This window comes from Burkholderia arboris, assembly GCF_902499125.1.
GTDB lineage: Bacteria > Pseudomonadota > Gammaproteobacteria > Burkholderiales > Burkholderiaceae > Burkholderia > Burkholderia arboris.
Map to the genome: position 1 here is coordinate 55,198 of NZ_CABVPX010000014.1, position 113,929 is coordinate 169,126.

Consider the following 113,929-nt stretch of genomic DNA (forward strand, 5'->3'; position numbering starts at 1 on the left):
GAGACCGTGAAGCTCGCGGTGCTGTCGCTCGCCGCGTCGCTCGTGCTGGGCCTCATCGGCGCGAGCGCGAAACTGTCGACGAACCGCATGCTCAAGTCGATCGGCACCTTCTACACGACGCTGATCCGCGCGGTGCCGGACCTCGTGCTGATGCTGCTGCTGTTCTACGGGATCCAGATCCTGCTGAACAATTTCACCGACATGCTCGGCTGGGACCAGATCGACATCGATCCGTTCGTGGCGGGCGTCATCACGCTCGGCTTCATCTACGGTGCGTACTTCACCGAGACGTTCCGCGGCGCGTTCCTCGCGGTGCCGCGCGGCCAGCTCGAAGCCGGCTTCGCGTACGGGATGAGCGGCTGGCGCGTGTTCCGCCGCATCCTGTTCCCGCAAATGATGCGCTTCGCGCTGCCCGGCATCGGCAACAACTGGCAGGTGCTCGTGAAGGCCACCGCGCTCGTGTCGATCATCGGCCTCGCCGACGTCGTGAAGGCGTCGCAGGACGCGGGCAAGAGCACGCTCGATTTCTTCTTCTTCACGCTGGCTGCGGGCGCGATCTACCTCGCGATCACGACGGTGTCCAACGTCGTGCTGCATCACCTCGAGAAGCGTTATTCCGTCGGTGTCCGGAGGCTCGCACTGTGATCGAACTCGTCAGCCAGTACTGGCAAAGCTATCTCTATACCGACGGCTACCGCTTCAGCGGCCTCGCGATCACGCTGTGGCTGCTGGTCGTGTCGATCGCGCTCGGTTTCGCGCTCGCCGTGCCGCTCGCGATTGCGCGCGCGTCGTCGAACCGCTGGATCTCGGGCCCCGTCTGGCTCTATACGTACGTGTTCCGCGGCACGCCGCTCTACGTGCAACTGCTGATGTGCTACACGGGCATCTACAGCCTGCAGGTCGTGCACGATCACGTGCTGCTCGACACGTTCTTCCGCAACGCGATGAACTGCACGCTGCTCGCATTCGTGCTGAACGAGTGCGCATATGCGACGGAGATCTTCGCCGGTGCGATCAAGGCGACGTCGGCCGGCGAAATCGAAGCCGGGATGGCCTACGGGATGTCGCGCTTCAAGCTCTATACGCGCATCATCCTGCCGTCCGCGCTGCGCCGCTCGCTGCCGAGCTACAGCAACGAAGTGATCCTGATGCTGCATGCGACGACGCTCGCGTTCACCGCGACCGTGCCCGACATCCTGAAGGTCACGCGCGACGTCAATTCGGCGACGTACATGTCGTTCCAGGCCTACGGCATCGCCGCCGTGCTGTACGCCGCCGTCGTGTTCACGCTCATCTGGGCGTTCCGCAAGCTCGAGACGCGCTGGCTCGCGTACCTCTCGCCGCGCAGCCATTAACGCATCCGCAAGATTCGCAAGGAAGGACCCAGCATGTACAAGCTTACCGTTGACAACCTGCACAAGAAGTTCGGCGACAACGAGGTGTTGAAGGGCGTGTCGATGAAGGCGAAGGCCGGCGACGTGATCAGCATCATCGGCTCGAGCGGCTCCGGCAAGAGCACGTTCCTGCGCTGCATCAACTTCCTCGAGCAGCCGTGCTCGGGGCAGATCACGATCGGCAGCGAACCGATCCAGACCACGCGTGACCGCAACGGCGCGCTGCGCGTGGCCGACCAGAAGCAGCTGCAGCGGATGCGCACGAAGCTGTCGATGGTGTTCCAGCACTTCAACCTGTGGGCGCACATGACGGTGCTCGAGAACGTGATCGAGGCGCCGATGGCCGTGCTCGGGATCGGCAAGGATGAAGCGGTCGCACGCGCGCGCAAGTATCTGGAGAAGGTCGGCCTCGCGTCGCGCGTCGAAGGCATGTATCCGGCGCACCTGTCGGGCGGCCAGCAGCAGCGCGTCGCGATCGCGCGTGCGCTCGCGATGGAGCCGGAAGTGATGCTGTTCGACGAGCCGACGTCGGCACTCGATCCGGAACTGGTGGGCGAAGTGCTGAAGGTGATGCAGAAGCTGGCCGAGGAAGGCCGCACGATGGTCGTCGTCACGCACGAGATGGGCTTCGCGCGCAACGTGTCGAATCACGTGATCTTCCTGCATCAGGGGAAGATCGAGGAGGAAGGGAATCCGCAGGAGATTCTCGTGAATCCGAAGAGCGAACGGCTCGGGCAATTCCTGTCGGGGCGGTTGAAGTAACCACGCGTGCGGGTTTTGCGTCGACGCCCGGGATGCCGTTGCGGCTTCACGGGCGCTGATGCGAACAACGCCTACTGTTGCGCAAGCGCATCCGTCAAAGGCCGCTGCGCGACACGCACGAGATTGTCGCGGCCCGCACCCGGGCTCGACCATTGCAGGTGCATGCTGGCTGGCCCGCTCGCATGCACGTACTCCACGCGGATCGGCACGTTCCGCTTCTGCGCGAGGTGGATCCGGCGCTTCGCGGTCGCGAGCCCCGGCTGTTCCTTGTCGATCACCTTGCGGCCGTCGATCCACACGCGCGCGACGTTGTCGCTCGTCACGCTGAACGTGTAGTTGTCGGCTTTCGGAATATCGAGCGCGCCGGTCCAGCGGATCGCATAGTTCGTCGCATTCATCCCCTTCGACGCGTCAGGCGAATCGGTGCCGCGCTCGGTATTCAGGTCGAAATCCACCAGCGGCGTGATCGACGAGAACACCGGCGTCGTGAACGTCGTGTCGTTGTAGTACGTCGCGTTCAGCACGCGCAGCCGCGAGCTGAATGCGCTCGCGAGCGCCTGCACCTCGGCCGTGCTCCACGGGTGGCCGTCGGGGTAGAGCGTGCCCTGGAACGGCGTCGCCGGCTCGACGGTCGCCGGTGCGGACGCCGTCTGCCCCCAGTGGAAGCGCGTATTCGTGCGGCCGATCATCAGTTCCCACACGAGGAAGCCCGTCTTGCCGCCGTAGGTGGATGCGATGCCGGCCATCGTCTGGCCCGCCTGGCCGCCCGGCCAGCCGCGCTGCAGCGTTTCCGAATTCAGGCTGTCGAGCAGGCTCGGCGGCAGCGAATAGTCGGGCGTCGTCGCATTGAGCGCATACGGGTGGAAGGCATGGAAGTCGGAGAAGTAGTCGCCTTCCGGCTCCTGCACGTTCGGCGAATTGATCGGCTGCGTCGCGCCCGCGTTCAGGATCGCGATGCGCGCGTCGTTCATCATCAGCGCGCGCGTCGGCTGCAGCGCGCCGTTGCCGCTGCAGCCGGGCTCGTTCATCGGTTCCCAGTACAGGATGCGCGGATCGTTGCGGTGCGCGGACACGAAATCGGCGATGTAGTGCTGCAGATCCTGCTTGTACGTGGTCGGCGCGCCGGCCGCGACCGGTTGCAGGTACTGCTGCTCGACCGACTGCCCGGGCGATTGCACCCAGCGGCTGTTGTGCACGCCGAAGATTGGCGCAGGTTGCGGACCGTATGCGGGATCGACGTGCCAGCAGTCGTCGTAGAAGATCGGTGCAACCTTCAGCCCGTGGCGCGCGGCGATCCCGAGCAGGCTGTCGAACTTCGCGAGGAACGCGTCGCGATCGTTGACCCAGTTCAGGTAGTGCAGGTACACGGTGATCGTGTTCATCCCGTACGTCTGCGCGTAGTCGAGCTCGCGGTCGACGATCGCCGGATCGTAGTTCTGCCAGAAATCGATCGCGTTGACGGCATTCCACGGGTTGTACACCGCGCCGACCACACGCGAGAAATCGTAGGTCTTCGGTGCGACGTCCGGAAAGCGGCTGACGGTCACGTTGCTGAACGCGACGCTCGCACCGAAGCGGCGCAGCCCGAATGCGCCCGCGCGCAGCGCGGTCGTCAGGCCGCTCGTTGCGTCGTTGATGCTGATCACCTGCGTGCCGTCGACATACACCTCGATTGCGTTGTTGCGCGTGACGACTTTCAGGTGATGCGTGCTGCCCGGCACGACCGCGGGCGCCGGATAGTCGATGAAATCGGTCCAGTTGTTCTGCTCGCGGCCGACCTGCACCACGTGGCGCACCGCATCGAGCCCGATGTAGTAGCCCGTCAGCGCGTCGGTGCCGACTGTCGGGTTCGTCACGTGCACGATGAAGCCCGCGTTCGCGGTATTGGCGCCCGGTGCCGGTGCGCCGATCGTGACGTCCGCTTCGTACGATGCGTGGCCGTACGCCGGATGCTGCGCGTTCGTGACGAGCTTCGCGCCGTCCGTGCTCGTGCCGTCGATCCGGATCGTGTTGGTGCCGCCGCTCGTCCAGGCCGGGCCGTACGTATCGAAATCGGCGAGCGTCAGCGTTTGCGTGTCGGTTGCCACGGGCGGTGCCGGCGGTGCGTAGGGCGGCACGCCGCGCGACGACACGCGCAGCGCGGGCGTCGGCCCGGGGAGGCCGAGCGTGACGAGCTGGTTCGGGAAATGCGACGGGCCGCCGTGCCCCATGTTCATGAAGTCGCTGGATGCAGCGGCGTTGGCGGCAGCGGCGCTGTCGCTCGATGCGGCATCGATGGACGCACGCGCGGCGAGTGCCGATGCGGACGGGGCGGACGAATCATCGCCGCCGCACGATGCCAGCAGCACGACGACCGCCAGCGCGGCGGGCTTGAGACGAGACGTGATAGTCATTCTGGACTCCGTATGAATGAGGAGAAGCGGACGACTGGTGACTCGATGCGGATGCAGCGGTATCCGGACAGGATGCGTCGCGGAACGGTAGGCGTGTGGTGTGCGGACGGACGGAGCGGGCAGCGCGGCGGGTTCGCGCGCATTCGCTTCCGGTCACCGTCTCGTCGTGTTGCTGTGTCGCGGCTCGGGGTTCTGCCCGATGCCGACGCAAGTATAGAAATGCTTTGAAATTATTACTAATAATTTAGTGATGGTGTTTACCCTGAAGCTGGCGGGGGCCAAGGGCAAGCGGGACGGGAAGGGCGGCGCGGTATGCGCGCGGCAAGGCGCGCGGGCGGCAAACGCGCCGCGCCTTGGGGTGTTCGGCGGGAAGGCGAAGGCCGGCGGGGTACTTACGCGCTGGCCGATTGCGCGGCCGTCTCGACGGTGCGCACCGATCCGCGCTCGACCAGCGGCCCGTCGAGCTTGATCGCGCGGCGGCGCACGGGCATCCCGACCGCGCGGTTCTGCTCTTCCTGCAGCAGGATCTCGACCGCCCAGCGGCCGAGCTCGTAGTTCGGCAGCACGATCGTCGACAGCGGCGGGTGCGTGTGCCGCGCGATTTCCTGGTCGTCGTAGCCGAGCACCGACACGTCGTCGGGCACGCGCATCCCGAGATGCTTGACGGCTTCGATCGCGCCGATCGCCATCAGGTCGTTCGCGCAGAAGATTGCGGTGGGCGGGTGCGGCTCGCGCAGCAGCGACAGCGTCTGCTCGAAGCCCGTATCGGAACCCCAGTCGCCGTCGCGCACGAGCTCCGGTGCGAACGGGATGTCGGCCGTCGCGAGCGCGGTGCGATAGCCCTTCAGGCGATCCTTCGCGGCGTCCTGCCACGGTTCGCCGTTCACGTAGCCAATGCGCCGGTGGCCCGCGCGCAGCAGGTATTCGGTGGCCGCATGCCCGCCCGCGACTTCGGCCGGCACGATCGACGACAGCCCGCTGTCCGTCGTATAGCAGTTGAGCAGCACGGCCGGCACGCGCAGCAGTTCGGCCGGCAGCGTGACCTTGCGCGTATAGACGGTCGCATAGACGACGCCGAGCAGGTTCGGCATCGCGAGCACCGCGTCGAGCACCTGGCGTTCGATGTCGACGTTGCCGTGCGTCGAGTACACGGCGAGCAGCTTGCCGTTCGCATAGGCCGCGTCGCGTGCGCCGTCGATGTTGACGACCGGGTGCGGGCTCGTCGAGATTTCGTCGGCGAGATAGACGATCAGGTCGCGTTCGCCGCTGTGCGTCATCGCCACTTCGCGCGGCAGGAAGCGGTAGCCGAGCTCGTGCGCGGTCTTCAGCACCTTCTCGCGCGTGGCATCGGAGAATTTGGTGCCCGCCGCGTTGTTCAGCACGAGGGAGACGGTGGATTGCGACACGCCGGCAAGCTTGGCGATGTCGGTCATCGTGGGGCGACGTTGAGTAGAGCGTTTCACGGTAGGAGCGTGGTCCGGCCTCGGCAGGATGATGGGCAAATAAAATCGGTAATGAACAGCGGGTCGGATCAATCTGCCCCGACGGTAACATCGGCCATTCGGGCCGGCAATCAAGCTTTACGCGTGCCTGGCCCGGAGTCCTCGATGCCCAGATAATAATATCAACAAATATTATTGACCACGTGTGCCGCGTCGTGCCATCCTTTGCCGCACATGCCCGCGACCGGATGCTGCACGCCGGCGGCGGGATCGTCAGCTTCATCCCGGGATGATCGATGCCGATGGGAATGCCCCGCCACGCCGACCTGATCGAACTCGCCAGCGGCTCGACCCGCGTGTGCGTCGCGCCGCACACCGGCGGATCGATCGCCGCGTACTACGAAGCAGGGCCCGACGGCCCGCAGCACTGGTTCCGGCCGACCACCGGCGCGGCGCTCGCGAGCGGCGATCCGCTCCGTTTCGCGAGCTTCCCGCTGTTTCCGTATTGCAACCGCATCCGCGACGCGAAGTTCGAATTCGACGGCCGCACGATCGACCTGTCCGGCCCGAACGATGCGTATCGTCATGCGCTGCACGGTCATGGCTGGCGGCGCCCGTGGGCGGTCGAACGGTGCGGCGAAGCGCAGGTCGATTTGCGCTTCGAGCATCGTCCCGAGCCCGGCCGCCCGGGCGACTGGCCATTCCATTACGAGGCGCGCCAATCGATCCGGCTCGACGGCGGCGTGCTGTCGATCACGCTGTTCGCGCGCAATCTCGGCGCATTGCCGATGCCGTTCGGCATGGGCCATCACCCGTACTACCTGCGCACGCCGCACACCGTCGTGAAAGCGCACGTCGACGCGATGTGGCACGCCGATGCGGACGTGCTGCCGGTTCGCGTCGGCGATCATCCGGCCGTCGGCGCGCTGCGAAACGGGATGCCGGCCGACGCATTCGATCTCGACAACAATTTCGTCGGCTGGTCGCGCGAAGCGGCGGTGATCTGGCCGGAGCGCGGCCGGCAGGTCGTGCTGCGGGCTGAGCGGCCATTCGACCAGCTCGTCGTGTATGCGCCGGCCGGTGCCGACGCGCTGTGCGTCGAACCCGTCACGAACACGACGGACAGCTTCAATGCAAAGGAATCCGCATCGCTCGTCGGCGGCTGCGTGCTGGCGCCGGGCGAGTCGCTGCAGGCGATGTTGCAATGGACGCCGGGCCCCGCCTGACGGGTTCGGCGGTACGGGATTATCCCGAGTCGGGCAGGCGATAATATCGAGTAATAATATTAATTCGTGACGCCGAAGCCAACCGTGTGTGCCACGGTGTGCGGGCCGATCACAATACCTGGAGACGATGATGCCGAGCCGTGCAAAGCTGCAACGTATCGTGGTGACGATGGGGGTGACGCTCGGATGCGTCGCGATCGCGCATGCGCAGGACAATGCGCAGAAGGTCGGGTCCAGCTCCGCGCAGACCTGCACGAATCCGAAGCCGGGCAGCGTGAAGCTGACCGATCTCGTGGTCGGCTTCTCGCAGTCGGAGAACGAGCAGAACCCGTTCCGCGCGACCGAAACCGCGTCGGTGCGTGCCGCGGCGAAGGCGGCCGGCGTCAAGCGGCTGCTGTATACGAATGCGAACGCGAACCAGGCGAAGCAGGTCGCCGATATCGAAAGCATGATCAACCAGGGCGCGCAGGCGCTGATCGTCGCACCGAACGATTCGACCGGCCTGCAGCCCGCGCTGGCGCAAGCGCGCGCGAAGGGCATCCCGGTCGTCACGATCGACCGGCAGACGGCCGGCACGCCGTGCCAGGATTTCATCACGTTCCTCGGCTCCGATTTCTTCCGGCAAGGGCAGCGCGCCGCGCAGGCGCTCGCCGATGCGACCGGCGGCAAAGCGGCGATTGCCGAGATCCAGGGCGGCTACGGCAATACCGTCGAGAGCCAGCGTACCGATGGTTTCGCCGACGGCCTGAAGAAATTCCCGAACATGAAGATCGTCGCGTCGCAGACCGCGAACTGGTCGGCCACCGAAGCGCAGAAGGTGATGGAGCAGGTGCTGCTCGCGCATCCCGACGTGACCGCCGTCTACGCGCAGGCCGACACGATGGCGCTCGGCGCGATGACCGCGTTGCGCCAGGCCGGCAAGCAGCGCGGCGTGACGGTCGTGTCGATCGACGGCACGAAGGACTTCGTCACCGCGATCGCGAACGGCTCGGCCGCGGCGAGCGTCGAGACCAATCCGCGCTTCGGCCCGCTCGCGTTCAAGTCGCTCGAGGCGTGGTTCGCCGGCAAGCCGGTCGCGCAGAAGCAGATCATGGACGACGCGCTGTACGACAAGGCGAACGCCAAGCATTCGCTCGAAGCGAACCTCGTCTACTGACCGGCCGGCAACCGCTCGGCAACCGCTCACACGCGAACGCGAGGCGCGCGATGGATGCAACGCTTCCCGCCGGACCCGGCGCAGACGATGGCGCCGGCGGCAAACCCGTCGTGCTCGAGACGCACGGCGTTGGCAAGACGTTCGGCGTCGTGCGTGCGCTCAATGGTGTGTCGCTGACGTTGCGCGCGGGCGAGGTGCACGGGCTGATGGGCGAGAACGGTGCCGGCAAGTCGACGCTGATCAAGATCCTCACCGGCTTTCATCAGCCCGATGCGGGCGCGATTCGCGTCGATGGCGCGCCCGTGTCGTTCGACAGCCCGCGTGCCGCGCAGCGCGCGGGCATCTGCGCGGTCTACCAGGAAATCAACCTGATCCCCGAACGCAGCGTGGCCGAGAACATCTTTCTCGGTCACGAGCCACGCCGTTTCGGCCCGTGGATCGACCGCCGCGCGATGCTGGCGCGCACGCGCGAAATCGTCGAGCGCTACGGGCTCGACGTCGATCCGGCCGACAAGGTCGGTTCGCTCGGGCTCGGCCAGCAGCAGATGGTGTCGATCGCGCGCGGCGTGTCGCTCGGCGCGCGCGTGCTGATTCTCGACGAGCCGACTTCGGCGCTGAGCGGTGCGGAAGTGGAAGTGCTGTTCGGTGTCGTCGATCAGTTGCGTGCAACCGGCATCGCGATCGTGCTCGTGAGCCATCGTCTGTCCGAGTGCTACCGGATGTGCGACCGGCTCACCGTGCTGCGCGACGGCGCGGTGGTGCGCAGCGATACACCCGGGCGGCTGCCGCGCATGGCGCTGATTTCGGCGATGCTCGGCCGCGAGGTCGGTGCGCACGGCCCGCGTGAACAGGCGGAAGCCGCCGCCGCCGATCCGACGCAGGAGCCGGCGCTCGCCGTCGATCAGTTGCGCTGGGGCACGCGCCTGCGCGACGTGTCGTTCCGTGTCGCGCCGAAGGAAATCGTCGGGCTCGCGGGCTTGCTCGGCGCGGGCCGCACCGAAACGTTCAAGGCCGTGTTCGGCGCGCAACCGCCGGATGGCGGCGCGGTGCGCGTCGGTGGCCAGGCGCTGAACGGCGCGGACCCGGCGCGTGCGATTCGCGCGGGGCTCGCGTTCCTGTCCGAGGATCGCCGCTCGGAAGGCATTTTTTCGAAGCTGTCGGTGCGCGAGAACATCGTCGTGTGCGTGCTGCCGCGCATCGCGCGCTTCGGCTTCATCTCCGTGCGCAAGCAGGAGGCGCTCGTCGAGCGCTACATCCGCGAGCTGGGCATCAAGACGTCGCATGCAGGCGCGCCGATCTCGACGCTGTCCGGCGGCAACCAGCAGAAGGCGCTGATCGCGCGCTGCCTGTCGACCGAGCCGTCGGTGCTGCTGCTCGACGATCCGACGCGCGGCATCGACGTCGGCGCGAAGGCGGAAGTGCACGATCTCGTCAAACGGCTTGCCGATGAAGGGCTCGCCGTCGTCGCGACGTCGTCGGAGATGGAAGAACTGCTCGAGCTGGCCGACCGGCTCGTGATCCTGCATGAAGGCGCGACGAGCGGCGAGCTGTCGACACGCGGCGCGAGCCCCGACGACGTGACCGCGTTGCTCGCGAACCAGGCGTAGTACGCCGGATATCGACCCGAGGATGAGGAAAGCGTGAACCTTGCCAACCTGATGAGCGAACCGGACCAGGCACGCCGCACGTCGCGCCGCTCGCTGTTCGCGCAGGCGCGCGATCACAGCGTGTATCTCGCGTTCGTCGCGCTCGCGGTTTTCAACCTGATCGTCACGCCGGGTTTCTCGAATCCGCTTGCCGCACGCAGTTTGCTGTTCCAGGCCGCGCCGATCGTGCTGATCGCACTTGGGCAGAACCTCGCGATCGCGACGCGCGGGATCGACTTGTCGGTGGGCTCGGTGATGGCGCTGTCGAGCGCGATCATCGCCGTGTGTCTGCCGTATGGAACGGGCGCAGCGTTTGCGGCGGCGATCGCAATCGGGCTCGCGGTCGGTTTCTTCAACGGCGGGCTCGTCGCGCGGCTCGGTATCGATCCGCTGATTTCCGGGCTTGCGTTGCTGGTTGCCGCGCGGGGGCTTGCACAGGCGTTGCTCGGCGGTTCGCGCGTGAGCCTGCCGCCTTCCGATGCATTCGATTTCATCGGCATCGGCACGTTTCTCGGGCTGCCGGTCGTGATGCTGATCGCGCTGGTGTGCGCGGCCATCGTGTTCTTCGTCGTGCGCAACACGACGTTCGGCCGCTACACGATCCTCGTCGGCGCGAGCCGCGATGCCGCGCATCTCGCCGGTGTACCCGTGCGCCGCACGCTGCTCGCGGTTTATGCGGCGAGCGGGGCGCTGGCCGGGCTCGCCGGCCTGTTCGCGACCGCGCGGCTCGGGGCGGGCGATCCGAACTATGTCGGCGTGAATTTCGAACTCGACGCGATTGCCGCATCGGTGATCGGCGGCACGCCGCTGTCCGGCGGGCGCGTGTCGATCGTCGGCACCGTGTTCGGCGTGCTGCTGCTGCAACTGCTCGATGCCAGCTTCATCATGAACAACATCAGCTACACGTATGCACAGATCCTGAAGGCCGCGTTCATCCTCGGCGCGTTGTACCTGCAGCGCTCGGGAGCCTGACATGTCGACCGCGCCGATTTCCACGCACACCGCGCAGGACGCAGGCCGCGCGCGACGCGCGCAGATCGTTCGTCTCGTGCAGGCACGCGGTGCGATCGCGATTCTCGTGCTCGTGTGCCTGATCGCCGGCCGCGTGTTCCCGCATTTCCTGAGCGCGCCGAACCTGCTCGACATCGTCGCGGCCGCCGCGTTCGTTGCGCTGATCACGATCGGGCAGAGCTTCGTGATCATCCTCGGCGGGTTCGACCTGTCGGTCGGCTCGCTCGTCGGGCTCGGCACCGTGATTGCCGCGTATGCCGCGCCGTATGGATGGGGCGCCGCGCTGGCCGCGCCCGTGTGTGTCGGGCTGATCGTCGGGCTCATGAACGGCTGGTTGATCGCGCGGGCGCGGATGGCGCCGTTCATCGTCACGCTCGCCGCGCTGCTCGGGTTGAAAGGGCTGTCGCTCGTGCTCGCGAGCCAGGACATGCTGATCGCGAACCCCGGGTTCTTCGCGACGATCGCGAACGGTTCGCTGTTCGGGATCGGCAATCTCGTGTGGATCGTGCTCGTCGCGTATCTCGCCGCCGCGTTCGTGCTGAATCACACGCGCTACGGCGCGGGCGTGTTCGCGATCGGCGGCAACGAGGAAGCGGCGCGGATGCTCGGTGTGAACGTCGAAGGGCTCAAGGTCGTCACGTACGGATTGAGCGGGGCGCTCGCGGGGCTGGCCGGCGCGCTGCTCGCGTCGCGGCTCGATTCGGGGCTGCCGGGCGCCGGCAACAGCTACGAGCTGCAGTCGATCGCGGCGGCGGTGATCGGCGGCGTGCTGTTGACGGGCGGCGTCGGCACGCTGTTCGGCCCGCTCGCGGGCGTGCTGCTGCTCGGCGTGATCGAGAACGTGATCAACCAGGTCGGCACGTTGAGCCCGTACTACCAGAACCTCGCGAGCGGCGCGTTCCTGCTGCTCGCGGTGATCGCGCAGACGCTGCTGACCGGCAAGCAGCACAAGCGGTGACGCGCACGGTGTCGCACGCTCGCAAACTGGAACGCTAAATGCTTGTCACGCGTGATCCTTTCGATGAAGGAGCACGACGATGAGCACACCGATTTCCACCGCGTTTTCCCACGTCAGGCCGCAGGACACCGCGTATCGCGGCGAAGGCCTGCGCGACTTCTTCCTGTATCGCGATCTCGGCATCGCGGCCGCGACGCACGGCAAAGTCGTCGCGCAACTCGTCAGGGCCAATCATGCACCGGTGGCGGGCACCGGCTGGCACCGTCACGAGGCCGAGTTCCATATCGTGATCATGCTGAAGGGCTGGGCGCGCTTCATGTACGGCGAGCAGGAGACGCTGGTGGCTGCCGGCGACTGCGTGCACCAGGCGCCGGGGATCGTCCACTACCTGTTCGACTACTCGCCGGACATGGAGTACCTGGAGATCGTCGGGCCGGCCGATTTCAAGTCGATCGACGTCGACGGGCCGTGCGCGGTGCCGCCGCCGACGCCGTGGGGCGAGGCGGGGGCTTAGCCTTCACGCGTTCCCGTGCACGCAATCGACAAACCGCCTGCGGGCGGTTTTTTGTTGGTCTGCCGAGGCTTGCGATCCGCGTCCCTCGCTCCGACGCGATGCTTCGAATTCCGAAGGGTCGAGAAGCTGAAGATCCGGAAAGAAAAGAAAGACATTCGTCAGCTTCGGCCGTCGATTGACGGTGCGATGTCAAAGATCGTCAATTGCGCGTCGGTACGGTGCACGGCCTGTCGGCGCCAGGCGTTAAGGAGGTACCAGCCGGATCGCCGGTTGACCTATCCGGGAGAGTTTCACCATGAACCGCATCGCGAAGATCCTGACGGCAACTGCACTGGCTTGTGTCGTGCTCGTGCCGGCACTGGCCGAAGCGCATTCGCACCGCGTGTGCCACTTCGATCATCACCACCATCGTGTGTGCCGCTGGGTGCGGTAACCGAGGCTTTTCCCGGGGATGACCCGGACGCTTTCATCATTCAGGCAAATCAGGAGAGGATCATGAACAAGACGATGTTGATCGCCGCGCTGGTCGCCGGCATGGGTATGTCGATCGGTGCGTTCGCGCAGGTTCCGGCCAGCGCGCCGGCCGGCACGACCGGTCTGTGCAAGGACGGCTCGTTCTACTCGGGCGCGTCGAAGAAGGGCGCGTGTGCAGGCCACAAGGGGGTGAAGACGTGGTACGGCGCGTCGGCTGCAGCCGCGGCGAGCGCACCGGCCGCAGCACCGGCTACGGCGGCTTCGGCCGCGCCGGCATCGGGCACCGCTCCCGCGAAGAGCGCCGCCGCGACGACGGCAGCCGCAGCGCCGGGCGGCGGCCCGGGCAAGGTGTGGGCGAACGACAGCACGAAGGTCTATCACTGCTCGACCGACAAGTACTACGGCAAGACGAAGCACGGCAGCTACATGTCGGAAGCCGACGCGAAGGCGAAGGGCTACCACGCGTCGCACGGCAAGGCTTGCTCGTAACGCGCAGGGCCGGCGTGCGAGAGCATTCGCTCGCGTGTCGCCCGAACGCAGCAGCAACCGTCGCCCCGCCTCTTCGGCGGGGCGATTTATTTGCAACGCTGCGCACGCTCAGTGCGCGTGATGCGATCGCGTGTCAGTCGCCGTATCGCTTCCGGTTGCGCGCGCATCGAGCAGGGCGCGCAGCGTCACGTAGTGGGTGCCGCTCGTGCCGCCTTCCGCATTCGCGGTGCGATCGTACGGCTCGTTGTCATGGATCGTCGCCCGCACGATCGGATAGATCTGCGTTTCCCACCGGCTGCCGTTGAACACGCCGTAGTGCCCCACACCCGTCTGTACGTGGTGTGTCTTCAGATACGGCGGTAACCCCGAACACAGTTCCTGCGCGGCCACTGTCTGGCCTACCGCGCAGATATCGTCTTTTTCGCCTTCGATCGTCAACAGCGCGGTGCGATGAATCGCCGCCGGCTCGACGAGCCTGTCGCCGACCGTCAGCTCGCCGCGCGCGAGCGCGTATTGCTGAAACACCTTCTCGACCGTTTCCAGATAGAACTCCGCGGTGAGGTCGGCCGTCGCGAAGTATTCGTCGTAGAAGTGCCGCAATGTGTCGGCCTTCGTGGGATCGCCTTTCGCGCGCTCGTAGTACAGATCGGCGAACGACGCCGCGTGCCGGTCCGGATTCATCGACATGAACGCGCCGACCTGCACGAAGCCCGGATACACACATCGCTGCGCGCCGACGAAACCCGCCGGCACGACGCTGATCAGGTGATGCGCGAACCATTCGATCGGCTGGCTCGTCGCGAGCGCGTTGACCTTCGTCGGATTCACGCGGCAGTCGATCGGGCCGGCCATCAGCGTCAGGCTCGCGGGCTGAGCCGGATCGCCGCCGGCCGCCATCAGCGCGACCGCCGCGAGCGCGGCGACGGTCGGCTGACAGATCGCGAGCACGTGCGCGTCGGGGCCGATCTGGCGGATGAAGTCGATCACGTGCGCAACGTATTCGTCGAAGCCGAAGCGTCCGGCCGTCAGCGGAATGTCGCGCGGGTTGTGCCAGTCGGTGATGTACACGTCGTGATCGGCCAGCATCGTGTGCACGGTGCCGCGCAGCAGCGTCGCGAAGTGCCCGGACATCGGCGCGACGATCAGCACGCGCGGCTGGCGCGCGACCGGCCGCGCCTTGCGGAAATGCAGCAGCGTCGCGAACGGCGTGGCCGCTGCCGCTTCCTCGACGATCGGCACCGTGTCGCCGTCGACGACGATCGATTCGATCCCGAACGGCGGACGCCGATGCGAGAACGCGCAGCATTCGAGCAGTTCGCACAGCGCGTCGAGCGTGCGGCCGGTCGGCGTCGACGTGGCGGGCGGCCACAGCGACATCGTCGCGCGCGTGGCGGCCGCCCACGCACGCGCCGGGCGCAGGCATTCGGCAGACCATTGATAAAACGGATAGGCAAGCAGATTCATGACCGTCGCTCGTTGCGCCGCGTTGCAAGGAACGAGGCAAGCCGTGTGCCAGCGTGCTGCTGGCACGCGCGTTGCACGCGGTTCGGGAGCGCGGCGCGCGGGCGGCACGTGACGACGGATGGACGCAGGCGACGCGTTGCCGCACCGGTCTCGCGTGCGATGCGTGCCGCGCCAATGTGCGGCCCTGCGCCAGTCCGGCGAATGCGCCGCACCGGCATGGTGCGGGTAGCGGCGTGACGCGTCCGTTATCGGTGCAGGGGTACGAACGGCAATCAGCAGGGGAGCGACATGGAATCCACCGGACAGACGACGCTGACCATCAGCAGCCGCAATTACTCGTCGTGGTCGATGCGCGGCTGGCTGCTCGCGAAACTGAGCGGGCTCGCGTTCGAGACGGTCAGCGTGCCGATCGATGCCGCGTCGCGCGCGGAATTGCTGCTGCTGTCGCCGTCGATCCTCGTGCCGTGCCTGACCCACGACGGCAGCACGGTGTGGGATACGCTCGCGATCGCCGAATACCTGAACGAGATCCGGCCGCAGGCGCGGCTGCTGCCCGACGACCGGCACGCGCGTGCGCATTGCCGGTCGATCTGCGGCGAGATGCATTCCGGGTTCAGCGCGTTGCGATCGGCGCTGCCGATGAACCTGCGCGCGCATTTCCCCGGCTTCCGGATCTGGTCGCGCGCGCAGCACGACATCCAGCGGATCGTCACGATCTGGCGCGAGTGCCTGGCCGCATACGGCGGGCCCTGGTTGTTCGGCGCGGAGATCGGCATTGCCGATGCGATGTACGCGCCGGTCGTCACGCGCTTCCTGACGTACGACGTGAAGCTCGAACCGGACGTCGCGGAGTACTGCATGCGCGTGCTCGCGCATCCGTTCGTCGCGGAGTGGATCGAGGCGGCGAAGGCCGAGCATGAAGACATCGACGAACTCGACATGGAGTTCTGACGCGTGCGATCGCGGCACGCTTTCAATTTCACTACAGGTGCACGGGACGAAACGAACGTTCGATGCGCTCGCGCAACCCGCAAACGTTTTACCTTGATTTCGGTTCGAACCGAGCATGAATTCCCTAAAGGATGTTGAGCCCGATGACGTAAACGAGTCACGGGGATGACTCGCGATCGCATGCTTTCGATGTGCGACGCGCAGTCCGCAATAACCAGCGCAGCAGGGGAATCGACTTGAATCGTCAGCAATCGTGGACGCGTACGGCGGCGCCCGGGGAAATCATTTATTCCGAGGGCTTCGCCGGCGAGCCCGTCATCTTTCTGATTACCGACGGCAAGGTCGAGCTGTCCACGCGATGCGACGACAAGCGCGTGATCGTCGCGACGCTCGGCCGCGGCGAGTTCTTCGGTGAATCCGCGCTGCTTGCCGCCGAGCCGCGCGCACATACCGCGAAGGCGCTTTCATTCTGTCAGCTCACGGTCGTGCCGGCCGGAATGCTCGACGAGGAAATCGAGCGCGTGTCCGCGCTGCTGCGCCACATCGTGCGGACGATGATTCGCCGCGTGAAGCGCAAGGACGACCAGCTTGCCACCTATACGCACGCGGACTTCATGCCGGGCGTGCTGTCGTACGCGCATGTGCTGTCGCTGATGGCGGGTGCCGACGCGCGCGAAGCGGGCGATGCCTGGGCGCGGCGGCCGATGCAGGCACATGCGGCCGAGACGTCGGTGCCGCTTGCCGAAGTGATCCGCAAATGCCGCGCGATTGCCGGCCATTCGCGACCGCACGTGCTCGCGATGCTGCGACGCATGGAGAAGCTCAATCTCGTCACGATCGAAGCCGCGCAGGCCGACCTCGCCGGCGGCGCAGCCGACTATGCGGCTTCGTCGGATGCGCGCCAGGTCGTCACCTTCGATGCGGCGCGCGTGATCGATCGCGCGCAGCAGGTCGCCGATCACGATCTCGACCTGTCGATCAACAGCGAACTCGAACTCATCGAACTCGCCGATCTCGAATCGCTGATCGGTGTCGAAAAGACGCTGCTGCTCAACAAGCTGTCGAACGGCGAGATTGCCGACGAAGTGTTCGCGTTCCGCAAATCGAAGGTGCTCAGCTACGTCGAGCAAAAGGGTGTTGCGTACTTTTCGCGGCGCAACGGGCGTCGCGGCGGCGACGTGCGCGCGCTGGAAGATCTCGTGTGGGTCGACCAGCGCACGCTGTTCGACGTGATCAGTGCGTTCGATACGTACGACCTGGCGAAGCTGATCGCGAATCTCGACGATCGCGCGGTGGCCGACAAGCTGTTTTCCGTGATGACCGAGGCGCGCCGCAACGAGGTGTCGTGGGTGATGCGTCGCGAACTCAAGCTCGATCCGGTCGAAGTCGAGGAGATCGAGCAGCGCGTGCTGGATGCCGTGCGTGCGGCGAAGGCGCCTGCGGCGGGCGTGGCGCCGGTGGCGTCGACATCGGCATCGGATGCGTGAGACGGAGGGGCGATGGATCTGTTGACCCTGGCCGGTGTGGTGCTCGGCGGCGCGGCGATCGTGTTCGGTTTCGCGCTGGAAGGCGGGCATTTCTCGATGCTGTTCCAGTTCGAGGCGCTCGTGATCGTGCTCGGCGGCACGCTCGGCGCGGTGATGATCCAGAACACGTGGGCACGTTTCTTCGACGCGGTGAAGCAACTGCGGCTCGCGTTCGTGCGCGCACGCGAGGTCGATCGCAAGAACCTGTCCGACCTGCTCGAATGGGGCGATCGCGCGAAAGTCGACGGGCTGCTTGCGTTCGAATCGATGGACGTGAGCGGGATTCATCCGTTCGCGCGCCGCGGGCTCGAACTGCTGGCGAACGGCGTGTCGACTGCCGTGCTCGAGGATGCGTTGCAGCGCGAACTCGATGCGTACGAGCGCAGCCGCCTCGCGGCCGTGCGCGTGTGGCAGCAGGCCGGCGGCTATGCGCCGACGTTCGGCATTCTCGGCTCGGTGCTCGGACTCGTGCAGGTGACGAGCCATATTCTCGAACCGGCGCAGCTCGGGCCGGGCATCGCGGTTGCGTTCGTCGCGACGCTGTACGGCCTCGCATTTGCGAACCTCGTGTTCCTGCCGCTGTACGGCAAGCTGCGCGCGCAGATCGACAGCGAGATGCGATTCCGCAAGCTGTATCTCGACGGGTTGCTCGCGATTTCGCGCAAGGAGTCGCCGCATACGATCGAGACGCGCCTGACCGGTGACGTGCGCGGGCGTGCGGCGGAATCGCTGGCTTGATGCGCGTGTGCTTGTTCAGGTGCCAGCGCCGTATGACGAACCGGGATGCTCGACCGCATGACAGCTCGAACTGACGGCGCATCCGCTGCCGATCGCGACGATGACGAACTCGAAGGCGCGCAGTCCGGGCGCTGGCTGATTTCGTACGCGGATCTCATCACGACGCTGATGGTGCTGTTTCTCGCGCTGTATGTGCTGCAGCTCGCGAAATACAACGCACTCGATGCGCGGTACCAGACGCTTGCGCGGCAGGCCGGTGGTGCGGCGAGTGCTGCCGATTCGGTAACGCCCGGCCATGCGCCGCCGTGGCTCGCACTGCTCGATTCGTTGAAGTCGAATGGCCGGATTTCGCTGGTGAAGGCACCGCACGGCGTCGAGATCGGCATCGACGCGAAGATCCTGTTCAATGTCGGCGATGCGCGCCTGCTGCCCGATTCGTCGCCGGTGCTGAACCAGATTGCGCAGGCGCTGAGCGATCATGCGACCGGCGACATCCTCGTCGAAGGCCACACGGACAGCGTACCGATCGCGAACGCGAAATACGAATCGAACTGGGAGCTGTCGTCGGCGCGAGCGGGGAGTGTCGTGCGCTACCTGACCGAGCGCGGTGTGGCACCGCATCGGCTGGCGGCGATCGGGCGGGCCGATACGCAGCCGCTCGTCGCGGGCGACGATGCCGCGTCGCGGGCGCGAAACCGGCGTGTCACGATCTTCGTTGCGTACTGACCGGATTGCTCGCGTTCGTCCAAGAATAGAACCTGAGGGATTGTGTAGATGTCGACCGAGAATAATGCCGGGGCCGTTGCGGATGGCAAAGGCGAGCGAAGTGCTCGCGGTTTTGTCCAGCTGTTGATGCGTTTGTCGACAGCCGATTTGTCGCTGAAAAACCTGATCATCCAAACGGTTGTGCTCGCGTTGGCGATTGCATTGGCCTGCCATTACTGGCTGGGGCCGTGGATGGCCACACATCGCGATTACTTATGGTTGCGCCAGTGGCGCTGGGTGCCGTTGCCACTGGCACTGGGATATTTGGCGTTGATCGGATTCATGCGGCATCGGTCGCTGATGGCGGCGTACGCGGCCAGTCGGGAGTTTCCAGAGGGCACGCCGGACAAGGAGAAGAGCCGGCTCAAGAATCTGGTCGAAAGAAAGCGTAGCAAGTACAAGATGATCGGTGAAGTATTCGCAGCGATGTCGGTGCTCAGCGCTGTATTTTCGCTGATGGGGGCCTATACGTCGTTCGACGCAAGATTCCTGCGGCCCGGTCACGACGAGATCGCAGCGGATCTGACACAGATCCGAGTGCTGACGGAACAGACGTGCCGTATGGGTGTGACCGCCGACATCTGCACGACTCGCTGGCTCCCGCGTCAGATGATCGAAAACATCGAGAAGGAAACCGATCCTATTCAGCGACGAGCGGCGGTGGCCGAGATGCAAGAGCGCGTGCGCCCGTTGCTGGCTACGATTCAGGACGCCGGGCGCGACGAGCTGACGCGGTTGCTCGATAAAGTCGATGCCGCAATCCCCGACGAAGCGATGTTCTCGTTGGTACAGGTGGGCATTGCCTCGTTTCTGGTTCTGACGGTGACCGTTGCGGTCGGATTCAAGCTTGCTGTTGCCGTGTATGAATACCGGCTCACGCTTTTGCCTGCTAGCGACGGTGCGAAGCCAGCCGCCACATCCGACGTCAATCGGTGCGCGAAGATGCCCTGCGCTGCCGAATCACAGGAATCATCAAAATAAGCAGCACAAATCCCGATAGCACCGGGATATATCGATTTTCATATGATGGGCATCTAAAATCAGCGATGCGGTTCTGCGCGTGCATGCCGATAACTCAAACTGGCTCAGACCGAGCGGTTATCGAGGGTTCCCCATGCATTTCTGGCGCAAGCTTTCCATTCAGAACAAGCTGATTCTCAGCATGACGAGTTGCCTGCTCGTGTTCGTCGCGATTTCGAGCGGGCTCAGCGTCCGTCTGATCGGCAACGCGGTGCGCGATCGTGTCGTCCGCGAAGAGCTGCCGACGGCCGTGAACGGCATCCGCGCCGACGTGCAGCGCCAGATGGCCGGCCCGATCGCCGCGTCGCGCATCCTCGCGCGCGATGCGTTCGTGCTGCAATGGGAAGCCGACGGCGAACCCGATGCCGGCACGCGCAACTGGATCCAGCTGGCGAAGAACGTGAAGGACGAGCAGAAGGCTGCGTCCGTGCAGTGGGTGTCGGTTAAGAGCGGCAACTACTATACCGAAGCCGGCCTGCAGCGGAAGGTGACCGACAAGGATCAGTGGCTGACCAATTTCCTGTCGTCGGGCAAGACGTTCGACGTGAACATGGATCGCGAGGCGACCGTCGGCGGCTACATGATGTTCATCAACAGCCGCGTGGAACTCGACGGCGTGCCGATCGGCGCGGCATGCATGAGCTTGTCCGTCGATGCGCTCGCGAAGGGCATCTCGGCCTACCGGATCGGCGAGACCGGCTTTGCGTATCTCGTGCGCCCCGACGGCACGATCATGATGCATCGCGATACGTCGCTGATCGACGGCAAGCATTTCCTGAAGGACGCACCGGGCCTGCCGGGCGATGCGTCGTCGACGCTGCTGGTCGGTAAGCCGTATGCGTACCTGAGCTACGAGGGCGACGGCGGCGCGCGCTTTATCGCGACGTCGTTCATTCCGGAGCTGAATGCGTATGTCGTCGTCGAGGTGCCGCAGGCTGAATTGCTTGGGCCGGTGACGCGGGCAATCCGCAGCGCGGCGCTGGTTGCGGCGGTAGTGGGGCTCGGGGTTGCGCTGCTCGTGATCTGGCTGGTGGGCCGCGCGATTGCCGCGCCGATCCGCCGCGCGGCGACGCTGCTGTCGGAGATCGCCAGCGGCCAGGGCGACCTGACGCGCCGCATGACGGTCGAGAGCCAGGACGAGATCGGGCAGTTGTCGGATGCGTTCAACCGGTTTGTGTCGTCGCTGTCGACGCTGGTTCACCGGATTCGTGCGGCGTCGGCTTCGATTGCGACCGGATCGGCGCAGATTGCTTCGGGGAATGCGGATCTGAGCGAGCGGACCGAAGGCCAGTCGAGCAACCTGGAGCGGACGGCTTCGTCAATGGAAGAGATCACGGCCGTGGTGCGCAACAACACCGAGACGGCGACGACGGCCGCGAAGATGATCAACGGCGCGTCGGATACGGCGGCGCGCGGCGGGCAGGTGGTGGGCGAGGTCGTGACGACGATGGAGCAGATCAGCGACGCGTCGCAGCGGATCTCCGAGATCATCGTGATGATCGACAGCATTTCGTTCCAGACGAATATTCTGGCTTTGAATGCGGCTGTGGAAGCGGCGCGGGCCGGGGAGCAGGGGCGCGGGTTCGCGGTCGTGGCGTCGGAAGTGCGGAATCTGGCGCAGCGCAGCGCGCAGGCGGCGAAGGAGATCAAGGCGCTGATCGAACACAGCGCGGGGACGGTGAATACCGGGTCGCGGCTGGTGAGTGAGGCGGGGAAGGTGATGAGTGATGTTGTCTCGCAGGTTCAAGGCGTGAGCGCGATGATGAGCGAGATTGCCGAGGCGAGCCTGGAGCAGAGTGCCGGGATCGACCAGATCGGTGATGCGGTGCAGTCGCTCGATCAGATGACGCAGCAGAATGCGGCTTTGGTCGAGGAAAGCGCGGCGGCGGCGGCGAGTTTGAAGCAGCAAGCGGCGGAATTGACCAAGCTGGTGTCGGCTTTCAAGGTGGATGAGTAAAGGCTGATTCGCGTTTTAGAACTGGGGCGTTTCTGAGGACGGCTGCCGTGGGTTCACGGTGGCCGTTTTTGCATGTTGGCGCGGGATTTGGTGACGTTTATAGAAATGAAACGCATTTCCAGGTTGACGGTTGGGGTGGGGCGAAGGGTGTCGGGTCGCCGACGGAGTCGTATCTGGCTTATCGGGAGAAGGTTGCGGCAGAAGTTGGTGCGGCGAAGATGGAAGATCAGGCGGATCTGGATAAGAAATACGCGGTCGACGTGAAAGGGTTTTCTGCGAAGGCGGGGAGTGTCGTGCAGAGCGTTGTGGCCGATGACGGGATGACGCCCGGGCCAGATGGGCTGTTCTTGACGTCGGATAGCGGGAGGGTGAATCTGCTCGTTACGACGGTCTTGCTTTTGAAGGCTTGGGCCAAGAGGGCGAATGCGGGGATCAAGTCTACGGATGATGTTGCTAGGACGTAATATGGCAAACGATCTGAACCAGGCAGCCTATTGGATTACGTTTATTCTTGAGCGCTGCCCATTTCCAAATCGAGACGCGCTTGCCGCGCAGTTCTTGAATGCAGAGATCGTCAGACTCTGTGAGTGTGGATGCAACACCTTTGGCCTGTCGTTGGTCGCGCCCGATAAAGTTCCTCCCATTGCCATCGCTTCAAGTGGACAGCCCTATCGAAGGGTGTTTGAAGCGGACTTCCGGGATCGGAGGGAACCGGAAGGCTGGGGGTCGATTGAGATTTTGCTCTTTGCCGACGAGTCAGGTCATCTAGCCGATGTCGAAATCGACTATTGCGGAAACGGCATACCCATGCCTGAAAGTCTGGATCCGGAAGCCATGCCTTATAACGTCTTCGTCAGCGAATCGCTCATTTCGTAGAGCGAGTGGCTGCAGTGGATCGAGAGTGCCTATTCGCTGAGCCTGACAGCAGACGTTCGGTGCAGATGATCAGCCGAACGTCCGCAAGGTAGCGTCAAGTCGACCTACCGCGGCCGACACGTGAACGCCTGCGAAGGCCGAGCACTTGCTGCTCAGCGCGCAGGCACGGGACCACGGATATCCGGTTGAACAGAGCTGTTGAGGCTGCGCGGGTTCCAACGGCGGTAGTAGACCGATTGATCGCCATATCCTCCACGAAGCGATCGACAACTTGGAACTATACTGGGCAACCTGGAGGCCTCCATGACCGATCACGACAGACTGCATCCACTACGCCCGCTCCTGAAAAATTGGGTTTGGGAACATGGTCGAATCGGGACTCGCTATCTGGACTGCGTTGATGGCGAAATCAGGTTTGACGAGGGTAAGAAGTCGCATTTCGCGGCCGAGAAATATATCTACGTGCCCCTTTGCAAGGACGCTGAAGACGATGCATCTGCCGAGGGTCCAGCGATCCAGGAGGCTGGACTTGCCCGGTTTTTGCGGGCCGCGCAGTTGGGTACGCCGGAGGAAGCCGGTTCCGTAGCGGATGTCCAGCGCGCAGTGCAGGACTGCGTGGAGATTGGCCTGTTCAGCGCATATCAACGGGAGGCTCGAAAGGCGTTTGCCCGATACGCGCAGGAACCAATGTTCGATGACGAGATCCGCGCGGCGGTTGTCGACGACATCCGGAGTATTTACGCCGGCATGCGGGAGCAACTGGCGCTGTATGATTTCAGTGTGCTCCACGGCTTGCCCATGCCGCTGCTTATCGGCGACACGCCCTTTATCGACTGGCGCGTGCGTGCCAGTCCGGCACTGCCGTTTGTATCGCTCCCGCTGGGACCTTATTGCCTGCTGGTAGGCGCGCCGTCAGGCAGGAAAAGCCGAATCGCCCCGGTGGTCTGGAAGGCCGCTGCCGCGATGGGCCCGTTGAAGGAGCACAACCGCCAAATCGAGGAGCAGGCGCGTCTGTGGCTGGTGGCGACCACGGATGACCAACTCGTCGCTGCGCAAAGCCGCATTGCTGCGGCCATCGGCTCCAGGCAAGGGAATGTGAAACCCTGACCGAAGTTGACCTAAAGCAGATCGTCGGCGGTGGCTGAGTTATGAGCGGTAGGCCGTTGCCTTGTCGGGCGGTTACGCTTGAACCTTGTTCTGCGACCTGCCGCGCCCGGTTGCTTTCATCGCTGTGCTTGCGGTGCAGCAAAATGAGTATCCTGTTGCCCGAGAGGCACCCGATGAGTGGCGCACTGGAAGGCGTGAACCATGCCGTGAGCGTTATCAACATTTGATCCAAGTTTGGGAAATGCCATTTTGGATGAGTCAGCGTTGGAACTTACGAAGCCGCGTGTTTCGTTGTTGCGGGCAAGTACCTCATGCACGCGTGTCATGCGTGTCGGAACTATGCTTGCGATGACTATGCTTTGGTCAGGTCTTGCAAGCGCAGAACCGCAGTCCACTCTACGCCTTGCATTGCCTGGCGGAGCAGCAGTGCTCTATAGCAATGCTGCGAACCCTCAAGATCCATTGCCCCGTCGGGTCTGGAAGAAAGCGGTTTTCTCGTTTCCGAATGGAGCGACGTTCGGCCTGCTACCACGAGCAGGTGAGTCGAGCACCGGTGGCGGAACGCAGATGGAGCCTCCTAACAAATGGAATATCGCTCCTTCCGGTCAATATGTAATCGTTATGCGAAACGACCAGGGAACAGTGTTCACGGGGCAAGGGCAACCGGAAGCGGTACTGAACCGGGAGTACTGTTCCATGATTGAGATAAAGACAGGCTGCATTACGGCCGAGCAAACCGGAGAGATTTGCGGAGCAGGATGGCAACCGAATCAAGGTGCCCAGTGGGGTACAGATTCCCAAACTTCGATGATGCTCACGCGAGATCGTCCCTCGGCAAGCAGTAAGTTGACCTCCATCAACGCAGGACAGCCCCCACACTTGCTGATGCGCGATGCTTCGGGGGCCGACAATCTCTTGCGGTGTGACCCACTTTCCTCGGCCAATCGCGAGTCCTATCGGAAAATCGCAGCGGCTCTAAAGGCGGACGGGGCCCGCTTCGATGCGCAACTGGTGGATACGGCGCTTTCGAAAGGCTCTGCCACGTCTGGAGGTACGCCGGTAGAGCAAGGAGTGGGTGTTGAAGGCCCGACCGCTGCGGTGTCGGTCGCAAAAGCGACTCTGTTCACAGCCCCAGACGACACGACCGCAAGTCGAGCCTACCTCGTCCAGAATGATGTCGTAACTGTACTGAAGCAGTCTCCGACTGGGTGGGCTTACGTGGACTACGTGAACGCATCGGGTAAACATCTGCTTCGTTGGATCAAAGTCGATCAGATCTCGATCAAGCAATGATGCAAGTTGCCAAGCCCCACTCGTTAGTTTTGTCGGGCCTGAATAGCTCGCTCTAACAACGACATCTGCCTCAGTCCGCTCGAAGGAGCCGCATGTCGAGCGGACCTATATACCCTTTGGCCACTCCCCCTCAAATCCCCATTTCTGAGATGCCAGCCCAACTACACTGGTCATGAAGCCTTGCTTCTCGCCATCGGAAGTTGAACGCAGCTCCCTCCGCACCGATGGTCGAAAAATCCGTCTTGCCCAACAAGACACAGCGAGAGGGGAGAAAGAAGGGGAAACCCAAGGCAACAAAGAAGCGCGGGCCGCATGGGCGCCAACCCATACGACCCGCTGACCACCAGCAACTCACACCAGGAGTTGAAAATGGCTGACGCCAATAGTAAGACACGTCGCAGGAAGAACAAACCCGTCAACATGCAAAAGACGTTTGAACTGGTCCTGCGCAACTACCCGGATCTTCCCAAGCGTGGCTGGCCGTACCTGCCTTGGATGAAGGCGATCGATATCAATTTCAAGATCTTCGGATTCAAGCCGGGCGATCGCGTGTACCTCGACGTCAACGACGCCACCCGGCAGATCACGATCACGCCGGACAACGCCCAGCTGGCGCTGCGAGAGCAGCCGTACCACGATCCTGATCGGGGACCGTCGCCGCTATAACACCTGCAAGGGCTGCTTGATGCGGCTCTAGCGAGTGGAATGCAGGCGTTTCCAGAACGCGATTGACCGCCGGGGCGATACCGCCCTGGCCATTGCCTCGAACGCCGCGACTCACATCCACATCCACCGTCAACAAGTGTCACGACCACCAGGACCGTGAGGCCAAAACACGCTTGCCGAAATCGCGCTGTCCACTGTCCGCATTCATGCGAAGATTACCCACATCTCAAAAATTCCGAGACCGCCGTGACCCGATCGACCCCCGAGGGCAGCCCGGAAGCGACCGCCCACTCACCCTGGATGCCTGTCGCCCTGGCCGAACTCGGCATCCGCCGTCACCCGCCGGGCAGCATCAACCCGCGGATCGTCGAGTACAACAACCAGACGAACCTGGTCGGCTACGACGACAAAATTTCCTGGTGCTCGTCCTTCGTGAACTGGTGCATGACACACGCCGGATTCCGCGGCACCGGCTCCGCACTCGCACGCTCATGGCTCGAATGGGGCCGCCCGTTGGAGCGCCCGGTCTACGGCTGCATCGCGATCCTGACCCGTGACGACCCGACAAGCTGGAAAGGGCACGTCGGCTTCTACCTCCGTCACGACACCGAACACGTGTACCTTTTCGGCGGCAACCAGCTGGAAGAAGTCCGCGAACTCGCATACCCGTTGAACGAAGTGATCGCCTATCGCTGGCCCTCCACCGCATGACCACGCAGCGGCAGCACACACAAAACGGCAAACGACACCTTTCCCGCCGCTGCTAATCTGTCGAACACACCGCATTGACCCACCCGGAGCCCGTCGGCGCGCGAACCCGTCGTCGCCGGCCTCCGCACCCACAAGGAGCAAGCAGTGCAAACCGGTAATCTCCGTCTCTACGCGGATGCGCAATACACGAGCCCATACGCGATGTCGGTCTTCGTCGCGCTCGAGGAAAAATCGCTGCCGTACGAACTGGTGACCGTCGATCTCGGCAACCGCGCGCATTTCGCGCCGGACTATGCGGCGACGTCGCTGACGCAACGCGTGCCGACGCTCGTGCACGACGATTTCGCGCTGTCGGAATCGTCGGCGATTACCGAGTATCTCGACGAGACATTCCCGGGCACACGGATCTACCCGGCCGAGCCGCGCCAGCGTGCGCGGGCGCGTCAGGTGCAGGCGTGGCTGCGCAGCGACCTGATGCCGATCCGCTCGGAACGGTCGACCGAAGTGCTGTTCTACGGGCCGTCGAGCGAGCCGCTGTCGAGTCTCGCACAGGCCGCCGCGCAGAAGCTGTTCGCGGCTGCCGACAAGCTGCTCGCGCCGGGCGCGGCACACCTGTTCGGCGAGTGGAGCATTGCCGATGTCGATCTGGCGGTGATGCTGAACCGTCTGGTGCTGAATGACGATCCGGTGCCGCAGCGCCTCGCCGACTATGCGCGTGCGCAGTGGGAGCGGGCGTCGGTGCAGCGCTGGGTGAAGCTGAAGCGTCCGCCGCTGTAATTCGCAGAAGCAGGGGCGTGTCGGCGGCGCGGAGGAGTGCGCAGCGCGCCGGCACGTCGTACTACCCGCAGTCCGATACACACTGAAAATCGGCATGCCAGATTGGATCGGTTTTCTTCCTTCTCGACGAATTCACCCGAACCGCCATGAGCTATCTTCCCCAACTCGCCGCAGTCGGCGGCGTGATGTTGCTGGCGTGCGTCAGCCCCGGCCCCGACCTGATCGCCGTTTCGTCCCACGCGCTCGGCAATCGCCGTGCGGGCCTTCTGGCTGCATTGGGTATTGCGTCATCGCATGCGGTCTGGGCGGCGATGGCGATTTTCGGGCTCGGGCTGATCGTCGCGAAGCTCGCGTGGCTGTATGAGGCGATTCGCATCGCCGGCGCCGCGTATCTGATTTACCTCGGTATCAAGACGCTATCGGGCCTGCGTCAGTCCGCGCAACAGGCTGAATCCGCGAGTCAGCCCGTTGTGCGCGGCGGTGTGCACGCGTATCGAAAAGGGCTGCTGGTCGGGTTGACCAATCCGAAAGCCGCAGCGTTCTTCGGCAGTCTGTTCGTCACGCTGCTGCCTGCACACGCACCGGCGTGGGTGCATGGCGCGACGCTGGCCGTGGTCGTTGCCGTCTCGTTGACGTGGTTCTGCACGGTCGCCGTGCTGTTCTCGACGAACCGCGTGCAGACGGGCTACGCGAAACTGCGCAAGCCGATCGACGCGGTAATGGGGACCATCCTGTTGGGGCTCGGCGCGAAGCTGGCGCTGGATCGGTAAGCAAGGCAGCGATCGGCTGTGCTATCGGTTCAATCGTCATTTGGCCCGCGCCAGCTACCAGCCTGATCACTGCGATCCCGTTCGGGCACGCCGTCGCAAGCGCATCGTGAGTGTCGTCGTGGCTGGCGTTGTATCGCAGGCTTCGATAGTCGAGATGAAGCCGGCAGCCCGTTTGTTGTCGGCGGTTCGAAACGGCGAGCACACGTCCGGTGTCTGCGCATGTCGACCACCGGCTCTCGAGATAAAGGCGAAACTGCTGCGGGTCGGTATGCGGGATCGGGAATGATTGGGGAATGTCTTCAATTTCACTCCCTGAGTAGCCCGGCGTTCGGAGGTACAGAGTCGGGACACTGGTGTCCCCCCTCGATGCCTCCGGATAGCACGACCACATCAGATACCGACGCCGGTTTCGCACGAAGAAGTACGGCACTTGCGTTCCCTGGACGCTGTAGAGCGCTTCGCTGAACAAGCGGCCTGCGCCCCTGATAACTCCCATCCCGGTTGCCGCCGAGTCTGGCGATGTCGCTGTGCGATCGGATTCGCCCGCCTTTCGAGCCGTGTCTCGTTCGCAAGGCCGGCCTCGTCGAGCGTGCAACCGGCAAGATAGCCCGGTGCTCAGACGGAAAACTTCTCGTCGTCGGACAGGCGGCGCAGGTCGTGTCGCGGGCGACGTCACGAGTGCGAATCGAAAGGAAATCACAAGCCGGGCGCATGGGTGAAAGCCCGCTCACGAGTGCGTAATGCAGATTTACAAAGTCTGAGCGATGCAGCGTCAACAGTGGGTCGGGACGGGACGTTCACTACTGCAGCAACAATCCCTTTCACGACAAGACGGAAAAACTGCACTCATGAAACTCAAATCCATTCCCGTGATTCTGTGCGCCGCTTTGATGGCGAATGCCGCATTTGCCGATGAGCTTCACAACAAGGCGATGGCCGCCACGCACGATCTTCAGCGGTCCATCGAGGAAATGCACATCATCCAGCAGGAACACGGCGGCGAGTTCGGCGGCCACATGGCGCGTGCGGAGCAACTGGCTCGGCAAGCCGAGCAGGAGCGTGCCGCTGCGCTCGAGTACTACCGCGCACGGCATCCGGGCTGGCAGTAACCGCTGGCTGCAACGCCCGACCACGACGTTAGGATGATCCATGATGAAATCGAAAACCTGTTACACCCTGGTCGCGTCACTGCTGCTGGGCGCATCGCTGTCCGGCTGCGTGGTGGCCCCGGCTGAACCGCCGGCTGTCGCCCCCGCTGGCGTCGTCTACGTTGCGCCGGTCGGCGTGATGCCGGCTCCCGGCTATTCGTGGCGCTATCACCCGCACTACGGGTGGGGATGGTGGCATCCGCACTACGGCTGGCATCGAGGCTGGCGCTGACGTGTGACGGCGCGCGGGACGTCCCGCGCATCGATCGCGGATGCGAGAGCAAGGCACGGGGAAGGCCCCTTTGCCTTGCTGTCCGGCATGCCCGATGGCGCATTTCCGCGATGGGGGAGTTGCGGGCACATTCGTGCGAAGATTGGCGCGGTGCGTGCGCGATCGCGCTCGCCGGCCCCATTCCTCTTCGCGCCATCAAATCAACATGGACCGCTTCGAAAGCATGTCGGTGTTCGTCGAGATCGTCGATGCCGGCAGTCTGACCACCGCGGCCGAGCGGCTCGGCCTGTCGCCGAGCATGGTCGGCAAGCACCTGAACGCGCTCGAGGCGCGTCTTGGTGTGAAGCTGCTGCATCGCACGACGCGGCGCCACCATCTGACCGAGGCCGGCGCGCTTTACCTGGAGCGCTGTCGCGACATCCTCGACCGGGTCGAGACGGCAGACGACGCCGCGTCGGCGCTTGGAGGCGATCCAGCCGGCCACCTGCGCATCGCTGCACCGATCTCGTTCGGGGTGACGCAACTCGCACCAGCCGTTGCCGTCTTTCTCGCGCAGTATCCGCGTGTCGATATCGAGCTTGTGCTGACCGATGCGGCAGTCGATCCGGTCGGCGATGGCATTGATCTCGCGTTTCGCATCGGGCCGTTGGCCGATTCGTCGCTCGTCGCGCGGTCGTTGCCGTCGTACTACCGGATGGTCGTCTGCGCGTCGCCGACGTATTTGTCCCGCCACGGCACGCCTGCTACACCGCAGGATCTGCTGAATCACGATTGCCTCGGCCATACGCGATGGGGGCCGCGTTATCGCTGGCGATTCGACGGGCCCGACGGGCCGATCGAAGTGCCGGTCACGTACCGGCTGCGCGTGGACAGCGGCCCTGCGCTACGCGAGGCCGCGCTGGCCGGCGGCGGCGTGATCCTGCAGCCGTTCGGCCTGGTCAAGGACGATCTCGATGCCGGCCGCCTGCGCGTGCTGCTGGCCGAGTACGAATCGGGCGGCCGCGATTTTTACCTGCTCTACGCACGCGATACCGGTGCACCCGCCAAACTTCGGGCGTTCATTGCGTTCGCGCTCGATCATTTTGGGGTTCCGGAGTCGGCGTCTTGAGGCTGTCGGCGTCCGGCGAGGCGGCGAACACGTCGGCCACGACGCCCAGCGCGTTGTTCACGGCGGCACCACCCGCATAGAACATCGTCTGCAGGATCGTCTCGATGATCTGCTCACGCGTCGCGCCCGCGACCAGTGCAGCTTCGACGTGCGCGCGCAACTGCGGCAGCGCGTATCCGAGCGTCACGCAGCTGGCGATCACGACCAGCTCGCGTGTCGCGAGGTCGAGCCCGGGCCGGTCCAGCACGCCGGCGAACGCCCATTGCATCGTCATCGTCAGGAAATCCGGGCAGAGCGTTTCGCGCGACTCGGCGAGATCCTTGCCGCTATGCGCGCCGTGCAGGCGCTCGAACAACGCGAGACCGCGTGCATAGGTGTCGTCTCGGGGAAGAAGGGGCTGCGTCATCGTTGACCTCGTCGGGAAGTGCCGAAATGCCGGCGGACAGACGCAGTGTGGGGGGAGGCGGCGCGTTGAAAAACACCTGTCTGGTTGGATCATTTCCCACTGGGAGTGGCGAATTGGCCATCCGCCTGGAGTCGCGTTGCGAGCGGTGCCCGGGGCCGGTCAGGCGTTTCGTGTTCAACACAGATGATGCTTCCAACGAGGCGGTATGCGTCACAAACCGGCAGATCTGCCGGCGAAGTCCGCAAAGTTGCTTGAGCGATTCGGCAGCGGTCTGACGCTGCCTTGATTTCGCGTACAGCAGGAATTTGCTAATTTCCCATTTGTACGGAGGGTTGGATGTCAGAAAAGTCAGTGCCGAAACGGCAATGCACGGACGAATTCAAGGTCGAGACTGCCACGCTCGCCGAATCCGTCGGCCAGCACGAAGCTGCATGGCTCGGGCTACGTGCGCGCGACATCGTGGGCTTCCCATTCACTCAACTCACGGCGAACCTGTCGCCGGCGATCTTCCTGCTGTGGACCTGCGCGCGCACGCTCACCCATGCCATAGTCAGGCGTGAGCTTCGGGCCGCGCGAGCAAACTGGATCGGTTTCCCATGAATGAACGACTTCGCCTCAATCTGTCCGCCCTGCGGGCCCTCGAGACCGCCGAACGATGCCGGAGTTTCACGTTGGCCGCGAACGAACTGAGCCTGACGCATAGCGCCATCAGTCACCAGATTAGGCAGGTCGAGACCTTGCTCAATTTGTCCCTGTTCACGCGCAAGCAGGCGCAGATGATTCCAACGCCGACCTGCACGCGTCTCGCAGAGCGGGTGCGCAAGGGTTTGGCCGATATCGAGTTCGCGTTGCTGGAGGCCACGCACGCGGAGCAGCAGCAGCGACTGGTGCTCAAGCTGAGCGTGATGGCCGACTTCGCGACCGTCTGGCTCATTCCTGCACTCGACTTGTTTTACGACGAACATCCGAATCTCGACTTGTCGATTGCTGTCCGTCACACGCTGGAAGTGCCGGACGGTCACGAGTCGGATATCGGTATCTGGCACAAGAGTATCGAGCGTAACGGCTTCCAGTCGCGCAAGCTGTTCGACGATTCGGTGATCGCCGTATGCACGCCAGAATTTCGCGACAGGCAGATCGCCTTGAAAGGCTGGGATCTCGACCAAGGACCGCTGCTACGATTTTCCGGTCGATCGTGGCAGGAGTTTTTTCATGCTGCAGGTATCACCGACGCCAACCCGAAGTACGGCCCTATGTTCGACGATGCGGCATCGTTGCTCCATGCCGCACTCGCTGGACAAGGCATTGCGATGCTGAGGGAGCGGTTGATAAGGGCATATTTGCGCGATGGAAAACTGGTGCAGGTTGGATCTACCCGAATACCCTCCAACCTCGCCTACTATTTCTGTTGGCGTGAGGACAACCCCAAACAGGCGGCCATCCTTCAGTTCGCGGCATGGTTGGAGGGGATGGTGGCGCGCATGAACTGAATCACGCGGGCCACGCGCGAGCACCTCGTCAGCGATGGGCGCGCGCGCTCGCGTCGTAGAAGCGAATATCTTCGCCTTCGCGCAGGTCGAGCACCTCGCAGCCGGTATCGGTGACTGCCACCACATGCTCCCAATAGACGGCCAGCGACTTGTCGGCGGTTTGGGCGGCCCGCGTCACGTTGTTCAAACGGATGCCTTCCCCCGATCCGGCACAGATGAACGGTTCGACCGTGATGACCATGCCCTTCTCGAGCACCCTTCCTTCATTGACGGACGACTCGTAGTAGGGGATCAGCCAGCCATCCGCGTGGACTTGCCCAGTCGAATGGCCCGTCCCGCTGGGCACGCGCAGCATGGAGAAGCCGAAGGATTCGACATAGGCCTGAACGCGCCGTGCGATGTCCTGGAGTTTTGCGCCAGGGCGAACCAGGCTGATGCCAAGACACATGGCCTGATACCCGACGGACATCAGCAGGCGCGCCTCGGAGCTGGTCTCTTCGCCAACGATCCACATACGTTGCGTATCGCCGCACCATCCGTTCTTCTTGATGCTGACATCCACCCCGAACAAATCCCCCTTCTTCAGTGGCAGGTCGTTCGGCTCGCCACTGAAGGCGTTCTCGTTGTGGGCGATCGAAATACAGGCGTACTGGCTCGAGTCGTACCCGGAGAGGTCTTCCCGGTCGATTTCCGCGTGGTACTTGTTGACGATCAGGTCGTAGGCGATGTCGTTGATCTGACGCGAAGTCACGCCGGGCTGAATGTGCGGGGTGAGATCCTGCAGAACCTGTGCCGCGATGCGCCCGGCCACCCGCAGCATCGCGATCTCTTCGGGCGTCTTGATGGAAATCTTGTTGTAGTCGACGTTTTGCATCATGTTTCACCGAGTATGTTGAGGTTGAAAGCATGCCGCGATACTGGAGAGCGCAATTCCGGTGGCCGGTATCTGACCGAGACATCCAGAACGGATGCAATGGCTTCTCGTGCCGCAGCTTCGTGTCAATGCAGTACCGATTGCACTGTGTGAACCGAGTATGTTGCGGGCGGCACCATGAGTCCAACGACGAATATTCACGTTAGATGTGAACGGAATTTGACGCGAAACTGCTCAAGCCGATCGATGCGGCGATGGGGCCGATCCTGCTGGGGCTCGGCGCGAAGCTGGCGCTGGATCGGTAACTCGGGTTGGAGGTCGTGCTTCAGTATCGAACGTAAGCAACATACGGCTTCGTGACAATGCGCAGCAATATGCTTCAACGACAAAGCCGGCCTTGTGCCGGCTTTGCTGGTGTGTGCCGCCGCCGGCATTGGCCGGGCGATCCTTCCGAAGTAGGATCGGCATTACTTTGACGTTATGCGTGGGAGCGAGGATCGATGAAAAAAGTTGGTTTCGTTGCGATCGCCATGGCGATTTCCTGTCAAGGAAGGGCCGCTGCGCCGAACGAAGATCTGGTTAAAAGCTGCCTTCTTGCGCAGTCCGTCGCGCCAACAGTTGCGATCGAGGCCATCAATACGCATGAAGTTCTGCAGGAGGACAACTACGCAGGCGGCTTCGACGCAAGCTATCTCGTCAAACATGAAGGCACCGACGTCGGCTACGCGGAACGGAAGTCGACACCGGCATTGATCTACGCTGGAAAACTCTATCGGTTGTCCGCGGCCAGGCCCGTTGGAAAGAACGGCGGAATCAAGCCGGCCGCATTCAATCCGTCGCTCGCGGAGTGGAGCATCGCAAGAGAAGGCCGTCAGCGCTATCTCTGCGTGAGCTTTGATTTCGACGGGTTGGGGCGAAGCGGGTCGTTTCAGAACGTTCACGGCGGGTACCTCCTGAACGCACAAACCAAAGACTTGTACTTTGCTGCCCGTGACGTCAGGAAGTGAATCATCCTATCTCCACGACGAACACATCGTGCAGGGGTAGCGAAATCATTCGACGACCGACTAACCCTGCACAACCCGGCGCTCAATTCTCCGCCACAGCCTCCACTTCCGGCCCACCCGCCGTCTCATTCCTGCTCCACCCACCCCCAAGCGACCGATACAACGCCACCGCCGCCAGCGCATGCTCGCGCTTGACCTGATTGAGCGAATCCGAATCCCGCAGATACACCTCCTGCGCCGACAGCACATCCAGAAAATCCGTCGCGCCGCCCTTGTAGAGCTGATTCGCCAACCCAAGCGCCTTGTCCGACGCAGAAAGCGCGCTACCCAGCTTCCGCGCAGCCTCATCCGAACTGACGAGATTCGCTCGCGAGTCTTCGACTTCCCGCAACGCTTGCAGCATCGTCTGCCGTAACCCGAGTTCCGACTCGCGCATCCGGCTTTCGCTCTGCGAGATATCGGCGGTAATCCGCCCTGCGTTGAAGATCGGGCTCGTCGCACTCAACGCCGCGCTGAACAGGTTATCGGTCAACGTCGGCAACCCGAGATACGAAGCCGCGAGAATCCCGTCCGTCAGATTCAACGAAAACTTCGGATACCGTTCGGCCTTAGCCACGCCCACTTGCGCCGCACGCCGTTCGACCTGCGCATAGGCCGTCAGCACATCCGGCCGCCGCAACAACGCCTGCGAAGGCAGCGTTCCCGGCGCACCAACCGGCGGCGCGGGAATCTCACCGGCCTGCGCCAGCAACAGCCGATCGATCGATTCCGGCGTGCGCCCCGAATACACGGCAATCAGATTGAGCTGATGCGAGATCTGCGCCTGCGTCGGCGGAATCCGCGCCTCGAGCGCATCGAGCTGGTTCTGCGCACGTGTGACGTCAAGCTCGGTCGACAGCCCGAACGCCTGCCGCTTGCGCGTGAGTTCGAGCGCATGCTGCCGGATCTTCGCGTTGTCCTGCAGGATCTTCAATTCCTGCTGCGCCCAGCGCAGATCGACATACGCGGATGCTGCATCGGCCGCGAGTGCGAGCCGCATCGCATCTTCCGCATGCTTTTGCCCGACGAGTTCCGCCTGAGCGGCAAGCAAATCGAGCCGTTCGCCGCCGAACACATCGGGCGACCAGCTCAACGCGAGCCCCGCGCCAGCCTGCCGCACATACCCGAGCGGCGGCGGCGTATTCTGCCGCGCGTCGGCCGCATGCGCAGTCGCATCGAGTTCGGGCAGCAGCACCGCGCGTTTCTGCACGGTCAGCGCCTGCGCCTGCTTCACGCGTTCGGCCGCTGCCTGCAGATCGAGGTTGCCGTCGAGCACGGTCGCGATCAGCTTGTCGAGCACGGGGTCGTGGAATTGCGCCCACCATGCGACGGCGTCGATGTCCGCGCGCGGCACGTCGGTATCCCATGCAGTAGGCGCGAGCGTCCGAACGGATTCGTCCAGCGCCGGATGCTGCGCGGGCTGCACTGCACACCCTGCGGCGAACGCGCTGACAGCCAGCGCGAGAAATAGCTTTTTCATGATGATGATCCCTTGGCCTCAGTGCGCGTCCGGCGGCGGCGCGTTCAACGTAATGGGTTTGGAAAACGCGACGGCAAGCAGCGCGACGACGAAACACAGCGACAGTGCGTAGTACGCATCGGCATAAGTGAGCGTGAGCGCTTCGCGATAGATCAGCCGATGCAGGTTCGCGAGCCCGGCCTGCGCGGTATTCAGCGTATTGCCAGCAACAGAGCCCCAGTACGCAGCTTGCCGATCGAGCAGCGACGCGATCTGCGGTTCCCCGGCGCTCACGTGCTCGTTCAAGCGCAGGTAGTGAAAATTCAGCCGGTCGTTGAGCATCGTCGCGCTCACCGCGATGCCGATCGCACCGCCGAGGTTACGCATCAGATTGAACAACCCGCTCGCCGATTTCAGCCGCGACTGCGGCAGCGAGCCGAGCGCCATCGTCACGATCGGCGGCACGCTGAATTGCTGGCCGATGCCGCGCAACGCCTGCGGCAGCAGCAGTTCCTGCCAGCCCCAGTCGTGCGTGATCGGCGTGTACAGGTAGCAGCCGAGGCCGAAACAGATCAGCCCGAACACGAGCAGCGCCCGCATGCTGAAGTAACGCGCGGCGAACGCATACGCACAGAGCGCGAGCAACTGGAACGCGCCGACCGACAGCAGCGCCATGCCAATTTGCAGCGAGCTGAACGCACGCACCTGCGCGAGAAACAGCGGCGTGAGAAACACGGTCACGAAGATCCCGATGCCGGTCACGAACGACAGCAGGCTGCCGATTCCGAAGTTGCGCACGGCGAGGGCACGCAGGTCGACGATCGGATCGTCGGCGGTCAACGCATGCACGAGGAACAGGAAGCCGCAGATGCCGGAGATCCACGCGCAGATGACGATGGCATCGTCGCCGAACCAGTTCTTGCGCGGGCCTTCTTCGAGCACGTATTCGAGGCAGCCGAGGAAGCCCGACATCAGCGCGATGCCGAGATAGTCGCCGCGCTTGATGAGGCTGAGATCGGGCTCGTCGATATGCACGTAACGCGGCACGAGCGCAGCCACCGCGATGCCCGGCACGAGGTTCAGGTAGAACAGCCAGTGCCACGACCATTGATCGGTGATCCAGCCGCCGATCACGGGCCCGATCGCCGGCGCGAGCGACGCGAGCGCGCCGATGGTCGTCGACGCGATCAGCCGCTGCTTGCCCGGAAACAGCACGAACGCGGTGGTGAACACGGTCGGGATCATCGCGGCGCCGAGTGCGCCCTGCAGCCCGCGAAACAGGATCATCGAGTTGATGTCCCACGCGAGCCCGCACAGCATGCTGGTGATCGTGAAGCCGACGGCCGACGCGACGAACAGCCAGCGCGTCGACATCACCTTCGACAGCCAGCCCGACATCGGGATCACGATGATCTCGGCGATCAGGTAGGCGGTCTGCACCCACGACAACTCGTCCTGGCTCGCGGAAAGCCCGCCGCCGATGTCGCGCAGCGACGATGCGACGATCTGGATGTCGAGCGTCGCCATGAAGAAGCCGACGCACATCAGCGCGAACGCGAACACGCGCTGTCTGGTCGGTTGCGACGCGGGGTCGCCGGAAAACGCGGTGGTCATCGTCGTCTCCCGCTCAGTTCGCGTGGTCGGTATGCACGGTCACGACCGCCGACAGGCCGGGGCGCAGCACGTGTTCGATACCGGGTTGCGGATCGAGATGCACGCGCACGGGCACGCGCTGGACGATCTTCGTGAAGTTGCCGGTCGCGTTCTCGGGCGGCAGCACGCTGAAGGTCGCGCCGGTCGCGGGCGCGACGCTGTCGACGCGGCCGTGCAGCCGCGTGCTCGACGCGTCGAGTGCGACGTCGACGCGATCGCCCGCGCGCATCTTGCGCAACTGGTCTTCCTTGAAGTTCGCGTCGATCCACAGCCCGGAGGCCGGCACGACCGTCAGCAGCGGCACGCCGACGTTCGCGAGCATCCCGACGCGGCCCGTGCGGTTGCCGACGTAACCGTCGACCGGCGAGCGGATCGTCGTGTATTCGACGTTGAGCGCCGCGACGCGCTGCGCGGCGAGCGCGGTGTTCACGCGGGCCTGTGCATCGGCGAGCTGCGCACCGAGCACGTCGAGCTGTCGCTTCGATGCGAGCAGTGCGGCGTCGCTGCGTTCGACGGCCGCACCGGCTTTCGAGTAATCGGCGTCCGCGCGCTCGACGATCTGGTTCGACACGGCGTCGGATTTGACGAGTTCGCGGTAGCGCACGCGGTCCGACGCGGCGCGCGTGAGTTCGGCCGACGATGCGTTCTTGTCGGCCGCATGCTGGCCGATCACCGCGAATTGCAGTTGCTGCTTCGCTTCGAGTTCGGTCACGGCGGAGCGCGCGCTGTCGACTTCGGCGGTTGCCTGGGCGAGCTTCGCGTCGTAGTCGCGCGCATCGAGCTGCACGAGCACGTCGCCGGCTTTCACGCGCTGGTTGTCGGTCACGAGAATCCTGTCGACGAAGCCGTTGACCTTCGGCGCGAGCACCGTCACGTCGCCGCCGACATACGCATCGTCGGTGCTCTCCTGGAAGCGCAGCACGAACAGCCAGTCGAGCACGGCCGCGGCCACGACGACGACGGTGACGCCTACCGCGATGCGCATCCACGGCACGCGGCGTTGCTGCTTCGCGGGCCGCTCGGTTGTGGCTGCTTCGCGCGATGCGGCAGCGGCTTGGGTCGTTTCCATCGATTCACCTATGTATATGCACTTATCAAAACGATCGGCGACGTCGCGTCGATCGGGGAAGGGGCTAGCGTTCCGGCAGGTTGTGCGTGATCCGGAACAGTTCGTCTCTGAGGCGGGCCGCCTGCGTCGGCCCGAAGCGCCGCTCGAACGCTTCCTGCGCGGCGAGCCAGTGCACGTGCGCGTCGGCGACCTTCGTTTCGCCGTGCGCGGTCAGCGCGAAGGTCTGGCGGCGGTGCGGCGGTTCGATCCGGCCCATCACCAGCGCCGCGCCGACGAGCGGCTTGAGCGCGCGCAGCAGCGCGGTGCGTTCGATCACCAGTACGCTCGACAGTGCCGCCATCGTCAGGCCCGGCCGGTCGCGCAGCAGCGCGAGAATGCTGTACTGCGACGGCGTCACGCCCGCCTGCGACAGATAGCGCTCGTAGAACTGCGAGATCCGGCGGGCGGCTTGCCGGACCGCAAAGCAATCGTCGTCGGTGAGGGTGATCTTGTGCATGTGCACATGTTAGGGCGCAGGCAGCCGCGAATCGATGGGCGGGGCAGGATCAGATTGGTGTCGTGGCTGTACCAATCGCCATCAGGCGGCCGCAGGGACGATCCAGCCTTCGCGGTCGCAATAGGCGGCCGTGTAGTCGATGAAGGCTTTCACTTTCGCGGGGAGCAGCACGCGGTTCGCGTAGGCGAGCTTGATTTCGACGAACGCGTCGACGAGGTCGGCATCCGCCAGCAACTGCACGAGCGCGCCCGACGCGAGTTCGGCCTGGACGAGCGCTTTCGGGACGACGCCGATGCCGAAGTCGTGCATCACCATTTCGCGGTTGAAGACGGGGCTGTTCGACGAGATGTCGAAGCGGAACGGCACGGTGAGCAGGTCGCCGTCGACGCGGAACGACAGCGCGGGCCGGCGCAGCGACGGCGACAGCGGCACGAACGCATGATCCGCGAGGTCGGCCGGCGTTTCGGGGCGCGCATGTTCGCGCAGGTACGCGGGCGTCGCGACGATCACGACCGGAATGCGATCGACCAGCCGCACGACGGTCGATTCGCTCGTCAGCATGTACGGCACGACGATGCCGATGTCGTAGCCTTCGCCGACGAGATCGACCGGGCGCTCGGTGAGCGTGACGTCGAGGCGCACCTTCGGATGCGCGCTCTTGAAGCCGGCGATCAGCGGCACGAGCCGGTTCAGCGCGGCCGTCGTATGCGCGACGAGGCGCAGCAGGCCTTCGGGTTCGCGGGTGTGCGTCTGCGCTTCGACTTCGAGCGCATCGAGTTCGTCGAGCACGGCCGCGCAGCGTTCGTAGATGCGCTCGGCCGTTTCGGTCAGCGACACCTGGCGCGTGGTCCGGTGCAGCAGCCGGCTGCCGAAGCGCGCCTCCAGATCGGCGACCGCGCGCGACACGACGGGCCGCGCGAGGCCGTGCATGTCGGCGGCGCGCGTGAAGCTGCGCATCTCCACCACCGACCGGAAAATCCGCAGCTTGTCGATGTAGTCCATGTCCGTCTCCTTGACGCGCGGGCCGGCCGCCGGCCTCGGGTTACGGCGGAGTGTACATTGACTTTATGCATATGCACATATAAATTGCCGAACATGAACGACACCTCGATTGCCCAAGCGTGCCACTGCCTCGCGCTGCGTCAGGCGGCGCGCTTCGTCACGCAACTGTACGAACGCCATCTGGCCCCGGTCGGCGTCACGCCCGCGCAGTTCTCGATCATGGCGAACCTGACGTACCGGCCTGGCCTGTTGATGAGCGAACTCGCCGACAAGCTCGTGATGGACCGCACGACGCTGCTGCGCGCGCTGAAGCCGCTGCAGCGCGACGGTTTCGTCGAGACGGCCGCGTCCGAACACGATGCGCGTGCGCATGCGCTGCACCTGACGCAGCTCGGCGAGCGCACGTTCGCGCAAGCGAAGGTCGCGTGGCAGGCGGCGCAGAACGAATTCGAGACGCAGTTCGGCAGCGAGCGTGCGAAGGCGTTGCGCGGCGAGCTGTTCAACCTGACCGCTGAACGCTAGACGAACTGGAGCCGAATTCGAGCCATTGGCCATCGTGGTGGTCTCTCGTAACGGGAATTGGTCTTTAAACTGCCCGGATTGATGTCGATCTGGACAGTTTTTATTTCCAGTTGTAGAGTCCTCTGACGGATTTCACGGGCCGGCGCCGCCGCCCGAGTCACGAGGAGCAATCGATGCTGCAGTTGAGTGACCGCGACGACGCGATGTTGCGCGGGGATTTCGGCGATGGCGTCGCGCGCGCGATGCGAATCGTCGCGCGTACGGCGCAGGTGATGTCCGCGCCGCACCTGATCGACATTACGTCTGCCCATATCGACGGCTGTCTGTACCACGGCCAGACGAGCCTCGACTTCGTCGAGTATTTCGTCGACACCGGCGCGAAGGTCGCGGTGCCGACCACGCTGAACGTCGGGTCGCTCGACCTGATCCATCCCGAGCTGTACCACGGTGATCGCACGATCCAGCGCGATGCGCAGCGCCTGATGGACGCGCATCTGCAACTCGGCTGCGAATCGAGCTTCACGTGCGCGCCGTATCAACTGAAGAACCGTCCCGCGAAGGGCGAGCAGATCGCGTGGGCGGAATCGAATGCGATCGTGTTCGCGAACTCGGTGCTCGGCGCGCGCACGAGCCGGTACGGCGATTTTCTCGATCTGGCCGCCGCGATCACCGGGCGCGCACCGTATGCGGGGCTGCATGTCGAAGCGAACCGCGCGGCGCGGATCGTATTCAACGCGCCGGATTTCACCCGCCTGCCGTCGCGCGACATTTACTTCGCCGCGCTCGGCTTGGCTGTCGGCAAGATCGCGGGCGCGGTCGTGCCGGCGATCGTCGGGCTGCCGGCGGACACCACCGAAGACGAACTCAAGGCGCTCGGCGCGGCCGCCGCATCGAGCGGCGCCGTCGCGCTGTTCCATGCAGTGGGCGTGACGCCCGAGGCGCCGACGCTCGGCGCCGCGTTGCACGGGCAATCGGCGCAACGCACGGTCGACGTCACGATGGCCGATCTCGACGAGATTCGCCGCACGCTGAACCACGGCGCGGCGGGCGACGCACTCGTCGCGGTGGCGCTCGGCACGCCGCATTTCTCGCTCGCCGAATTCCGCACGCTCGACACGTTGCTCGACGCGTTCGACGGCAAGCCGGCCTGCGATTTCTACGTGAACACGAGCCGCTTCATCCTGTGGGAACTGGAGGAAGCCGGCCTCGCTGGCAAGTTCGCCGCGCGCGGCATCCAGATCGTCGTCGACACCTGCACGTACATCACGCCGGTGATGAAGCAACTGTCGGGGCTGGTGATGACCAACTCGGGGAAATGGGCGTCGTATGCGCCCGCGAACATCGGCGTGACGGTGGCATACGGCAGCATGCGCGAATGCGTGCGGTCGGCGTACGAAGGAAAGGTGCGATTCGATGACTGAAGCGACGGGCAAGCAATTGACGGGCGACACGCTCGTGCCGGGCAGCGCATGCGCACGCCCGTTCGTGCTCGACAAGCCGCTCAGCTTCTGGGGCGGCTACGACTCGGGCGCGGGCAGGATCGTCGATCGTGGCCATCCGCAGGCCGGGGCGAGCCTCGCCGGCAAGGTGATGGTGATGCCGCATGCGAAGGGCTCGAGTTCGAGCAGCAGCGTGCTCGCGGAAGCCGTGCGCAACGGCACGGGGCCGGTCGGGATCGTGCTGAAGGAACGCGACCTGATCATCTCGATCGGCGCGATCGTGGCCGCCGAGCTGTATGCGATCGCGGTGCCGGTGGTGTGCGTGAGCGACGACGTGTACGACGCGATCGTCGCCGCGACGGGCGATGTGCGGATCGAGGCGGGTGAGGGGGAGGGCGGCGCGCGGATTACCGTTGGTGGCTGATGAATCGCATGCGAGTGTTCCGCTTTACTCGCGTGCCGCATCCGCAGCCGCTTCCCGGTACGCACTCGGTGTCTGCCCGGCCCAGCGCCGGAACGCGCGCGTGAAATTCGCCGGGTCGGTGAACTGCAAGCGCTCGGCGATCGTCTTCAAGTCCAGATCCGACGCGGCGAGCAACTGCTTCGCGTCGCGAAACCGTGCTTCGTCGAGCAACTGCCGATAGCTCGACCCGGCTTCCTCCAGCCGGCGCCGCAGCGTGCGCGTCGATACGAGCAAGGCATCGGCGAGCATTTCCGGCCCCGGGTATTCGCCTGCCGCGCGCGCCAGCTCCGCGCGCACGCGTTCGACGAGATCCCCTTCCTCCTGGCGCACCTGCGCATATTCGCGCTCGACCTGCACGAGTGCCTGCCGGTGCGCGACTTCGTCGGCGAGCGGCAGCGGCCAGTCGAGCACGTCGCGCGCGATCCACAGCGCGTTCGCCGTGCAGCCGAATTCGACCGGCGGCAACTGTTCGCGATAGCGCGCGAAATACGCAGGCTCCGGCCACGCGAACTGCAGCTTGATCGGCGGCGACGCGCGCCCGGCCCATTGCGAGATGTTCTGCGCGAGCCCCGTCAGCACGAATTCGAACATCACATGATGCTGCAGCACGGGGCTTGCCTGCACGCCGTGCAGTTCGAGCGTCGCGCCGCGTTCGTCTTCCGCATAGGTCAGCCGGTACTGGCGATTGCGCATCCGGAAGTAGCGCTGCGTGACCGACAGCGCTTCGCGGATGTCCCGCGCGGTCAGCGTCGCGTAGCCGAGAAAGCCGTGCACGGTCGGTTTCAACAGCAGCCCAAACGCGAGCCCGATGCCCGGATCGCCGCCGATCTCGATCGCATTGAGCACGAGCCGCCCCCATTGCGACGGCGCGACGCGTGCGTCCGGTTCGGCCAGCACCGCGTCGCGCAAGCCGGTGCCGGCGCGCACGGCGGCCAGGTCGACACCGCGTGCGCCCAGCGCCTGCAGCAGCAGGCGCGTATAGGCAACCGGAATCGTCGGCCGGCGCAGCCCGAGGCGGTCTTTGGCGAGAAGGGAGGTCATGTCATTTTGGCCGGAAATGACAAGCATTATGGCTGTTTGCCCCCTCACGCTCAAGGCGGCGCGCGCCTACGATGGCAGGCATCGACTCTGGGCTGATTCATCATGACAACCTCCTTTCCCCACCTGCTCGCGCCGCTCGATCTCGGTTTCACGACGCTGAAGAACCGCGTGCTGATGGGCTCGATGCACACGGGCCTCGAAGACAGCCGCAAGACGCTGCCGCGCCTCGCCGAATATTTCGCCGAGCGCGCGCGTGGCGGCGTCGGCCTGATCGTGACGGGCGGCTTCGCGCCGAACGTGGCCGGCTGGACCAAGCCGTTCGGCGGCACGCTGATGACGTCGGCCGCCGCGCGCCGGCATCGCGAGATCACGGACGCCGTGCATGCGGAGGACGGCAAGATCGCGCTGCAGATCCTGCATACGGGCCGCTATGGTTATCACCCGTTCGCGGTCGCGCCGTCGAAGATCAAGTCGCCGATCTCGCCGTTCGCGCCGCATGAGCTGAGCGCGCGCGGCGTCGAGCGGCAGATCCGCGCGTTCGTGCGTTGCGCGAAGCTCGCGCGCGAAGCCGGTTACGACGGCGTCGAGATCATGGGCTCCGAGGGCTACCTGATCAACCAGTTCATCTCGATGCATACGAACAAGCGCACCGACCAGTGGGGCGGCTCGTACGAGAACCGCATCCGTCTGCCGATCGAGATCATCGAGCGCACGCGCGAAGCGGTCGGCCGCGATTTCATCCTGATCTACCGGCTGTCGATGCTCGATCTGATTCCGGACGGCAGCGACTGGAACGAAACCGTGCAGCTCGCGAAGGCCGTCGAGCGCGCGGGCGCGACGATCATCAACACGGGGATCGGCTGGCATGAGGCGCGTGTGCCGACGATCGCGACGTCGGTGCCGCGCGGTGCGTTCGCGTGGGTGACGAAGAAGATGAAGGGCGAGGTCGGCATTCCGCTCGTGACGACCAACCGGATCAACCGGCCGGAAGTGGCCGAGCAGATTCTCGCGGATGGCTGCGCGGACATGGTGTCGATGGCGCGCCCGCTGCTCGCGGATGCCGAATTCGTCGTCAAGGCCGCGCAAGGCCGCGCCGACGAGATCAACACCTGCATCGGCTGCAACCAGGCGTGTCTCGATCACGCGTTCAAGAACAAGATCGCGTCGTGCCTGCTGAATCCGCGCGCGTGCCACGAGACGGAGCTGAAATACACGCCCGTGCAGCAGCCGAAACGCATCGCGGTGGTCGGCGCGGGGCCGGCCGGGCTCGCATGCTCGACCGTGCTCGCGCAGCGTGGCCATCACGTCGACCTGTTCGACGGCGCAGCGGAGATCGGCGGCCAGTTCAACATGGCGAAGCAGGTGCCGGGCAAGGAAGAGTTTCATGAAGCGCTGAGCTACTTCGGCCGCCAGGTCGAGCTGACCGGCGTGAACCTGCACCTGAACCGCCGCGTCGATGCGAGCGACCTGATCGCGGGCGGTTACGACGAGATCGTGCTCGCAACGGGCGTCGCGCCGCGCGATCCGAAGATTCCGGGGCAGGACGGGCCGAACGTGCTCAGCTATATCGACGTGCTCGCGGGCAAGCAGCCGGTCGGACGGCGGGTCGCGGTGGTCGGCGCGGGCGGGATCGGCTTCGATGTCGCCGAATATCTGGTGCAGGACGGCGAATCGCCGGCGCTCGATCTGGAAGAATGGAAGGCCGAGTGGGGCGTGACCGACCCGGCCGTGACGCGCGGCGGCGTGACGCGTGCGCAGGTCTCGGCGCCCGCGCGTGAAGTGACGCTGCTGCAGCGCAAGGCCGCGCCGCTCGGCAAGGGGCTCGGCAAGACGACCGGCTGGATTCACCGCGCGACGCTGAAGATGAAGCAGGTGAAGATGGTCGGTGGCGTGAACTACGAGCGGATCGACGCGCGCGGGCTGCACGTGTCGTACGGCGAGCAGCGCACCGACCACGAGCTGATCGAAGCCGACACGATCGTGCTCTGCACGGGGCAGGAGCCGCAGCGCGCATTGCTCGCGCCGCTGCAGGCGGCCGGGCGCTCGGTGCATCTGATCGGCGGCGCGGAACTGGCCGCCGAACTCGATGCGAAGCGCGCGATCGATCAGGGCTCACGGCTGGCGGCAAGGCTGTAACGGGCGGCGGCTTTGACGGTCGCCTGGACGGACGTCGCGCGGCGGAGAGCCGCCTGCGCGACGGTTTGCGGCGGCCGTCCGGTGCGCCGATTTGCTGACGCAGGGCCGCCATGAACGGCAGCGCCGACCGCGTCACCACGCAACGTGGCGGCGCGGCTCCGGCAGATCGTGACCGCGAACGGTCATAACGCGTCAGGCCGCTTCGGCCCGTTCTTCCTCTTCCGCGTCGAGCATCGCCTTGACGATCAGGTAGATGGCCGGCAGGTCGTCATCGTCGCGGCGCCAGTCGACCGGTTCCTCGACGTCCGCGGCGACCAGCCGGCTGTCGCGCAGCCGGATGAACGCGTCGACGACGGCCGGATCGTTGCGGTTCAGGAAACCGGCATTCGAGAATGCCAGCTCTTCGACGTTCAGCAGCGCCTGCCAGCTCATCGTGCGGACGGCCGCAGGATGGGTGCGGCGCCGCAGGCCGAGCGCACGTTGCGCGGGGCCGCCCGCGACACGCTGCAAATCGACGACCGCCCGCTGCGCGGCGCGCTCGAAGTGGACGGGATTGAAGCCGGGTTGCTCGGGATCGAATGCGGATGCCTGGAACATGGTCGCCTCACAAAAGTCCGTTCGTCTGTGGATGACGGAATTCGGGTCAAATGGTGCAAAAGCACTGTAAATATATACAGTGTTTGGCGGGGTTTCAAGCCCCGAATGAAGGATTTCGTGCCGCGGCGCTCGCAGCGGGCGGCCGTACCGATCCGGCGAACGGCTTACACCGCTGCCGCGATCGTCTCCCGCAGCCACCGATGCGCCGGATCGCGATGCACGCGCTCGTGCCACAGCATCGACATTTCATAGCCTGGCACCTCGACCGGCGCGTCCACCACCCGCAGCGCGGGCACGTCGCGCACCAGCCGCTCGGGCAGCATCGCGACGAGATCGGTGCTCGCAACGGCCGACATCACGAACAGGAAGTGCGGCACCGACAGCACGACGCGCCGCGCGGCGCCGACCTTCGCGAGCGCTTCGTCCGTCACGCCGAAGAAGCCGCCGCCGTCGGGCGACACGATCACGTGCTCGAGCGTGCCGAACTGCGCGAGCGTCGGGCGCCGTTTCAGCTTCGGATGCCCGGCGCGGCCGATCAGCACGTAACGCTCGACGAACAGCGGCAGGCGCCGCATGCCGGGCGGTGAACCCTCGGTTGTATGGAACGCGAGGTCGATGCCGTTTCGTTCGGCATCCTGCTCGATGCGCGGCGGCACGAGTTCGACGACGGCGAGCCGCGTACCGGGCGCGGCCGAGCGCAGCGTATTCAGCGCGGGCAGCACGATCGTCGATTCGCCGTAGTCGGTCGCGGCCACGCGCCACGTGTCCGTCGCGGTCGCGGGATCGAACGGCGTGGCCGGAATCACCGCGCGTTCGACCGCTTCGAGCGCATCGCGTAACGGCGCGCGCAACGCTTCCGCGCGCGCGGTCGGCCGCATCCCGCGGGGCCCGGGCAACAGCAGCGGATCGCCGAACACGTCGCGCAGTTTCTGCAGCTGTACGCTGACCGACGGCTGCGACATGTTCAGCTTCTCGGCCGCGCGCGTGACGTTGTGCTCGGCGAGCAGCACGTCCAGCGTGACGAGCAGGTTCAGATCGAGCCGCCTGAGATTATTCATGGCTATACCTGGAATATCAGGAATTCATTTCAAATATACCTTTGGCAGCGGCATCCTGCAGTCATTCAATCCACGGAGTGACGAACATGAAGGTGCTGATCGTGTATGCCCATCCCGAACCGCGTTCGCTGAACGGCGCGCTGCGCGACTTCGCCGTCGCGCATCTCGAAGCGGCCGGCCACGCGGTGCAGGTGACCGACCTGTATGCAATGAACTGGAAGGCGGCGTTCGATGCGAACGACGTGACCGATCGTGCGCCCGACGCGCGCTTCGATCCGTCGCTCGACTCGAAGCGCGCATTTGCGGCCGGCACGCAAAGCGACGACATCGCGCGCGAGCAGGAGAAGCTGAAGTGGGCCGACGCGGTGATCCTGCAATTCCCGCTGTGGTGGTTCTCGATGCCGGCGATCATGAAGGGCTGGTTCGAGCGTGTGTATGCGTACGGCTTCGCGTACGGTGTTGGCGAGCATTCCGATACGCACTGGGGCGATCGCTACGGCGAAGGCATGTTTGCCGGCAAGCGGGCGATGGTGGTCGTCACGACGGGCGGGTGGGAGTCGCACTACAGCCCGCGTGGCATCAACGGGCCGATCGACGACGTGCTGTTTCCGATCCAGCACGGCGTGCTGTATTACCCGGGGTTCGACGTGCTGCCGCCGTTCGTGATCTACCGGACGGGCAAGATGAACGAAGCGCGCTTCGCCGAAACGCGCGCGGCGCTCGGCCGGCGGCTCGACGATCTGTGGACCACGCAGCCGATTCCGTTCCGGCAGCAGAACACCGGCGACTACGAGATTCCCGCGCTGACGCTGAAGGACGGGATCGCGCCGGGGAAGGTGGGGTTTGCGGCGCATCTGACCGCGTGACGGTTGCCGCGCACGCCGATGCCGTACGGCACGGGCAACCGCCGCCAAACGCAAAACGACCCGCGCAGCCTGCGAGACATCGCGGGCCGCCCGGATCGTGCAGCTCGCGGCCGTCGGTCACGGCCGCGCTTCACCGCTGCTTACCGGTCGTCGTCGCGAATCGACGACGGATGCCGGCACAGCGCCCGCACTTCCATCTCCATGTACGGAAACAGCGGCAGCTGGCTCAGCAGGTCATGCAGTTGCTGCACGCTCTCGACGTCGAAGATGCTGACGTTCGCATATTGCCCGGCGATCCGCCACAGATGGCGCCAGACGCCTTCGTTCATCAACCGCTGGCACATCGCCTTTTCTTCCGCCTTCAGCGTGGCCGCCTTGACCGGATCCATGTCCGCCGGCAGGCGAACGGTCATTTCCACATGAAACAGCATCCTGCACTCCTTGAGTTGTCGATTCGTCGAACGGGAAGGGCGCTCAGGCCTGCGCGCGTGCCCGCTCGACTTCGCTTCCCGGTACGTCCTGCTTTTCCTTGAGCAGCGAGAAATCGAAGTCGATCAGCGCGAACTGCCCGTCGACGCCGTACGGTTTGCCTTCCGCGCCTTCGGCCTGCTTGACCGGCGGGATCAGGCCGTCGCGCGTCGCGAACGCAAAGTCGTCCCACAGATGCGGATCGCCGTCGATGTTGATCTGCGTCGTCAGCTTACGATAACCGTCCGCCGAAACGAAGAAGTGAATGTGCGCCGGGCGATGGCCATGACGGCCGAGCTGGTCGAGCAGTTGCTCGGTCTTGCTGCCCGGCGGCACGCTGTAGCCGACCGGCAGCACGCTGCGGAAGCTGTAGCGGCCGTCGGCGTCGGTGCGGATCGAGCGGCGCAGGTTGAACGCGGGCTGCGACTGGTCGAAGTACGAGTAGTTGCCCAGGTGGTTCGCGTGCCACACCTCGACGAGCGCATTCGCGATCGGTGCACCGTCCTGGCCGAGCACCTGGCCGCGCATGATCAGCGTCTGGCCCGGATCGGTGCCGTCGTCGAGACGCGCATGGCCGACCGATTCCGGTGCGCCGGCGACATACAGCGGCCCTTCGATCGTGCGCGGCGTGCCGCCCTGGATGCCGGCCTTTTCCTCGGCTTCGTCCATCCGCACGTCGAGGAAGCGCTCGAGGCCGAGGCCCGCGGCGATCAGCCCGAATTCGCGGCCGGCTTCGTTCAGGTAGTTCAGCGCCGTCCAGAATTCGCTCGGCTGCACGTCGAAGTCCTCGATCGTGTAGCAGATGTCCTGCACGATCCGGTTGACGATCGCGCGCACGCGCGGGTTGCCGGGTTTCTCTGCGGCGTCGTCGAAGGTCTTCAGCAGTGCGTCGATGGCTTGCTTGTTCATCTGTGTCTCCGGTTTCGGTTGTCGTGTGGGGATCAGCGGGCGTCGCGTCGCATCCGTTCGATGCGGGCCCAGTCGAAGGTGATGCCGAGGCCGGGCGTCGCCGGCAGATGCAGCTTGAAATCCTCGTAACGCAGCGGCTCGACGAGGATTTCCTCGGTGAGCAGCAGCGGGCCGAACAGTTCGGTGCCCCATTTCAGCGAGTCGAACGTGCTGAACAGTTGCGCGGACGCCATCGTGCCGGCCGCGCCTTCGAGCATCGTGCCGCCGTACAGCTCGATGCCGGCCGCCGCCGCGATCGACGCGACGCTCGCCGCGCCTTGCAGGCCGCCCGATTGCGCGATCTTCACCGCGAACACGTCGGCCGCGCGGTCCTGCGCGAGCGCGAATGCATCGACGGGGCCGTGCAGCGCTTCGTCCGCCATGATCGGCACCTGCGCGAGCTGCGTGAGGCGCTTGAGCCCCGCGCGGTTGGTCGCGGCGATCGGCTGCTCGACGAGGCTCACGCCGGCTTCCGCCAGTCGCGCGCCGGCCCAGATCGCATCGGTTTCGCTCCATGCCTGATTCACGTCGACCCGCACGTCGCCGCGCTCGCCGAGCGCGCGCTTGATCGCGACCACGTGTGCGACGTCGTCGGCGACTGCGTTCGAACCGATCTTCAGCTTGAACGCGCGATGGCGGCGGGCTTCGAGCATCGCTTCGGCTTCCGCGATGTCGCGCTGCGTATCGCCGCTCGCGAGCGTCCACGCAACATCGACCGCATCGACCCGGCGGCCGCCGAACAGCTCCGACAGCGGCACGCCCAGACGCTGCGCCTGCGCGTCGAACAGCGCAGTTTCGATCGCGCACTTCGCGAAACGGTTGCCCTGGAACAGCTTGCGCGCGCGCGCCAGCGCGGCGCCCGGACGCGTCGCGTCCATGCCCTGCAGCAGCGGCGCAAAGTACGTGTCGATGTTGACCTTGATGCTTTCGGGGCTCTCCTCGCCGTACGCGAGACCGCCGATGGTCGTCGCCTCGCCGACGCCTTCGATACCGTCCGTGCATCGAACACGGACCAGCACGAGGGTCTGGCAATTCATCGTCGCGACCGACAATTTGTGGGGCCTGATCGTCGGCACGTCGACGAGGATCGTCTCGATGCGTTCGATGGTGGCGGCAGTTGCTATCATGCGATTCCTCCTGTTGGTGCACATGGTAGGAATTCCCGCACCGCGTCGTCCAACACTCTTTCCGACTACTTCCATACCTTTGGGGCATGAAATGGAATTGCGTCAGCTCCGCTACTTCATCGCCGTTGCCGAGGAAATGAACATCACGCGGGCGGCGGAGCGGCTGCACATGACGCAGCCGCCGCTGAGCCGCCAGCTCCAGGCGATCGAGGACGAGATCGGCTTGCCGCTGTTCGAGCGCGGCGCGCGGCCGCTGAAACTGACCGATGCGGGGCGCGTGTTCTATGCGCAGGCGAAGCGCCTCGTCGACCAGGCCGACGAGCTCGGCCCGCTGACGCGGCGGCTCGCGCAGCTGTCGGAGCGGATCGTGATCGGTTTCGTGCCGTCGACGCTGTATGGCGCGCTGCCGGACGTGATCCGCGCGTTTCGCGAGGCGCAGCCGGACGTCGAGCTGTCGCTGATCGAAATGTTCACGCTCGAACAGCTCGGCGCGCTGAAGGGCGGGCGGATCGACGTCGGGTTCGGCCGGCTGCGCTTCGACGACGATCAACTGGTGCGCGAGGCGCTGATCGAGGAAAAGCTGATCGCGGCGCTGCCGGTCGGGCATCCGCTCGCCGATCCGGACCGGCCGCTGACGCTCGCGGATATCGCGAACGAGACGATGATCGTCTACCCGAGCACACCGCGACCGAGCTTCGCCGACCAGCAACTGTCGGCACTGCGCGACGGCGCGGTCGTGCCGGCGGCCGTTCACGAGGTGCGCGAGCTGCAGACGGCGCTCGGGCTCGTCGCCGCGCAGGTGGGCGTGTCGCTGGTGCCGGAGAGCGTGGAGGGCGTGCGGGTGAGGGGCGTCGTCTACCGGCGGCTGCCGGAGCCGGCCGCGACGTCGCCGATCATCATGAGCCGCCGGCTGCATGGCGAAAGCGCGGCTACGGCGGCGTTCTGCGCGATTGCGCGGGAGATGATCGTGCCGGCGGCGTAGCGGTAACGGCCGACGTCGACACAATAAATCGCAACTAACGGTCGGTTTCCGCGCGCACCGCCGAATTCGGCGAGGGTGGCGCGATGACATACCGTCCCGGCTTCCGTCGCAGCCGGCCGGCAAGCCGTCGCGCGGCGTGCCAGGCGAACGGTAACGGCTACCGCTTCCCGTCGAGCGTTTCCGACGGCGATTCGCCGAATTTTTCCCGATACGCGATCGCGAACCGCCCGAGGTGCGTAAACCCGCAATCGAGCGCGACATCGGCGATCCGCCGGTCGGACGCCGTGCCGCGCAGCAACTCTCGCGCATGGTCGAGCCGTGTCGCGCGCAGGTATTGCATCGGGCTCATCCCGCGGAATTGCAGGAATGCGTCGCGCAGCGTCCGTTCGGGCACGTTGGCGGCCTGGACGATATCGGCGAGCTGCAGCGGCTGCGCGTAGTGCGCGTTCACGAACTCCTGCGCGCGTCGCACGAAGCCCGGCGCCGGGTCGCGGTGCGACGCTTGCAGCACCGATGGCGGATGGCCTTCGATCAGCAGGTCGATCAGCAAGTGCTCGAGCTGCGACGCGACACGCGGGTTCGCATTCGCCCGTTCGAGCAGTTCGGGCGACCGTGCGACGAGCATCAACTGCTGGCGCCACGCGGCGAGTGCGGCGTCGCTGATGTGCAGCACGGGGTCGAGGGTCGCGCGCGGGTCGCCGGTCAGCGAACCGACGGTTGCCGCGTCGATGCGCAGCACGAACTGCTCGCAGTCGGCGGACAGCACCGCGTCGAAGGGCTCGCCGGGGGCGCACAGCACGCCGGTCTGGCCGTCGACGCCGAGTTGCCGCCCCATCGCGCGTACGTCGGCATGCCCGGACAGGCAGAACATCAGCAGGTAATAGCCGTCGACCGCGTCGACCTGCACGCGCATCGCGTCGCCGAACGCGATCGCGCCGATCCCGAGCCCGCCGAGCCTGACGAAATCCATGTGCGACGCACCGTGCACGCGGCCGTTCGGCAGCAGTGCATGCGGCTGCATCACGCGCGAGATGCGCTCGCGCGTCTCGTCGAGATCGCGGGATTCGAACAGCCGGTGCGCGCGCAGCGCGAGCGGCTCGAACGACGTTGGGGACATGGGCCTCAGCCTTGGTATGGGCGACGTGCGCTTCGATCCGACGAATGGGTCGCGATCGTGCGACGGGTCGCGTGTGCCGCCATGCTAGCGCAGAAATCCGCCGAAAGTGGATATTGCACCGCCGCAATCGCACTTTCCGGATAGACGGCGAATATTAGCTTTTCAAAAATCGGCTCCATGCATTCAACGCAACGGATCGACAAGGAGTCCGACATGGAGCAGACAGAATCGCCCGTCGTTTTCGCCGCACGCGGCGACGCATCCGACGTGACCTTTCCGCACGACGATGGCTCGCGCGTGCCGTACAAGGTGTTCAGCTCGCGTGCGGTCTACGATCGCGAGCAGGAGCGCATTTTCCGCGGGCCGACGTGGAACTTCGTCGCGCTCGAAGCCGAAATCCCGAAGGCCGGCGACTTCAAGAGCACGTTCGTCGGCGACACGCCGGTGGTCGTCACGCGCACCGAGGACGGCACGCTCTCGGCGTGGGTGAACCGCTGCGCGCACCGCGGCGCGCAGGTGTGCCGCAAGTCGCGCGGCAACGCGAGCTCGCATACGTGCGTGTATCACCAGTGGAGCTTCGACAACCAGGGCAACCTGCTCGGCGTGCCGTTCCGGCGCGGCCAGAAGGGGATGACCGGGATGCCGGCCGACTTCGACCCGAAGCAGCACGGGCTGCGCCAGCTGCGCGTCGACAGCTATCGCGGGCTCGTGTTCGCGAGCTTCAGCGACGAGGTCGCGCCGCTGCCCGAGTATCTCGGCGAGCAGATGCGCCCGTGGATCGACCGCATTTTCCACAAGCCGATCGAGTATCTCGGTTGTACGCGCCAGTATTCGAAGTCGAACTGGAAGCTGTACATGGAGAACGTGAAGGATCCGTATCACGCGAGCATGCTGCACCTGTTCCATACGACCTTCAACATCTTCCGCGTCGGGATGAAGGCGCGCTCGATTCCGGATGCAAACCACGGCCTGCACAGCATCATCACGGTGACGAAGACGAACGACGACACGTCGGCCGCGTACAAGCAGCAGAACATCCGTTCGTTCGACGAGGGCTTCCACCTCGAGGACGAATCGATCCTCGATCTCGTGTCGGAATACGACGAGGATTGCACGAACCATATCCAGCCGATCTTCCCGCAGCTCGTGATCCAGCAGATCCACAACACGCTGGTCGCACGGCAGATCCTGCCGAAGGGCCCCGACAACTTCGAGCTGATCTTCCACTTCTTCGGTTACGCGGACGACACGCCCGAACTGCGCGCGCTGCGCATCAAGCAGGCGAACCTCGTCGGGCCGGCCGGCTACATCTCGATGGAAGACACGGAAGCGACCGAGCTCGTGCAGCGCGGCACGGTGCGCGATGCCGATGCGACGTCGGTGATCGAGATGTCGCGCGGCAATCCGGACCAGCAGGACACGGTAATCACCGAGAGCCTGATCCGCAAGTTCTGGGTCGGCTACCAGAAGCTGATGGGCTATTGAGGCGGGAGCGAAAAATGACGGAAGACATGAAGACGTGGTTCGAGATTTACATGCTCCAGAACCGCTATATCGGGCACCTCGACAACGACCGGCTCGAACACTGGCCGGAGATGTTCACCGAGGACTGCCTGTACGAAATCGTGCCGAAGGAAAACGCCGATCTCGGGCTGCCGGTCGGGATCGTCCACTGCACGAACCAGCGGATGCTGCGCGACCGCGTGGTGTCGCTGCGGCACGCGAACATCTACGAAGAGCACACGTACCGGCACATGACGTCGGGCCTGACGATCGTCGCCGAGCGCGACGGCGAGATCGATACCGAGAGCAACTACGTCGTCGTGCAGACGCGCAGCAACGGCGAATCGAACGTGTATCAGGCCGGCAAGTACTACGACACGGTCGTGCGCACGCCCGACGGGCTGCGCTACAAGACCAAGCGGGTGATCTACGACACGTCGCGCGTGCAGACGCTGCTCGCGACGCCGATCTGACGAAGCAAGGAACAGACATGACCGAAGCAACGCTGGCCGAGTGGCATCCGCTCGGCGCTTTCGACGAATTCTCCGAGGACGAACCGGCGGCGCGCGTCGCCGGCCAGAAGCCGATCGCCATATTCCGGATCGGCGACGAACTGTTTGCGATGCACGACCTCTGTACGCACGGCCATGCGCGGCTGTCCGAAGGCTACGTGGAGGACGGCTGTGTCGAATGTCCGCTGCACCAGGGGCTGATCGACATCCGCACCGGTGCGCCGAAATGCGCGCCGATCACGGAGCCGGTGCGGACCTATCCGATCCGGATCGTCGACGGCCAGGTGGAAGTCAATGTCGGCTGATCCGTTCGTGATCGCCGGCGCCGGCCACGCGGCGCGGCGCACGGCCGAAGCGCTGCGCGAACGCGACGCGGCGGCGCGCATCGTGATGATCGGCGCGGAGCGCGCACTGCCGTACGACCGGCCCGCGCTGTCGAAGGACGCGCTGCTGACGGACGGCGGCGAGCAGCGCGCGTTCGTGCGCGATGCGGCGTGGTACGACGCGCAACGCATCGAGCTGCGGCTCGGCACGCGCGTCGATGCGATCGAGCGCGATGCGCAGCGCGTGCGGCTCGACGACGGCACGACGTTGCCGTACGCACGGCTCGTGCTCGCGACGGGTTCGCGCGTGCGCACGTTCGGCGGTGCAATCGACGAAGGCGTCGTGCCGCACTACGTCCGCACGGTGGACGATGCGCGTGCATTGCGTGCGCAACTTGCTTCGGGTCGTCGCGTGGCGGTGCTCGGCGGCGGTTTCATCGGGCTGGAGGTCGCGGCGGCGGCACGCCAGCTTGGTTGCGACGTGGCGGTGATCGATCCGGCGCCGCGTTTGCTGCAGCGTGCGTTGCCGGACGTGGTTGGCGCATATGCGCGCCAGTTGCACGATGCGCGCGGCGTGGTGTTCCAGATGGCGACGCTGCCCAGCGCGATCCGTCGCGCACCGGGCGGCGGCGCGATCGTCGAGACCGATCGCGGTGACGTGCAGGCCGACATCGTCGTGGTCGGTATCGGCGTGGTGCCGAACATCGAGCTGGCGCAGGCGGCCGGGCTCGACGTCGACAACGGGATCCGCGTCGATGCGGGCTGCCGCACGGCCGATCCGGCGATCTTCGCGGCGGGCGAGGTGACGATGCACTTCAATCCGCTGCTCGGGCGTCACGTGCGGATCGAGTCGTGGCAGGTGGCCGAAAACCAGCCGGCCGTCGCGGCCGCGAACCTGCTCGGCGCCGACGACACCTATGCCGAGCTGCCGTGGCTGTGGTCCGATCAGTACGATTGCAACCTGCAGATGCTCGGGCTGTTCGGCAGCGAACGCACGATCGTCGTGCGCGGCGATCCGGCGAGCGGGCCATTCACGGTGTTCGGGCTCGGCGGCGACGGCAGGATCGTCGCGGTGGCCGCGGCGAACCTCGGGCGCGACATCGGCGCGTCGCGCCGCCTGATCGCGGCAGGGGCGGTGCCCGATCCGGTGAAGCTGGCCGATCCGGCGGTGAACCTGAAGTCGTTCATGTAGGAACGGGATGCGCGGCGCGTGCGCCGTGCATCCCGACTCCGCCTGCGCGTTTGTCGGCCGCGGCGAAATCGGGGATATTAGCGGCATCGCCGATCCGCCGGTCCTCCATGACGCCCGACAAAGCTCTCGAACTGAAACGCAGCAAGCGCCGCGCCCTGTGGCTGCTGCTGGCCGCCGTCGCGGTGTTCGTCACGACGATCCTGCTGCCGCGCGGCCCGTGGGTCGACGGCGTCAAGGCCGTGGCCGAAGCCGCAATGGTCGGCGCGCTCGCCGACTGGTTCGCGGTCGTCGCGCTGTTCCGCCGCGTGCCGATCCCGTTCGTGTCGCGCCATACCGAGATCATTCCGAAGAACAAGGACAAGATCGCCGACAACCTCGCGGTGTTCGTGCGCGAGAAATTCCTCGGTCCCGACGCGCTCGCCGCGCAGATCCGCCAGCACGATCCCGCGCGGAAACTCGGCGCATGGCTCGGCGAACCCGCGAACACCGATGCGCTCGGCGGTTACGTGACGAAGCTGATGAGCTTCGCGCTCGACATGACCGACGACGCGCGGATCCAGTCGTTCGTGCACGATGCGTTCCGCGCGGTGATCGACCGGGTCGACCTGTCGCAATCGGCCGGCGCGATTCTCGATACGCTGACGAAGGACGGCCGCCACCAGGTGCTGCTCGACGACGCGATCGAACAGGTAGTCGACGTGCTCGACAAGGAAGAGAACCGCGAGGTGATCGCGGGCTTCATCGTCGAATGGCTGAAGACGCAGTATCCGAAGGTCGAGAAGATCATGCCGACGCAGTGGTTCGGCGAGAACGGCGCGCGGATGCTCGCGAGCGCGGTGAGCCGTGTGCTCGAAGACGTGGCGGCCGACCCCGAGCACGAGTTGCGGCAACGTTTCGACCGGACGGTCGTGCGGCTGACCGAGCGGCTGAAGCACGATCCCGCATTCATCGCGAAGGGCGAGGAGATCAGGCGCTATATCCGCGACGGCGATGCATTCAACGAATATGTGCGCGACCTGTGGGACCAGTTGCGCGCGTGGCTGAAGGCCGATCTCGCGCGTACCGATTCGGCGCTGCACCGGCAGGCCGCGACGCTCGGCGGCTGGCTCGGCGCGCGGCTCGCCGAGAGCCCGGCACTGCGCGCGTCGCTGAACGAACACGTCGAGCGCGCCGTACACGAGATGGCGCCGGATTTCGCCGATTTCCTGATGCGCCATATTCGCGACACGGTGCGCAACTGGGATGCGCGAGAGATGTCGCGTCAGATCGAGCTGAACATCGGCAAGGATCTGCAATACATCCGCATCAACGGTACGCTGGTCGGCGGGCTGATCGGGCTCGGGCTGTATCTGGTGTCGCTGGTGCCGCGCTGGGCGGCCGGCTGGCTGCATTGACGCGGCCGGCGGGGAGCGCGCAGACGGCGCGATGCCGCGCGCCCGCGCATCACGCGTGCGCTTTCGAGCCGTGCAACTGCAGGCCGAGCGCCTTGATGACCTTCAGGATCGTGCCGAAGCTCGGGTTGCCGTCGTGCGACAGCGCCTTGTACAGCCCTTCGCGCGACAGCCCCGCATCGCGCGCGACCTGCGACATGCCGCGTGCACGGGCGATCACGCCTAGCGCGTGCGCGATGAAGGCTGGATCGTCGCCGGCCTCGTGCAGGCACGCGTCGAAGTAGTCGGCCATGTCGTCTGCGGTTTTCAGGTGTTCGGCCGAATCCCACGGCCGGGTCTTGATCTTGTCCATCGATCACTCCATGTCGAGGTGCGCAAGCATCGCGTGTGCGGCGCGGATATCGGCCTGTTGCGTCGATTTATCGCCGCCGCAGAGCAGGATCACCCAGCGCATTCCACGCCGGACGTAGTAGACGCGATAGCCGGGCCCGTGATCGATGCGCATTTCGACGATGGGCGAGCCGGCGGATTTCCAGTCGCCCGGATTGCCCATCGAGAGGCGGTCGATGCGCGCCTGGATGCGGCGCCTGGCGATGCGATCGGACAGGCCGGCAAACCAGGCGTCGAAGACGGCGGTGGTCCGGACGCTGAACGTAGGCGCACTGTAGGGCACCGATTGCAGTATGTCAACCATGGTTCACATGCGAGGAGGCGGGTGGCGGGTTGTTTCGTGGCTGCTACGGTAGGGCCGCCCGCTTCGTTTGTGTGTGGATTGGCCATCCGGCCGAAGCCGGAATTCCGCGAATCCGTCTACAATCAAAAACGTCTTTGCCGCCCGTGCGCGTTTGCCGCGCGCGGGCGGATCCGTTCGTTCTCCGGTATGGCCGGAGGCGCCGCCGCGCATTGCAAGCGCGTATTGCGCGGCGGGAAGTGCCGTGGTTTGTGTCCAGTAGGTCAGCGTCCGCGTGCCGTAGGCCGGCGCGCGTTATGAACGCCGCGTGTCCGTAGGCCGGGCAGGCGGCATAACCGAGAGTCCCCCATGAAAGCATCGGATCTGTTCGTGAAGGCGCTGGAAGCCGAAGGCGTCGAGTACGTGTTCGGTATTCCCGGCGAAGAAAACCTCGATCTGCTCGAATCGCTGCGGCGATCGAAGATCAAGCTCGTGCTGACCCGGCACGAGCAGGCGGCCGGGTTCATGGCCGCCACCTACGGCCGCCTGACGGGCCGCACCGGCGTGTGTCTCGCAACGCTCGGGCCCGGCGCGACGAACTTCGTCACGGCCGCCGCGTATGCGCAGCTCGGCGGCATGCCGATGCTGATGATCACCGGGCAGAAGCCGATCAAGTCCAGCAAGCAGGGCCACTTCCAGATCGTCGACGTGGTCGACATGATGCAGCCGCTCACGAAGCTCACGCGGCAGATCGTGTCGATCGGCAACATCCCGTCGGCCGTGCGCGAGGCGTTCCGCCGCGCGGAGGAGGAGCGCCCGGGTGCCACGCACCTCGAACTGCCGGAAGACATCGCGCACGAGGAGGGCGACGGCAAGCCGATCCCGCGCAGCTACAGCCGGCGGCCGGTGGCCGAGGAGAAGGCGGTCGCGCATGCGGTCGACGCGATCCAGGCCGCGCGCCATCCGCTCTTGATGATCGGCGCGGGCGGCAACCGCAAGACCACCTGCAAGATGCTGCTCGAATTCGTCGACAAGACGGGCATCCCGTTCTTCACGACGCAGATGGGCAAGGGCGTGATCGACGAGACGCATCCGCTGTGGCTCGGCAACGCGACGCTGTCCGATGGCGACTTCGTGCACCGCGCGATCGAGCATGCGGACTGCATCATCAACGTCGGCCACGACGTGATCGAGAAGCCGCCGTTCTTCATGCGCACCGACGACAAGACGGTGATTCACGTGAACTTCCTCGGCGCGCAGGTCGATCCCGTCTATTTCCCGCAGATCGAGGTGGTCGGCGACATCGCGAACGCGGTGTGGCAGATGAAGGAGGCCGTGTCGCCGCAGCCGCACTGGGATTTCGCGCGCTTCGCAATGATCAAGGAGCACTTCGACGCGCACCTGGAGAAGGGCCAGCACGACCCGCGCTTCCCGATGTATCCGGTGCGCATCGTCAACGACCTGTACAACGCCATGCCGGTCGACGGCATCGTCTGTCTCGACAACGGGATGTACAAGATCTGGTTCGCGCGCTACTGGCGTGCGCACGAGCCGAACTCGCTGCTGCTCGACAACGCGCTCGCGTCGATGGGCGCGGGCCTGCCGTCGGCGATCGCGACGAAGATCGTGCATCCGCAGCGCAAGGTGATCGCCGTGTGCGGCGACGGCGGCTTCATGATGAATTCGCAGGAACTCGAAACGGCCGTGCGGCTGAAGCTCGACATCGTCGTGATGATCCTGCGCGACGACGCGTTCGGGATGATCCGCTGGAAGCAGGAGAACATGAATTTCCCCGATTACGCGATGACGCTGCAGAACCCCGATTTCGTCGCGTATGCGCAAAGCTATGGCGCGCACGGGCACCGCGTCGAATCGGCCGACGATCTCGAGCCGCTGCTGCGCGAGTGCTTCTCGTCGCCGGGCGTGCACGTGATCGACGTGCCGATCGACTATTCGGACAACGAGCGCGTGCTGAACCGCGAGATCAAGCGTCTGTCGGCGCAACTCTGAAATCCCCGTTCACAGGAAGGAGTCGTTCCATGTTGAAGGAAACCTATCCGTACTACCTCGCCAACGAAGCCGTCTACGCGAATACCGATCTGGAGGTGACGGACAAGTTCAGCGGCAAGGTCGCGACGCGCGTCGCGCTGGCCGACGCGAAGGCGATCGATGCGGCGATCGCCGCGGCGGTCGACGCGGCGAAGCCGATGCGCGAGATGCCGGCCTACAAGCGGCAGGCCGTGCTCGACCATTGCGTCGCGCGCTTTCGCGAGCGCTTCGACGAGCTGGCCGAGGCGCTGTGCATCGAGGCCGGCAAGCCGATCAACGATTCGAAGGGCGAAGTCACGCGGTTGATCGATACGTTCCGCGTCGCGTCCGAGGAATCGGTGCGCATCGACGGCGAGATCATCAACCTCGAGATCTCCGCGCGTGCGCAGGGCTATACGGGCTACACGAAGCGCGTGCCGGTCGGCCCGTGCTCGTTCATCTCGCCGTTCAATTTTCCGCTGAACCTCGCCGCGCACAAGGTCGCGCCGGCGCTCGCGGCGGGCTGCCCGTTCGTGCTGAAGCCCGCGAGCCGCACGCCGATCGGCGCGCTGATCATCGGCGAGGTGCTCGCGGAAACCGACTTGCCGAAGGGCGCGTTTTCGGTGCTGCCCGCACATCGCGACGGCGCCGACCTGTTCACGACCGACGAGCGCTTCAAGCTGCTGTCGTTCACGGGTTCGCCGGCCGTCGGCTGGGCGCTGAAGGAGAAGGCCGGCAAGAAGAAAGTCGTACTGGAACTCGGCGGCAACGCAGCCGCGATCGTCGATGCGGACCAGCGCGACCGGCTCGACTACGTGGTCGAGCGTCTCGCGTTCGGCGCGTACTACCAGTCGGGCCAGAGCTGCATCGGCGTGCAGCGGATCCTCGTGCATGCGGATCTTTACGACGCGCTGCGCGAGAAGCTGATCGCGAAGACGCGTTCGCTGAAGATGGGCGATCCGAAGGATCCGTCGACGTTCGTCGGCCCGATGATCTCCGAATCCGAATCGCGCCGGCTGTCGGGCTGGATGGATGCGGCCGTCGCGGCGGGCGCGAAGATCGTCGCGGGTGGCAAGGTCGATGGCGCGATGTTCGAGGCGACGCTGCTCGAGAACGTCGGGCATGAGCAGGACCTGTACCGGAAGGAGGCGTTCGGCCCCGTTGCGATCCTCGAGAAGTTCGAGCGCTTCGACGATGCGCTCGCGCGCGTGAACGACAGCGACTTCGGGCTGCAGGCCGGCGTGTTTACCGATTCGCTCACGCATGCGCAGCGTGCGTGGGACGAACTGGAGGTCGGCGGCGTCGTGATCAACGACGTGCCGTCGTTCCGCGTCGACAACATGCCGTATGGCGGCGTGAAGGATTCAGGCCTCGGCCGCGAAGGGATCCGCTACGCGATCGAGGACATGACCGAACCGCGGCTGATGGTCGTGCGGCGCCGATAACGCGCGCGGGTGCGCGGCACGGAGCCGCGACGGCACGCAGGCGGGCGATCGGGCCGGCCTGCGTGCCGTTTTTCATCGTGGCGTGCGCATCGGGCCGACACAGCTCGCGCGTCCCCCCCGCGCGGTGGCCCGCCGGCCGCGCGCTCGACTGCGAGCCTCGCCTCGTGATGTAATCGCGCCAAACTGCCGACCGGGGTACGACGCCGGAAAGCGCGAATTCATTCTTCACGAGGTCGATTCATGTCCCCCGTCTCGGCATTCAAGCTGGTTCTGTTGTCATTCCTGGCGATCGTCGCGCTCGAATGCATCGCCAAGCGGTTGCGGCTGCCGCCGGCCGCCGCGCTGCTGATCGGCGGCATCGGCATCGCATTCATCCCCGGCCTGCCGCCGATCAACCTCGATCCCGAGCTGGTGCTGCTGGTGTTCCTGCCGCCGCTGCTGATGGACGGCGCGTACTTCTCCGTGTGGGAAGAGTTCAAGCGCAACGTCGGCGGCATCCTGATGCTCGCGATCGGCGCGGTCGCGTTCACCACGTTCGCGGTCGGCTTCGCCGTGCACTGGGTGGTGCCGGCGCTGCCGTGGGCCGCGTGCTTCGCGCTCGGCGCGATCGTGTCGCCGCCCGACGCGGTGGCCGCGAAGGCCGTGCTCGAACGCGTCGCGCTGCCGCGCCGGCTGATGGTGCTGCTCGAAGGCGAGAGCCTGCTGAACGACGCGGCCGGCCTCGTGCTGTTCCGCTTCGCGGTCGTGGCCGCGCTTACCGGCGCGTTCAGCCTCGAGCATGCGGTCGTGCGTTTCGCGGAACTCGGGCTCGGCGGGGTCGTGGTCGGCTTCGTGGTCGGCAAGCTCGTCGTGTGGTTCCTCAAGCTGCTCGACGACGACTATCTCGTGATCACCGTCGCGGTCATCGCCGGCTGGATCGCGTACATCGCGGGCGAAATGGTCGAGGTGTCGGGCGTGATCGCAACCGTCACGGCCGGGATGATCGTCGGCTGGCATCAGCATGAGGTGTTCTCGGCGGCCGTGCGTACGCGCGGCACCGCGTTCTGGCAGGTCATCGTGTTCCTGCTCGAAGCGATGGTGTTCGTGCTGATCGGGCTGTCGCTGCGTGGCGCGATTCACCGCCTCGGCGGTTTCGAACAGGTGCTCGCCACGATGGTGCCGCCGGTGCTTGCGGTGCTGGCCGCGGTGATCGTGTCGCGTTTCGTGTGGATCTACGCGGTCGAGGCGCTGAAGTGGCCGGTGCGCGGGTTCGCGCGGCGCGGCGAAGCACCCGACTGGAAGGCGGCGACGATCATGAGCTGGGCCGGGATGCGCGGCGTCGTGACGCTCGCGATTGCGCTGTCGCTGCCGGAGGCGCTGCCCGGCCGCGACGTGATCCTGGTCGCGTCGTTTGCGGTGATCCTCGTCACCGTGCTGCTGCAGGGCACGACGATCGGGCCACTGATCCGGCTGCTGCGCCTGCCGCAGCGCGAGGAGCGCGCCGCGCACCACCTGACCGAGCCGCAGACGTGGGCACACGTCGAGGCCGCGCAGCTCGCGGCGATCCAGCCGCTCGTGCGCGACGAGAACGGCGTCGTGATCCATCCGCGCCTGCTCGAGCAATACACGTATCGCGCGGAACTGACCGAGCGGGCGAAGAACGAGCCCGAATACCCGGCGGAAGTGCGCGCCGCGCACTACGATGTGGTGCTGGCCGCGATCCGGGCCGGGCGCGCGGAGCTGTTGCGCCTGCACCGTTCGGGGCGCATCCACGACGAAATGCTGCACGCGCTCGAGCGCGACCTCGACCTGCAGGAAGTGTCCGCGCAGCACGCGCGCGGGTAAGCGGGCGCGACCCGCCTTCTCACGGGCCGGCGTCCTGCCGGCGCCGATGCGCGCACAGGGCGATCCTCGCCCGTCACGCGACTTTTTGCTCCCGCCCGCGCGCCGATTCGGTGTTTCTGAATCCGGCCCTCAATACGACCGGCAGCCAGCCTTGCAGCGCATGCAAACCTGATGGCGCCGGTCTCGCAAACGTTATCGTGTTTCGAATCCGGAAATGATCTGATTTATCTGATTCCGTCTCTTTCTGCATATTTGGCAAAACTAAACCGGAAGGAGATAGATGCTGTGTTCTAATTTCATTTAGAATCAGCCGGTTATCTTTATTGAGAGAAAGAATGCGGAGGTAATGCGGTCGCCGACGGGGAAAGAAGCGGCGTCCAAAGCCCCGCAAGGCAGTGCCGACAGGCTAAATCGGCGGAATCAGGCGGGTTTATCAACCGCCAAAATAAGATGGCGTCCAAGTCGGATAAACAACTCCTATGAAAGAATCGATTGGAGATTCGGCGTTTGAAACTGTATTTATGAAAGAATCGAGCAGTGATAATGCCTCGGATTGTCTCGAATCGGGGTTATCGGTCCTCCTGGTCGACGATCAGCCGTTCGTCGGTGAGGTGATCCGCCGCGCATTGCGCAGCGAGCACGACATCGACCTGCACGTGTGCACCGACGCGCACCGGGCGATGGCGGTCGCGCGCGACGTGAAGCCGACGGTGATCCTGCAGGACCTCGTGATGCCGGAGATCGACGGCCTCGATCTCGTTCGCGCGTGGCGCGCCGACGCCGGCACCGCACGCGTGCCGATCATCGTGCTGTCCGCGAAGGAGGAGCCGATCGTCAAGCGTGAGGCGTTCATCGCCGGCGCGAACGACTATCTGGTGAAGCTCCCCGACGCGATGGAACTGACCGCGCGCATCCGTTATCACTCGAATTCGTACCTGATGTCCCGGCAGCGCGACGAGGCGCTCGATTTCCTGTCGCACGACATGCGTTCGCCGCAGACGTCGATCCTCGCGCTGCTCGACGTCTACCGCACCGAGCACGGCGACATGCCGGCGATCATGGAGCGCATCGCCGGCCATGCGCGGCGCGCGCTCGCGCTCGCCGACGGCTTCATCCATCTGACCCGTGCGCAGTCCGAGCGCCGTGCGCACGACGTCGTGAGTCTCAACGAAATCGTGCTCGATGCCGTCGACCAGCTGTGGGAGAAGGCGGCCGGGCTCGGTTGCCGGGTCGTCGCGCATGTGCCCGACGCCGAGTGCGTGACGATGGGCGACCGCATGATGCTCACGCGCGCGGTCGCGAACCTGATCGACAACGGGCTGAAGTACGGCCCGGCCGGCACGGACGTGCATTGCACGCTGAGCGTCGAGGATGGCGCCTGGCTGATCGGCGTCGAGGATACCGGCGCCGGCATCGCACCGGAGCAGCGCACGGCTGCGACCGAGTCGTTCGTGCAGCTCGAATCCGCGCATGGCGCGGCGCGCAGCGGCTTTGGCCTCGGGCTCGCGTTCGTTCGCGCGACGGCGGCGCGGCATCGCGGCCAGATCCTGATGCGCAATACGGCGCGCGGCTTCATGGTCGCGCTCCGGCTGCCGGCGCAACCGGAGCGGTGATTTCGCGGTGCGGCCAGCCGGCGCCGCGCCGCCCGCAGACCCCGATGCGCTCGTGGCGCGCCTTCCGGCGCGCAGGCGGGCGCGGATTTTTTCAACGCTGATTTTAGAAAGCCCATAACGAACATGGCCACCGTGACGCCCCGCGCGACCAATGAAAGCCTGCATCCGACGATCGGCGCTGCCCGGCTGACGCTCGGCAATCGCATCCTGCTCAGCTTCGGCGTGCTGTTCGTGCTGATGCTGGTGACAGCCGGCGTGTCGTACGAGCGACTGCGCGCGATCAACAGCGAAGCCGTCAGCATCGAGCGTGACTCGCTGCCCGGCGTCTACCTCGCGTCGTCGCTGCGCGGTTCGGTCAACGAATCGTTCACGCTGCTGCAGCAGGCGACCTTCGTCGACACCGAGTCCGAAACCGTGCAGCGCGATCTCGCGAAGATCTCCGACGCGCTGAAGGACATCGAGTCGCTGTCGGTCGACTACCAGAGCACGACGTTCCGCGACGACGACCGGCAACGCTTCGCGACGTTCCGCGGCGCCTACGATCGCTACGTGCCGCTGCTGAACGAAGCCGTTCAGAAGAGCCGCGTGTCGCGCGAGGAGGCCGTCGCCGCGTACGCGAAAACGCTGCCCGCATGGACCGAGGTCGTGCGCAACGCGAACGTGCTGGTGCAGGAGAACCGCAAGTTCGCGGAACAGTCCGCGAAGATGATCCGCGAATCCGTGCAGGACACCGAAGTCGTGCTCGCGACCGCACTCGCGTTCGTGCTGCTGACCGCGCTCGGGCTCGGCTACGTGCTGTACCGTTCGGTCACCGTACCGATGGCGCGCCTTGTGGAAGTGCACGACGTGATGCGCACCGGCAACCTGACGCGCCGCCTCGACCTGCGCCGCCGCGACGAATTCGGCACGCTCGAGACGGGCTTCAACCGGATGGCCGACGAGCTGACCGAACTCGTCGCCCGCGCGCAGCAATCCTCGCTGCAGGTGACGACATCGGTGGCCGAGATCGCGGCGACGTCGCGCGAGCAGCAGGCGACCGCGAATGAAACGGCGGCGACGACGACGGAAATCGGCGCGACGTCGCGCGAGATCTTCGCGACGTCGCGCGACCTGCTGCGCACGATGAACGAGGTGGCCGGCGTGGCCGAGCAATCGGCGACGCTCGCGGGCGTGAGCCAGAGCGGGCTCACGCGGATGGGCGAGACGATGCGCAGCGTGATGGATGCGGCCGGCTCGGTGAACGCGAAGCTCGCGATCCTCAACGAGAAGGCGCTGAACATCAACCAGGTGGTCGCGACGATCACCAAGGTGGCCGACCAGACCAACCTGCTGTCGCTGAACGCGGCGATCGAGGCCGAGAAGGCCGGCGAGTACGGCCGCGGCTTCGCGGTCGTCGCCACCGAGATCCGCCGCCTGGCCGACCAGACGGCCGTCGCGACCTACGACATCGAGCAGACGGTGAAGGAAATCCAGTCGGCCGTGTCGGCGGGCGTGATGGGGATGGACAAGTTCTCCGAGGAAGTGCGTCGCGGGATGCTCGACGTGCAGCAGGTCGGCGGGCAGCTGTCGCAGATCATCGCCGAAGTGCAGACGCTCGCGCCGCGCTTCCAGATGGTCAACGAAGGGATGCAGACGCAGGCGAACGGCGCCGAGCAGATCACGCAGGCGCTGTCGCAGCTGTCGGAGGCTGCGCAGCAGACGGCCGAGTCGCTGCGCCAGTCGTCGCAGGCGATCGACGACCTGACGCTGGTGGCGAACCAGTTGCGTACCAGCGTGTCGCGTTTCAAGGTCGACGCGTGACGCGCGCCGATCCGCAGGGCGGCGCCCATGCGCTGTTCCTGATGTTCGAGCTCGACGGCGAGCGTTACGCGCTCGACGCGGCCGGCATCGAGGAGGTGCTGCCGCTCGCCGTCACGAAAGCCGTGCCGGGCGCGCCCGACTGGATCGCCGGGCTGCTGATGCGCGGCGGCCAGCCGGTGCCGGTGATCGACGTGCCGATGCTGGCGCTCGGGCGGCGTGCGCATGCGCTGCGCTCGACGCGGCTCGTGATGGTCCGCTATCGCGCGGGCGAGGCCGACGGCGAGCGCACGCTCGGCCTGATCGTCGAACGCGCGACGCAGACGATGCGGATCGATCGCGCGGCGTTTCGCGCAAGCGGCGTCTCGACCGCACGCACGCGCTGGCTCGGGCTCGTCGCGAACACGCCTGACGGCGTCGTGCAGCAGGTGTCGGTGTCCGACCTGGTCGACGACGTTGCGCGCCTGTATCTGTTCGACGGCCTGCCGGGCCACGGGGAGGAGTCCGCATGAAAGAGTCCGAAGCGCGATTTCGCGGCTGGCTGCTGCGCGAGACCGGCATCGACCCCGATTCGCTCGGCAACGATTTTCTGACGCGGGCGCTGACGGATCGCGTGCACGCACTGCAGGCGGACGGCGAGCGCTTGCTGTCGGCGGCGCGGCCGCCCGTGACGCCGGAAGCGCTCGACGCGTACTGGCAGCAGCTCAACGCATCGGCCGACGAACGGCGCGCGCTGATCGAACTGTTCGTCGTCCCGGAGACATGGTTCTTCCGCGACCGCGAGGCCTTCGCGACGCTCGCGCGGCTGGCCGCGGAACGGCTTGCCGCGCTGCCCGGCCGTGTAATCCGCGTGCTGAGCGCGCCGTGCTCGACGGGCGAGGAGCCGTACTCGGCGGCGATGGCGTTGCTGGATGCCGGGCTCGACCCGGCCAGTTTCGCGATCGACGCGATCGACCTCAGCGCGCGCGCGATCGAGCAGGCGCGGCTCGGCTGCTACGGGCGCAATGCGTTCCGCGGGACCGCAACGGAGTTTCGTTCGCGCTACTTCACGCCAACCCGCGACGGCTGGCTGCTCGACGATCGCGTGCGCGCGTGCGTGCAGTTCAGTCATGCAAACCTTGTCGAACCGGTCGCGGATACGGGCATTCGCTACGATTTCGTGTTCTGCCGCAATGTGCTGATCTACTTCGACCGCGACGCGCAGGATCGCGTGATCCGCTCGCTCGACGAGCGTCTCGCCGACGACGGCACGCTGTTCGTCGGGCCGGCCGAAACGGGTGTCGCGATGCGGCACGGGATGCGCTCGGCGCGCGTGCCGCTGGCGTTCGCGTTCCAGCGCGAGCCGGCCGATGCGTGCGCGGCCCGGCCGGTCGCGCCGCTGTCGGCGGTGGCGCCGTACCGGTGTACGGAGCGCTTCACGGTCGCGCCGCTCGCGGCGACGCGCCCGGTGCTGGCCGTCGCGCCGCCGGCCTGGCTCGGCGACGTGGGTCAGCCGTTCGCGGCGCCGCCGCCGGCCGTGCGCACGGCCGCATTCGATGCGCGGGCCGACCTGTCGGTGGCGACGGCCGACCCGGCCGCACCGGTTGCCGAAGGCGTCGCGCCGACGCTGGAAGAGGCGCAGGCGCTCGCGAATGCGGGCGCGTTCGACGAGGCCGAGCGCGTGCTCGCGCAATTCTCGGCGCGCGTCGGGCCGCATGCCGATGCGTTCTACCTGAACGGATTGATTGCGGATGCGCGCGGGCGTGCCGCGGAAGCGGGCGACTTCTACCGGAAGGCGCTGTACCTGCGGCCCACGCACCACGAGGCGCTGACGCATCTTGCGACGCTGCTCGACGTCGGCGGCGATCGCGCGGGCGCGCAATGGCTGCTCGAGCGCGCGCGGCGCTCGGCCGGTTGACACGACGACGGGATAGGGACCGACACCGCGATGACCAGAGGAATTCATGAACCGCGACGCCGCTGCCACTGACGACACGACGATCGACGTCGACGATTGCTGGAACCGGATCGGCACGCGCGGCGACCGCTCGTGCAAGCGGTTGAACGACTGCCAGCGCTGCCTGAACTGTCCGGTCTACGCGTCTCACGCGGCGAAGCTGCTCGAGCGTCCGCTCGACGCCGCCGAGATGGCCGCCGCCACGCGCCGGATGAGCGCGTTCGACACGACACGCGCGGGCGACGACGACGGCGATACGCGCCACGCGGCGCTGGCGTTCCGCGTGGCCGACGAATGGCTGGCACTGCCGATCGGCGTGCTGCGCGAGATCGCGGGCACGCGTCCGATGCATTCGCTGCCGCATCGCCGCAATTCGGCCGTGCTCGGCGTGGTCAATATTCGCGGCACGCTGCGCATCGCGATCTCGATCGGCGCGCTGCTCGGCCTCGAGGCCGGCAAGCGCGGCAGCGACGACAGCCGTTTCACGCGGCTGCTGGTGGCCGCGCACCAGGGCGAACCGGTCGTGTTTCCGGTCGACGAGGTCGAGGGCGTGCTGCGCTTCGGCGCATCCGACTGGGTGCCCGTGCCGGCGACGGTCGGGCGCGCGAGCGCCGGCCTGTCGCGCGGCGTGCTGTCGTGGCGCGGCAAGTCGGTGGGCCTGCTCGACGACGATCGTCTGTTCGATGCCGTCACACGGAGCATGCGATGAGCGGCGATGACGACCTGAGCCACCTGTCGCTGCTCGAGCTGTATCGGGAAGAGACGCGCACGCAGACCCAGGCGCTGTCGGAGCGGCTGCTCGCGCTCGAATCGGGCGAGCCCGATTCCGTCGCGCTCGAAGCCTGCATGCGCGCCGCGCATTCGCTGAAGGGTGCCGCGCGCATCGTCGGCGTGCCGCTCGGCGTCGACATCGCGGGGCGGATGGAGGAGTGCTTCGTCGCTGCGCAGGCCGGCACGATCTCGCTGACGGCCACGCACGTCGATGTGCTGCTGGCCGGCGTCGATTTGCTGGTGCGCGTCGGCGATCCGCAGGCGCAGCCCGTCACGCCGACCGAGATCGACGTGTTCGCGGCCGCGCTGACGGGCGCCGACGGCGCGCAGACCATGCAGGCGTCTTCCGCGGTGCCGCCGGTGCCGCCGCCGGTCATGTCGTATCGCGACCACGACGGCGCCGCGAACGAACCCGTCGGGGCCAGCGCGACCGTGCCGCCGCTCGCCGTGTCGGGCGCGGCGCCCGATCCGGCCCAGGCCGGCCGCGTGGCGGGCGCTGGCGCGATGCGCCGCGTGCGCGCCGATACGCTGAACCGGTTGCTGAGCCTGTCCGGCGAATCGCTGGTCGAATCGCGCTGGCTCAAGCCGTTCGCCGAATCGATGCTGCGCGTGAAGCGGGCGCAGCGCGATGCGGCCCGTTCGCTCGACCTGATGTACGAACAGTTCGCCGACGATCTCGACGCCGGCATGCTCGCGTCGATGAACGAAGTGCGGCACATGCTCAACGACCTGCAGCGTTCGCTCGCCGAGCGCATGGACGAGTTCGACCGGTTCGAGCGGCGCAGCACGCATATCGCCGAGCAGCTGTACGACGAGGCGCTGCAATGCCGGATGCGGCCGTTCGGCGATGCGACGCGCGCGTACCCGCGGATCGTCCGCGATCTCGCGCGCTCGCTCGGCAAACAGGTGCGTTTCTCGATCGTCGGCGAAGGCACGCAGGTCGATCGCGACATCCTCGACCTGCTCGACGCGCCGCTCGGCCACCTGCTGCGCAACGCGATCGACCACGGCGTCGATTCGCCCGACGCGCGGCACGCGCGCGGCAAGCCGGCCGAGGCGAGCGTCACGCTCGAGGCGCGCCACAGCGCCGGCTCGCTGCTCGTCAGCGTGATCGACGACGGGCCGGGCGTCGACATGGACGCGCTGCGCGCAGCCGTCGTGCGCCAGCGCCTGACCGACGACGAGACGGCCGCGCGGCTGTCCGATCCCGAGCTGCTCGAATTCCTGCTGCTGCCGGGTTTTTCGATGCGCGACGCGGTGACCGACGTGTCGGGGCGCGGCGTCGGCCTCGATGCGGTGCAGGAGATGGTGCGCGGCGTGCGCGGCGCGGTGCGGATCTTCAACGAGCCGGGCGCGGGCATGCGTTTCGTGCTGCAACTGCCGCTCACGCTGTCGGTGATCCGCAGCCTGCTCGTCGAAGTCGGCGGCGAGCCGTACGCGTTTCCGCTCGCGCATGTGCGCCGCACGCTCGAGCTCGCGCATGACGACATCGACGTGCTCGAAGGGCAGCCGCATTTCCCGTTCGACGGCCGGCGCGCGGGGCTCGTCGCCGCGCACCAGCTGCTCGACGCGGGCGAGCCCGACGTCGCGCGCACCAGCACGGCGGTCGTGGTCGTCGGCGGCGAGCCCGAGCTGTACGGCGTCGCGGTCGACCGCTTCCTCGGCGAGCGGATGCTCGTCGTGCAGCCGCTCGACAGCCGCCTGCACAAGATCCAGAACATCGCGGCCGGCGCGTTGCTCGAGAACGGCGACCCGGTGCTGATCGTCGACGTCGAGGACCTGATCCGCTCGGTCGACAAGCTCGTGCGCGGCGGGCAGCTCGCACGGCTCACGCGCGATCCGCAGCTTGCGCTGGCCGACCGGCGCCGCCGCGTGCTCGTCGTCGACGATTCGCTGACGGTGCGCGAGCTCGAACGCAAGCTGCTGGAAAAGCGCGGTTACGACGTGACGGTCGCGGTCGACGGGATGGAAGGCTGGAACGCGGTGCGCAGCGATGCGTTCGATCTGGTCGTGACCGACGTCGACATGCCGCGCATGGACGGGATCGAACTCGTCACGCTGATCAAGGGCGACCCGATGCTCAAGCGCGTGCCGGTGATGATCGTGTCGTACAAGGATCGCGACGAGGATCGCCGCCGCGGGCTCGATGCCGGCGCCGACTACTACCTCGCGAAGAGCAGCTTCCACGACGAGGCGCTGCTCGATGCCGTGCACGACCTGATCGGAGACTCGCGCGGATGAACATCGGCATCGTCAACGACTTGCCGCTGGCCGTGGAGGCGCTGCGCCGCGTGATTGCGCTGCGTGCCGACCACCGCGTGCTATGGGTCGCGACCGATGGCGACGAGGCGGTGGATTTCTGCGTCGCGCATCCGCCCGATGTCGTCCTGATGGATCTCGTGATGCCGAAGGTCGACGGCGTCGCCGCGACGCGCCGGATCATGGCGCGTGCGCCGTGCGCGATCCTGGTCGTGACGGCGAGCGTCAGCGCGAACACGTCGTCGGTCTACGAGGCGATGGGCGCCGGCGCGCTCGATGCGGTCGACACGCCGACGCTCGCGCTCGGGTTGTCGACCGACGCGTCGCCGCAAGCGCTGCTCGCGAAGATCGACCAGATTGGCCGGCTGCTCGAAAGCCGCACCGCGGCGCTGGTGCCGCCGGGGCCGACGCCCGCGCGCGGCCAGCCGACGCTCGTCGCAATCGGCGCGTCGGCGGGCGGGCCGACCGCGCTCACCGCGCTGCTGCGCGCGCTGCCGGAGGATTTTCCGGCCGCGATCGTGATCGTCCAGCACGTCGACCAGGCGTTTGCGTACGGCATGGCCGAATGGCTCGACGGCTATACGCGGCTGCCGGTGCGCGTCGCGCGGCAGGGCAGCGTGCCGCAGGCGGGCGAAGTGCTGCTCGCGGCGACCAACGATCACCTGACCCTGTCGCCGCGCGGCGTGCTCGGCTACACGCGGCATCCGGCCGAAACGCCGTACCGGCCGTCGATCGACGTGTTCTTCAACAGCGTCGCGGACGGCTGGCAGGGCGATGCGCTCGGCGTGCTGCTGACGGGCATGGGGCGCGACGGCGCGCTCGGCCTGAAGGCGATGCGTGCGAAGGGCTGCTACACGATTGCGCAGGACGAGGCGACCAGTGCCGTCTACGGGATGCCGAAGGCGGCCGCAGCGATCGGTGCGGCGTCGGCGATCCTGCCGCTCGAGCGGATCGCGCCCCACCTGATTTCGCGGATCGCGCTCGCGCCGCGCGACTGACGGCGCAGCGGGCGGGCGCCGGCGTTTCGCGGCGCCCCGGCGCGCGCATTGCGCGTGCTGCGCGGCGTCGCGTACAATGGCCGCCTGCGGAGATGGCATACCTCCCTGCGGTCGTTCCCGGCGCGTTGCGCGCGCGGTGCGGCCCTCAACCGCCGGTTTGCCCGGCTGATGATGCCTGCGTGTTCCTGGGTCTTCAGGAGGTCGCAGGCCGTCCATGCGGTATTCTGCCGCCCAGGTTTTGATGTTCTGTCGAATCTGGAAATCATGTTTTTCACGACTTCTGCCGATCTTTTCGCGACCGTGCGCTATGTGTGCCGCTGGCTCGCGCTTTCAGCCCTGCTCGGCGCGCTGGCCGGCACGGCATCCGCGCTGTTCCTGATTGCGCTCGACTGGGCGACCGGCACGCGCGTCGCGCATCCGTGGCTGCTGTGGGGGCTGCCGGCCGCCGGTTTCGCCACCGGCTGGATCTATCATCGCTTCGGCCAGTCGGTCGCCCGCGGCAACAATCTGCTGATCGACGAGATTCACGACCCGAAGGCGCTCGTGCCGAAACGCATGGGGCCGCTCGTGCTCGTCGCGACCGTCGTCACGCACCTGTTCGGCGGCTCGGCCGGCCGCGAAGGCACGGCCGTGCAGATGGGCGGCGCGCTCGCCGATCGCATCACGCACGTGTTCCGTCTCGATCGCGAGCACCGGCGCGTGCTGCTGATGGGGGGCATCGCGGCCGGCTTCGCGTCGGTGTTCGGCACGCCGCTCGCGGGCGCCGTGTTCGGGCTCGAGGTGCTCGCGATCGGGCGCGTGCGGTACGACGCGCTGCTGACCTGCGTTGCGTCGGCGATCGTCGCGGACGTCGTGTGCCGCGCGTGGGGCGTGCATCACACGGCCTATGCGATCCCGTTCGTGCCGGCCGTGTCGGCGACGGGGCTGGCCGTGACGGTCGTCGCGGGCATCGCGTTCGGCGTGGCCGGGCGGCTGTTCGCATTCGCGACGCATGCGCTGACCGCGTGGTTCCGCCGCGTGATCCGCTATGCGCCGCTGCAGCCGGTGCTCGGCGGCCTGCTGGTCGCCGCGGCGGCCACCGTGCTGAACGTGCCGCAGTATCTCGGCCTCGGCATCCCGACGATCGAAGCCGCGTTTCACGGCCCGCTGCCGCTTTACGATTTCGCGGGCAAGTTCGCGTTCACGGTCGTCACGCTCGCATCGGGGTTCAAGGGCGGCGAAGTGACGCCGCTGTTCTACATCGGCGCGACGCTCGGCAACGCACTCGGCCAGCTGCTGGCGCTGCCGGTGCCCGTGCTCGCGGGGCTTGGCTTCGTCGCGGTGTTCGCAGGCGCCGCGAACACGCCGATCGCGTCGACGATCATGGCGATCGAACTGTTCGGCGCGGATATCGGCGTGTATGCGATCGTCGCGTGTGTCGTCGCGTACCTGTTTTCGGGGCACGCGGGGATTTACCGCGCGCAGCGCGTGGCGGTGGGGAAGGGGGCGCCGGCCGAGGCGGAGTGAGGAGGGCGCGGAAGGCGGATTCGTTGCGGCTTCTCCGGGAGCGCGATGCCTGCGATATCGGACGGGGAGCGTGTCGTTGCGGGTACATCTGATCGGGCCGGGCGGCGCCGGCAAGACCACGGTCGGGGCGATTGTCGCGGCGCGCCTGAACTGGCGGTTCGTCGATGTGGATCAGTGCTTCCTGGCCGCGCACGGGAACATTGGCGATTTCATCCGCGATCGCGGCCATGCCGAGTATGCGTCGCACAACGTCCGGCTGTACGAGCAACTCGCACGCGGCATGTCGGCGCCCACGATCTGCGCGGTGTCGTCCGGTTTCATGCTGTATCCGGCCGATGTCGCGCCGGCCTATCCGGCACTTCGCCGCGGCATCGAGGAGGACGGATTCACCGTGCTCCTGCTGCCTTCGTTCGATCTCGAACGCTGCGCGAAACTGATCGTGGGCCGGCAAATGGCTCGGCCGTATCTGAATGCGAATGAAGCGGACGAGATGCGCAAGATCCGCGATCGGTTCCCTGCCTTCATGCGCCTGAACTGCAGGCGATTTGCGAGCGACGGCACACCTGGGCGCGTGGCGGCCGACATCGAACGCTTTATCGTGGCGTCGATGTCATCGGATGAAGACGATCCGTGTCCGGTCGCGGGCGAGTGGAACAGGCCCTAGCACGCCGGCATCCGTTACTGCTTCGGCAGGCGCGCAACATGGCGCGCCAGCAGTTCCTCGATATCGATGCCTTTTTCCGCCAGCAATGCGGTGACGACGCCGTTCAGTTCGCCGAGCGTTTCCTTGACCGATTCGCGGATCGTATCGACGACGACCTGGGTGCTGCGCTCGATCTCGATGTTGACCGTGTCGTTGACGCCCTTCGCATCGAAGGTCGTCGCGCGGCGCGTTTCGGGGATCAGCCAGACGTCGAACCAGCCTTCGTCGCGGTTGACGTCGGACACCGTCAGGCTGCAGCCGTTGATCGCGATATAGCCCTTCGCGAACACGTATCGCTTGAACGCTTCCGGCACGCCGATGCGCACCATCCGGTTGTGTTCGGACATCGCGATGTGCCGGATGGTCCCGGTGAAGTCGACATGGCCGGACAGCGGATGCCCGCCGATCTCCGCGCCGTCCTTCGCGGCCCGCTCCACGTTGATGTGCGCGCCCGTCGCGAGATCGGCCAGCGTCGTGATCCGCAGGCTCGGCAGCATCACGTCGAAGTCGATCAGCTCCGGCGAATGGATGGTCGTCACCGTCAGGCAGACGCCGTCGACCGACACGCTGGCGCCGATCTCGATGTCGTCGGTAAACCGCTCCGGGAATTCGATGCTGAAGGTTCTCAGTTCCCCGTGGTCGGCGATGGTCTTGATGGTGGCAACGCCCTGGACAATTCCTGTAAACATGGTCGATCCCTAGTCGCAAATTTCCTGGTCGACATGATAAGGGATACCGGAAAAGGGCACGTCGTGGCGCGCGGCGTCAGGGCTGCAGGCGTGACGCGCGGACGTAAAAAAGGCCGTGCACCTGGCACGGCCTCGATCCGGATCCGTTTATCGACGCGTGCCGGCGGTGATGACCGCACCGCCGGCGCGTGCCGCGACGCACTTGCGTCAAGCCTCGGCCGGCTCCCCCAGCGGCCCGGCGTCATCGTTCGCCATGCGCCGCGGCGCATCCGCGAGCCCCTTCGCGAGCTCCAGCGCCTGCCGCTCGAACAGCCGGCGGTAGATGCCGCCGTCGATGCGGATCAGCGCGTCGTGGTTGCCTTCCTCGATCACCTTGCCGCGATCGAGCACGAGCAGCCGGTCGAGCGCGCGCACGGTCGACAGCCGGTGCGCGACCACGAGCGTCGTGCGGCCGACCATCAGCCGCTCCATTGCCTGCTGGATCAGCAGCTCGCTTTCGCTGTCGAGGCTCGACGTCGCTTCGTCGAGGATCAGGATCGGCGCATCGGCGAGGAACGCACGCGCGATCGCGACCCGCTGGCGCTCGCCGCCCGACAGCTTGATCCCGCGTTCGCCGACGAGCGTGTCATAGCCGTCCGGCAGCGCGACGATGAAGTCGTGCGCGCTGGCAAGACGCGCGGCGCGCTCGATGTCGGCGCGGCTCGCGTCGGGGCGCGCATAGGCGATGTTCTCCGCGAGCGTGCGGTGGAACAGCACGGGCTCCTGCTGGACGATCGCGATCTGGCTGCGCAGCGAATCCTGCTGCACGCGCGCGATGTCCTGACCGTCGATCGTGATGCGGCCGCCCGACACGTCGTACAGGCGCTGGATCAGCTTGATGAACGTCGTCTTGCCCGACCCCGAGTGGCCGACGAGACCCACGCGCTCGCCGGGTGCGATCCGCATCGAGAAATCGTCGTACAGCGGCACCGGGTGGTTGCCGTAGCGGAACGTCACGTGCTCGAAGCGGATCTCGCCTTGCCCGATCCGGATGGCCGGTGCGTCGGGGCGATCGTCGATGCCGAGCGGCTGGCGCTCGAGCGCGACGAGTTCTTCCATGTCGTTCACCGAGCGCTGCAGGTTGCGGATGTGCATGCCGACGTCGCGCAGGTAACCCTGCAGCATGAAGAACATCGTCAGCGCGAACGCGATGTCGCCCACGCTCGCTTCGTCGTTCGCCCACAGCCGCAGCGCGACGCCGATCATCGCGGCCTGCATCGCGACGAGCATCGCGCCCTGCAACCCGCCGTTGAACGTGCCGCGCACCCACGTGCGGCGCGTGCGCTGCCGCCACTTGCCGATCACGCGCGCGAGCCGCGTTTCCTCGCGCGTTTCCGCGCCGAAGGCCTTGACCACGGCATTGCAGCTCACGGCGTCGGCGAGCGCGCCGCCCATGCGCGTATCCCACAGGTTGCCGAGCCGTGCGGCCGGCGCGACGATGCCGAGCGACACCGCGACCGTCACCGCGATGTACAGCAGCGAACCCGCGCCGACGACGAGCCCCATCACGGGCCAGTGCGAACCGAGCAGCACGGTGGCGCCGACCAGCATCGTGACCGACGGCAGCAGCGCGATCAGCACGGTGTCGTTGAGCAGGTCGAGCGCCCAGATCCCGCGCGTGATCTTGCGCACGGTCGAACCCGCGAAGCTGTTCGCGTGCCAGTCGGTCGAGAAACGCTGCACGCGGTGGAACGACGCGGCGGCGATCTCGCTCATCATCTTCAGCGTGAGCGTGATGATGTTCAGGTACACGCCCTGGCGCAGTATCGTCGCGCCGATGCCGAGCGCGGCGAGCGTGCCGAACGCGACGAGGGCCGCGTGCCAGGCGGCGGCGCGGTCGGTCAGGCCGGTCGACAGCGCGTCGATCAGGCGGCCGGCGAACAGCGGCGTGAGGACATCGGCGAGCGCGGCGAGCAGCGCGAAGCTCGCGACCGTGGCGGTGCGCGCCGGCTGCTTGCGCCAGTAGCGAATGGTGAAGCCGAAGACGGCCTGGAATGCGTGGCCGCCCAGATGGGTGGTTTTTCTGGTCATGTATCGTTGCCCGGCGCATCGCGCGACGGGACTTTCCGGTTCGGAGAACGTCGAAAACGCAACAGCCGGGCCGCGCGAAAGACGCGGGCGGAACGAAACGGGCTGTCGGGAAAAGCGCGGCTGACGGGTTAGCGGAAAACTCGGGAGCCTGCGCGGACGGCGGGCTGGATCAGCTGCGCCGTGGGACCACGTTCGGGAAGGTTGCTGGCATTCGGAACATCTGCACCTCCCTGAAGTGTGAACGGTTGAAAGGACGCCGAAAAGACGTGTAAAGATTCTATCAGCAGTGTCACGCGCGCTGCAACGTCTGACGAATGCGACGTTGCGGCGTCGATACGGTTAGTATTCAGGGTTTTGGCCCCTTTTCGCGTGCGTTCCGCCACGGCGGGTACGGGCCGGCGCGCGCATCGATTACACTTCGGCGTCCGCGGCGCGCGACGATGCGGCCCGTACAGATTTACTCCGAACCATTCCTGAGGAAACGATGAGCGACGTTCAGCAAGGCATCCTGGCTCCGATCGACACGGCAGCCCGATACCTCACTTTCACGATATCGAATGACGGCAATGTGGCAGCGGCGCTGGCCGCGCTGCGCGAGATCGTCGACGGGCGCGACACGGTCGTCGGTTTCGGACAGTCGCTGGCCGCGCACCTCGGGCGCCCGGTTCCGGGCCTGACCGGCTTCCCGGCGTTCGCGGTGAAGGACCGCACGCTGCCGGCGACGCCGGCCGACGTGTGGGTCTGGCTGCGCGCCGACGACCGCGGCGAGATCGTGCTGCGCGCACGGGCGATCGAACGCGCGCTCGCGCCGGCATTCGCGCTGCAGGATGCCGTCGACGGGTTCCGCTATTCGAACGATCGCGACCTGTCCGGCTATGAAGACGGCACCGAGAACCCGGAAGGCGACGACGCGGTGGCTGCGGCGGTCGTGACGGGGCAGGGCGCGGGGCTCGACGGCGCGAGCTTCGTCGCGGTGCAGCAATGGCTGCACGACTTCGACCAGATGGAACGCATTCCGTCGGGTGACATGGACAACATCATCGGGCGCCGCCGCTCGGACAACGAGGAACTCGACGATGCACCCGAGTTCGCGCACGTGAAGCGCACCGCGCAGGAAAGCTTCGAGCCCGAGGCGTTCATGCTGCGCCGTTCGTCGCCGTGGTCGGACGCGCGTCGCGCGGGCCTCTACTTCGTCGCGTTCGGCTGCTCGTTCCGCGCGTTCGACGTGCAGATGCGCCGGATGAGCGGTGCGGACGACGGGATCGTCGACGGCCTGTTCCGCTTTACGCGGCCGCTGACGGGCGCGTATTTCTGGTGCCCGCCGATGAAGGGCGGCAAGCTGGATCTGTCCGCGCTCGGCCTGTAAGCGCCACGCGGAATCGATGAACGGGCGGGTCGCGCATCATGCGTGGCCCGCCCGTTTTGCATGTCAGGCGGCGATCGCGTGCCGCCTGTCGCCTGCCGCCTGTATCAGTTCAACGTCGTTTCGATCCGCGTGCCGCGCTTGATGAACTGCGTCACCGGCGTCTTCTCGCAGATTTCCGCGAGACGCTGGCGTTGCGCGTCGTCGAGCGGGCCGTCGAGCGTGACGACGCGGCGCACGTATTGCACGCCTTCGCGATCCGCATGCAGCTCGGTGCGCACGGAGATGCGCACGGCCGGCCACGTCTTGCGCTGCATGACCATGCGCAGCGTCGCGGCCGTGCATTGCGCGAGCCCGGCCAGCACGAATTCGTACGGCGCGGGCCCGCGATCCTGGCCGCCTTCGCGCGGCGCTTCGTCGCCGGTCAGCGCGTGCGTGCCGGCCTGCAACTGGACGACGTAGTCGGGCGCGTCGGCCTCGAGGACGGCGGCGGCGTGGATGAGCGACATGACAAGTCTCCGGTGAGCAAGAAGGAAAGAGGGCGCCGCGTGGCGGCATGCAGCCGTCAGCATACCGTCCCGGGCGCGACGGCGCGCGCCGTGCCGTTATGCGTCGGTGACGCCGGCGCTGCTGCGGACGAGTGCGGCGACGCGTTCGCGCACCCACTGGTGCGCGCGATCGGTGTCGCGCGATTCGTGCCAGTACGCGAACAGTGGAAACGGCTTGAGCCGCAGCGGCAGCGGTTGCACGACGATCGGCAGCAGTGCGGCCATCCGCAGCGCATAGGTCTGCGGCAGCGTGACCAGCAGATCGCCGGCCGCGGCGATCTGGCATGCGGCGAAATAGTGCTGGCAGGTGAGCCGGATGTCGCGGAAGCGTCCGTCGTTGCCGAGCAGCACGTCGAGCGATTGCGGTTCGCCGAGCGACGACACCGCGATATGCTGCGCCGCGAAATAATCGCCGCGCCGCAGCGGGTCGCCCGCCAGCGGATGATCGCGGCGCAGCGCGACGACGAGCGAATCGTCGAGCAGGTGTTCGGTGGCGATGCGCGAGCCCGTCTGCACGCGACGGTCGACGACGAGATCGATGTTGCCCGACGCGAGTTCGCGCTCGATCTCGGATACCGCGACGCGGCGGCTCACGAGCCGCAGGCCTGGCGCTTCGTCGGCGAACGCGGCGACGATGCGCGGCAATGCAATCGATTCGAGCACGTCGCGAATGCCCACCGCGATGCTCAGGTCGAGCGTGGCGGGATCGAATGCCGACGGATCGCGCACGGCGCCTTGCAGGCCCTTCAGGTGCAACTGCACGTCCACGATGATCGACCGCGTGCGCTCGGTCGGCACGACGCGGTTGCCCTGGCGCACGAACAGCGGATCGTCGAAATGCGCACGCAGCCGGTTGAGCGCATGCGTGACGGCCGGCTGCGTGAGATGCAGCGCGCGGGCGGCCGCGCCGATGCCGCCGTGCACGTAGACGGCGTCGAGCACGCGAAACAGGTTCAGGTCGAGTCGATGATCGGCGGGCACGGCGCGCGGAGGGCGTGGTAAAGGACGGCTCGATTCTAAAGGATGCGCAGGCAACGGATGCGCTGGGGCCATCGCGTGCGTTCGATGCGTATCGATTCCGTATCGAACCGATACGCGAGTGCCGCATTGCCCGATGCGCAATGCAATCGAACCCGCCCGTCATGACGCACGACAGCCGCAATAATCGACCGCATCGCGCACGCGATTCTGTGCTGGCATACCAGTGGCCGCCGACAGCCTGTAGTAATCCGCCATCATGCTGTCCACGTCGGCCATTTCGTGCCAAAGGCGCTACCCGTTCGGCTAAGATGCCGTCGCTTCATATTTCGGGATAGCCGTCCTGTCGCACGCATTCAAACCAAATATAAGCCTGACAGTTCGACGGTATTAGAAGAAGTCGAACAAGTCGGGGGCTTGGCCAGTGAATGCAGCAGATCAGCGGTGGGTCGTTATCTATTTGAGTACGGGGTTTTCGTTAGCCCAGGCCGCGCGCCTTGGCGAGGCCTTCAACCTGGCGAATCGCCTGCATGCGTACAGTGCGGATTACCAGTTGAAGTACGTATCCGAAAGCGGGGGACTGTTGCAGTCGTCGTCCGGCGTGAGAATCGCAGCGGATCCGCTCGGCGACGAGCACGGCCGTCGCGCGCTCGCGTTCTTTCATCTTCATGGCGATCGCGCGGCCGTCAACTGGGATGACGCGTTGCAGCGGCGCCTGACGGACATTCGTCATCATGCGCGGTGGATCGTCGACGCGATGGATCTGCCTGCGCTCGCGGCCACGCATCGGCCATCGGCGACGCTCGACATGCGGCCCGGCCGGCGCCGTGCCGCCGCGACGGTCGAACTGCAGGCCGGCGAGACCGACGTGTTTGCCGCCGCGCTCGACATGTTTCGCGCCGACCTCGGCGACAGCGCCGCGCAGGAGATCGCCAGCAACATGATGCGGCCGGTCGAGCAGCGCTATGCCCAGTCGATGTGGGCGTTTCGCGAACTGAGCGCGAGCCCGTCGATCCGGATGTCCGCGCAGCGGCTGCGCGCGCAGAGCGTGAACCGCATTTCGATCGCGAACGCTGCACAGGCGGCCGCGATGAGCGAGCGCAATTTCCTGCGGCGCTTCAAGAAGGAAATCGGCGTGACGCCGACCGAGTTCGTGCAGCACGTGCGGCTCGAGCGCGCGTGCCACATGCTGATCCATACGACGCTGCCGGCCGACAAGGTCGCGCGGCGCACCGGGTTCGGCAGCGGCGAGCGGCTCGCGAAGCTGTTTCGCCAGCGCCTCCTGATGTCGCCGACCGAATTTCGGCTGGCCGAACGGGACAGGATCCTGAATCACGGCACCATGCGGCCCGATGCGGACGACGGGCCTGCCCCGGCGTTTTGCGATGGCGACGGGGCGAGTTGCGACGCGTGTATCGACGCGCACGAGAAAACGGGACGGATACCCGTAAAATCGTCCTGTCGCGATCTCGATTCCCGGTTTCCATGCCCTTCCTCCCCACTACCGCCACCGCCCCTTTCTGCCCGTCGGAAGTAAAGGGCAGCATCACGATCGATGCCGCCGCGCCGCGCTGGCAGAAGCTCAAGCGCTTCTTCGGCCCCGGCCTGCTGGTCGCGATCGGCTACATGGATCCCGGCAACTGGGCGACCGACATTCAGGCCGGGTCGCAGTTCGGCTATTCGCTGCTGTGGGTCGTCGCGTTCTCGAGCCTCGCGGCGATCTTCCTGCAGATGCTCGCGGCACGGCTCGGCCTCGTCGCAGGCAAGGATCTCGCGCAGGCCAGCTATGACCGCTATGGCCGGTTCGGCCGCATCGTGCAGTGGATCACGGCCGAAGTGTCGATCATCGCGTGCGACATCGCGGAAGTGCTCGGTTGCGCGCTGGCGTTCAAGCTGCTGCTCGGCGTGCCGCTCGCGTGGGGCGTCGTGCTGACCGCGCTCGACACGGTGATCGTGCTCGGCCTGCAGGGCAAGGGCTTCCGGCAGATCGAGGCGATCGTGCTCGGGCTGATCGCGACGATGGCGTTCTGTTTCGTCGCGCAGGTGGCGATCACGCCGCCCGACTGGCACGCGGTGGTCGGCGGGCTCGTGCCGGGCGATCCGGGCCATGACCGCAAGGACGCGATCGTGCTCGCGCTGGGCATCGTCGGTGCGACGATCATGCCGCACAACCTGTACCTGCATTCGTCGGTCGTGCAGACGCGGCATGTGGTCGGCGGCGCGCGCGGCGTGATCCGCGACACGCTCGCGCTCGTGCGCATCGATACCTGCGTGTCGCTGTTCGTCGCGATGCTCGTCAATGCGGCGATCCTGGTCGTCGCCGGCGCGGCGTTCCACGCGACCGGCCAGCACAACGTGACCGACATCGAGCAGGCCTACAAGCTGATTACGCCGATCGCGGGCGGTGCGGCCGCGCTGCTGTTCGGCATCGCGCTGCTCGCGTCGGGGCAGAGCTCGACGCTGACCGGCACGATCGCCGGCCAGGTGATCATGGACGGCTTCCTGCATACGAAGATCCCGTGCTACCAGCGCCGGCTGATCACGCGCGGGCTCGCGCTCGTGCCGGCGCTGATCGGTGTGCTGTGGCTCGGCGACGGCTCGGTCGGGCAGCTGCTCGTGTGGAGCCAGGTGTTGCTGAGCCTGCAGCTGCCGTTCGCGATGTGGCCGCTGATCCGTTCGGTCAGCGATCGAAAAACGATGGGCGAACATGCGATCGGGCGCGGGATGCAGGTCGCCGCGTGGGCGCTGTTCGTCGTCATCGGCGGGACGAACCTGCTGTTGATTACCGGTGTCGCGGGCTGATACAGCCTGTCACAGGCGGACACAGACGCACGGCGCGCATGCGGTAAACTGCGGCCTTTCGATCGTCTGCGAAGTCCGTTATGTGGAGTGAAATCAGCAACATCGGCGATGCCGCGCTGACCTTGCCGATCGCGCTGACGTGCGCGGCATGGCTGGCGCTGACCGACTGGCGTCTCGCCGTCCGCTGGGGCGTGCTGCTCGCCGCCGGCATGGGCCTCGTCGGCGCAACGAAGATCCTGTATGCGGGGTGCGGCATCGAACTCCCGCAATTCGATTTCCGCGTGATCAGCGGCCATACGATGCTGTCGACGTCCGTGTGGACGGTCGCGCTGTCGATGCTGTGGCAGGCATTCCGGCCGGGCAAGGCGCCGGGTATCGCGGCCGGGCTCGCGGTCGGCGCGGTCACGGCCGTCGCGCGCGTGTTCGATCACTCGCATACCGTCCCGGAAGTCGTCGTCGGCTGGATGCTCGGCGCGCTGGTCGCGCTGGTGTTCCTGCGCGGCTACGACGGCGCGCGGCAGCGCGCGTTCTCGCCGCGTGTCGCGGCGGTCTGCCTGCTGCTCGTGTCGGGCATCGCGTACGGGCACCGCGCGCCGTTCCAGCAGATGATCGACACGCATTCGCCGCAGCTCTGCGCGTTCGTGCGCGCACCGTCGGGCGACGGATTCTGACGGTTGCCGACGGCGGCGCGTCTGCGTCGCCTTCTGGCTGCCGGCAATCGTCCGGCGGTTGCACGACGCCATGCCCGTTCATCTTCCCGATGGCTTCCGCGCCTGCGCGGAACGCAACTTGCGTCATTTCCCCTGAAAAACGCTGCGCCAGCTGGCCGGCGTACCGGCCGGCGCATCGGCGCCGGTATGCGCAAGTCATGAACAGGGATGATGACCGGGCATAACGAATATTCATTTCATCGATTGGCGTCATTCGCGTACGCTGGCTGTCGTTCAACCGGGGCCGGCTGCCCGGCTTGCCCGGCGCGTGTCGCATTCATCTCGATATACTCGCGGAAATCGTAGCGTGCCTCGCAGCGCCGATGCATCGGCGAGCGGCCCGCGTCGGCGCGATACCTACGGACACACCCGTCGCGGCAACGTTGCGCGACGACGATTCACGACAGGAGCCAGTCACATGACAGTCGTTTCTTCGCGCCTCGCAGGCAAGTGCGCATACATCACGGGCGCCGCGGGCGGCCTCGGCCGCGCGATCGCGCGCCGGATGGTCGAGCAGGGCGCGCGCGTGTTCGTGACCGACATCGCCGAAGCGGCGGTGCTCGACGCGTTCGCGCAGGAACTCAACGCGGGCCACGCGACGCCGGTCGCGTTCGCCGCGACGCAGGATGTTCGCGACGAAGCGCGCTGGCAGGCGCTGCTCGCGCAGGCGGTCGACGCGATGGGCGGGCTGTCGGTGCTCGTCAACAACGCGGGCGTCGGCTCGATCGGCTCGCCCGCGCAGATCGAGCTGGACGAATGGCGGCGCGTGATGGCGATCAACGTCGAGAGCATCGTGCTCGGCTGCAAGCACGCGCTGTCCTATCTGGCTGAGAGCCACCCCGCGTCGATCATCAACATCTCGTCGGTCGCCGCGTTCAAGGTCGAGCCGGATTTCACCGCATACAACGCATCGAAGGCGGCGGTTGCGTCGCTGACGAAGTCGGTCGCGATCGACTGCGCGCGCCGCGAGATCGACGTGCGCTGCAACTCGATTCACCCGGCATTCATCCGCACGGGGATCGTCGAGCCGCTGTTCCAGTCGCTCGGCGAACGCGACGCGACGCGCAAGCTCGCGCGCGGCATTCCGCTGCGCCGGCTTGGCGAGCCGGACGACGTCGCGCATGCGGCCGTGTATCTCGCATCCGACGAGAGCCGCTTCGTGACGGCCGCCGAACTCGTGATCGACGGCGGCATGTGCGCGGTCTGACGCGCATCCCGAACCACAACGACCGGAGGAGAACATCATGTCCACACCCGTGAACCGCCAGCTGCTGCTGAAGACGCGCCCCGAAGGGCGGGTCGGCCGCGAACACTTTTCGCTCGTCGAGACGCCGGTGCCGGCGCTCGCGGACGGCGAGGTGCTCGTGCGCGTGCTGTACCTGTCGATGGACCCGACCAACCGCGTGTGGATGAGCGACGTGCCGCAGTACCTGCCGCCCGTCGCGATCGGCGACGTGATGCGCGCGCTCGGCATCGGACGCGTGGTCGCATCGCGCCATGCGGGTTTCGCGGAAGGCGATCTCGTGCAGGGGCTCGTCGGCTGGCAGGACTATGCGGTCGTGCCGGCCGGACAGGTCGCGCAGCTCGTGAAGCTGCCCGCGCAGTCGGGCCTGCCGCTGCCGACGTTGCTCGGCGCGTGCGGGATGAGCGGGCTGACCGCGTACTACGGACTGACCGACATCACACCGGTGCAGCCGGGCGAAACGCTCGTCGTGTCGGCGGCGGCCGGATCGGTCGGCTCGATCGCCGGGCAGATCGGCAAGATCCACGGCGCACGGGTGGTCGGCATCGCGGGCGGCGCGGACAAGTGCCGCTACCTGACCGAGACGCTCGGCTTCGACGCGGCCGTCGACTACAAGGCCGACGATTTCCGTCAGCAACTGAAGGCGGCCACCCCCGACGGCGTGCACGTGAACTTCGAGAACGTTGGCGGCGAGGTGATGCGTGCGGTGCTGTCGCGGATGGTGATCGGCGGGCGCGTCGCGCTGTGCGGCGTGATCTCGAACTACAACAGCGGCCGCGCGGCCGACGACTTCGGCGCGCTGATCTCGAAGCGGCTGACGATGCGCGGCTTCCTGATCCTCGACTACCGCAAGAGCCGCGAAGCCGTGCAGACGCTTTCCGGCTGGCTGCGCGACGGCCGGCTCAAGGCCGAGGAAACCGTCGCCGACGGCCTCGAAAATGCACCCGTCGTGCTGAATCGCCTGTTCGATGGCGACCACCGCGGCAAGCTCGTGCTGCGTGTCGATCCGGATGCGTGACGGGCATGCCACACCGGTCGCGGGTTGCCGCGCGGTCGTGTCGGCGGCAGTGAGTACGATCCAGCGGGCTGCAATTTAGGACTTGTCCCATATATTGTCCGGGGCGCTCTCCCTACAGTGATTGCCAGCAAACAGGCGGTGTGACCGATGCGTCACGCCGCCTGTTTTTCTGGTGTTGCGACACAGGAGGGCGAGCATGCGAAACAAGGCGAAGCGGGCGGCACCGGTAACGGCAGACGTACGTGAGCGGGCGAGGCGGTGCGCAGATGCCGTGTGGACGGCAGCATTCGGACTCGGTGCGGTGCTGGCGATGCCGAATGCGATGGCGGCCGGACCGGCCGCGTCGGACGGCGTCGTACGGTTCACCGGCGCACTTGTCGATCGCTACGACGTGACACTCGATGCGCCGTCGGTCGCACGCCGTGACGCACCGGAGGGGGCCGGCAGCAATGCGACGGCCACGCTCCGGTTCGATGCGCATGGCCGGCGCTTGCCGGGTGCGCAGGTGACGCTGGTCGGGGCCGATGGTGTGCCGTTCGCGCCGGATGCCGGCGCGGGCATGCAGGCAACGTGGCGCGATGCGCGCGACGGGCGAAGCGTGCCGCTGGCGTCGGGCCGTGCCCATCGCGTGGGTCCGCATGGCGGCGTGATGACGGTTGCCGCGGATGAAGCAACGGGCGCCGTGGCGCCCGTCGTGATCAACATTCGTCATCCCTGACCGGCGATTGCCGCAGGTGTGCGGATTGCCGTCGGCCGGTGGCGCGGCACGCGGCCGCGCGGTGCGTCATTCGCCCTGTTCGGAGCGTGCGTAGATGTCCCAGCTCGCCATGAAGAGCGCTGCGACGAGCGGCCCGATCACGAAGCCGTTGATGCCGAACAGCGCCATCCCGCCGAGCGTCGAGATCAGCACGACCCAGTCGGGCATCTTCGTGTCCTTGCCGACGAGGATCGGGCGCAGCAGGTTGTCGACGAGGCCGATCACGCCGACGCAGAACGCGACGAGGATCACGCATTTCCAGACCGCGCCGATCATCAGGAAGTAGAGCGCGGCCGGCACCCACACGAGGCTCGCACCGATCGCGGGGAGCAGCGACAGGAACGCCATCAGCGCACCCCACAGCACGACGCCCTCGATCCCGAGGATCCAGAAGATCAGGGCGCCGAGCGCACCCTGCACGAGCGCGACCGCGATGTTGCCCTTCACGGTCGCGCGTACGACCGTCGTGAATTTCGCGAGCAGCAGGTTCTTGTGTTCTTCGTCGAGCGGTATTGCGCGACGTACGCGGCGGCCGATCTCGCCGCCGTCGCGCAGCAGGAAGAACACCATGTACAGCATCACGCCGAAGCTCACGACGAACTGGAACGTGTTCTGGCCGATGCTGAGCGCCTGGGTGGCCGCGAACTGGCTGATCTGCGCGGCGCCGTCGGTCAGCTTCTTCTGGATGCCCGGGATGTTGGTCAGCCCGTACTTCTGCAGCAGGTGCTGGATCGACGACGGCAGCGCGTGAATGATGTCCTGGAAGTATTGCGAATAGTTCGGCTGCGCGGTCTTGATTTCCTGGTACACGTACGCGATTTCCTGCACGAGCGTCGCCGCGACGAACACGAGCGGCAGGATCACGATCAGGATGATCACCGACATCGTCACGAGCGCGGCCAGGTTGCGCCGCTTGCCGAAGCGCGCGGCGAGCCAGCGCTGCACGGGCTGGAACAGGATCGCGAGAATGGTGCCCCAGAACACCGCGCCGGAGAACGGCGCGAGGATCCAGCAGAGTCCGACGGTGACCGCGGCCAGCAGGAAATAGAAGAATTTTTGGTGATCGTGTCCGCTTTCCATGGATGGCGTTCGCGCAGATTGTTGCTTCGTTTGATTGAATTGCGTTGCCCGGGGCGCGATCGGCTCGCAAACGTCACGGGTTCGCGGCGGTACGCGGCGTGGGGCGGCCCGAACGGGAGTATGCCCGCAAAGGCCCCGCCATCATAGCCGCTGCGTGTGACCCATGCGAAAACGCCGCGGCCGGGGCCGCGGCGCTGCCGGGAAGCGGGCGCGGCGCACAGCCGCGCGCCGCATCGTCAGATGTTGAGCTTCGTGACCTTGGTGCCGTTCACCGACAGGTCGCCCATCAGGCCGGCGTTGGTCAGGACAAGCACCTCGACCGGGGCGGTGGCCGTGGTGGTGTCGACCGCGCCGTTCGCGCCGACCTTCACGACCGCGACCGATGCGTCGGCGCCGGCAGCCCAGCCTTCGGACTTGCGGAACGCGTCGAGCGCATCCTGCGTCATGAACAGGAACACGATCGCCTTCGATTGCGCGCCGGCCTGCAGGCCGACCGACAGCGACGACGTGTTGTAGTAGCCGACGGTGCTGCCGCCGACGCGCAGCGCGCCATTGCCGGACTGGCCGCCGACGATGAAGCCGGCCTGCAGCACGTTCGGGAACACGAGCGTGCCGCGCGATTTCGCGACGAGCTCACGCGAACCCGGCACCGTCGAATAGAGGCGCGACAGCGTGGCGTTCACGCTGGCGTCGATCGACTGGCGCTTCGACGCGCTGGTCGATGCGTTCTCGGGTTTGTCGGGCGTGGTCGTACAGCCGGCGAGCGCGAGGCTGCCGAGCATCACGGCAGCGGCGGCTTTCATGGCGAGGGATTTCTGCATGGCGGTTCTCCTTCGTTGTCTGATTGAGGACGGACGGTGCGGGCAGCGGGGCGGCCGGCCCCGTTCAACGGCGGGAAAGGAGCAGGCCCGCAACGAACGCGAGGCCCGCGACGACGCCGGCGGTTTGCCAGGGGTTGTCGTGCACGGCCTGCGATACGCGTTCGGCCGAATCGCGCAGCCGGGCGGCCGCGCTGCCCGACGCGTAGTCGAGCGCGCTGCGCGCTTCATCGAGCCGGGATTGCACTCGCTTGCGCAGGGCGGCGATATCACCATCGCCATCGTTTTTCAGCAGATCTTCCAGTTCGTCGACCAGCCCGCGCAGATCGTCGGTCACGTCGGCATGCAGGTCGCGGGCGGCCGAGCGCGTCGTGCGCCCCACGCGCCGGCCGGTGCGACGGATGTCGGACAGGCCGCGGTCCAGCTTGTGTTCGATCGAGTCGGTAAGCGCCATGGTGTTTATCCTCCATTGATTCAAGGCAAGTTTGAAGATAAGACGAATCCCAGCAACTAATGTGATTCACTTGACCCGATTGAGTTTCGAGACAATTTTTCAATTTGTCGGCAGGATCGCCGCGAAGCCCCGTCGCGCGGGGCCGTGCGGCGGTTGAAAAAATTTCCCGATCGGGCGAAACGCGTACAACGGCCGGTGGTGCGAAGTGAATGTCCGGTAAATATGGCGTCGCCAGGGGTTTCAGGTAAATAGTGCCGTTGCAGGCGATGTGCTGATGCAAATGCACTAATCCACGGTGTATCGGCGAGCAGGGTTCGTGCCCGCGGCCGGTGCCGGGCCGCTGTCGCCCGGCGCAATGTCGATGACGATGGGATCGTGGTCCGACGAGCGGTATGCGTCGGGTGCGTAATAGGACAGCCGGTGCGCGGCCGTTTTGTAATCGGGCACCGGTTGCAGTGCAGCCGGTTCATCGGCATTGATGTGCCAGACATGCACGGCTTTGACACGCGCGGCGAGCGGTGGCGTGGCAAGCGCATGGTCGAGATTGCCGGCTTCACCGCGAAATACGTAGCTGTACGCAGCATCGCCGACGAAGCGGGCAACCAGGTTCGTGTAGCCGCGCGCTTCGAGCGTGCGGATCGGGTCTTCCTTCGCATAACTGTTCAGATCGCCGATCAGCAGCACGCCGTCGGCCGCGGCGCCCGTCGGAGACGTGGCGAGCCAGTCGGCGACACGCGCGGCTGCCCGCGTGCGCGCCGCATTCCAGCAGCCCTGGCCGTCGGACTGGTCGAGGTCGGCCCCCTCCGCGCGAGGACAGTTCTTCGACTTCAGGTGATTGACCGCGACCGTGAGCGCACGCGTGCCGCCGATGCGCCGGAACGTCTGCGCGAGCGGAGGGCGGTGCCGGCCGCCGAGTGCGACGGTGGCGGGGCGCCCGACCGGTTCGACCGCGCGGCTGTCATACAGCAGCGCGACCGCGATCGCATCGCGCCCGAGCCGCGCGGTGCCGGGATCGACCGCGCGCCAGCCGTCGCCGAGTTGCGCGGCGAGACGCTGCACGGCGCTTGCGTCGCCGTAGCCGTTGTTCGCGATTTCCATCAGCCCGATCACGTCGGCGCGCAGTGCGCGCAAGGCTGCGACGATCTTCGCCTCCTGTCGGGCGAACGCGGCGGGTGTTTTCGCGCCGCGGCTGGTCGGTGCGCCGAATCCGCCGCCGTGGCCGTCGCCGTTGAAATAGTTGAACACGTTGAACGATGCGATGCGCACGTCGGCATCGGGATGCCGGGCCAGTGCCGCGGCACGCGGGTTCGCGGCGGCATCGAACCTGGGCGTCTTGCCGGTAACCGGTTGCAGCCGCCACGTGCCGAAGCGCAGCTCGAGCACGCCTTCGACGCCGCGCACCGTGTAGCCCGCGCGTAGCGTGTTGGCGGCGCTCAGCGCGGGCGGCGGAAAGCGGACGGTCGCAGGGTGCGGGCGGAGCGAACCGTCGTCCAGCACGATGCGGTTGAGTGCATTGGCCGCTGCATGCACGGCCGCTTCGGCGGGTGGCGCGACGTGGGTCGGCGTGCGCAGCCGGCCGTTGCTGAGCACGACGCTGCCGTAGCGGCCGAGTTCGTAGGTATCGCTGACCGTCAGCGTTTGCGGCAGGCGCACGCGCATGGCTTCGTGCGCGGCCGGTACGGCCGGCGAGGCGAACGGCAGCGTGAGCGTTGCCGGGGTGACCGTCTGCCCGCGCGCGCAGACGGCGATGCCGCCCGACAGCGTGAATTGCGTGCGGCCGTATCGCTCGTCGACCTTGCCGGTGAGATGCACGAGATCGCCTGCCTTTGCGCGCGCGCCCGGCGCATACACGAACAGGCCCTCCGGGACGCCCGGCCTGCGCTGCCGCTGCGCGTCGGCCTGCTGGACGAAGAAGCCGCCGAGGCCGTCGGCGCTGCCGAACGCCGCGGTGACGACCGCTTCGATCGAGGTCGTCTGCCCGGCCAGCGGCGACGGGCCGCTGGCGCGGCGGATCTCGGCAATCGCCGTGGTTGCGCCGCCGCAGCCCGCGCTGACCGGCAGCGCGGCGGCCGCCGGCCCGGTAAGGAGGGCAAGCGGCAACGCAGTGGCAAGCAGCGGAAGCAGGCGTGACATGGGGCGGTCCACAGGAAGACAATTCGACGGTTCGGGCTCGCATCTTGAAGGCAAAATGTCAGGCTGCGGTCGAATTGGCCATCCGGCCAGTGTCGTTCGGCCAACGATGCCGGCAAGCCGCACCGCGGCTGGTACGCTCTCGCGTCGGGTGTCGCAGGCCGGGCGCCTGGTGAGTGCCGCCGCACCCCGTTCCCACAGGAGAAATCCATGTCTTACATGCTGTTGATTGTCGAACCGACCGAACAGCGCGCCGAGCGCACGCTCGACGAAGGTCAGGCGCTCTATGCGCGGATGGTCGATTTCGCCGAGTCGCTGAAGGCGCGCGGCGTGCTGCGCGGCGTCGAGTCGCTGGAGCGTTCCGAGCGCGGCACGCGCGTGCAGGTGCGCGACGGCGAGACGCGTTTGCTCGACGGTCCGTTCGCGGAGGCAAAGGAAATGGTCGGTGGCTTCTTCCTCGTCGACGTCGACACGCGCGAAGAAGCGATCGAGATCGCGCGTCAGTGCCCGGCCGCGCAATGGTGCACGGTCGAGGTTCGCGCGGTGGGGCCGTGCTTTCTGTGAGTGTCGCGGCTCGGTATTTACCCTGATTTGTCGTGGCGCGTGTCGAATCGGCGGTCTTCCGTCCGTCGTCCGGATAAGGCCCCGATGAACGGGCGCTGCCTTCCATCGACGACAAGGAGTGAACGATGCGATTCATGATCATGATCCGGGCGAACGCCGTCAGCGAATCCGACGCGTTGCCGGACAACCGGCTGGTCGAAGCCATGACCGTCTATCACGAGGAACTGGCCAAGGCCGGCGTGCTGCTCGACGCGAACGGGCTGCGGCCGAGCGCGCGCGGCTGGCGCGTGCGCTACACGGGCGGCAAGGGCACCGTGGTCGACGGCCCGTTCGCCGAAACGAAGGAACTGATCGCCGGCTATACGCTGATCCAGGTGCGTTCGCGTGACGAAGCGCTCGAGTGGACGCGGCGGTTCCCCGCGCCGTTCGGCGCCGAGATGGATTGCGAGATCGAGGTGCGTCCGCTGTTCGAGCTCGACGACCTCACGCCGAGCGACGCGGTCGAGCGGTTCCGCGACCTCCACGTCGGCCGCACCAACGCGTGAATGCCCACCTGAATCCAACCTCACCGGGAGCACCCGTCATGCACAAGATGGTTTTCATCAATTTGCCCGTGGCCGACCTGCCGCGCTCGAAGGCGTTCTACCAGGCGCTGGGCTTTGAGGTCGTGCCCGAATACACCAACGACCAGGCAGCCTGCATCAAGATCAGCGACACGATCTTCGCGATGCTGCTCGTGCGGCCGTTTTTCCAGTCCTTTACCGGCAAGACCATCATCGATCCGGCGACGCAGGTGCAGGTGCTGTCGTGCCTGTCATGCGAAAGCCGCGCCGAGGTCGACGCGATCGTCGCGAAGGCGCTGGCGGCCGGCGGGTCCGCGCCGCAAGCGCCGCGCGAGTATCCGAACATGTACGGCCACGGGTTCGACGATCCGGACGGCCACGCATGGGAGCTGATGGCCATGCCGCTGGATGCGTCCGCCCAGGGGCACGCGTCGTGACGCGTGAGGCGACTCACCGTGCGATCGAAGCGGTCTGGCGGATCGAGGCGCCGAAAATCATCGCGCGCGCTGCGCGCGTGGTGCGCGACGTCGGCGTGGCCGAGGAGCTGGCGCAGGACACGCTCGTCGCGGCGCTCGAGCACTGGCCCGTCGACGGCGTGCCCGACAACCCGGCCGCCTGGCTGATGACGGCCGTGAAGCGTCGCGCGCTCGATCGGGTCCGGCAGGAGTCGCTGCACGCGGCGAAGCGCGACCAGCTCGGCCACGAGATGGACGCGCTCGAAGCACATGTCGTCCCCGACATCGCCGATGCGCTGGCCGACGCGAGCGACGACGAGATCGGCGACGACCTGCTGCGGCTGATTTTCACGTCGTGCCACCCGGTGCTGTCGACCGATGCGCGCGTCGCGCTGACGCTGCGCCTGCTCGGCGGGCTGACGACGGGCGAGATCGCGCGCGCGTTCCTGACGCCGGAGCCGACGATCGCGCAGCGGATCGTGCGCGCGAAGCGCACGCTCGCGGCCGCGCACGTGCCGTTCGAGGTGCCGGCCGCCGATGCGCGGCCCGCGCGGCTCGCGTCGGTGCTCGAAGTGATCTACCTCGTGTTCAACGAAGGCCATGCGGCGACCGCCGGCGACGACTGGACGCGCCCGGCGCTGTGCGACGAGGCGCTGCGGCTCGGTCGCGTGCTGGCCGGGCTCGCGCCGGACGAAAGCGAAGTGCTCGGGCTCGTCGCGCTGATGGAACTGCAGACCTCGCGCATGCATGCGCGCACCGATGCGCAGGGCCGGCCCGTGCTGCTGCTCGACCAGGACCGCAGCCGCTGGGATCCGTTGCTGATCCGGCGCGGCCTCGCGGCGCTGGAGCGGGCGACGAAGCTCGGCGGCGTACGCGGCCCGTATGCGCTGCAGGCCGCGCTGGCCGCCTGCCATGCGCGTGCGCGGCAGGCGTCGGATACCGACTGGGTGCAGATCGTCGCGCTGTATGACGCACTCGCCGAGGTCGCGCCGTCGCCGGTCGTCGAGCTGAATCGCGCGGTGGCGGTGGGGATGGCGTTCGGCCCGGCCGCGGCGCTCGAACTCGTCGACGTGCTGCGCGACGATCCTGCGCTCGCGCGCTATCACTGGCTGCCGAGCGTGCGCGGCGACCTGCTTGCGAAACTCGGCCGCGCCGACGAGGCCAAGCTCGAATTCCGCCGCGCGGCGGAACTGACGCGCAACGAGCGCGAACGCGAATTGCTGCTCAGGCGCGCGACGGACGCATGACGGACGCATGACGGACGCATGACGGACGCATGACGGGCGCATGACGGGCGCGGCGCGCGCAAGCGCGGCACCGTGCGCCGGACCCGTCTTCCCGATGATTCCCGCGGCCCGCGCCGGACACTATCGCGCGCATTGAAAAAGCCTATTGGGGGATGCGAACGCGAGCGCCTAGATTGGAGAGCACGATGCGCGCGCCCCGATGCACGCATCGTTCCCCACATATCTGATCGGCCCGGCTCTGCATGCGGCCGCGCCGACTCGAACGGAGGCGCAAATGGCTCAACTCAAGGGCAGCAAAACCGAAGAGAACCTGAAGGCCGCATTCGCGGGTGAATCGCAGGCGAACCGGCGCTATCTGTATTTCGCTTCGAAGGCCGACGTCGAAGGGCAGAACGACGTCGCCGCGCTGTTCCGCTCGACCGCCGAAGGCGAAACCGGCCATGCGCACGGCCATCTCGAATACCTGGAAGCCGTCGGCGATCCGGCCACGGGCTTGCCGTTCGGCTCGTCGCGGCTGAATCTCGAATCGGCGATCGCCGGCGAAACGCACGAATACACCGACATGTATCCGGGCATGGCGAAGACCGCGCGTGACGAAGGCTTCGACGAAATCGCGAACTGGTTCGAGACGCTCGCGAAGGCCGAACGCAGCCACGCGAACCGCTATACGAAGGCGCTGGACAGTCTCGTCGACTGACGGGCCGCCGCAGGCCGCACGGCATCGCCGTGCGATCGGCACGCGGCCGGCTGTTCGTTCATCGCTGCCCGCATCGCGCGGGCGGCGCGCTTGCGCACATGCGCGCCACGCTGGAGCGCCCCATGCCCCACAAGGAAGGCAGTCTCGAAGCCCCGACCCGGCATCCGCTCGACTGGCAGTCCGAAGCGTTCTACGACCAGGCCGCGATCGACGCGGAAATGACGCGCGTGTTCGACATCTGCGCCGGCTGCCGGCGCTGCGTGTCGCTGTGCGGCGCGTTTCCGGCGCTGTTCGACCTGGTCGACGACACGCCGATGGGCGACATCGAGGAAGTGCCCAAGGAAGCGTTCGGCAAGGTCGTCGACCAGTGCTACCTGTGCGACCTCTGCTACATGACGAAATGCCCGTACGTGCCGCCGCACGCATGGAACGTCGACTTCCCGCACCTGATGCTGCGCGGCAAGGCCGCGCGCTACCGGCGCGGCGAGGTGGCGCTGCGCGACAAGGTGCTGTCGAATACCGATGCGCTCGGCCATTTCGCGGGCATTCCGATCGTCACGCAGACGGTCAACGCGGTGAACCGCACGCCGCCCGCGCGCCACGCGCTCGAAGCGGCGCTCGGCGTCGATCGCAACGCGTGGCTGCCGGAGTTCGCACCCCGCAAGTTCCGGCGTGCCGCGCAGCGTTCCGGCAACCCGCCCGTGCGCGACGGCGAACGCACGCCCGGCAAGGTCGCGATCTACGCGACGTGCTACGTGAACTTCAACGAGCCCGGCATCGGCCACGACCTGCTTGCGATCCTCGCGCACAACGACATTCCGTACGAGCTTGTCACGCGCGAAGCCTGCTGCGGGATGCCGTTGCTCGAGCAGGGCAACCTCGCCGGCGTCGCCGCGAAGAAGGCCGTGAACATGCCCGTGCTCGAACGCTATGCGCGCGAAGGGTATGCGTTGATCGGCGCGATTCCGAGTTGCGTGCTGATGTACAAGAGCGAGCTGCCGCTGATGTTCCCCGGCGACGAAGCGGTACGCGCGGTGGCCGATGCCTTCTGGGATCCGTTCGAATACGTGATTGCGCGGCATCGCGACGGGTTGCTGAAGACCGATTTCAAGACCGGTCTCGGCACCGTGTCGTATCACGTGCCGTGCCATGCGCGCGTGCAGAACATCGGCCGCAAGACCGCCGATGCGCTGTCGCTCGTGCCCGATACGCGCGTCAACGTGGTCGAGCGTTGTTCGGGCCACGCGGGCACGTTCGGCGTGAAGAAAGAATTCCATGCGGACGCGATGCGGATCGGCGCGCCCGTGTTCAAGGCGATGGCCGAGCCGCAACCGGATTTCGTGTCGTCCGACTGCGCGCTGGCCGGCCATCACATCGTGCAGGGCATCGACGAAAAGGGGCTGCCGCCTGCGCCGCTCGCGCATCCGCTGACGCTGTTGCGCCGCGCGTACGGCATCTGAGCCGATGCCGGCCACTCACGAGGACCTGCCATGACGCTGACCCGCGACTCCCTGCTGACGCTCGAGGCGTACGCGAAGATCCGCCGGACCGAACACGCGCGACTGGTCGCGTACAAGCGCCGCCGCGCGGTGGCGCTCGGCAATCACCTGCGCTTCCTGTTCGAGGACGAGACGACGATCCGCTATCAGATCCAGGAGATGCTGCACATCGAGAAAATTTTCGACGAGGCCGGCATCGAAGGGGAGCTCGAAGCGTATCTGCCGCTGGTGCCCGACGGCACCAACCTGAAGGCGACGATGCAGATCGAGTACGAGCACGAGATCGAACGGCGCGCGGCGCTCGCGCGGCTGATCGGGGTGGAGGATCGCGTGTACCTGCAGGTCGACGGGCATGCGAACGTCTACGCGATCGCCGACGAGGATCTCGAGCGTGACAATGCCGAGAAGACGTCGGCCGTGCATTTCGTGCGTTTCGAACTCGGCGCGCCGATGCGCGCGGCGCTCAAGGAGGGGGCGGCGCTGTCGATCGGCTGCGATCACCCGGCCTACACGATGCCGCCGCAGCGCGTCGAGGCGGACGTGGCCGCGTCGCTGGCCGGCGATCTGCGCTGACACGGCCGCCGCGCGTCCCGAACGCCGGTTTCCGCTTTTCCGTTCCGACCCGAAGCAGGATGTCCGCATGCGGCGCGGCGCTGCCGCGCGCTCATCGCCGCGAAGATGTAACAGGCGTGTCGAGTTTGCATGCGGGGACACACTGTGCATCGCGCGTCACCGTACTTTCATCACTCGCGGAGAAACAATTAAAAGATTGTGCACGGAGATAATTCGATTGAATCGATTTTGAATGATTTACCGATTCGTGAATATCTTGTTACGAATTTCGCCAGGATTTACCGATTTTAAGAAGCAATTCCGGGGATTGTTGCCGGCAAGGGTCGGATCAGGCTGTAACAGCTTATTTCAAGGCATTCTTCATACGCTGCAGAGCCCCGCCAGACGGGCCTTTGCAGCGACGGGCATAAAGATCTCGCAAAAAAATTCATGCGTAAATAGATTGCCTATCCATGGCAGGTTGTTTCAGTGCGTAACATTAAGTCATTGTCATATTGAGATAAACCCTGAGGGTGGTATGCTTCGTGCACAAAAATTCCCACATTGGAGTGAGACCGTGATTTGTGCGCCATTGCCGGGAATCGCGGCACCGTGAAAGTGCGGTGTCGGACCGGCATGCACAACACCGGATAACCATAATGTGCAACCTGGCTGCTCCGCGACGCGACGTGTCGCGACGGCGCCGCCAATCGCAGCCCGGCCTGGCTGCGTGGAGAGATCTACTATGTTCTTCGATGAGCTTAACGATGAAGAGTGGTTTCGTCTTTCAACGCTGATCGCCGATGAACCCATCCGGCTGAATCGTCGTGGGCGTCCACGTGCGGAGCCGCGCGTCGTTGCCAACGCCGTGCTCTGGATCCTGACGACGGGCGAAGCCTGGTCCAAGCTGCCCGGCCGCTATCCGTCCGGGCCGACGTGCCGCCGCCGCTATGAAGAGTGGCTCGCGAGCGGCACGCTGCTGCAGATGATCGACGTGCTGACCCAGTTCAGCGGGCGCGCGTTCGCGTACATTCCGCCGCCGCCGCTGCCGGTCGTTCCCGCGCACCGTGCGGAGCCCGTGCCCGACAACGACCGCTTGCGCGGCGTGTTCTGGCAGAACCCGGAATCGTGGCAATTGCCGGTTTCGCAGGCAAACGTTTGGGACGGCGAGGGCGCGTCGGTGAGCACGATGCCGGACGACCAGATGCTCGACGCGTCCGACGCGTCGTTCGTGGTGCCCGGTGCGCCGGCCACGGAACTGCGCCACGCGCATGCGTCGTCGGCGAGCTTCGCCGCGGCCGAACCGCAGACCGACGAGTATCGCGGCTATACGATCAGCGGCATTGCGCAACCCGTGCAGAACCTGATGTACCGCGCGTGGGCCGAAATTTCGCAGGACGAACGGCGCGTCGAACGCTCGGGCCTGATCGGTCCGCGCTTCACCGATGCCGAGGAAGCCGAGCAGTTCGCGCTCGACTGGGCGCGCCAATGGATCGATCGCCACGGGGCGAGCGACGAGCCGGCGCGCGAGCCGCAAGGCGAGGTGCTGGCCGGCTTGTCCGCATTGGCTCGCGCGGAATCGGACATCAAGCGCTTCATTGCCGAACGCCGCGCGGGCGCGTTGTCCGAAAGCCGCAACGATCCCGTGCAGGCGGAACGCCGCGAGTACGCGTACCGCGTAGGCTGATCGCCGTTTCAATGCAACGCGCGGGCCGTCGTGTGCCACGACGCCCGCGCGGAAGCGCCATCTCTCCAGGCCGGCCCAATCCGGGGGCGCCGCTGTCGAAGCGGCGCCCCCGGCTTCGCTGCGTCATTGCCGGCCGTAGGTATCGTCGAAGCGGACGATGTCGTCCTCGCCGAGATACGCGCCCGACTGCACTTCGATCAGTTCGAGCGGCATCTTGCCCGGGTTCTCCAGGCGGTGCGATACGCCGAGCGGAATGTACGTCGATTCGTTTTCGGACAGCAGGAACGTTTCGTCGCCGCGCGTGATGCGCGCGGTGCCGCGCACGACGATCCAGTGTTCGGCGCGGTGGTGGTGCATCTGCAGCGACAGTTGGGCGCCCGGCTTCACGACGATGCGTTTCACCTGGAAGCGCTCGCCCGTGTCGACGGAGTCGTAATGGCCCCACGGGCGGTGCACCTTGCGGTGATCGGTCGCTTCCGCGCCGCGTTGCGCCTTGATGCGCCCGACGATTTTCTTCACGTCCTGCACGCGCGACTTGTCGGCGACGAGCACGGCGTCGGGCGTTTCGACGACGACCAGGTTCTGCGTGCCGACGCAGGCGATGAGCCGGCTTTCCGAATGCGCGAATGTCGATTCGGCGTCTTCGAACAGCACGTGGCCGCGGCCGACGTTTCCGGTATCGTCCTTCGGCGAGATCTGCCAGATCGCGTCCCACGAGCCGACGTCCGACCAGCCCGCGTCGAGCGGCACGACGACGCTCTCGCACAGTTGCGGCTGGCCCGCGAGCGGCTCCATCACCGCGTAGTCGATCGAGTTCGACGGCGAGGCGGCGAATGCGTCGCGATCGACGCGGAAGAAATCGCCGTCGGACTTGCCCAGTGCGACGGCCTGTTCGCAGGCCGCGTAGATCGCGGGTTCGAGATGCCGGATCGCCTTCAGCCAGACCGAGGCGCGGACGATGAAGATCCCGCTGTTCCACCAGTATTCGCCGGATGCGACGTACTGCTGAGCGAGTTCGAGATGCGGCTTCTCGACGAAACGGTCGAGGCGGCGGACGTCGAGGCTGCCCGTTGCGGCGTCGCCGAGCGGCGCGCCGACGCGGATGTAGCCGTAGCCCGTTTCCGCGTGCTTCGGCACGATGCCCATCGTCGCGATCTTGCCTTGCGCCGCGCAGTGCACGCCGGCCGCGACGGCCGCGTGAAAGCGCGGCAGGTCGGCGACCGCATGGTCGGCCGGCATCACGGTCATCACCGCATCGTTGCCGCCGGCGACGAGCCGCAGCGCGGCGAGCGTCAGCGCGGGCGCGGTGTCGCGGCCGAGCGGCTCGAGCATGATCGTCGCGTCCTTGGCCGTCAGGCGCAGCTGTTCGGCGGTCGTGAAGCGGTGATCCTCGCCGCACACGATCACCACGTCGTCGTTCAGCGGATGGGCGGCCGCGAGGCCGTCGAGGCGCAGGGCGGTCGACTGCAGCAGCGAATGATCGCCGAGCAGGCCGATCAGCTGTTTCGGAAAACGTTCGCGCGACATCGGCCACAGGCGCGTGCCGGAACCGCCGGCAAGAATCACGGGCTGCACGGCGAGGCGCGTGCCGGCGGCGGGTGCGGCGGAAGAAGATTGGCGCGTTTCGGCGGCCACTGCCGGAGCATTCATGATGACACTCTCCACGGTTGAAGTCAGTGCCTGTCGTTGTAGCATGAAGTAAATCGACAATAAAACCGGATCCATTGGCGGATATTCGCCGCGCGTGCATCTGGGAAAATTTTCCTCGATAGCATCGGATGCCAATAAAAAAATAAAAAATAATTCCGAGCATCGACGGTCGGCGCCCGCCGGCAAAGGGTTCGCGGCGAACGTAAAGTTTCCGAAAAATTCTCGAATCCCGATCGATCCGGGAAAACGTGCCGATTTAATTAAAAAAGATCGCGGCAAGAATTTCCGATTATTTTTCGAAATACTTGTGCGCTTGAGGGGCGATTTTCTTGCCGGTTCAATAGCGTCATGCAACGTTTGAATCGAATGTGCGGCACGGGTCGCATGAGGAGCTGTTCGGCAAACGCCTGTTCAAAGAGGAAGCAGACATGTTGAGCGTGCTGGCGAGAGTCATCGATATCGCGATGGTCGTGGCGGGAGCGCTGATCGCTGCCGCGCTGCACGGCGGCAGCATCTGGCTCAACGACCTGCAGCGCACGACGGTGTTGTTCGACTGCCTGCTCGTCGTCGTGTCCTTCCCGGCCTTCGGCATTTACCAGTCGTGGCGCGGCAAGCGTCTCGTCGGGCTGATGGGGCGTGTCGTGTTCGCATGGCTCGCGGTCGAGCTCGCGGGCATCCTGATGAGCTTCAGCTTTCACCAGTCGGGCGACCTGTCGCGGCTGTGGCTGGGCTACTGGGCGCTCGTGACGATGACGCTGCTCGTCGGCTCGAAGGCCTGCGTGCACGTCGTGCTGCGGCAGTTGCGCCGTGGCGGCTACAACCTGAAGGCGGTCGCGATCGTCGGCGGCACGCCGGCGGCGCGGCGGCTGATCTCACAGATGCGGGCGCGTCCGGAAGCGGGCTTCAACCCGGTGTGCGTGTACGACGAAAGCGAGGCGCCGGGCGAAGTGGCGCTCGACGACGTGCGCATCGAGCGGCAGTTCGAATCGCTGGTGTGGCTGGTGCGCAGCCGCGCGATCAGCGAGCTGTGGCTCACGCTGCCGATCACGGAAGAGCGCCGGATTCACCAGATCGTGACGGTGTTTCGCCACGACTTCGTGAATATCCGCTTCATTCCGGACGTGCGCACGCTGTCGTTCTTCAACCAGGAAGTGGTCGAGGTGCTCGGCGTGCCGGCGATCAATCTCGCGGCGTCGCCGATCACCGACGTGCGGATCATGCCGAAGTTCGTGTTCGACCGGCTGTTCGCGCTGGCGGCGCTGGCGGCGCTCGCGCCGGTGATGGTGCTGATCGCGGGCCTGATCAAGCTGACGTCGCGCGGGCCGGTGTTCTTTCGCCAGAAGCGCAAGGGCATCGACGGGCACGAGTTCGAGATCTACAAGTTCCGCTCGATGAAAGTGCACCAGGAAGTGGCCGGGCAGGTCACGCAAGCGACGAAGAACGACACGCGCGTGACGCCGGTCGGCCGGTTCCTGCGCCGCACGAGCCTCGATGAGCTGCCGCAGTTCATCAACGTGCTGAAGGGCGAGATGTCGGTGGTCGGCCCGCGCCCGCATGCGCTCGCGCACGACGACATCTACAAGGATCTGGTCAAGGGCTACATGTTCCGCTACCGGATCAAGCCGGGCATCACCGGGTGGGCGCAGATCAACGGCTTTCGCGGCGAGACCGACCAGATCGAGAAGATGATGGGACGCGTGAAGCTCGATCTGTACTACATGCAGAACTGGTCGTTCTGGCTCGACATCAAGATCGTCGCGCTGACGCTCTGGAAAGGTTTCACCGGCAGCAACGCGTACTGACGGCGCGTCGCGCAGGCATTCCGGTTTTACGAATTTCGAATCATTGGTCACGAGGTCCGACACATCATGAATCTGACTATCATCGGCAGCGGTTACGTAGGTCTTGTCACCGGCGCCTGTCTCGCCGACATCGGGCACGACGTGTTCTGTCTCGACGTCGACCAGGCAAAGATCGACATCCTGAACAACGGCGGCGTGCCGATCCACGAGCCGGGCCTGAAGGAAGTCATCGCGCGCAACCGCTCGGCCGGCCGCCTGCGCTTCTCGACCGACGTCGAGGCGGCGGTCGCGCACGGCGACGTGCAGTTCATCGCGGTCGGCACGCCGCCCGACGAGGACGGCTCGGCCGACCTGCAGTACGTGCTCGCGGCGGCGCGCAACATCGGCCGCTACATGACAAGCTTCAAGGTGATCGTCGACAAGTCGACGGTGCCGGTCGGCACGGCCGAGCGCGTGCGCGCGGCGGTGGCCGAGGAGCTGGCGAAGCGCGGCGGCGACCAGATGTTCTCGGTCGTGTCGAATCCGGAATTCCTGAAGGAAGGCGCGGCGCTCGACGATTTCACGCGGCCGGACCGTATCGTGATCGGCTGTGACGACGACGTGCCGGGCGAGCGTGCCCGCGAGCTGATGAAGAAGCTCTACGCACCGTTCAACCGCAACCACGAACGCACGCTGTACATGGATGTGCGCTCGGCCGAGTTCACGAAATACGCGGCGAACGCGATGCTCGCGACGCGCATCTCGTTCATGAACGAGCTGGCGAATCTCGCCGACCGCTTTGGCGCGGACATCGAGGCCGTGCGCCGCGGGATCGGCTCCGATCCGCGCATCGGCTACCACTTCCTGTATGCCGGCTGCGGCTACGGCGGCTCGTGCTTCCCGAAGGACGTCGAGGCGCTGATCCGCACGGCCGACGAGCACGGCCAGTCGCTGCAGATCCTGAAGGCCGTGTCGTCGGTCAACGCGACGCAAAAGCGCGTGCTCGCCGACAAGATCGTCGCGCGCTTTGGCGAGGACCTGACGGGCCGCACGTTCGCGATCTGGGGCCTGGCGTTCAAGCCGAACACCGACGACATGCGCGAGGCGCCGAGCCGCGAGCTGATCGCCGAGCTGCTGTCGCGCGGCGCGCGCGTCGCGGCGTATGACCCGGTCGCGCAGCAGGAAGCGCGCCGCGTGATCGCACTCGATCTCGCCGATCACCCGAGCTGGCTCGAGCGCCTGACCTTCGTCGACGACGAGGCGCAGGCCGCGCGCGACGCCGACGCGCTCGTGATCGTCACCGAATGGAAGATCTTCAAGAGCCCCGACTTCGTTGCGCTCGGCCGCCTGTGGAAGGCGCCGGTGATCTTCGACGGCCGCAACCTGTACGAGCCGGAGACGATGAGCGAGCAGGGCATCGAATACCACCCGATCGGCCGGCCGGGCTCGCGCCAGGCCGTCGCCGCCCGCGTGCCGGGCACCGCGCGCGCAAGCGCGTAACCCGTTTCCCGTCACTCGTTACGAGACACCATGTTCCGGAACATCCTGATCGTCTGCCACGCGAACGTCTGCCGCAGCCCGGCAGCGGAAATGCTGTTCAAGTCGCACGCCGCGTCGCGCGGCGGCCCGCGCCCGACGTTCCACTCGGCCGGCGTGCATGCGAATGACGGCGACGGCATCGATCCGGTGATGCGGCAACTGCTCGCCGAGCGGGGCGTCGATGCGACGACCCACCGGTCGCGGCGGCTGTCGCGCCGGATCGTGCGCGACGCCGACCTGATTCTCGTCAGCGAGCGCGGACAGATTGCGGCCGTCGAAAAGGTCGATCCGTTCGCGCGCGGCAAGGTCCACCTGCTCGGCAAGTGGGAAGGGGCCGAGATTGCCGACCCGCACGGCGGCCCCGAAGCCGATTACCGCGAGAGCTACTCACTGATCGAACGCCTGGTTCAAGGATGGCTACAGAAACTATGCTGAAACGCCCGATGCGCCCAATGCGTCCGGTGGCGCTTGCCGTTGCGCTGACGACTTTCCTGTCAGCCTGTGCAACCGCTCCCGGCAACTACCTCGATTCGTCGAACCTGAAGGACGAAGGCCGGCAGGAAGCGGCCGAAACCTATCCGGTTCATTACATCGACGCCAAAGTGGTGATGGACCAGCTGCAGAAAGCGCAGGTCGACCATCCGCTGCCGCCTGGGCGCTATAGCGATCCGTCGCAGTACACGTATCGCGTCGGCCCGCAGGACATCCTCGGCGTCACCGTGTGGGATCACCCCGAGCTGACGACGCCGCAGGGCCAGTCGTTCTCGAGCGGCGGCAACACGACGCAATCGGTCGCGGGCGCGCTGCAGCAGCCGTATACGACTGCGCTGCCGGGCCAGGCCGATCCGTACGGCCAGACGGTCGGCGCCGACGGCACGATCTTCTTCCCGTTCGTCGGCCGCGTGCGCGTGGCGGGCAAGACGGTCGCGCAGATCCGCGAGCAGATGGCGTCCAGCCTGTCGCGCTACGTGAAGAATCCGCAGCTCGACGTGCGCGTGCTGTCGTTCCGCAGCCAGAAGGTGCAGGTGACGGGCGAAGTGAAGCAGCCGGGCCCGCTCGCGATGAGCGACGTGCCGCTGACACTCGTCGACGCGATCTCGCGCTCGGGCGGCTCGACCAACGAGGCCGACCTGCAGCGCGTGCGCCTGACGCGCGACGGCAAGCTCTACACGCTCGACGCGAACGGCGTGCTCGATCGCGGCGAGGTCAACAAGAACGTGATGCTGCAGGCGGGCGACATCGTCAACGTGCCGGACCGCAGCGACAGCCGCGTGTTCATCATGGGCGAGGTCAAGACGCCGGTCACGGTGCCGATGCTCAAGGGCAGGCTGACCATCGCCGACGCGCTGACGGCGGGCGGCGGCATCCTCGACACCGACGCGAACCCGCGCAAGATCTACGTGATGCGCGGGATGCGCGACAACCCGACGAAGCCTGAAGTGTTCCGTCTCGACATGACGCAGCCCGACGCGCTGATGCTGTCGAGCCGCTTCCCGCTTCAACCGCTCGACGTCGTGTACGTCAGCACGGCCAGCTCGGTGCAGTTCAACCGTGTGCTGCAGCAGGTGCTGCCGACGATCCAGACGATCTTCTACATGCGGCAAATCACACGCTGATAGCCCGCCGGGGCGGCGCCTCCGCCCCGGCACCACTCAAGCGGGAACGAATGGTGAACACGCAAGCGAAACACTCCTACGCGGATCTGACCGCGAAAACCGAGGAAGAGGACGTCGTCCTCGGCCAGTTGCTCCAGGTGATCATGGACGACATCTGGCTGCTGCTCGGCATCGCGGTGACGGTCATCGCACTCGCCGGCCTCTACTGCTTCATCGCCAAGCCGGTCTACCAGGCGGATGTGCACGTGCGCGTCGAGGGCAACGACAACACGTCGCAGGCGCTCACCCAGACGCAGACGGGCGCGATGATCAACAGCGGCCCGCAGCAGGCGCCGACCGATGCGGAAATCGAGATCATCAAGAGCCGCGGCGTCGTCGCGCCGGTCGTCGAGCAGTTCAAGCTGAACTTCTCGGTCGTGCCGAAGACGCTGCCGGTGATCGGCAGTCTCGCCGCGCGCCTCGCGACGACGGGCGAGCCGGCGCGGCCGTGGCTCGGCCTGAAATCGTATGCGTGGGGCGGCGAAGTCGCCGACGTCGACACGATCAACGTCGATCCCGTGCTCGAAGGCAAGAAGCTGACGCTGACGGCCGGCCCCAACGACACCTACTCGCTGGTCGACGAGAACGGGAAACGGCTGCTGTCGGGCCGCGTCGGCGAATCGGCGCAGGGCGGCGGCGTGTCGCTGCTCGTGAAGCACCTCGTCGCGCGCCCCGGCACGCAGTTCACGGTGGTCCGCTACAACGATCTCGATGCGATCAGCGGGTTCCAGGCCGGCATCCAGGTGACCGAGCAGGGCAAGCAGACGGGTGTCGTGCAGATCTCGCTCGAAGGCAAGGACCCGGACCAGACCGCCGCGATCGCGAACGCGCTCGCGCAGTCGTACCTGAACCAGCACGTGGTCGCGAAGCAGGCCGAAGCGACCAAGATGCTCGACTTCCTGAAGGGCGAGGAACCGCGCCTGAAGGCCGACCTCGAACGCGCGGAAGCCGCGCTGACGCAGTACCAGCGCACGTCGGGCTCGATCAATGCGAGCGACGAGGCGAAGGTCTACCTCGAAGGCAGCGTGCAGTACGAACAGCAGATCGCCGCGCAGCGCCTGCAACTCGCGTCGCTCGCGCAGCGTTTCACCGATTCGCACCCGATGGTGATCGCCGCGAAGCAGCAGCTCGCGGAACTGCAGGGCGAGAAGGACAAGTTCAGCAACCGCTTCCGTAGCCTGCCGGCCACCGAAGTGAAGGCCGTCCAGCTCCAGCGCGACGCGAAGGTCGCCGAGGACATCTACGTGCTGCTGCTGAACCGCGTGCAGGAGCTGTCGGTGCAGAAGGCGGGCACGGGCGGCAACATCCACCTGATCGATTCGGCGCTGCGTCCGGGCGATCCGGTCAAGCCGAAGAAGGTGCTGATCCTGTCGGCAGCCGTGTTCCTGGGCCTGATTCTCGGCACGGGCGTCGTGTTCCTGCGCCGCAACATGTTCCAGGGCATCGAGGATCCGGACCGCATCGAGCGCGCGTTCAACCTGCCGCTGTACGGGCTGGTGCCGCAAAGCGCCGAGCAGGTGAAGCTCGACGCGGCGGCCGAGAAGGGCGGTGGCCGGGCACGGCCGATCCTCGCCAGCCTGCGTCCGAAGGATCTCAGTGTCGAGAGCCTGCGCAGCCTGCGCACCGCGATGCAGTTCGCGATGATGGATGCGAAGAACCGCGTGATCGTGCTGACGGGCCCGACGCCCGGCATCGGCAAGAGTTTCCTGACGGTCAACCTCGCGGTGCTGCTCGCCCATTCGGGCAAGCGCGTGCTGCTGATCGACGCCGACATGCGTCGCGGCCTGCTCGACCGCTACTTTGGTCTGACCGCGCAGCCGGGCTTGTCCGAGCTGCTGAGCGACCAGTCGGCGCTCGAGGATGCGGTGCGCGAAACGCCGGTGCAGGGCCTGTCGTTCATCGCAGCCGGCACGCGCCCGCCGAATCCGTCGGAACTGCTGATGTCGACGCGCCTGCCGCAATACCTCGAAGGGCTCGGCAAGCGCTACGACGTCGTGCTGATCGATTCGCCGCCGGTACTGGCGGTGACCGACGCGACCATCATCGGCCGCATGGCCGGCTCGGCGTTCCTCGTGCTGCGCTCGGGCATGCATACCGAAGGCGAGATCGCCGATGCGATCAAGCGCCTGCGCACCGCGGGCGTCGATCTGGAAGGCGGGATCTTCAACGGCGTGCCGCCGAAGGCGCGCGGCTACGGTCGCGGCTATGCGGCCGTGCACGAATACCTGAGCGCCTGATCCGCAACGCGCGTAACCGGGCGGGCAGCGCGTGCCGCCGGCCCGGCCGACTGGAGAACCATCGATGAAAATTTCCGTGCTCGTTCCGACCTACCGGCGTCCCGCCGACCTCGCGCGCTGCCTGTTGGCGCTGCAGCGGCAGCAGCGGCTGCCCGACGAGGTGATCGTCGTCGCGCGCCCGGAGGACGATGCCACGCATGAACGGCTCGCCGATCCGGCGGTCGGCGGCGCGCTGCCGCTGCGCATCGTGCCGGTTGACGTGACGGGGCAGGTCGCCGCACTGAACAAGGGGCTCGACTCGGTACACGGCGACGTCGTCGCGATCACCGACGACGATGCGGCGCCGCATCCCGACTGGCTCGCGCGCATCGAAGCCGCGTTCCTGTCCGACCCGCGTGTGGGCGCGGTCGGCGGCCGCGACTGGGTACACGAGAAGGGCCGCCTGCTCGACGAGTCGCGCGAGCTGGTCGGCCAGCTCACGCTGTCGGGCAAGATCATCGGCAATCATCACCTCGGTGTCGGCGGCGCGCGTGAAGTCGACACGCTGAAGGGCGCGAACATGAGCTACCGGCGCACGGCGATCGCCGGGCTGCACTTCGATACGCGGCTGCGCGGCGCGGGCGCACAGGCGCACAACGACACCGCGTTCAGCATGGAGGTGCAGCGTGCGGGCTGGAAGCTGCTGTACGACCCGGCGATCGCCGTCGATCATTTCCCGGCCGAGCGCTTCGACGACGACCGGCGCGATGCGGCATCGCTGAATGCGATCAGCAACGGCGCGTACAACCTGCAGCTGACGCTGCGCGAGCACCTGCCGCCGGTACGGCGCGAGATCGCGTGGTGGTGGTGGGCGCTGGTGGGCACGCGCGTCTACCCGGGCTTCGCGCACGTGCTGCTGTCGCTGCATACCGCACGGCGCGGCCGCGTGCTCGCGCACTGGCGCGCGGTGCGCCGCGGCGCGCGCGATGCGCGCCGCACGAACCTTGCCCCCCACCGTGCGGCGATGCCGCCGGTGACGTCTTGAACGGCTCGCGCGCATCGCGCACGGCCACGCCCGGAGGGCTCGAAATGAAACAATCCCCACGCTCACGCCGTTCGCATGGGGGGGCGCAGCCCCCCCGTCTCCGGAGGGCTTGTCCGTCCGACTGCCAGGCGGCCCGGCGGAGGCTGACATGACTGCAACGAACGTCCACGTCCACCTGTTTTACGGCGCCGATCCGCGTACCTACCGGAAAGGCGAGAACATCGGCTGCCTGTACGGCTATCACCATGCCGAATCCGACGAATTCCGGCTGACCTATTCGCAGGACGGCGGCGAGAATCGCGTCGCGAGCCTCGCGCGCCGTGCGCTGAAGGCGGCGCTCGGCTTCGATCTCGTGCATGCCTGGCGCAACCGCGCCGAACTGCTCAATACCGACGTGATCTGGACACACACGGAACAGGAGCACCTCGCCGCGTCGCTGATCCTGAAGCTCGCCGGCGCGCAGGGCAAGCGCCCGTTGCTGCTCGCGCAGAGCGTGTGGCTGTTCGACAAGTGGGGCAGCTTCGGCGGCCCGCGCCGCTGGCTGTACCGCAAGCTGCTCAAGCGCGCGGACGCGCTGACCACGCTCGCCCGCGACAACGCGGACCTGTGCCGCCGCTATCTCGGGCGCGAAGCCGAGTTCGTCTACTACGGGCTGAACACGCAGGATTTCCCGCCGACCGAGCCGCAGCAATGGAAGCCGAGCCGGCCGCTGCGGATCGCGGCGATCGGCAACGACCGCGATCGCGACTGGCGCACGTTCCTCGCCGCGTTCGGCGGCGACGAGCGTTACGACGTGCGGCTCGCGACGCGCCGCCGCGTGCCGCGCGAATGGCACGCGCCGAACGTGAAGATCGGTTCGGCGTCGGGGCTCGCGAAGCAGCACGAGCTGTATGCGTGGGCCGACGTGATCGTCGTGCCGCTGCGGCCGAATTTCCATGCGTCGGGCATCACCGTGATGCTCGAGGCGGCGGCCGTCGGCAAGCCGATGATCGTGTCCGACGTGGGCGGGCTCAGCGACTACTTCCCGCACGATACGGCCGCCTATGTGCCGGCGTTCGATGCGCAGGCGATGCGCCAGGCGGCCGACCGCTTCGTCGCCGATCCGGTTGCGGCGCTCGATTGTGCGCGGGCGGCTGCCGCGTGCCTGCGCGAACGCGACCTGACCACCCGGGCGTTCGCCGAGCAGCACGTGCGGATCACGCGCGACATGCTGCGCCGGCGCCGTACGCCGGCCGCGGCAGGCGTGACGATGCCGCTCGCGGATTCGCGTCCGTCGTCGCGTTGAGAGCGGATCGATGAGTACGATTACCGCCGAACGCGCCCCGTCGCGCAACCGCCGCTGGTTCGCCGAGCCGAAGCACTGGGCCGGGCAGGCCGGATTGTGGACGTTTACCGCAGCGCTGATCGCCATCCACCAGGGCAAGGTACTGACGCTCGCGTTTCCGGTGCTGGCCATCGCGGTCGGCATCTGGCTGTATTTCAAGAGCCCGGCGCGCTATGTCGGCTTCATGTGGTGGGTGTGGTTCCTGAGCCCGGAGGTGCGGCGTCTCGCCGACTGGTCGAAGGGCGCGTTCACGCCGACGAGCCTGATCCAGGTCGCGCCGCTCGCGGTGACGATGATCGCGGGCCTGGGGCTGCTCAGGCATTACCGCGCGCTCGCGCAGCGGCGCGGGATACCCGTGCTGCTGATGCTGTTCGGGCTCGCGTACGCCTATCTCGTCGGAATCGTGTCGAGCGGCGTGATGGCCGCGACCTATGACCTCGCGAACTGGGTGTACCCGGTGCTGATCGGCTTTCACATCATGGTCAACTCGCGCGACTATCCCGAGTACCGCGACGTGCTGCTGTCCACGTTCATGTGGGGCATGCTCGTGATGGGCGTGTACGGCGTCGTGCAGTACTTCGTGATGCCGCAGTGGGACGTGCTGTGGATGATCGGGTCGGACATGGGTTCGCAGGGCGAGCCGGTGCCGTACGGCGTGCGGGTATTCAGCACGATGAACTCGTCGGGGCCGTTCGCGTTCGCGATCATGGGCGCGCTGGTGTTCGTGTTCGCGGCGCCGCAGAAGATCCGCTGGTTCGCCGGGGCGGCCGGCTTCGTGTCGTTCGCGCTGTGTCTCGTGCGCTCGACGTGGGGCGGCTGGGTGATCGCGCTCGCGATCCAGCTGGCTCAGTCGAACAACCGCGTGCGGATGCGGATCCTCATCAGCGGCATCGTGCTGGTCGGGCTCTGCGTGCCGCTGCTGACCGTCGGGCCGGTGGCCGACCGTCTGGGCGCGCGTCTGCAGTCGATCACGAACCTGAAGGACGACCGGAGCTACGACGATCGCAACAAGTTCTACGCGACCTTCGCGCAGACCGCGTTCACCGACGTCGCCGGCGAAGGGATGGGCGCGACGGGGGCGTCGACGAAGCTGTCGAGCGACAGCGGCGAGCTCGGCAAGTACGGCAGCTTCGACAGCGGCGTGATGAACGTGCCGTTCGTGCTCGGCTGGCCCGGCACGCTGCTGTATCTCGCCGGCGTCGTGATGCTGTTCGGCCGCGCGCTGCGCGCGGCTTTCAAGCTGCGCAAGGACAAGTTCGTCGCCGCGTGCCTGAGCCTGTGCCTGTCGACCCTCGCGATGCTCGTGTTCACGAACTCGCTGATCGGCACGGGCGGCCTGCTGATGTTCACAGCCATTTTTTCGATACTTGCCGCGGCGCACTGGCAGAAGGCACAACGCCTGCTGGCCGCCGCGCGTTCACGGGGAGGCGACCATTGAGAATCGCGATCGTCACGCATGTCGTGCGACATAACGACGGGCAGGGCCGCGTCAATTACGAAATCGCGCGCGCGGCGCTGGCCGAGAACTACGAGGTCACGCTGGTCGCGTCGCATGTCGCGCCGGAGCTGCTGGCCGACCCGCGCGTGCGCTGGGTGCCGGTGAAGGTCGGCGGCTTCTGGCCGTCGAATCTCGTCAAGCAGCAGGTGTTCGCGCTGAAGAGCGCGGCCTGGCTGCGCGCGCATCGCGGCGAATACGACGTGCTGCACGTGAACGGCTTCATTTCATGGATCAAGGCCGACGTGAATACCGCGCACTTCGTGCACGGCGGCTGGTTCAAGAGTCCGTACTATCCGTTCGGCCCCACGAAGGGGATGTGGTCGGCTTACCAGTATGTCTATACGCGCGTGAACACCGTGCTCGAGCGCTGGGCCTACCGGCGCTCGCGCGCGATTACCGCGGTGTCGCAGAAGGTGGCCGACGAGATCGCCGGGCTCGGGATCGACAGCCGCAAGATCAGCGTGATCTACAACGGCGTCGACGGCAGTGCGTTCGCGGGCGCGCAGGCCGATCGCGCGGCGTTCAAGCTGCCGGACGACGCGTTCCTGCTGCTGTTCGTCGGCGACCTGCGCACGCCGCGCAAGAACCTCGGCACCGTGCTGAAGGCGCTGACGAAGCTGCCGGCGAACGTGCACCTGGCGGTGGCCGGCTATCTGCCCGGCAGCCCTTATCCGGAAGAGGCGCGTGCGCTCGGCATCGATTCGCGCGTGCATTTCCTCGGTCTCGTGAAAAACATGCCGACGCTGATGCGTTCGGTCGACGCGTATGTCTTTCCGTCGCGCTACGAAGCGATGAGCCTGTCGCTGCTGGAGGCGATGGCGGCCGGGCTGCCGGTCGTCACCGCGCGCACGGCGGGCGGCGCGGAAATCATCACGCGCGAATGCGGGATCGTGCTGGAGGACCCGGACGATCCGGCCGCGCTCGCGCAGGCGATCGGCTCGCTCGCGGCCTCGCGCGACACCTGCCGCGCGATGGGCGACGCGGCCCGCGAACTGATGACCCGTTTCGGCTGGGCGCACATGGGTGCCCAGTACGTCGCGCTCTACCGGCGCATCGGCCAACCCACGCAGCCGTCCGCCTTCGAGCGGGTCGAGCATGCAATCACGCAGGAGCAACCGTGATGTCTCAATCTTCCCGGCCGATCAAATCGTTGCAGATCGGCATGCACTGGTTCCCCGAACGCGCGGGCGGCCTCGACCGGATGTACTACTCGCTCGTCGGCGCGCTGCCGGGCGCGGGCGTCGAGGTGCGCGGGCTCGTTGCGGGCTCGCCGAAGGTCGCCGACGACACGGGCGGGGCGATCCAGGGCTTCGGTCCCGCATCGGAGCCGCTCGCGCGCCGGATGCTCGCCGCGCGGCGCGCGCTGCGCGAGGAAATCCGCAGCGAGCGGCCGGACGTGATTTCGTCGCACTTCGCGCTGTACACGTTCCCGGGGCTCGACGTGACGCGCGGGATTCCGCAGGTGTCGCACTTCCAGGGGCCGTGGGCCGACGAAAGCCAGGTCGAGGGCGCCGCATCGCTCGGGCAGCGCGCGAAGCGCTACCTCGAACAGGCCGTCTATACGCGCTCGTCGCGGCTGATCGTGCTGTCGCAGGCATTCGGCCAGATCCTGACGAACCGCTACGGGATCGATCCGTCGCGCGTACGCGTCATTCCCGGCTGTGTCGATACCGCGCAGTTCGACACGCCGCTCACGCCCGCCGAGGCGCGGCACAAGCTGCAGCTGCCGCAGGACCGGCCGATCGTGCTGGCCGTGCGCCGGCTCGTGCGGCGCATGGGGCTGGAGGACCTGATCGATGCGATCGGCCTCGTCCAGCACCGTCACCCGGACGTGCTGCTGCTGATCGCCGGCAAGGGCAAGATCGGCGAGGAGCTGCAGCAGCGCATCGACGATGCCGGGCTCCAGGACAACGTGAAGCTGCTCGGCTTCGTGCCCGACCATCATCTCGCGGCGCTGTACCGCGCGGCGACGATCAGCGTCGTGCCGACGGTC

Annotated in this window: 107 protein-coding genes and 1 riboswitch (2 of these 108 running past the window's edge); of the genes, 79 read left to right on the plus strand and 28 right to left on the minus strand. The window is 66.3% G+C overall.

Translation table 11 applies throughout. The features are described from left to right. The 3 genes in view from BLA15945_RS18375 to BLA15945_RS18385 are tightly spaced (at most 33 nt apart) and all read left to right on the plus strand, a layout consistent with a single transcriptional unit that may run on beyond the window. On the plus strand, positions 1-645 hold the 3' portion of the coding sequence (locus BLA15945_RS18375) for an ABC transporter permease (protein ID WP_059237438.1). The gene continues 45 nt to the left of window position 1, outside the view; only the last 645 of its 690 coding nucleotides appear in the window; its start codon lies beyond the left edge, outside the window; its stop codon occupies positions 643-645. Then, the gene (locus BLA15945_RS18380) at positions 642-1,355 is read left to right on the plus strand and encodes an ABC transporter permease (protein ID WP_059237437.1); all 714 of its coding nucleotides are present in this window, start codon (positions 642-644) and stop codon (positions 1,353-1,355) included. Before BLA15945_RS18375 ends, BLA15945_RS18380 begins: the two co-directional genes overlap by 4 nt. 33 nt (positions 1,356-1,388) lie before the next feature. After that, positions 1,389-2,156, plus strand: a complete 768-nt coding sequence (locus tag BLA15945_RS18385) for an ABC transporter ATP-binding protein (RefSeq protein ID WP_174993080.1) — start codon at positions 1,389-1,391, stop codon at positions 2,154-2,156. 71 nt (positions 2,157-2,227) lie between these two features. Here BLA15945_RS18385 and BLA15945_RS18390 read toward each other — a convergent pair whose 3' ends face one another. Next, entirely contained in the window at positions 2,228-4,549 is a 2,322-nt protein-coding gene (locus tag BLA15945_RS18390; RefSeq protein ID WP_174993081.1) for a PA14 domain-containing protein, read from the minus strand. Positions 4,550-4,941: 392 nt separating this feature from the next. Further along, entirely contained in the window at positions 4,942-5,982 is a 1,041-nt protein-coding gene (locus BLA15945_RS18395) for a LacI family DNA-binding transcriptional regulator (protein ID WP_059237434.1), read from the minus strand. Positions 5,983-6,299: 317 nt separating this feature from the next. Here BLA15945_RS18395 and BLA15945_RS18400 point away from each other — a divergent pair, with 317 nt between their 5' ends. The 8 genes from BLA15945_RS18400 to BLA15945_RS18435 all read left to right on the plus strand — a co-directional run bounded on the left by BLA15945_RS18400 (position 6,300) and on the right by BLA15945_RS18435 (position 13,465). After that, on the plus strand, positions 6,300-7,217 hold the full coding sequence (locus BLA15945_RS18400; protein ID WP_233464255.1) for an aldose 1-epimerase: 918 nt from the start codon (positions 6,300-6,302) through the stop codon (positions 7,215-7,217). Between the two features lie 127 nt (positions 7,218-7,344). Further along, the gene (locus BLA15945_RS18405) at positions 7,345-8,373 is read left to right on the plus strand and encodes an ABC transporter substrate-binding protein (protein WP_174993083.1); all 1,029 of its coding nucleotides are present in this window, start codon (positions 7,345-7,347) and stop codon (positions 8,371-8,373) included. Between the two features lie 50 nt (positions 8,374-8,423). Further along, positions 8,424-9,980 (plus strand): sugar ABC transporter ATP-binding protein, encoded by a 1,557-nt coding sequence (locus BLA15945_RS18410; protein WP_059237432.1) that lies wholly within the window; start codon positions 8,424-8,426, stop codon positions 9,978-9,980. A 33-nt stretch (positions 9,981-10,013) separates the two neighbouring features. Then, positions 10,014-10,991: an ABC transporter permease gene (locus BLA15945_RS18415; RefSeq protein ID WP_081051939.1), complete on the plus strand. Its 978-nt coding sequence runs from the start codon at positions 10,014-10,016 to the stop codon at positions 10,989-10,991. A 1-nt stretch (position 10,992) separates the two neighbouring features. Beyond that, positions 10,993-11,988, plus strand: a complete 996-nt coding sequence (locus tag BLA15945_RS18420; protein ID WP_174993084.1) for an ABC transporter permease — start codon at positions 10,993-10,995, stop codon at positions 11,986-11,988. 79 nt (positions 11,989-12,067) lie between these two features. Then, positions 12,068-12,502 carry a cupin domain-containing protein gene (locus BLA15945_RS18425; protein ID WP_174993085.1) on the plus strand — a complete coding sequence of 145 codons (435 nt, stop codon included), beginning with the start codon at positions 12,068-12,070 and terminating at the stop codon, positions 12,500-12,502. Between the two features lie 295 nt (positions 12,503-12,797). Continuing rightward, entirely contained in the window at positions 12,798-12,935 is a 138-nt protein-coding gene (locus BLA15945_RS18430) for an HHHH-motif protein (RefSeq protein WP_174993086.1), read from the plus strand. A gap of 62 nt (positions 12,936-12,997) precedes the next feature. Beyond that, positions 12,998-13,465: a DUF3761 domain-containing protein gene (locus tag BLA15945_RS18435; protein WP_059237429.1), complete on the plus strand. Its 468-nt coding sequence runs from the start codon at positions 12,998-13,000 to the stop codon at positions 13,463-13,465. 108 nt (positions 13,466-13,573) lie between these two features. Here BLA15945_RS18435 and BLA15945_RS18440 read toward each other — a convergent pair whose 3' ends face one another. After that, entirely contained in the window at positions 13,574-14,929 is a 1,356-nt protein-coding gene (locus BLA15945_RS18440) for a polyhydroxyalkanoate depolymerase (protein ID WP_174993087.1), read from the minus strand. Between the two features lie 288 nt (positions 14,930-15,217). Between BLA15945_RS18440 and BLA15945_RS18445 the strand changes: the two genes are divergently transcribed. The 17 genes from BLA15945_RS18445 (at position 15,218) to BLA15945_RS18525 (ending at position 30,574) form a co-directional block, all read left to right on the plus strand. Further along, positions 15,218-15,880 (plus strand): glutathione S-transferase family protein, encoded by a 663-nt coding sequence (locus tag BLA15945_RS18445; RefSeq protein WP_059237427.1) that lies wholly within the window; start codon positions 15,218-15,220, stop codon positions 15,878-15,880. 236 nt (positions 15,881-16,116) lie between these two features. Beyond that, on the plus strand, positions 16,117-17,367 hold the full coding sequence (locus BLA15945_RS18450) for a Crp/Fnr family transcriptional regulator (RefSeq protein ID WP_059237426.1): 1,251 nt from the start codon (positions 16,117-16,119) through the stop codon (positions 17,365-17,367). Positions 17,368-17,379: 12 nt separating this feature from the next. Further along, positions 17,380-18,144, plus strand: a complete 765-nt coding sequence (locus BLA15945_RS18455; protein WP_059237425.1) for a flagellar motor protein — start codon at positions 17,380-17,382, stop codon at positions 18,142-18,144. A gap of 57 nt (positions 18,145-18,201) precedes the next feature. Further along, complete coding sequence (locus BLA15945_RS18460; protein WP_174993088.1) at positions 18,202-18,870, plus strand: OmpA/MotB family protein; 669 nt, start codon at positions 18,202-18,204, stop codon at positions 18,868-18,870. A 48-nt stretch (positions 18,871-18,918) separates the two neighbouring features. Beyond that, the gene (locus BLA15945_RS18465; RefSeq protein ID WP_174993089.1) at positions 18,919-19,890 is read left to right on the plus strand and encodes a hypothetical protein; all 972 of its coding nucleotides are present in this window, start codon (positions 18,919-18,921) and stop codon (positions 19,888-19,890) included. 133 nt (positions 19,891-20,023) lie between these two features. After that, a complete protein-coding gene (locus BLA15945_RS18470) occupies positions 20,024-21,886 on the plus strand; it encodes a methyl-accepting chemotaxis protein (protein WP_174993090.1) in 1,863 nt (620 codons plus the stop codon). A gap of 47 nt (positions 21,887-21,933) precedes the next feature. Next, entirely contained in the window at positions 21,934-22,350 is a 417-nt protein-coding gene (locus BLA15945_RS18475; RefSeq protein ID WP_174993091.1) for a hypothetical protein, read from the plus strand. A gap of 1 nt (position 22,351) precedes the next feature. After that, on the plus strand, positions 22,352-22,762 hold the full coding sequence (locus tag BLA15945_RS18480) for a hypothetical protein (protein ID WP_174993057.1): 411 nt from the start codon (positions 22,352-22,354) through the stop codon (positions 22,760-22,762). Between the two features lie 303 nt (positions 22,763-23,065). Beyond that, complete coding sequence (locus BLA15945_RS18485) at positions 23,066-23,869, plus strand: hypothetical protein (RefSeq protein ID WP_174993092.1); 804 nt, start codon at positions 23,066-23,068, stop codon at positions 23,867-23,869. 426 nt (positions 23,870-24,295) lie between these two features. Continuing rightward, on the plus strand, positions 24,296-25,162 hold the full coding sequence (locus BLA15945_RS18490; RefSeq protein WP_174993093.1) for a hypothetical protein: 867 nt from the start codon (positions 24,296-24,298) through the stop codon (positions 25,160-25,162). Between the two features lie 312 nt (positions 25,163-25,474). Then, positions 25,475-25,828: a hypothetical protein gene (locus BLA15945_RS18495; protein WP_233464256.1), complete on the plus strand. Its 354-nt coding sequence runs from the start codon at positions 25,475-25,477 to the stop codon at positions 25,826-25,828. A 300-nt stretch (positions 25,829-26,128) separates the two neighbouring features. Next, complete coding sequence (locus tag BLA15945_RS18500) at positions 26,129-26,539, plus strand: TIGR02594 family protein (protein WP_059237421.1); 411 nt, start codon at positions 26,129-26,131, stop codon at positions 26,537-26,539. Between the two features lie 144 nt (positions 26,540-26,683). Next, entirely contained in the window at positions 26,684-27,316 is a 633-nt protein-coding gene (gene yfcF / locus BLA15945_RS18505) for a glutathione transferase (protein WP_081051937.1), read from the plus strand. Between the two features lie 146 nt (positions 27,317-27,462). Continuing rightward, entirely contained in the window at positions 27,463-28,086 is a 624-nt protein-coding gene (locus BLA15945_RS18510) for a LysE family transporter (protein ID WP_174993094.1), read from the plus strand. Between the two features lie 848 nt (positions 28,087-28,934). After that, a complete protein-coding gene (locus BLA15945_RS18515) occupies positions 28,935-29,195 on the plus strand; it encodes a hypothetical protein (protein ID WP_155627214.1) in 261 nt (86 codons plus the stop codon). Between the two features lie 43 nt (positions 29,196-29,238). Further along, a complete protein-coding gene (locus BLA15945_RS18520; RefSeq protein WP_011355943.1) occupies positions 29,239-29,466 on the plus strand; it encodes a hypothetical protein in 228 nt (75 codons plus the stop codon). A gap of 205 nt (positions 29,467-29,671) precedes the next feature. Next, entirely contained in the window at positions 29,672-30,574 is a 903-nt protein-coding gene (locus BLA15945_RS18525; protein ID WP_217468163.1) for a LysR family transcriptional regulator, read from the plus strand. On the opposite strand, the gene BLA15945_RS18530 is transcribed toward BLA15945_RS18525, so the two are convergent. Then, positions 30,525-30,980: a carboxymuconolactone decarboxylase family protein gene (locus tag BLA15945_RS18530; RefSeq protein ID WP_174993095.1), complete on the minus strand. Its 456-nt coding sequence runs from the start codon at positions 30,978-30,980 to the stop codon at positions 30,525-30,527. The two genes, BLA15945_RS18525 and BLA15945_RS18530, sit on opposite strands and share 50 nt — an antisense overlap. Positions 30,981-31,316: 336 nt before the next feature. On the opposite strand from BLA15945_RS18530, the gene BLA15945_RS18535 reads away from it, so the two are divergent. Further along, a complete protein-coding gene (locus BLA15945_RS18535; protein WP_174993058.1) occupies positions 31,317-31,580 on the plus strand; it encodes a hypothetical protein in 264 nt (87 codons plus the stop codon). Continuing rightward, entirely contained in the window at positions 31,577-32,470 is an 894-nt protein-coding gene (locus BLA15945_RS18540; RefSeq protein WP_174993096.1) for a LysR substrate-binding domain-containing protein, read from the plus strand. Before BLA15945_RS18535 ends, BLA15945_RS18540 begins: the two co-directional genes overlap by 4 nt. A gap of 28 nt (positions 32,471-32,498) precedes the next feature. Here the strand turns inward: BLA15945_RS18540 and BLA15945_RS18545 are convergent, their stop codons facing one another. Then, positions 32,499-33,344, minus strand: a complete 846-nt coding sequence (locus BLA15945_RS18545; RefSeq protein ID WP_174993097.1) for a M24 family metallopeptidase — start codon at positions 33,342-33,344, stop codon at positions 32,499-32,501. A 500-nt stretch (positions 33,345-33,844) separates the two neighbouring features. On the opposite strand from BLA15945_RS18545, the gene BLA15945_RS18550 reads away from it, so the two are divergent. Beyond that, positions 33,845-34,351 carry a hypothetical protein gene (locus BLA15945_RS18550; RefSeq protein ID WP_174993098.1) on the plus strand — a complete coding sequence of 169 codons (507 nt, stop codon included), beginning with the start codon at positions 33,845-33,847 and terminating at the stop codon, positions 34,349-34,351. Positions 34,352-34,433: 82 nt separating this feature from the next. Here BLA15945_RS18550 and BLA15945_RS18555 read toward each other — a convergent pair whose 3' ends face one another. The 5 genes from BLA15945_RS18555 to BLA15945_RS18575 all read right to left on the minus strand — a co-directional run bounded on the left by BLA15945_RS18555 (position 34,434) and on the right by BLA15945_RS18575 (position 40,069). Continuing rightward, the gene (locus BLA15945_RS18555) at positions 34,434-35,870 is read right to left on the minus strand and encodes an efflux transporter outer membrane subunit (RefSeq protein WP_174993099.1); all 1,437 of its coding nucleotides are present in this window, start codon (positions 35,868-35,870) and stop codon (positions 34,434-34,436) included. Positions 35,871-35,888: 18 nt separating this feature from the next. Further along, positions 35,889-37,463 carry a DHA2 family efflux MFS transporter permease subunit gene (locus BLA15945_RS18560; RefSeq protein ID WP_059237412.1) on the minus strand — a complete coding sequence of 525 codons (1,575 nt, stop codon included), beginning with the start codon at positions 37,461-37,463 and terminating at the stop codon, positions 35,889-35,891. Between the two features lie 13 nt (positions 37,464-37,476). After that, positions 37,477-38,571 (minus strand): HlyD family secretion protein, encoded by a 1,095-nt coding sequence (locus tag BLA15945_RS18565; RefSeq protein WP_059237411.1) that lies wholly within the window; start codon positions 38,569-38,571, stop codon positions 37,477-37,479. A gap of 64 nt (positions 38,572-38,635) precedes the next feature. After that, on the minus strand, positions 38,636-39,067 hold the full coding sequence (locus tag BLA15945_RS18570; RefSeq protein WP_059237410.1) for a MarR family winged helix-turn-helix transcriptional regulator: 432 nt from the start codon (positions 39,065-39,067) through the stop codon (positions 38,636-38,638). An 81-nt stretch (positions 39,068-39,148) separates the two neighbouring features. Continuing rightward, a complete protein-coding gene (locus BLA15945_RS18575) occupies positions 39,149-40,069 on the minus strand; it encodes a LysR family transcriptional regulator (protein ID WP_059237409.1) in 921 nt (306 codons plus the stop codon). Between the two features lie 93 nt (positions 40,070-40,162). On the opposite strand from BLA15945_RS18575, the gene BLA15945_RS18580 reads away from it, so the two are divergent. From BLA15945_RS18580 to BLA15945_RS18590, 3 genes are all read left to right on the plus strand, one after another. Beyond that, on the plus strand, positions 40,163-40,591 hold the full coding sequence (locus BLA15945_RS18580; protein ID WP_059237408.1) for a MarR family winged helix-turn-helix transcriptional regulator: 429 nt from the start codon (positions 40,163-40,165) through the stop codon (positions 40,589-40,591). Positions 40,592-40,764: 173 nt separating this feature from the next. Further along, on the plus strand, positions 40,765-42,012 hold the full coding sequence (locus BLA15945_RS18585; RefSeq protein ID WP_174993100.1) for an aconitase X: 1,248 nt from the start codon (positions 40,765-40,767) through the stop codon (positions 42,010-42,012). Beyond that, positions 42,005-42,454 carry an aconitase X swivel domain-containing protein gene (locus tag BLA15945_RS18590; RefSeq protein WP_059237406.1) on the plus strand — a complete coding sequence of 150 codons (450 nt, stop codon included), beginning with the start codon at positions 42,005-42,007 and terminating at the stop codon, positions 42,452-42,454. The genes BLA15945_RS18585 and BLA15945_RS18590 overlap by 8 nt, the downstream gene beginning before the upstream one ends. Positions 42,455-42,478: 24 nt before the next feature. Here BLA15945_RS18590 and BLA15945_RS18595 read toward each other — a convergent pair whose 3' ends face one another. Then, positions 42,479-43,561 carry an AraC family transcriptional regulator gene (locus tag BLA15945_RS18595; protein WP_174993101.1) on the minus strand — a complete coding sequence of 361 codons (1,083 nt, stop codon included), beginning with the start codon at positions 43,559-43,561 and terminating at the stop codon, positions 42,479-42,481. 75 nt (positions 43,562-43,636) lie between these two features. Between BLA15945_RS18595 and BLA15945_RS18600 the strand changes: the two genes are divergently transcribed. Further along, positions 43,637-45,670 carry an NADPH-dependent 2,4-dienoyl-CoA reductase gene (locus BLA15945_RS18600; protein WP_174993102.1) on the plus strand — a complete coding sequence of 678 codons (2,034 nt, stop codon included), beginning with the start codon at positions 43,637-43,639 and terminating at the stop codon, positions 45,668-45,670. 192 nt (positions 45,671-45,862) lie between these two features. Here BLA15945_RS18600 and BLA15945_RS18605 read toward each other — a convergent pair whose 3' ends face one another. Beyond that, entirely contained in the window at positions 45,863-46,267 is a 405-nt protein-coding gene (locus BLA15945_RS18605; protein ID WP_059237403.1) for a DUF2471 family protein, read from the minus strand. A 164-nt stretch (positions 46,268-46,431) separates the two neighbouring features. Continuing rightward, the gene (locus BLA15945_RS18610) at positions 46,432-47,325 is read right to left on the minus strand and encodes a LysR family transcriptional regulator (protein ID WP_059237402.1); all 894 of its coding nucleotides are present in this window, start codon (positions 47,323-47,325) and stop codon (positions 46,432-46,434) included. Between the two features lie 86 nt (positions 47,326-47,411). On the opposite strand from BLA15945_RS18610, the gene BLA15945_RS18615 reads away from it, so the two are divergent. After that, on the plus strand, positions 47,412-48,191 hold the full coding sequence (locus tag BLA15945_RS18615) for an NAD(P)H-dependent oxidoreductase (protein ID WP_174993103.1): 780 nt from the start codon (positions 47,412-47,414) through the stop codon (positions 48,189-48,191). Between the two features lie 140 nt (positions 48,192-48,331). Here the strand turns inward: BLA15945_RS18615 and catC are convergent, their stop codons facing one another. Genes catC through BLA15945_RS18630 form a run of 3 tightly spaced genes read right to left on the minus strand, consistent with a single transcriptional unit; the run spans position 48,332 to position 50,734 of the window. Continuing rightward, entirely contained in the window at positions 48,332-48,622 is a 291-nt protein-coding gene (gene catC, locus BLA15945_RS18620; protein WP_059237400.1) for a muconolactone Delta-isomerase, read from the minus strand. Between the two features lie 43 nt (positions 48,623-48,665). Next, a complete protein-coding gene (gene catA, locus BLA15945_RS18625) occupies positions 48,666-49,568 on the minus strand; it encodes a catechol 1,2-dioxygenase (protein WP_059237399.1) in 903 nt (300 codons plus the stop codon). A 32-nt stretch (positions 49,569-49,600) separates the two neighbouring features. Next, positions 49,601-50,734 carry a muconate/chloromuconate family cycloisomerase gene (locus BLA15945_RS18630; protein ID WP_059237398.1) on the minus strand — a complete coding sequence of 378 codons (1,134 nt, stop codon included), beginning with the start codon at positions 50,732-50,734 and terminating at the stop codon, positions 49,601-49,603. Between the two features lie 91 nt (positions 50,735-50,825). Between BLA15945_RS18630 and BLA15945_RS18635 the strand changes: the two genes are divergently transcribed. Continuing rightward, positions 50,826-51,716, plus strand: a complete 891-nt coding sequence (locus tag BLA15945_RS18635) for a LysR family transcriptional regulator (RefSeq protein ID WP_059237397.1) — start codon at positions 50,826-50,828, stop codon at positions 51,714-51,716. Between the two features lie 157 nt (positions 51,717-51,873). Here BLA15945_RS18635 and andR read toward each other — a convergent pair whose 3' ends face one another. Beyond that, on the minus strand, positions 51,874-52,833 hold the full coding sequence (gene andR, locus BLA15945_RS18640; protein WP_059237396.1) for an anthranilate 1,2-dioxygenase regulatory protein AndR: 960 nt from the start codon (positions 52,831-52,833) through the stop codon (positions 51,874-51,876). 213 nt (positions 52,834-53,046) lie between these two features. Between andR and andAc the strand changes: the two genes are divergently transcribed. From andAc to BLA15945_RS18665, 5 genes are all read left to right on the plus strand, one after another. Then, positions 53,047-54,318: an anthranilate 1,2-dioxygenase large subunit AndAc gene (gene andAc, locus BLA15945_RS18645; protein ID WP_174993104.1), complete on the plus strand. Its 1,272-nt coding sequence runs from the start codon at positions 53,047-53,049 to the stop codon at positions 54,316-54,318. A 14-nt stretch (positions 54,319-54,332) separates the two neighbouring features. Continuing rightward, positions 54,333-54,809 (plus strand): anthranilate 1,2-dioxygenase small subunit AndAd, encoded by a 477-nt coding sequence (andAd, locus tag BLA15945_RS18650; RefSeq protein ID WP_059237395.1) that lies wholly within the window; start codon positions 54,333-54,335, stop codon positions 54,807-54,809. A 17-nt stretch (positions 54,810-54,826) separates the two neighbouring features. Further along, entirely contained in the window at positions 54,827-55,153 is a 327-nt protein-coding gene (gene andAb, locus BLA15945_RS18655; protein ID WP_059237394.1) for an anthranilate 1,2-dioxygenase ferredoxin subunit AndAb, read from the plus strand. Beyond that, entirely contained in the window at positions 55,143-56,363 is a 1,221-nt protein-coding gene (gene andAa, locus BLA15945_RS18660) for an anthranilate 1,2-dioxygenase system ferredoxin--NAD(+) reductase (RefSeq protein WP_174993105.1), read from the plus strand. Before andAb ends, andAa begins: the two co-directional genes overlap by 11 nt. 107 nt (positions 56,364-56,470) lie before the next feature. After that, positions 56,471-57,757, plus strand: a complete 1,287-nt coding sequence (locus tag BLA15945_RS18665; RefSeq protein WP_059237392.1) for a DUF445 domain-containing protein — start codon at positions 56,471-56,473, stop codon at positions 57,755-57,757. Between the two features lie 49 nt (positions 57,758-57,806). On the opposite strand, the gene BLA15945_RS18670 is transcribed toward BLA15945_RS18665, so the two are convergent. Together BLA15945_RS18670 and BLA15945_RS18675 are read right to left on the minus strand one after the other, a co-directional pair. Beyond that, positions 57,807-58,106, minus strand: coding sequence for an addiction module antidote protein (locus BLA15945_RS18670; protein ID WP_174993106.1), 300 nt, complete (start codon positions 58,104-58,106; stop codon positions 57,807-57,809). 3 nt (positions 58,107-58,109) lie between these two features. Next, positions 58,110-58,448, minus strand: coding sequence for a type II toxin-antitoxin system RelE/ParE family toxin (locus BLA15945_RS18675; protein ID WP_059237391.1), 339 nt, complete (start codon positions 58,446-58,448; stop codon positions 58,110-58,112). Positions 58,449-58,793: 345 nt separating this feature from the next. Here BLA15945_RS18675 and BLA15945_RS18680 point away from each other — a divergent pair, with 345 nt between their 5' ends. The 12 genes from BLA15945_RS18680 (at position 58,794) to BLA15945_RS18735 (ending at position 75,265) form a co-directional block, all read left to right on the plus strand. Further along, on the plus strand, positions 58,794-60,434 hold the full coding sequence (locus BLA15945_RS18680; protein ID WP_174993107.1) for an acetolactate synthase large subunit: 1,641 nt from the start codon (positions 58,794-58,796) through the stop codon (positions 60,432-60,434). Between the two features lie 29 nt (positions 60,435-60,463). Continuing rightward, positions 60,464-61,897 (plus strand): aldehyde dehydrogenase family protein, encoded by a 1,434-nt coding sequence (locus BLA15945_RS18685; RefSeq protein ID WP_059237389.1) that lies wholly within the window; start codon positions 60,464-60,466, stop codon positions 61,895-61,897. A gap of 240 nt (positions 61,898-62,137) precedes the next feature. Beyond that, on the plus strand, positions 62,138-63,721 hold the full coding sequence (locus tag BLA15945_RS18690) for a Na+/H+ antiporter (protein ID WP_174993108.1): 1,584 nt from the start codon (positions 62,138-62,140) through the stop codon (positions 63,719-63,721). Positions 63,722-64,200: 479 nt separating this feature from the next. Beyond that, on the plus strand, positions 64,201-65,334 hold the full coding sequence (locus BLA15945_RS18695; protein WP_059237387.1) for a hybrid sensor histidine kinase/response regulator: 1,134 nt from the start codon (positions 64,201-64,203) through the stop codon (positions 65,332-65,334). A gap of 123 nt (positions 65,335-65,457) precedes the next feature. Next, positions 65,458-67,134: a methyl-accepting chemotaxis protein gene (locus BLA15945_RS18700; RefSeq protein ID WP_059237386.1), complete on the plus strand. Its 1,677-nt coding sequence runs from the start codon at positions 65,458-65,460 to the stop codon at positions 67,132-67,134. Next, complete coding sequence (locus tag BLA15945_RS18705; RefSeq protein WP_059237385.1) at positions 67,131-67,643, plus strand: chemotaxis protein CheW; 513 nt, start codon at positions 67,131-67,133, stop codon at positions 67,641-67,643. Before BLA15945_RS18700 ends, BLA15945_RS18705 begins: the two co-directional genes overlap by 4 nt. Next, complete coding sequence (locus BLA15945_RS18710) at positions 67,640-69,028, plus strand: CheR family methyltransferase (RefSeq protein WP_174993109.1); 1,389 nt, start codon at positions 67,640-67,642, stop codon at positions 69,026-69,028. Before BLA15945_RS18705 ends, BLA15945_RS18710 begins: the two co-directional genes overlap by 4 nt. 46 nt (positions 69,029-69,074) lie before the next feature. Then, the gene (locus BLA15945_RS18715; protein ID WP_174993110.1) at positions 69,075-69,776 is read left to right on the plus strand and encodes a chemotaxis protein CheW; all 702 of its coding nucleotides are present in this window, start codon (positions 69,075-69,077) and stop codon (positions 69,774-69,776) included. Further along, on the plus strand, positions 69,773-72,079 hold the full coding sequence (locus BLA15945_RS18720) for a hybrid sensor histidine kinase/response regulator (protein ID WP_174993111.1): 2,307 nt from the start codon (positions 69,773-69,775) through the stop codon (positions 72,077-72,079). Before BLA15945_RS18715 ends, BLA15945_RS18720 begins: the two co-directional genes overlap by 4 nt. Continuing rightward, positions 72,076-73,095 (plus strand): chemotaxis response regulator protein-glutamate methylesterase, encoded by a 1,020-nt coding sequence (gene cheB, locus BLA15945_RS18725; RefSeq protein ID WP_059237381.1) that lies wholly within the window; start codon positions 72,076-72,078, stop codon positions 73,093-73,095. Before BLA15945_RS18720 ends, cheB begins: the two co-directional genes overlap by 4 nt. 79 nt (positions 73,096-73,174) lie before the next feature. Then, positions 73,175-73,280, plus strand: a riboswitch (Fluoride riboswitch). A gap of 79 nt (positions 73,281-73,359) precedes the next feature. Then, positions 73,360-74,601: a voltage-gated chloride channel family protein gene (locus BLA15945_RS18730; RefSeq protein WP_174993112.1), complete on the plus strand. Its 1,242-nt coding sequence runs from the start codon at positions 73,360-73,362 to the stop codon at positions 74,599-74,601. Next, positions 74,510-75,265 carry a shikimate kinase gene (locus tag BLA15945_RS18735; RefSeq protein ID WP_233464257.1) on the plus strand — a complete coding sequence of 252 codons (756 nt, stop codon included), beginning with the start codon at positions 74,510-74,512 and terminating at the stop codon, positions 75,263-75,265. The genes BLA15945_RS18730 and BLA15945_RS18735 overlap by 92 nt, the downstream gene beginning before the upstream one ends. Positions 75,266-75,279: 14 nt before the next feature. On the opposite strand, the gene BLA15945_RS18740 is transcribed toward BLA15945_RS18735, so the two are convergent. Continuing rightward, positions 75,280-75,993 (minus strand): riboflavin synthase subunit alpha, encoded by a 714-nt coding sequence (locus BLA15945_RS18740; RefSeq protein WP_174993113.1) that lies wholly within the window; start codon positions 75,991-75,993, stop codon positions 75,280-75,282. A 207-nt stretch (positions 75,994-76,200) separates the two neighbouring features. Then, a complete protein-coding gene (locus BLA15945_RS18745) occupies positions 76,201-78,063 on the minus strand; it encodes an ABC transporter ATP-binding protein (protein ID WP_174993114.1) in 1,863 nt (620 codons plus the stop codon). 484 nt (positions 78,064-78,547) lie between these two features. On the opposite strand from BLA15945_RS18745, the gene BLA15945_RS18750 reads away from it, so the two are divergent. Continuing rightward, positions 78,548-79,429, plus strand: coding sequence for a Dyp-type peroxidase (locus BLA15945_RS18750; protein WP_174993115.1), 882 nt, complete (start codon positions 78,548-78,550; stop codon positions 79,427-79,429). Between the two features lie 104 nt (positions 79,430-79,533). Here the strand turns inward: BLA15945_RS18750 and BLA15945_RS18755 are convergent, their stop codons facing one another. Both BLA15945_RS18755 and BLA15945_RS18760 read right to left on the minus strand, forming a co-directional pair. Next, the gene (locus BLA15945_RS18755) at positions 79,534-79,935 is read right to left on the minus strand and encodes an OsmC family protein (protein ID WP_174993116.1); all 402 of its coding nucleotides are present in this window, start codon (positions 79,933-79,935) and stop codon (positions 79,534-79,536) included. Positions 79,936-80,031: 96 nt separating this feature from the next. After that, positions 80,032-80,955 (minus strand): LysR family transcriptional regulator, encoded by a 924-nt coding sequence (locus BLA15945_RS18760; RefSeq protein ID WP_174993117.1) that lies wholly within the window; start codon positions 80,953-80,955, stop codon positions 80,032-80,034. 457 nt (positions 80,956-81,412) lie between these two features. On the opposite strand from BLA15945_RS18760, the gene BLA15945_RS18765 reads away from it, so the two are divergent. The 6 genes from BLA15945_RS18765 to BLA15945_RS18790 all read left to right on the plus strand — a co-directional run bounded on the left by BLA15945_RS18765 (position 81,413) and on the right by BLA15945_RS18790 (position 87,443). After that, a complete protein-coding gene (locus tag BLA15945_RS18765) occupies positions 81,413-82,489 on the plus strand; it encodes a helix-turn-helix domain-containing protein (protein WP_174993118.1) in 1,077 nt (358 codons plus the stop codon). Further along, the gene (locus BLA15945_RS18770; protein ID WP_174993119.1) at positions 82,438-83,754 is read left to right on the plus strand and encodes an Nramp family divalent metal transporter; all 1,317 of its coding nucleotides are present in this window, start codon (positions 82,438-82,440) and stop codon (positions 83,752-83,754) included. The genes BLA15945_RS18765 and BLA15945_RS18770 overlap by 52 nt, the downstream gene beginning before the upstream one ends. 80 nt (positions 83,755-83,834) lie before the next feature. Further along, the gene (locus tag BLA15945_RS18775; protein ID WP_059237372.1) at positions 83,835-84,425 is read left to right on the plus strand and encodes a phosphatase PAP2 family protein; all 591 of its coding nucleotides are present in this window, start codon (positions 83,835-83,837) and stop codon (positions 84,423-84,425) included. A 457-nt stretch (positions 84,426-84,882) separates the two neighbouring features. After that, the gene (locus tag BLA15945_RS18780; protein ID WP_046549465.1) at positions 84,883-85,671 is read left to right on the plus strand and encodes an SDR family oxidoreductase; all 789 of its coding nucleotides are present in this window, start codon (positions 84,883-84,885) and stop codon (positions 85,669-85,671) included. A 37-nt stretch (positions 85,672-85,708) separates the two neighbouring features. Next, on the plus strand, positions 85,709-86,725 hold the full coding sequence (locus BLA15945_RS18785; protein ID WP_174993120.1) for an NADP-dependent oxidoreductase: 1,017 nt from the start codon (positions 85,709-85,711) through the stop codon (positions 86,723-86,725). Positions 86,726-86,921: 196 nt separating this feature from the next. Next, on the plus strand, positions 86,922-87,443 hold the full coding sequence (locus tag BLA15945_RS18790) for a thioesterase (RefSeq protein ID WP_174993121.1): 522 nt from the start codon (positions 86,922-86,924) through the stop codon (positions 87,441-87,443). Positions 87,444-87,509: 66 nt separating this feature from the next. On the opposite strand, the gene BLA15945_RS18795 is transcribed toward BLA15945_RS18790, so the two are convergent. From BLA15945_RS18795 to BLA15945_RS18810, 4 genes are all read right to left on the minus strand, one after another. Next, positions 87,510-88,562: an AI-2E family transporter gene (locus tag BLA15945_RS18795; RefSeq protein ID WP_059237369.1), complete on the minus strand. Its 1,053-nt coding sequence runs from the start codon at positions 88,560-88,562 to the stop codon at positions 87,510-87,512. A gap of 236 nt (positions 88,563-88,798) precedes the next feature. Further along, a complete protein-coding gene (locus tag BLA15945_RS18800) occupies positions 88,799-89,383 on the minus strand; it encodes a BPSL1445 family SYLF domain-containing lipoprotein (protein ID WP_059237368.1) in 585 nt (194 codons plus the stop codon). A 64-nt stretch (positions 89,384-89,447) separates the two neighbouring features. Then, a complete protein-coding gene (locus tag BLA15945_RS18805) occupies positions 89,448-89,834 on the minus strand; it encodes a DUF883 family protein (RefSeq protein WP_006487804.1) in 387 nt (128 codons plus the stop codon). A gap of 285 nt (positions 89,835-90,119) precedes the next feature. Further along, the gene (locus BLA15945_RS18810; protein WP_174993122.1) at positions 90,120-91,967 is read right to left on the minus strand and encodes an ExeM/NucH family extracellular endonuclease; all 1,848 of its coding nucleotides are present in this window, start codon (positions 91,965-91,967) and stop codon (positions 90,120-90,122) included. 207 nt (positions 91,968-92,174) lie between these two features. On the opposite strand from BLA15945_RS18810, the gene BLA15945_RS18815 reads away from it, so the two are divergent. From BLA15945_RS18815 to BLA15945_RS18850, 8 genes are all read left to right on the plus strand, one after another. Further along, positions 92,175-92,528 (plus strand): YciI family protein, encoded by a 354-nt coding sequence (locus BLA15945_RS18815; RefSeq protein WP_006482933.1) that lies wholly within the window; start codon positions 92,175-92,177, stop codon positions 92,526-92,528. A 125-nt stretch (positions 92,529-92,653) separates the two neighbouring features. Further along, positions 92,654-93,073 (plus strand): YciI family protein, encoded by a 420-nt coding sequence (locus tag BLA15945_RS18820; protein ID WP_059237366.1) that lies wholly within the window; start codon positions 92,654-92,656, stop codon positions 93,071-93,073. Positions 93,074-93,111: 38 nt separating this feature from the next. Next, positions 93,112-93,528, plus strand: coding sequence for a VOC family protein (locus tag BLA15945_RS18825; RefSeq protein WP_059237365.1), 417 nt, complete (start codon positions 93,112-93,114; stop codon positions 93,526-93,528). Next, the gene (locus tag BLA15945_RS18830) at positions 93,525-94,793 is read left to right on the plus strand and encodes an RNA polymerase sigma factor (RefSeq protein ID WP_174993123.1); all 1,269 of its coding nucleotides are present in this window, start codon (positions 93,525-93,527) and stop codon (positions 94,791-94,793) included. The genes BLA15945_RS18825 and BLA15945_RS18830 overlap by 4 nt, the downstream gene beginning before the upstream one ends. 274 nt (positions 94,794-95,067) lie before the next feature. Continuing rightward, positions 95,068-95,490, plus strand: a complete 423-nt coding sequence (locus BLA15945_RS18835; RefSeq protein ID WP_006497294.1) for a rubrerythrin family protein — start codon at positions 95,068-95,070, stop codon at positions 95,488-95,490. 122 nt (positions 95,491-95,612) lie between these two features. Next, positions 95,613-96,950: a heterodisulfide reductase-related iron-sulfur binding cluster gene (locus tag BLA15945_RS18840; protein WP_059240778.1), complete on the plus strand. Its 1,338-nt coding sequence runs from the start codon at positions 95,613-95,615 to the stop codon at positions 96,948-96,950. Positions 96,951-96,980: 30 nt separating this feature from the next. Beyond that, positions 96,981-97,562 (plus strand): DUF3501 family protein, encoded by a 582-nt coding sequence (locus BLA15945_RS18845; protein ID WP_174993124.1) that lies wholly within the window; start codon positions 96,981-96,983, stop codon positions 97,560-97,562. Between the two features lie 724 nt (positions 97,563-98,286). Next, a complete protein-coding gene (locus BLA15945_RS18850) occupies positions 98,287-99,228 on the plus strand; it encodes a transposase (protein WP_059237362.1) in 942 nt (313 codons plus the stop codon). 123 nt (positions 99,229-99,351) lie between these two features. Here BLA15945_RS18850 and BLA15945_RS18855 read toward each other — a convergent pair whose 3' ends face one another. Further along, positions 99,352-100,878 carry a mannose-1-phosphate guanylyltransferase/mannose-6-phosphate isomerase gene (locus tag BLA15945_RS18855; protein WP_059237361.1) on the minus strand — a complete coding sequence of 509 codons (1,527 nt, stop codon included), beginning with the start codon at positions 100,876-100,878 and terminating at the stop codon, positions 99,352-99,354. Between the two features lie 428 nt (positions 100,879-101,306). Here BLA15945_RS18855 and BLA15945_RS18860 point away from each other — a divergent pair, with 428 nt between their 5' ends. From BLA15945_RS18860 to BLA15945_RS18905, 10 genes are all read left to right on the plus strand, one after another. Continuing rightward, the gene (locus BLA15945_RS18860; RefSeq protein ID WP_174993125.1) at positions 101,307-102,680 is read left to right on the plus strand and encodes an undecaprenyl-phosphate glucose phosphotransferase; all 1,374 of its coding nucleotides are present in this window, start codon (positions 101,307-101,309) and stop codon (positions 102,678-102,680) included. 66 nt (positions 102,681-102,746) lie between these two features. Continuing rightward, a complete protein-coding gene (locus BLA15945_RS18865) occupies positions 102,747-104,159 on the plus strand; it encodes a UDP-glucose dehydrogenase family protein (protein ID WP_059237360.1) in 1,413 nt (470 codons plus the stop codon). 30 nt (positions 104,160-104,189) lie between these two features. Further along, entirely contained in the window at positions 104,190-104,633 is a 444-nt protein-coding gene (locus BLA15945_RS18870; protein ID WP_027791027.1) for a low molecular weight protein-tyrosine-phosphatase, read from the plus strand. Beyond that, positions 104,612-105,814, plus strand: coding sequence for a polysaccharide biosynthesis/export family protein (locus BLA15945_RS18875; RefSeq protein ID WP_404823493.1), 1,203 nt, complete (start codon positions 104,612-104,614; stop codon positions 105,812-105,814). The genes BLA15945_RS18870 and BLA15945_RS18875 overlap by 22 nt, the downstream gene beginning before the upstream one ends. Positions 105,815-105,864: 50 nt before the next feature. Further along, positions 105,865-108,090, plus strand: coding sequence for a polysaccharide biosynthesis tyrosine autokinase (locus BLA15945_RS18880; protein WP_174993126.1), 2,226 nt, complete (start codon positions 105,865-105,867; stop codon positions 108,088-108,090). A gap of 64 nt (positions 108,091-108,154) precedes the next feature. Next, positions 108,155-109,114, plus strand: a complete 960-nt coding sequence (locus BLA15945_RS18885) for a glycosyltransferase family 2 protein (protein WP_059237357.1) — start codon at positions 108,155-108,157, stop codon at positions 109,112-109,114. A 148-nt stretch (positions 109,115-109,262) separates the two neighbouring features. Further along, a complete protein-coding gene (locus tag BLA15945_RS18890) occupies positions 109,263-110,399 on the plus strand; it encodes a glycosyltransferase family 4 protein (protein WP_059237356.1) in 1,137 nt (378 codons plus the stop codon). Between the two features lie 10 nt (positions 110,400-110,409). Beyond that, positions 110,410-111,876 carry an O-antigen ligase family protein gene (locus tag BLA15945_RS18895; RefSeq protein ID WP_059237355.1) on the plus strand — a complete coding sequence of 489 codons (1,467 nt, stop codon included), beginning with the start codon at positions 110,410-110,412 and terminating at the stop codon, positions 111,874-111,876. Continuing rightward, positions 111,873-113,057 (plus strand): glycosyltransferase family 4 protein, encoded by a 1,185-nt coding sequence (locus BLA15945_RS18900; protein WP_174993127.1) that lies wholly within the window; start codon positions 111,873-111,875, stop codon positions 113,055-113,057. Before BLA15945_RS18895 ends, BLA15945_RS18900 begins: the two co-directional genes overlap by 4 nt. Further along, on the plus strand, positions 113,057-113,929 hold the 5' portion of the coding sequence (locus BLA15945_RS18905; RefSeq protein ID WP_174993128.1) for a glycosyltransferase family 4 protein. The gene runs 294 nt beyond the window's last position; the window shows 873 of its 1,167 coding nt (coding positions 1-873); it begins with the start codon at positions 113,057-113,059; the stop codon falls past the right edge of the window. The genes BLA15945_RS18900 and BLA15945_RS18905 overlap by 1 nt, the downstream gene beginning before the upstream one ends.

Coding starts and splice junctions, on each gene's coding strand:
- BLA15945_RS18590 (WP_059237406.1), top strand. CDS start 42,005: ATGACTGAAGCGACGGGCAAGCAATTGACGGGCGACACGCTCGTGCCG.
- BLA15945_RS18570 (WP_059237410.1), bottom strand. CDS start 39,067: ATGCACAAGATCACCCTCACCGACGACGATTGCTTTGCGGTCCGGCAA.
- BLA15945_RS18600 (WP_174993102.1), top strand. CDS start 43,637: ATGACAACCTCCTTTCCCCACCTGCTCGCGCCGCTCGATCTCGGTTTC.
- BLA15945_RS18710 (WP_174993109.1), top strand. CDS start 67,640: ATGAAAGAGTCCGAAGCGCGATTTCGCGGCTGGCTGCTGCGCGAGACC.
- catA (WP_059237399.1), bottom strand. CDS start 49,568: ATGAACAAGCAAGCCATCGACGCACTGCTGAAGACCTTCGACGACGCC.
- BLA15945_RS18425 (WP_174993085.1), top strand. CDS start 12,068: ATGAGCACACCGATTTCCACCGCGTTTTCCCACGTCAGGCCGCAGGAC.
- BLA15945_RS18775 (WP_059237372.1), top strand. CDS start 83,835: ATGTGGAGTGAAATCAGCAACATCGGCGATGCCGCGCTGACCTTGCCG.
- BLA15945_RS18445 (WP_059237427.1), top strand. CDS start 15,218: ATGGAATCCACCGGACAGACGACGCTGACCATCAGCAGCCGCAATTAC.
- BLA15945_RS18685 (WP_059237389.1), top strand. CDS start 60,464: ATGTTGAAGGAAACCTATCCGTACTACCTCGCCAACGAAGCCGTCTAC.
- BLA15945_RS18535 (WP_174993058.1), top strand. CDS start 31,317: ATGTCAGAAAAGTCAGTGCCGAAACGGCAATGCACGGACGAATTCAAG.
- BLA15945_RS18460 (WP_174993088.1), top strand. CDS start 18,202: ATGACAGCTCGAACTGACGGCGCATCCGCTGCCGATCGCGACGATGAC.
- BLA15945_RS18880 (WP_174993126.1), top strand. CDS start 105,865: ATGGTGAACACGCAAGCGAAACACTCCTACGCGGATCTGACCGCGAAA.
- BLA15945_RS18575 (WP_059237409.1), bottom strand. CDS start 40,069: ATGGACTACATCGACAAGCTGCGGATTTTCCGGTCGGTGGTGGAGATG.
- andAb (WP_059237394.1), top strand. CDS start 54,827: ATGACCGAAGCAACGCTGGCCGAGTGGCATCCGCTCGGCGCTTTCGAC.
- BLA15945_RS18430 (WP_174993086.1), top strand. CDS start 12,798: ATGAACCGCATCGCGAAGATCCTGACGGCAACTGCACTGGCTTGTGTC.
- BLA15945_RS18665 (WP_059237392.1), top strand. CDS start 56,471: ATGACGCCCGACAAAGCTCTCGAACTGAAACGCAGCAAGCGCCGCGCC.
- BLA15945_RS18795 (WP_059237369.1), bottom strand. CDS start 88,562: ATGGAAAGCGGACACGATCACCAAAAATTCTTCTATTTCCTGCTGGCC.
- BLA15945_RS18770 (WP_174993119.1), top strand. CDS start 82,438: ATGCCCTTCCTCCCCACTACCGCCACCGCCCCTTTCTGCCCGTCGGAA.
- BLA15945_RS18750 (WP_174993115.1), top strand. CDS start 78,548: ATGAGCGACGTTCAGCAAGGCATCCTGGCTCCGATCGACACGGCAGCC.
- BLA15945_RS18500 (WP_059237421.1), top strand. CDS start 26,129: ATGCCTGTCGCCCTGGCCGAACTCGGCATCCGCCGTCACCCGCCGGGC.
- BLA15945_RS18745 (WP_174993114.1), bottom strand. CDS start 78,063: ATGACCAGAAAAACCACCCATCTGGGCGGCCACGCATTCCAGGCCGTC.
- BLA15945_RS18835 (WP_006497294.1), top strand. CDS start 95,068: ATGGCTCAACTCAAGGGCAGCAAAACCGAAGAGAACCTGAAGGCCGCA.
- BLA15945_RS18720 (WP_174993111.1), top strand. CDS start 69,773: ATGAGCGGCGATGACGACCTGAGCCACCTGTCGCTGCTCGAGCTGTAT.
- BLA15945_RS18515 (WP_155627214.1), top strand. CDS start 28,935: ATGAAACTCAAATCCATTCCCGTGATTCTGTGCGCCGCTTTGATGGCG.
- BLA15945_RS18825 (WP_059237365.1), top strand. CDS start 93,112: ATGCACAAGATGGTTTTCATCAATTTGCCCGTGGCCGACCTGCCGCGC.
- BLA15945_RS18455 (WP_059237425.1), top strand. CDS start 17,380: ATGGATCTGTTGACCCTGGCCGGTGTGGTGCTCGGCGGCGCGGCGATC.
- cheB (WP_059237381.1), top strand. CDS start 72,076: ATGAACATCGGCATCGTCAACGACTTGCCGCTGGCCGTGGAGGCGCTG.
- BLA15945_RS18755 (WP_174993116.1), bottom strand. CDS start 79,935: ATGTCGCTCATCCACGCCGCCGCCGTCCTCGAGGCCGACGCGCCCGAC.
- andAa (WP_174993105.1), top strand. CDS start 55,143: ATGTCGGCTGATCCGTTCGTGATCGCCGGCGCCGGCCACGCGGCGCGG.
- andR (WP_059237396.1), bottom strand. CDS start 52,833: ATGTCCCCAACGTCGTTCGAGCCGCTCGCGCTGCGCGCGCACCGGCTG.
- BLA15945_RS18790 (WP_174993121.1), top strand. CDS start 86,922: ATGCGAAACAAGGCGAAGCGGGCGGCACCGGTAACGGCAGACGTACGT.
- BLA15945_RS18530 (WP_174993095.1), bottom strand. CDS start 30,980: ATGACGCAGCCCCTTCTTCCCCGAGACGACACCTATGCACGCGGTCTC.
- BLA15945_RS18395 (WP_059237434.1), bottom strand. CDS start 5,982: ATGACCGACATCGCCAAGCTTGCCGGCGTGTCGCAATCCACCGTCTCC.
- BLA15945_RS18800 (WP_059237368.1), bottom strand. CDS start 89,383: ATGCAGAAATCCCTCGCCATGAAAGCCGCCGCTGCCGTGATGCTCGGC.
- BLA15945_RS18560 (WP_059237412.1), bottom strand. CDS start 37,463: ATGACCACCGCGTTTTCCGGCGACCCCGCGTCGCAACCGACCAGACAG.
- BLA15945_RS18680 (WP_174993107.1), top strand. CDS start 58,794: ATGAAAGCATCGGATCTGTTCGTGAAGGCGCTGGAAGCCGAAGGCGTC.
- BLA15945_RS18435 (WP_059237429.1), top strand. CDS start 12,998: ATGAACAAGACGATGTTGATCGCCGCGCTGGTCGCCGGCATGGGTATG.
- BLA15945_RS18670 (WP_174993106.1), bottom strand. CDS start 58,106: ATGGACAAGATCAAGACCCGGCCGTGGGATTCGGCCGAACACCTGAAA.
- BLA15945_RS18675 (WP_059237391.1), bottom strand. CDS start 58,448: ATGGTTGACATACTGCAATCGGTGCCCTACAGTGCGCCTACGTTCAGC.
- BLA15945_RS18730 (WP_174993112.1), top strand. CDS start 73,360: ATGTTTTTCACGACTTCTGCCGATCTTTTCGCGACCGTGCGCTATGTG.
- BLA15945_RS18885 (WP_059237357.1), top strand. CDS start 108,155: ATGAAAATTTCCGTGCTCGTTCCGACCTACCGGCGTCCCGCCGACCTC.
- BLA15945_RS18545 (WP_174993097.1), bottom strand. CDS start 33,344: ATGCAAAACGTCGACTACAACAAGATTTCCATCAAGACGCCCGAAGAG.
- BLA15945_RS18840 (WP_059240778.1), top strand. CDS start 95,613: ATGCCCCACAAGGAAGGCAGTCTCGAAGCCCCGACCCGGCATCCGCTC.
- BLA15945_RS18875 (WP_404823493.1), top strand. CDS start 104,612: ATGGCTACAGAAACTATGCTGAAACGCCCGATGCGCCCAATGCGTCCG.
- BLA15945_RS18870 (WP_027791027.1), top strand. CDS start 104,190: ATGTTCCGGAACATCCTGATCGTCTGCCACGCGAACGTCTGCCGCAGC.
- BLA15945_RS18855 (WP_059237361.1), bottom strand. CDS start 100,878: ATGAATGCTCCGGCAGTGGCCGCCGAAACGCGCCAATCTTCTTCCGCC.
- BLA15945_RS18400 (WP_233464255.1), top strand. CDS start 6,300: ATGCCCCGCCACGCCGACCTGATCGAACTCGCCAGCGGCTCGACCCGC.
- BLA15945_RS18860 (WP_174993125.1), top strand. CDS start 101,307: ATGTTGAGCGTGCTGGCGAGAGTCATCGATATCGCGATGGTCGTGGCG.
- BLA15945_RS18610 (WP_059237402.1), bottom strand. CDS start 47,325: ATGAATAATCTCAGGCGGCTCGATCTGAACCTGCTCGTCACGCTGGAC.
- BLA15945_RS18695 (WP_059237387.1), top strand. CDS start 64,201: ATGAAAGAATCGATTGGAGATTCGGCGTTTGAAACTGTATTTATGAAA.
- BLA15945_RS18850 (WP_059237362.1), top strand. CDS start 98,287: ATGTTCTTCGATGAGCTTAACGATGAAGAGTGGTTTCGTCTTTCAACG.
- BLA15945_RS18440 (WP_174993087.1), bottom strand. CDS start 14,929: ATGAATCTGCTTGCCTATCCGTTTTATCAATGGTCTGCCGAATGCCTG.
- BLA15945_RS18585 (WP_174993100.1), top strand. CDS start 40,765: ATGCTGCAGTTGAGTGACCGCGACGACGCGATGTTGCGCGGGGATTTC.
- BLA15945_RS18615 (WP_174993103.1), top strand. CDS start 47,412: ATGAAGGTGCTGATCGTGTATGCCCATCCCGAACCGCGTTCGCTGAAC.
- BLA15945_RS18895 (WP_059237355.1), top strand. CDS start 110,410: ATGAGTACGATTACCGCCGAACGCGCCCCGTCGCGCAACCGCCGCTGG.
- andAd (WP_059237395.1), top strand. CDS start 54,333: ATGACGGAAGACATGAAGACGTGGTTCGAGATTTACATGCTCCAGAAC.
- BLA15945_RS18715 (WP_174993110.1), top strand. CDS start 69,075: ATGAACCGCGACGCCGCTGCCACTGACGACACGACGATCGACGTCGAC.
- BLA15945_RS18815 (WP_006482933.1), top strand. CDS start 92,175: ATGTCTTACATGCTGTTGATTGTCGAACCGACCGAACAGCGCGCCGAG.
- BLA15945_RS18540 (WP_174993096.1), top strand. CDS start 31,577: ATGAATGAACGACTTCGCCTCAATCTGTCCGCCCTGCGGGCCCTCGAG.
- BLA15945_RS18525 (WP_217468163.1), top strand. CDS start 29,672: ATGGACCGCTTCGAAAGCATGTCGGTGTTCGTCGAGATCGTCGATGCC.
- BLA15945_RS18565 (WP_059237411.1), bottom strand. CDS start 38,571: ATGGAAACGACCCAAGCCGCTGCCGCATCGCGCGAAGCAGCCACAACC.
- BLA15945_RS18495 (WP_233464256.1), top strand. CDS start 25,475: ATGGGCGCCAACCCATACGACCCGCTGACCACCAGCAACTCACACCAG.
- BLA15945_RS18390 (WP_174993081.1), bottom strand. CDS start 4,549: ATGACTATCACGTCTCGTCTCAAGCCCGCCGCGCTGGCGGTCGTCGTG.
- BLA15945_RS18805 (WP_006487804.1), bottom strand. CDS start 89,834: ATGGCGCTTACCGACTCGATCGAACACAAGCTGGACCGCGGCCTGTCC.
- BLA15945_RS18580 (WP_059237408.1), top strand. CDS start 40,163: ATGAACGACACCTCGATTGCCCAAGCGTGCCACTGCCTCGCGCTGCGT.
- BLA15945_RS18890 (WP_059237356.1), top strand. CDS start 109,263: ATGACTGCAACGAACGTCCACGTCCACCTGTTTTACGGCGCCGATCCG.
- BLA15945_RS18420 (WP_174993084.1), top strand. CDS start 10,993: ATGTCGACCGCGCCGATTTCCACGCACACCGCGCAGGACGCAGGCCGC.
- catC (WP_059237400.1), bottom strand. CDS start 48,622: ATGCTGTTTCATGTGGAAATGACCGTTCGCCTGCCGGCGGACATGGAT.
- BLA15945_RS18690 (WP_174993108.1), top strand. CDS start 62,138: ATGTCCCCCGTCTCGGCATTCAAGCTGGTTCTGTTGTCATTCCTGGCG.
- BLA15945_RS18465 (WP_174993089.1), top strand. CDS start 18,919: ATGTCGACCGAGAATAATGCCGGGGCCGTTGCGGATGGCAAAGGCGAG.
- BLA15945_RS18865 (WP_059237360.1), top strand. CDS start 102,747: ATGAATCTGACTATCATCGGCAGCGGTTACGTAGGTCTTGTCACCGGC.
- BLA15945_RS18630 (WP_059237398.1), bottom strand. CDS start 50,734: ATGATAGCAACTGCCGCCACCATCGAACGCATCGAGACGATCCTCGTC.
- BLA15945_RS18700 (WP_059237386.1), top strand. CDS start 65,458: ATGGCCACCGTGACGCCCCGCGCGACCAATGAAAGCCTGCATCCGACG.
- BLA15945_RS18470 (WP_174993090.1), top strand. CDS start 20,024: ATGCATTTCTGGCGCAAGCTTTCCATTCAGAACAAGCTGATTCTCAGC.
- BLA15945_RS18605 (WP_059237403.1), bottom strand. CDS start 46,267: ATGTTCCAGGCATCCGCATTCGATCCCGAGCAACCCGGCTTCAATCCC.
- BLA15945_RS18485 (WP_174993092.1), top strand. CDS start 23,066: ATGACCGATCACGACAGACTGCATCCACTACGCCCGCTCCTGAAAAAT.
- BLA15945_RS18810 (WP_174993122.1), bottom strand. CDS start 91,967: ATGTCACGCCTGCTTCCGCTGCTTGCCACTGCGTTGCCGCTTGCCCTC.
- BLA15945_RS18740 (WP_174993113.1), bottom strand. CDS start 75,993: ATGTTTACAGGAATTGTCCAGGGCGTTGCCACCATCAAGACCATCGCC.
- BLA15945_RS18410 (WP_059237432.1), top strand. CDS start 8,424: ATGGATGCAACGCTTCCCGCCGGACCCGGCGCAGACGATGGCGCCGGC.
- BLA15945_RS18785 (WP_174993120.1), top strand. CDS start 85,709: ATGTCCACACCCGTGAACCGCCAGCTGCTGCTGAAGACGCGCCCCGAA.
- BLA15945_RS18820 (WP_059237366.1), top strand. CDS start 92,654: ATGCGATTCATGATCATGATCCGGGCGAACGCCGTCAGCGAATCCGAC.
- BLA15945_RS18555 (WP_174993099.1), bottom strand. CDS start 35,870: ATGAAAAAGCTATTTCTCGCGCTGGCTGTCAGCGCGTTCGCCGCAGGG.
- BLA15945_RS18405 (WP_174993083.1), top strand. CDS start 7,345: ATGATGCCGAGCCGTGCAAAGCTGCAACGTATCGTGGTGACGATGGGG.
- BLA15945_RS18550 (WP_174993098.1), top strand. CDS start 33,845: ATGAAAAAAGTTGGTTTCGTTGCGATCGCCATGGCGATTTCCTGTCAA.
- BLA15945_RS18520 (WP_011355943.1), top strand. CDS start 29,239: ATGAAATCGAAAACCTGTTACACCCTGGTCGCGTCACTGCTGCTGGGC.
- andAc (WP_174993104.1), top strand. CDS start 53,047: ATGGAGCAGACAGAATCGCCCGTCGTTTTCGCCGCACGCGGCGACGCA.
- BLA15945_RS18595 (WP_174993101.1), bottom strand. CDS start 43,561: ATGCTTGTCATTTCCGGCCAAAATGACATGACCTCCCTTCTCGCCAAA.
- BLA15945_RS18385 (WP_174993080.1), top strand. CDS start 1,389: ATGTACAAGCTTACCGTTGACAACCTGCACAAGAAGTTCGGCGACAAC.
- BLA15945_RS18635 (WP_059237397.1), top strand. CDS start 50,826: ATGGAATTGCGTCAGCTCCGCTACTTCATCGCCGTTGCCGAGGAAATG.
- BLA15945_RS18780 (WP_046549465.1), top strand. CDS start 84,883: ATGACAGTCGTTTCTTCGCGCCTCGCAGGCAAGTGCGCATACATCACG.
- BLA15945_RS18480 (WP_174993057.1), top strand. CDS start 22,352: ATGGCAAACGATCTGAACCAGGCAGCCTATTGGATTACGTTTATTCTT.
- BLA15945_RS18845 (WP_174993124.1), top strand. CDS start 96,981: ATGACGCTGACCCGCGACTCCCTGCTGACGCTCGAGGCGTACGCGAAG.
- BLA15945_RS18510 (WP_174993094.1), top strand. CDS start 27,463: ATGAGCTATCTTCCCCAACTCGCCGCAGTCGGCGGCGTGATGTTGCTG.